The following is a 115,343-nucleotide window of genomic DNA, read 5'->3' on the forward strand; positions in this document are numbered from 1 at the left end:
GATTGAACTAAGGAGGCTTACTGGCGTATGACTGCAATCTCTCAAAGCTTGTCCACTGCTGAGCCGTATGTGAAAGCGCCCCTGCTGTACAAGGGGAAGGTTAGAGAGCTTTACGATCTGGGCGAGCATTTTCTGATCGTTGTAACGGATCGCATTTCGGCATTTGATTATGTGCTTGACCCGGCAGTGCCGGAGAAAGGCAATGTGCTTAACCGCCTGTCGGCTTTCTGGTTTGAGCAGACCGCTTCGATCCAGACGAACCACGTCGTGCATACCGATGTGGACAAGCTGGGCGAGCTTATTACGGAGCCTGAGCTGCTTCGCAACCGGATTATGGTAACTCGCAAAGCGGAGCGCATCGATATTGAATGTGTCGTGCGCGGCTATATCACAGGCGGCGGCTGGAGACAATATCAGCAAACGTCTGCGATTAATGGCATCGAGCTTCCGGCAGGCATGCGCAAAAATGAGCGTTTTCCGCAGCCGATCTTTACGCCAGCGGCGAAAAACGACGTCGGCCACGACGAGGATATCCCGTTTGAGCGGATGCAGGAGCTGGTTGGCGCCGAGCTTTCCGAAGAGCTGCGCGACCGCAGCATCAAGCTTTACGAGTTCGCTCACGCTTATTGCGCCGAGCGCGGCATCATTCTTGCCGATTGCAAATTCGAATTCGGCCTGATTGACGGCAAAGTGATTCTCATTGACGAGATTTTCACGCCAGATTCCTCGCGCTTCTGGGCAGAGGGCAATTACGCCTATGACATCGAGATCGACAGCATGGACAAGGAGCCGGTGCGCACCTATTTGCTGGGCTCGGATTGGGACAAGAACAGCAAGCCGGATCCGCTGCCGGAAGCGGTTGTCGAAGAGACGACGAAGCGGTATCAGGATATTTACCGCCGCTTGACAGGTGCGGAAAGCTACTAGCTTTTCCGCGCAGGCAGCAGCGTTGAAGCCAGCAAGAGCAAGCTAAAGAAATAGATCAACAGCGATACAAGCAAAACGATAAAAGCAAAGCGATTTTGCTGGAGGGAGCCTGTGGGGTGCTCGCCTAAAGCAGAAGAAAAGCGAAGCAGCGTTAGCGCTACATTATTATTTTCATTATCAGGAGGCCAACAATGAAAGCAACCGTCTACGTAACAATCAAGGAAAATGTACTTGATCCGCAAGGAACAGCTGTACAAGGAGCATTGCATTCGATGGGTTTTGCCGAAGTGGAAAAAGTGCGGATCGGCAAATATTTGGAGCTAGAGCTGGGCGCAATCGACCGCAGCGAAGCGGAGAAGCGCATCAAGGAAATGTGCGAGAAGCTGCTTGCGAACACGGTCGTTGAAGATTACCGTTTTGAGCTGGAGGGATAGGCGATGAAGTTTGCGGTTCTGGTTTTTCCAGGTTCCAACTGTGATATCGATTGTTACAAGGCGGTAGAGGAAGCGATTGGCCAAAAGGTAGAGTATGTATGGCATACATCGACGGATCTTTCCGGTTTTGACGCGATTTTGGTGCCAGGAGGCTTCTCCTACGGCGATTACCTGCGCTGCGGCGCGATTTCGCGTTTTGCTCCTGTCATGAATGAAGTGAAGAAAGCAGCGGAGGAAGGCAAATTCATCCTCGGCATTTGCAACGGGTTCCAAATCCTTACGGAAGCAGGCTTGCTGCCAGGCGCTTTGATTCGCAACAGCGGCCTCAAATTCCGCTGCCATCAGACGCCGCTGGAAGTTGTGAACAATGGCAACCCGTTCACGAACCAGTATGCGGAAGGCGATATTATCAACATTCCGATCGCCCACGGCGAAGGCAACTACTATTGCGACGACGCGACGCTGGCACAGCTGGAAGCGAACAAGCAAATTATTTTCCGCTATGCGGGCGACACCAATCCGAACGGATCGGTATCGAACATCGCGGGCGTGAGCAACGAGCGCGGCAACGTAGTCGGCATGATGCCGCATCCAGAGCGTGCAATCAACCAATTGTTCGGCTCTGAGGACGGCAAAAAAATGTTTACATCGATTTTGAATGCATGGAGGGAACAGCATGGCGCAGCAGTTAACAGCTAAGGAACCGACAGCGGAACAAATCGCGGATCAGCGGATTTATACGCAGTTCGGCGTAACGGATTATGAATATGAGCTGATTTGCGGATTTCTTGGCCGCCAGCCAAACTATACGGAGATCGGCGTATTCAGCGTCATGTGGTCGGAGCATTGCTCTTACAAAAACTCCAAGCCGATTTTGAAAAAATTCCCGATTACCGGACCTAAAGTTCTAATGGGACCAGGCGAAGGCGCGGGTATCGTTGATATTGGCGACAATCAAGCGGTCGTATTCAAAATCGAATCGCATAACCACCCATCCGCGGTTGAGCCTTACCAAGGCGCAGCTACAGGTGTAGGCGGCATTATCCGCGACATTTTCTCGATGGGCGCACGTCCTGTTGCTTTGATGAACAGCTTGCGTTTTGGCCGTCTTGAAAATGAGCGCGTTAAATATTTGTTTGAAAATGTCGTTAGCGGCATTGCTGGCTACGGCAACTGTATCGGCATCCCGACTGTCGGCGGCGAAGTGATGTTCGACGAAAGCTACGAGGGCAATCCGCTCGTTAACGCCATGTGCGTAGGTCTTATTGATCATGATAAAATCCAACGCGGCGTCGCTAAAGGTGTAGGCAACCCGGTATTTTATGTCGGTCCGGCAACTGGCCGCGACGGCATCCACGGCGCAACCTTCGCTTCGGTCGAACTGTCCGAGGAATCCGAGGAGAAGCGTACGGCGGTTCAAGTCGGCGATCCATTCATGGAGAAGCTGGTTATGGAAGCGACGCTTGAGCTGATCGATTCCGGCATCGTGCTTGGTATTCAAGATATGGGCGCAGCTGGCCTAACTTGCTCCAGCGCCGAGATGGCTTCGAAAGCCGGCAACGGCCTTGAGCTGTACCTCGATGAAGTGCCGCAGCGCGAAACAGGCATGACGCCTTACGAAATGATGCTGTCCGAATCGCAAGAGCGCATGCTCTTCGTTGTAGAGCCGCAGCATGAAGCGCAGGCGAAAGAGATTTTCGACCGTTGGGGCATCATTTGCGCCAAAGTCGGCAAAGTAACCGATGACGGACGTCTCCGCTTGTTCCACCAAGGCGAGCAAGTGGCAGATATGCCAGTAACAGCGCTCGTTGACGAGTGCCCGGTTTATGACAAGCCTTCGCAGGAGCCTGCTTATTACAGCGCAAATGCGGCAATCGACACAACAGCTTATCCGGAAGTAACGGATTTGACGGCTGCGCTTGAGAAAGTTCTCGCTTCGCCAACGGTGGCAAGCAAAGAGTGGGTTTACAATCAATATGACTATATGGTGCGTACGTCGACCGCGGTTCAACCGGGTTCGGACGCAGCAGTCGTGACAATCAACGGTACACGTAAAGCACTTGCGATGACAACGGATTGCAACAGCCGTTATGTATACCTTGATCCAGAAGTGGGCGGACGCATTGCCGTAGCGGAAGCTGCGCGCAACATCGTATGCTCCGGCGCAGAGCCGCTGGCGATTACGGACAACCTGAACTTCGGCAGCCCAGAGAAGCCGGATGTATTCTGGCAGATCGAGAAATCGGCAGACGGCATGTCCGAAGCTTGCCGCGTATTGGAAACGCCAGTTATCGGCGGCAACGTCAGCTTGTACAATGAAAATGCAAAAGGCGCGATTTACCCAACGCCGGTTATCGGCATGGTAGGTCTCGTTCATGATATCGATCATATTACGACTCAAGGCTTCAAAAACGAAGGCGACGTCATCATTCTCGTCGGCGAAACGAAAGCTGAAATGGGCGGAAGCGAGCTTCAATACGTGCTGCAAGGCGTGAACGAAGGACGTCCTCCGGTGATTGATCTAGCTGTTGAGAAAAAGATGCTCGGCGCTGTGCTGAGCGCGATTCAAAGCGGCTTGGTCGCTTCGGCGCATGACTTGTCTGAAGGCGGTATTGCGGCTGCGCTGGCAGAATCCTGCATAAGCGGCAAGCTCGGTGCAGAAGTTAATGTAAATACAGAGCTGCGCGCTGATCATGTATTGTTCAGCGAATCGCAATCACGTATTTTGCTGTCGGCGAAGCCGGAGCAAGCAGCAGCGCTGCAAGCATTGCTGTCTGAGCAAGGCGTTGCCCATACGGCAATTGGTTCGGTTAAAGGAGCTGCTCTTTCGATCAGCATCAATGGCAAATCCGGCATTCAGGCGCCGGTACAACAACTGGAGAAGGTCTGGAAGGATGCGATTCCATGTCTGATGAAATAAAGCAGCCTAAGCTTTGGTCAGGCGATTATTATAATCAAGGCGGCGGTCGGGAAGATTTCTTCGACAAGCTGCGCGAGGAATGCGGCGTCTTCGGTGTCTTTAACCATGCAGACGCAGCATCGCTTTCTTACTATGGCCTTCATGCTTTGCAGCATCGCGGCGAGGAGTCGGCCGGCATTTGCACCGTCGATACGACGGACCGCAATCGGTTCAGCTATCACCGCGGCATGGGCTTGGTCAAGGAAGTATTCGACAAGGAGCGCCTAGCGGGGCTCCCTGGCGATCGCTCGATCGGCCACGTGCGCTATTCGACGGCGGGAGAGAGCAAGCTGGCGAATGCGCAGCCGCTGATCTTCCGCTATCGCGATGGCGATCTTGCGGTAGCGACGAACGGCAATATCGTAAATGCGCCGGAAATTCGCAAGGAGCTGGAGAACCTTGGTTCTATTTTCCAGACGACGAGCGATACCGAGGTTATTGCGCATTTGATCGCCCGCTCGCCGAAGGATTTTGTGACGGCAGCGAAAGAAGCGCTCCAACGTATTGTTGGAGGCTTCGCTTTCCTGATTATGACGAACGACAAGCTATTGGTCGCTTCTGATCCGAACGGACTTCGTCCGCTCGTGGTAGGCCGCATTGGCGACGGTTATGTGTTTTCCTCCGAGTCGTGCGCGTTTGAATCGATTGGTGCCCAATATTTGCGTGACGTTCAGCCGGGCGAACTGCTTATTTTTGATCAGGATGGCATGAAAGAGGATCGTTATGCGGAAGTGACGCGCCGGGCGACCTGCGCGATGGAATATATTTATTTTGCCCGTCCCGACAGCGACATTCATGAAATCAATATTCATTCCGCGCGCAAGCGGATGGGCAAGCAGCTCGCGATGGAATCGTTCGTCGATGCTGATATCGTAACGGGTGTGCCGGATTCCAGTATTTCCGCAGCAATCGGTTATGCGGAGCAGACGGGCATTCCTTATGAGCTTGGACTTATCAAAAATAAATACACCGGACGTACGTTCATCCAGCCTTCGCAGGAATTGCGCGAGCAGGGCGTGAAGATGAAGCTGTCCGCCGTGCGTAAAGTCGTAGAAGGCAAACGCGTCGTTATGATTGACGACTCGATCGTTCGCGGCACGACGTCGCGCCGGATCGTCAATATGCTGCGTGAAGCAGGAGCGACGGAAGTGCATGTGCGAATTACATCGCCGCCTTTCAAGAACCCTTGCTACTACGGCATTGATACGCCAAGCCGCGATGAGCTTATTGCTTCTTCCCGCACCGTGCAGGAAATTTGCGAGTTGATCAATGCGGATTCGCTGTCCTTCCTTAGCGACAGCGGCTTTATCGATTCGGTTGGCGGCAATGACGGTGCTTATAACCGCGGCATGTGCCTCGGCTGCTTTGATAATGATTACCCGACGCCTGTTGATGAGGAATCGGACAAAAGCTGCAGCTGCTAAACTTAAGGCAGTCTGGCTGCAGCATGAAGCATTGCTTGTGTAATTAGGATTAATAGTGCTGCATGCGTGCACGCCTGGTTCAGGCGTGCCGGCTTGGCGGCTACGATAAAGGGGTTGAACGATGTGGCAGAAGCGTATAAAAAAGCTGGCGTCGATATAGCGGCTGGCAACGAAGCGGTCGAAAGAATGAAGAAGCATGTCAAGAAGACGTTCCGTCCTGAGGTGCTGACGGATCTTGGCGGCTTTGGCGGCCTGTTCGGCCTAAACAAGGATAAATATGAGGAGCCGGTGCTCGTATCGGGAACAGATGGTGTTGGCACAAAGCTGAAGCTGGCTTTTGCAATGGACAAGCATGATACGATCGGTATCGATGCGGTTGCCATGTGCGTCAACGACATCATTGTACAAGGCGCTGAGCCCTTGTTCTTCCTCGATTACCTCGCTTGCGGCAAAGTTGTGCCGGAGAAAATCGAAGCGGTAGTCAAAGGCATTGCAGACGGCTGCGTACAGGCAGGCTGCGCGCTGATTGGCGGCGAGACGGCGGAAATGCCAGGCATGTACCAAGGCGACGAATACGATATCGCGGGCTTTACGGTCGGCGTTGTCGATAAGAAAAAAATCATCGACGGCACGACCATTGCGCCCGGAGACGCAGTCATTGGCCTTGCGTCAAGCGGCATTCACAGCAATGGCTATTCGCTCGTTCGCAGATTGCTGCTGGAAGAAAGCGGTTATGCGCTTGATCAGGAGCTGGCAGAGCTTGATGGCGCGAAGCTTGGCGATGTATTGATCGAGCCAACGCGCATTTATGTGAAATCGGCGCTTAAGCTGATTGAGCAAGTGAAGGTGAAAGGCATGGCGCATATTACAGGCGGCGGCTTCATCGAGAACATTCCGCGTGTATTGCCGGAAGGCGTAAACGTAAATGTGGAATACGGCTCTTGGCCGATCCACAACATTTTTGGCTTAATGCAGGAAAAAGGTTCGATTACGAATCGTGACATGTTCACGACGTTTAATATGGGAATTGGCCTCGTAGTTGTTGTACCGGCTGATGAAGCGGAAGAAGCGCTTCGCGTAGCAAATGAGCTTGGCGAGAAAGCTTACCGCATTGGAACAGTAACGGAAGGCAGCCGCATCGTCACGTTTACAGGAGCGACGGTGTAATGGCAGCAAAGCGTATAGCCGTATTTGCATCTGGTCAAGGCACAAATTTTCAAGCCTTGGCCGATGCGGCATGGCAGGGGGAGCTCGATGCAACTATCGAGCTTCTTGTTTGTGATAAGCCGTCTGCGCCGGTTATCGAGCGGGCGCGCAAGGCTGGCGTAGAAACGTTCGTTTTTAAGCCGAAGGACTATCCGTCCCGCGAAGCGCATGACAGCGTGATTTTGGCGGAGCTTGTGCGCAGTGGCATTGAGCTTATTGTACTGGCAGGCTATATGCGCATCATTACGCCAGTGCTGGTGGAGCCTTTCTATGGGCGGATGATCAATATCCATCCTTCACTGCTGCCAGCGTTTCCCGGCATTAATGCGATTCGCCAGGCGCTTGATTACGGCGTGAAGCTGACGGGCGTCACCGTGCATTATGTGGACGGCGGCCTCGACAGCGGCCCGATTATTGCCCAGCAGGCAGTCGGCATTGCGGACGGCGAGTCGGAGGATGAGCTTGCGGTACGCATTCATGCGGCCGAGCAGCAGCTGCTCCCGCAGGTTGTGCGGCAAATTGCTGGCGGACGGGTTCATTTGGACGGACGTTTGGTGCGGATCGATGTGAACAAGCAAGCTGAGTGATTGGGCATTCATAGTGATAAAAGTGGTTAGAGCGTAACCGGGTTAAGACAAAAAGGAGGGCTTTGTGGAATGGCTATTCGTAGAGCATTAATCAGCGTATCTGATAAGACGGGTATTGTGGAGTTTTCGCGTGAGCTGGCAAGCCAAGGCGTAGAAATTATTTCGACAGGCGGAACGTTCAGCTTGCTGGAAAAAGAGGGCATTCCGGTCATCGGCATTTCCGATGTAACGGGCTTCCCGGAAATTTTGGATGGACGCGTCAAAACGCTGCATCCTGCTGTTCATAGCGGCCTGCTCGCTGTTCGCGACGATGCAGAGCACCAAAAGGTGATGGAGGAGCTAGGTCTCAGCTACATCGACCTCGTTGTCGTGAATCTGTACCCGTTCAAGCAGACGATTGCGAAGCCCGATGTGGAATATGCGGATGCGATTGAAAACATCGATATCGGCGGTCCAACGATGCTGCGTTCTGCTGCGAAAAACCATGCATTCGTTACCGTTGTCGTAGACGCTGCGGATTATGCGGCTGTGCTGGAAGAAGTCAAAGCAGGCGGCGACACGACGCTTGAAACGCGCAAGCGCTTGACGGCGAAAGTATTCCGCCATACGGCTGCTTACGATACGCTGATTGCTGAATATTTGTCCAAGCAGACAGGCGAAGAGCTTCCAGAAAGCTATACCGTTACTTACGAAAAAGTACAGGATCTCCGCTACGGCGAGAACCCGCACCAGAAGGCTGCTTTCTACAGCAAGCCGCTCGCTTCGGCAGGCAACATTACGACAGCTGAGCAATTGCACGGCAAAGAGCTGTCCTACAATAACATTAATGATGCAAACGCTGCGCTTGCGATTGTAAAGGAATTTGATGAGCCGGCTGTAGTTGCCGTTAAGCATATGAATCCTTGCGGCGTAGGTACTGGCGCTGACATTCATGAAGCATATCAAAAAGCGTATGCGGCTGATCCGACTTCCATCTTTGGCGGCATCGTTGCGGCGAACCGCGTGATCGGCGCAGACACAGCTGAGCTGCTGGGCCAAATTTTCCTTGAAATTATTATTGCCCCGGACTTTACGCCGGAAGCGCTTGATATTTTGACAAAAAAGAAAAACATTCGCCTCATGAAGCTCGGCGAGCTTTCCGTTGCTGCAGCTGACCGCAAGCCTGAGCTGCTCGTGACGACGGTTGACGGCGGCATGCTCGTACAGGAAAGCGATGTTCGCAGCCTGACGGAAGCAGACCTGCAATTCGTAACCGACCGCAAGCCGACTGAGGAAGAGCTCAAGCAATTGCTGTTCGGCTGGAAAGTCGTGAAGCATGTGAAATCGAATGCGATTTTGCTGGCGAAAAATAATATGACGATTGGCGTAGGCGCAGGCCAAATGAACCGCGTAGGCGCTGCTCGCATCGCAATCGAGCAGGCTGGTGCGCAGTCCGCTGGCGCTGTACTGGCATCGGATGCCTTTTTCCCAATGGGCGATACGGTTGAGCTCGCAGCTAAAGCTGGCATTACGGCGATTATCCAAACGGGCGGCTCTATTAAAGATGCCGAATCGATTGCCGCAGCAAATGCCAACAACATTGCCATGGTACTGACTGGCGTTCGTCATTTCAAGCATTAAGGGGGAGCTGACAAGATGCGAATTTTAGTAGTAGGCGGCGGCGGCCGCGAGCATGCGATCGTATGGGCGCTGAAAAAAAGCGAGAAGGTCCGGCACATTTATTGTGCGCCGGGCAATGCAGGCATCGCGCAGCTGGCAGAATGCGTGCCGCTGGCTGTCAATCAATTTGACGAGCTGGTGGAGTTTGCGAAAGATGCGGCTATCGATCTCGTATTCATCGGTCCGGATGATCCGCTAGCTGACGGCATCGTCGATGCGTTCGAAGCGCATCAAATTCCGGTATATGGACCGAATAAAGCGGCAGCGGAAATTGAAGGCAGCAAAATTTTCATGAAAAATTTGCTCAAGAAATATAATATTCCGACGGCTAAATATGAGACGTTTACCGAATATGAGGCGGCTTCTGCTTATTTGCAGGCACAGCAGACGCCAATCGTCATTAAGGCGGACGGACTTGCGGCAGGCAAGGGCGTAACGGTGGCCTTTACGATGGAAGAAGCACAGCAGGCGCTGAAAGAAGCGATGCTGGATAAAGTGTTTGGCGATGCGGGCAACCAAATCGTGATCGAGGAGTTTTTGGAAGGACAGGAAATGTCCATCCTTGCTTTCGTAGATGGCGAGACGGTGCGGGCGATGGTGCCGGCACAGGATCACAAGCCGATTTTCGACGGCGATAAAGGCCCGAATACGGGCGGTATGGGCACATATACGCCGCTGCCGCATATTGATCAGGCGATTATCGACGAGTCGATTGCGAACATTATTATTCCAACGGCGAAAGCGATGGTCAGCGAAGGCCGCCCGTTCCGCGGCGTATTGTTCGCCGGTCTGATGATTACGAAGGATGGCCCGAAAACGATCGAGTTTAATGCACGCATGGGCGATCCGGAAACACAGGTTGTGCTTCCGCGTCTGGAAACCGATCTTGTCGACATCGTTTTGGCCTCGCTGAACGGCAGGCTGGAGCAGTTGGATATTACTTGGAGCGATGAGGCAGCGGTCTGCGTCATTATGGCTTCCGAGGGTTATCCGGCTTCGTATCCGAAAGGCCGCGTTATTGAAGGGCTGGCGAAAGCCGAAGCGCAAGGCGCGCTTGTGTTCCATGCTGGAACAGCTGAGAAGGACGGCCAGTTCGTAACGAGTGGCGGACGCGTGCTAGGCGTTGTCGGACGCGGCCGTGACATCGCAGAAGCGCGTGCTCGTGCTTATGATGCGGTGGGCGTTATTCATTTCGAAGGCATGCAGAGCCGTTCGGATATTGCGGCGAAAGCGCTGGTTTAATGTTCATTCTCAAACGTAGTCATTCCTATATGAAATAAATTTATTAAGCTTGAAGCCGCCTATGTGCGGCTTTTTTTATTCAATCATAGTTTTACTAGGATGTGTATGCAAACCGAAGTCGGCTTTCAGCTCTTTGTTTAGCGTTTATTCCAGGGCAATTTTCTCTGCCGAATTAAAGGCTTATAGAACCCCATTATGCGAATGTTGCTGAGTCCGCTGTGGGTAAAAGCACTGTTGCAGAGACTGCTGTGGCTGAGGCCATCAGCTCGGAAGCTCACTGCTTTTTTTGAAGGACTGAGGTTCCACTATTCTGGCTTTCCATCCGATTTGAGGCCACACGCGGACAGGAGCGCCGTTATTCCCCTCATTATCTCGTCAAAAAGGCTTTTGAAAACGCATTAGCGGCTTCTGAGTCCGCAGCCGATGCCATAACCCTTGATTTGGTTGAAATAGCGGCTGCTGTGTCCGCCAAGTCTAACTTTGTTCAAGGGGCCAGCCCCTGAAACCAAGAGTATGACGGTGGCTATAATCAGGAACTGAATCGCTTACTTTTGCATTCACACCCTAGTAACACGAGAGCCGAAGTCGTTTCATTTTTTACTTGTATAGTGCTATTTGCTACGATAGCAACGGGGATATCCAATACTAGCTTATTTGATAATCTTATTTTCACAGCCCTCTCCTATCCATATTCTAGCAGTTCATTATAGCATGCAATGGGGAGGTTTTTTTGCTGTCAAATGCGGGCGAAAGGTGTAACTAATTTGTAACGCACTGCGTCTATGAATGCGATAAGATAAATCTATCAGCAGGGAATAGAAGGGTGAATCGGATGAAGTATAACACACGAACTAGAGTAAGCAGCATGAAGACGCGAAAGAGAACAAAACGAAAACTAGCAATTGCAAGCTTTCTGCTTGTAGCACTAGCCTTATGGCTTGGCGGCTGCGGGACTAAGGCTTCATCGAGCCTGGAGGTTCTTGTGCCTGGCAAAGAGGGCAGCGCCAACATCCAGCAGGGTACTTCATCCGAGGATACCATCCATATTAACCATCCGACGTTGTCGGAAGGGACAAGCAGCGGTACGGACACGGCAAGCCATCCGGCGAGCACCGATGATTCCCATTCCCCTCAGAAAGGAACGGACGGCGCATCCGGTGCTTCGAATGGTTCCGGTACATCGGGTACATCCAGTGGCACTGGCGGAAAAACGCAAGGTGAAGGTTCCAAACCGGGAAAGAGCGTAACGTCCAGTACATATACAACTAAGCCTTCAAGCTCGGCTACACCAACGAGCAAGCCGGCTCCCACGCCAACGCCTTCGGCGTCTCCGCAAGGAGAGAAGGAAACGGGCAAGCCGGATAAGGAGCAGAAGCTTGTCGCCTTAACCTTTGATGATGGGCCAGATAACCGTTATACACCAGCGATTTTGGATATCCTGAAAAAGAAGGGCATTAAAGCAACTTTCTTCGTAGTCGGCGTTCAAGTGAAGAAGGACCCCGAGGTGCTTCAGCGCATAGTGGACGAAGGCCATACGATTGGCAATCATACAACCCATCATAAAGATTTGACGAAGCTGACCAAGAATCAAATATGGGACGAAATCACCACGACGGATAAGCTGATCAAAGATGTAGTCGGCTTTACTCCAAATCTGGTGCGCGCCCCGTATGGAGCTGTGAATAGCACCGTTAAGCAGCTAATGAAGGACAAAGGAAGAGAATTGGTAAGCTGGAATGTAGATACCCGTGACTGGGCGGGAACGTCTGTCGCTGTGATGAAGAAGAACATTAGCGAGCATACGAAACCGGGTGGTATAATACTGATGCATTCTTTTGGAGGCAAAGGGATTAAAAACACGGTAGACATGCTGCCAGACGTCATTGATAGCTTGCAGAAGAAAGGCTATACATTTGTTACGATTGACGATATGCCTTGATTCCGGTCTGCTTTCGGGCCGTAAGTTTAAGGGGGCTTAAGCAATTGTTTATATTCAAAAAAAGCGGGGCGCTGCTTGCAGCCGCCTTGCTTTGTTTATTAACCGGCTGCCGTTATACGGCGGCTCCTGCGGATTTGCTTGAAAAGCCTACTATCGCCTCGGATAAGCAGGCGCTCGTTCAGGCTGTGCAGAAGGCTTTGCCGCCTCATGCCCAGCTTGCGCTTCCGATGCGGGATGACAATCTTGGCGCCGTGCGCCTGCTCGATGTAGATGGCGATGGCATAGACGAGGCGCTCGTTTCTTTTAACAATGAATACAGCTCTCCTGAGCTAATGCTGCTCCGCTATCGGGGCAACACCTGGAAGCCCTATTATACGATTCAGCAGCCTTTATCGATGCGCATGGACTGGATGAAAGTAAGCGATTATGACAAAGATGGCAAGCTCGATTTGGCCGTCGGCTGGATCGGTTCCTATGATGGCTCCAATATGGTCGAGCTGTATTCGCTTAGCCAAACGCCAGTGCGCAATGAGGAAGGCAAGCTTGTGCTTGAGCCGGAGGATTCCTTGCCTTATTTGTACGCGGAAGCAGGCGATCTGAACGGAGATGGAAAGCTGGAGCTGGCGGTCGTCACGGGGGATTGGGCGAATCAGGAAGTGCAGCTGCCGAACTATAAGCTGACGGTATATGAATGGACAAAGGGCAAGCTTCATGCGCTCCAGCAGCTCGATCTTAGCAATGATGTCATTAATTATGACCGGCTGTTGATTGGCAAAATTTCTGAGCGGCATACGGGCATCGTATTGGAAGCTGCGGTAGGCGCCCATTCGATGTATACATTTATGTATGTGTGGGAAAAAGGCAAGCTGCGGCCAGTTGCGTTATCCGGGCAGGGCGAATATGGAAATGCGCTCGTGTCGGGAACGCCGACGCAAAATGAAGATATTAACGGTGATGGCATTATTGAGCTGTCCCGGCCCAAAGAGCCTGCAGGCTATCCGGATCTCCCTTATGCCGGGATGCTGTGGGTGAACGAGTGGCTGCAATGGGATGGAGATAAGGGCTTCAAGTCGATCAAGGAAGAGTTTACGAGTAACAGCTACCAAATCAGCTTTACGATTCCGAATCAGTGGAAGGGCCGCTATACGCTGAGAAGCCCGGAAGTCCACCGGGAATATGGCCTCGTCACCTTTGAATATTGGAATGAAAAAACCGGCTACAAGTCCGAGCTTGGCACATTATATGCGGTTCCATTAACGAAGTGGGGCAGCGTTCAGGAAGAGTGGAAAGAGACAGACCGCTCTTACAATGTCGTGTTCAATTATGCGGGCTTGGTGTACATTTTTGCACAGCAGCTTGCTCCTCCAGGAACGATGGATATCAGTGATCGCCAGCTGTTTTATGCAATGCAGCTGAATAAGGATCAACTGCCTGAATTGCTGGTACCGAGGCCGGACTAATGGAAAAAGTGGGTGGACCTATGCGTATTTTGCTGCTGGAAGATGAAGAAGCGATTCGCGGCTTTGTCCGCATTAATCTAAAACGCAATGAGATGGAAGTGACGGAAGCAGGCGACGGTGAAACGGCGCTCGCTTTGGCTGATTCGGAGGGACCATTTGATATTGCGCTGCTTGATGTGATGCTGCCGACTATTAGCGGCTTCGAAGTATGCGAGCAGCTGCGCAGCAAATTCCCCAGCATGGGCATTATTATGCTGACCGCGAAGTCGCAGGAAGAGGATAAAATTCACGGGCTGGAGCTTGGCGCCGACGATTATGTGCAGAAGCCATTCAGCCCAGGCGAGCTGATTGCCCGCATCAAGTCGCTCTACCGCAGAATGCAGCCGAGTGCTGCACTGCTTCAGGCGGTGGTTAGCCAAGAGCTGGCGGCTGCTGCTCCCGTGCAGGAGGTAATGGATGATGAGCTGACCATTGGGCCATTCCGCCTGTCGGTATCTGCGCGCAAGCTATGGAAAAACGATGAGGAAATTATTTTGACCCCGACCGAATGGACGCTGGTGCGGCTATTAATGGAGCGGGAAGGCAAAAGCGTCAGCCGCGATGATATTTTGAGCGAGGTTTGGGGCCGTTATTATGTGGGCGACCTTAAGGTCGTTGACGTAAACATTAGGCGGGTGCGCCAAAAAATTGAAGACAATTCCTCTGAGCCTGCATTCATCGAAACGGTATGGGGCTTCGGCTACCGCTGGAGAAGGGGCAGCAGCGGATGAACAGTCTCAAGACGAGAATCGTGTGGAGCTATTTGCTGCTGATTGCGCTCGTTGTCGTCGTGCTCGGCGGACTTTTTGCTACACTGATTACCAACTATTATTATGGCAGCGCACAAAGCTCGGTTAAGCAGCGGGCTGTATCCGCCCTTGCCACGCATAACCGGACGATGGCTTCGCTGAAAATGCATGATCAAGCCGATTACATGCTGCAATATATGGTGGAGGGCGATACCCGGCTTCAGCTGCTTGATGTGTATGGCAACGTACGCATGGACTCCGACGGGCTGGTGGAAGATATTCATTACAGCACGCTGGACGTGCAGGCAGCGATGAACGGGAATACGGATATTTGGCAGGGCAATGATCCTTATTACAAGGAACGGGTCACGTCGATTACGATACCGGTCTGGAACGATACGCATGTTGTATCCCTGCTGCGTTATTCGGCCTCCATCAGCGCTGTGGACGATATGGTAAGCCAGCTGCTGCGCATGACGGCATTCGTGGGGCTGGCAGTTATTTTGCTGTTTCTGGGCTTAAGCCTGTGGCTGGCGCAGCGTATTGTACGGCCTATTCGCGAGCTGACACGTGCGGCAAGATATATGGCCGATGGTGACTGGACGAGGCGTGCGACAAAGCGAAGCAATGATGAAATTGGACAGCTGGCGGAAACGTTCAATTCGATGGTCGTGGAGCTGAATCACCGCGAGAAGCTCAAAAATGATTTTATCTCCTCCATTTCCCACGAGCTGCGAACGCCGCTTACGTCGATTAGAGGCTGGAGCGAGACGCTGAAGGAAGGCGATCCGGCCGACAATGAGGAAATGAAGCTGGGGCTGCAAATAATTAGCCATGAAACGCTGCGCTTGTCGGGGCTTGTGGAGGATTTGCTCGATTTCTCCAAGCTGTCGGCAGGAAGCATGGAGCTTCATGCCGAGCTGCTGGATCTCAACAGCCCAGTGAAGGAGACGGCGGCCCAGCTTGGTGTCCGGCAGGATCAGACGAGCGTGAAGCTGCTCGTCACGCTAGGCAAATCGCCAGTGATGGTGTATGCGGATGCGAATCGCTTGAAGCAGGTTATCATTAATTTGATTGACAATGCGTTCAAATTCACGCCAGCAGGAGGCACCATTCGCGTGTCGATCTCCATTACTCCTGACGAGAACTTTGCGCTGCTGACAGTTGCCGATACCGGCTGCGGCATCGAAGCCGAGGACATTCCTCATGTGACGGAGAAGTTTTATAAGGCGAATACGGGGCAGGGCGGAAGCGGGCTTGGGCTCGCGATCTGCAAGGAAATTACCGAGCTGCATGCTGGCGAGATGAAAATAGACAGCGAGCGTGGTGCTGGAACGGTAATCACGATCAAGCTGCCGATCAGCCATCAGGACAAACCAGCAACATAACCAGAATTTATCAGCCGCCCGGAAGGGCGGCTAATTTTTGTTAAACAGCAGATTGCGGTTGAACAATACCCAGACGATAGCAACGACGACACCAAACGTTAGCATAACGGAAAGCCAGTGTTCAGTTAGCCATACGATCCATGCAGGCATATAAGCTCCACTCCTTTTTTTTTGGCGGCCTCGAAAGCTGCCTAATTGAATAATAACTTGCTGCTTTTCATTAATATGTCCGAAGCACAGTTAGACCATCAGAAAAAGCTTTGCCTAATTGTGGTACAATATAGGGGATGGTCATTTCATACTGGGAGGGATTTATATGTCTTTCACTGTTCAGATTGGTCAGCAAGCACCAGATTTTACGCTTCCGGCGACGGATGGCAAAAGCTATTCGCTGCAGAATTTTGCCGATGCGGACACGCTGGTCGTATTTTTCACCTGTAATCATTGTCCTTATGTCGTTGGATCGGACGAGCTCACGCGCAAGACGGCCATCAAGTTCAAGGAGAAGGGCGTTGCTTTCGTCGGCATTAATGCGAACAGCATTGCTACGAAGCCGCATGATTCCTTCGAGCATATGGTGGAGCGAATGAAAGAGCTGGAGTTTCCTTGGACGTATTTGCGCGATGATACGCAAGAGGTAGCCAAAGCTTATGGGGCGCTGCGTACGCCGCATTTTTATGTTTTTGATAAAGAGCGCAAGCTGGTTTATACGGGCCGGGGAGTTGACCAGCCTAAGGATTCGAGCAAAGTGACGGTTTATGATTTGGAGCGTGCGCTTACCGAGCATACGCTGGGCAAGGAGGTGTCGGTGCCGTACACCAATCCGATTGGCTGCAACGTCAAATGGGATGGACAGGATGAGCACTGGATGCCGGTTGAAGCTTGCGATCTAGTATAAAATAACGGATTGACAGCAGCATCTGCGGGTGCTATTATGACTTTAACAAATTCAAAGTATTCGGGTAGGAATTAACATAATTAAGACGCTGTATGGAAACGGCAGGAGGTTTTGGACATGGAGAAGCATCTGGTATTGCGCCATGAAGGATTGGAGCTGGCAGCTACGCTGCATTATCCGACGGATGAGAAGAAGAACGACGACTGCAAACGGCAGGCGATCATTATTTGCCATGGCTTTGTTGGAAGCCGCATCGGTGTGGACCGCTTGTTTGTCAAAGCAGCCCGCGCCCTTGCAGCCCAAGGCTCGTATGTGCTGCGCTTCGATTATGGCGGCTGCGGCGAGAGCAATGGCGATTACGGCTCGCTTGGCTTCGACAGCATGGTCGATCAGACGCGCACAGCGCTTGACTACATCACGAGCATGGAATGCGTCGACCCGCGCCGGATTGTATTGCTTGGACATAGCCTAGGCGGAGCCGTCTCCATTATGACAGCCGTCAAGGATAGACGGGTCAAGCGCCTCCTTCTATGGTCGCCAGTTGCTTATCCCTTCAATGATATTGTCCGAATTGTCGGCAGAAAGGGCTATGATGAAGCGGTTGAATCCGGCTTTGTTGATTATTCCGGCTTTACGCTGAAGCCCGTCTTCTTCGACTCTCTGCTTGAGCATCAGCCGTTCCAGGCAGCAACGCGCTTCTCCGGCGATGTCCTGCTCGTCCATGGCACGAGCGATGAACTCATTCCCGTCGATTACAGCTTCCTCTATCAGAAGGTGTTCTGGACCCGCAGCGAGGGGCTATGCGACAAGGAAATTATTTTTCAGGCGTCGCATACGTACTCCAACCGCCAGCATCAGGAGGAAGCGATTCGCATCAGCTCGGAATGGCTGGAGGGGCTGGATAAGAAGCAGCAGGAATGGCATCACTGGAGCATTTAAATTGGAAAAAAAGGTAGTGCCGCTTACAGCGGCATCCGGCTTTATGGCAGGACCTGTCACGTGGGACTAACGCGTGAGCAGGTCCTGTTTTTGCTTAATTTGTTACTCCTTCTATCATCCTGTGGTATAGTAGAAAGGTAGAAAAGGCAGCTAAGCTGCTTTTGCGAGCTTTTTGCTGCGTAAATTGTCATGTTATCTATCACGCTAGAGGATAGATTTGAAATTATAAAAATATAAGCATTTATAAGTTTCAACTTATAAATGCTTATATTTCTCGGATTGAAACGCGCCGCGCCCCAATTGGCAACAGCCGTTTCACCTTGGATCATTCGGATAAAGGCGGGTATCATTTATGAAATTGGGAAAAAGAATCGGTTTATCGTCCAGCATTCTGCTGCTGCTTGTACTGCTTGCAGCTTGTGCGGGAGGCAGTAAAGGGGAAGCGGTTCCATCCACTTCGCCAGAGCCAAGCGCTTTGCCAAGCCCTAGCGTCTCACCGGGGGCACTGCCGTATCAAGCGCCATTAACGGGAGTTGGTCGGCAGACAGAAGCATTGGAGCGGCCAATTGCTGTCATGATCAACAACTTGAAGCCGGCTCGCCCGCAATCGGGATTGTCGAATGCCGATGTGGTGTGGGAGGTGCTGGCGGAAGGCGGCATTACGAGGCTCGTTGCGCTGTTCCAAAGCACGGATGCGGTAACCGATTCAATAGGTCCGATTCGCAGCATCCGCCCTTATTTGATTAATATTGGCGAAAGCTACGGCGCTGTTCTTGCCCATGCAGGCGGCAGCAATGACGCTTATGCGATTTTGCAGCAGCAGAAGAAGCCGTATTTGGATGAAATTTCGAACGCGGGCGCTTATTTCTGGCGCAGCAAGGAGCGCAAGGCGCCGCATAATCTATATTCGGATTTAGAGAAGCTGCGTTCCGGCGCGGAGAAGAAAAATTACAAGCAGGATACAGCAGTGCCTGCCTACGTGTTTGCAGAGAACGGCGCAGCGGAGGCAACGACTCCTGCGACGGCGGTAACGATCCATTTTACGCTGAAGGATTATAAGGTTTCTTACGCCTACGATGAGGCGAGCAAGCTATATAAACGTTCCATCAACGATGAAGCGCATATTGACCTTAACAATAATGAGCAGCTTGCGGCTTCGAATCTGGTCGTACTGGCAGCAAGCCACAAGACGCTGGATAATGAAGGCAGGCTCGCGGTTGATTTGCAATCGGGCGGCGATGCGATGCTGTTCCAGCAGGGGCGCATGACGGAGGCATCGTGGGTACGGGCGCCGGACAATATGATCCGGATCGTGAAGGATGGCAAGGAGCTTGCTCTTGTGCCGGGCAAAACCTTTTTCCACATTGTCCCAAATACAAAATCGATTGCTGATCATGTGATGTATGGGTAAAAAAAGCACGGTTCGGAAACACTTTTAGCAGGTGAAGAGTGCTTCTGTGCCCGTGGCAATATAAGCTTAGGCGCTGTCTCTTTACGAGGCGGCGCCTTTGTTTTGGAAGCGGAGGAAATGAACGTTATGACTGCATAGAGTGAAAAAAAGAAATTTTTTTTCATGAACGTTAATATTCCGTTAACAATTTTAAAGTAAACTGTGTTAAGATATTCTGGGCTTATCCACCAAAGGTCACCAATGGTCGACAAAATGCTCAAACAAAACATCCAGCCGGTAAAGGGGATTACGATGTTCAAGAAAAAAGATATTTTCTTTAAAACGTTTGAAGAAATGGCCGATGCGCTCGTTGTCGCTGTTGAGTATTTCTCAAACGGATTGTCGGATTTGTCCGATGTCTCTGCTTTCGCCAAGACGATGAAGGAATACGAAAGCCAGTGCGACAAGTATGTGCACACGATTTTGAAGGAATTGAACAAAACGTTCATCACTCCGATTGAACGAGAAGATATTATGGCGCTGACGACCTCGCTTGACGATGTGCTTGATGGAATCGAGGCTTGCGCTTCGCGTTTCGAAATGTACAACATCAAGGAGAAGGATGAGTACATCCAGCTGTTTGGCGACATTTTGCTGCGCTGCGCGCATCAGATCAAGAAAGCTATTTATTTGCTGACGCAGAAGAAGCTGCTGGCTATTCGTGAGCCGAACATTGCGCTGAACGAGCTGGAAAATCAAGCCGATGATCTGCTTCGCGTATGTATTACAAGCTTGTTCGCGAACGTAAGCGATCCGATTGAGCTGATGAAACGCAAGGAAATTTATGAAATGCTGGAGCAAACGACCGACTATTGCGAGGATGTTGCCAATACGCTGGAATCGATTATTATGCGCAATAGCTAACGCGGAAAGTGGGAGTCAACTCTAATGGATTCATATATTTTATGGACGGTTGTCATTCTGGCACTCGGTTTTGATTTTATTAACGGCTTCCATGATACCGCAAATGCGATTGCGACGTCGGTATCGACCCGTGCGCTCAAGCCTCGTGTAGCGATTTTGATGGCTGCGGTGATGAACTTCCTCGGTGCAATTATGTTTACCGGGGTAGCCAAAACGATCGGAAGCGGCGTTGCGAATCCGGCTGATTTGCCGAATGGTGTCGAAGTCGTTATCGCTGCGCTCATATCGGCTATTATCTGGAACCTGGTTACGTGGTGGTTCGGTATTCCGTCCTCCTCATCCCATGCGCTCATCGGCTCGCTGGCTGGTGCGGTTATTGCAGGTTCAGGCATTGGCACGATTAATGCTTCTGGTTTTACAGATATTGTTAAAGCTCTCATTTTATCGCCGCTGATTGCTTTCTCGGCTGGTTTCATCATTATGTGGCTGCTCAAGCGGATTTTCGCCAAATCGAGCCCGCATCAGGTGAACAAGGGGTTCCGTTTCAGCCAAATCGTAACGGCAGCCTTCCAATCGTTCTCGCATGGTACGAATGATGCGCAGAAGGCGATGGGAATTATCACGTTCGCGCTCGTTGCGGCGGGTGTTCAAGATAGTTTGGACGTTCCGCTGTGGGTTAAGCTGTCCGCTGCTCTGGCGATGGCGCTTGGCACGTCCGTCGGCGGCTACAAAATCATTAAAACGATGGGGACGAAGATTTTCAAAATCGAACCTATCAATGGTTTTGCTGCCGATGTAGGCTCGGCTGTCGTTATTTTGACGGCTACGGTGCTGCATTTGCCAGTAAGTACAACACATGTTATTACGTCCTCGATTCTCGGTGTAGGCAGCGCGAAGCGTTTCTCCAGCGTGAAATGGTCGATGGCGGGCCGTATTTTGGTCGCGTGGGTCATTACGATTCCGATCACTGTCCTGATGGCAATGGCCGTTTACTGGGCAATGGATTTGTTGTTCATTTAAGCTTGCATAGCGTTTAGAAGCCCGGTCCGTTAATGGATGCGGGCTTTTTTGTTGGGCGGGGAGGGCTGGACGGTGAAAAATAAAGCTTCTGCCAGCAGCGCTTGCTGCTGGCAGGAGGGGCGCGCCATGCTGGGCTGTTCGCTTCGCATGGCGACAGAGGAGAGACGCCGCCCAACGCTGCTCGCGCTGGCGGCGGGAAGTAACGCTCTCCGGCTTCTGCGCTTTGTTGCGGACTCAGGCTGAGTTCGCTGCGCTACTCTCTGCTGCCGAGGGCTTAGCGCCGGCGTTTTCTTCTGCGTCTACGGGCGGCGGGACTTGAGCCTGAGCCGCTGCCGGACTTGCGGCGCTTGCGCTTAGGGACGAACTCTTCCACATCATCGGTGGCGTCGTCCTCTGCCCCTTTTTTCCCAAAGGAGCCCATAATCACCTTCACGAGCGGAGCCATCTGGGATACGCTGCTCATCACCTTCTGAACCTTCGTCACCGTGGTCAAAATGCCGTCAATGCCGCCTATGCGGTCGACAAAGCCTTTGATCTCTCCCAAATTAGCGAGCGAGAATCCGCCGCCTTTGGCAGGGGCTACGGTTTCAGCAAGCTCGGCTGCTGTAGCTGGAACGACGGTTTGGGACTCTGGCTGTACAGCTTGAACCGATTGAAGCGGAGGCTGAAACTCTGGGATCGCATTTTCATTCAGTAGGCCGGATACGCTGGCGTTATGGTTAACGGCGGGGCTGAGCTGGCTCTGCCCCTGGCGGCTGCTGCGATGCTGGAAATGCTGCGGCTGCTGAGCATGCGGGTAGCGGGGATATTGGGGATAGCCGCCGGGATTATTGCGATAATTCACGCTGATCACCCTTTTAAATTTTATAGTCGAATCGCCGTGCCTCATGGTGGAATGCTCTGCCTGTGGAAGACGAGGCGCGTTGTGCAGAGTGGTCATGTTGAAGCGCGGGCTCCCTCGCCAGAGCGGCGGTGAAGCGGTGTACACTTGGTATTAGTCTATGGCATAGGCAAACGTAAGGATTGGACGAATGTCACGGGTATTGAAGAAAAATAACGGCAGATGCCCCACGTTAGCTCTTCTGTTCTGTAAAGCGTGAATACGGTAATGCTTGAAAAAAACGGGTAAAAAAGCTACAATGTGAGCATTGGAAGTCCGGTTTAAAGACTAGAGGAGTGAAGAATATGCAGCTCAAAAAGCTGAACGATAAAGCGGTAGATCAATTGTTTGAGGCCATCTTAACTTTAAAGTCCGTTGAGGAATGTTATGTGTTTTTTGATGATTTGTGCACGGTCAATGAAATTCAGTCGCTGTCGCAGCGTCTGGAAGTAGCTCGCATGCTCGGCAAGGGCAGCACGTACAATCAGATTGAAGCGGAGACAGGGGCGAGCACGGCTACGATCTCGCGGGTGAAGCGCTGTTTGAATTATGGCAACGACGGGTATAAAATGGCTTTAGAACGTTTAGGACGGTAGGTGCACATAGCCATGCAAAAACCCGGCATTCTCGTTATAAGCCACGGCTCGCGCGATGCGCAGTGGGTGCAGCTTGTAGATGAAGCAGTAGAACGGGCAACAGAGACGATGCAGCGGGCCGAGGTGCCCGTGTATTCGTCTTTTCTTGAAATTATAGAAGGTCGGCTTATTCAGGACGGCATTGATGCGCTGGAGGCACAGGGCGTAACCGAGCTGTATGTGCTGCCGCTGTTCATTTCATCAGGAAGTACGCATATCGATGAGATTGGGCAGGCTTTTGGCTTTGCGCCGATATCGGATTTTGAGGGCGATCTGGGTACTTTTCGGGTGAACGCGCATGTTCATATGGGCATCCCGATTAATGATGATCGAGAAATCGCCGAGCTGCTGCTGCAAAATATGAAGCCGCTCAGCTCAGAGCCGAGCCGTGAAGCGCTGCTATTAATTGGCCACGGCAGCAAGGAGCCGGTGTTTCATGAGCGCTGGCAGCAGGGATTGAATGCGCTAGCTGGCCGTATACGCGAGCTAGGCGGTTTCGCGCGCGCGGAAACGGCTATGCTGCTGCCTGATCAGGCCGCTGAGCGCCTGCAAGGAATGCTTGTGGCGAGACCGGAGGAAGCGGTTATCGTCGTGCCGTTATTTTTGAGCAACGGCTATTTCACGAATGAGGTCATACCGGAGCGGTTGTCGGGACTTGACTATCGCTATAACGGCAGGCCGATGTTGCCTGACCCGGCGATTGAGCGCTGGCTGGTGCGGAATATGGCGGATTGGCTGGCGGGGCTGGAAGCCGTATAATAGGGGAAAGTGGAAGGAACGCACGGGACGATAGGGACGAAGGATGAAAGGCACGAAAGACGAGAGGCACGAAGGGTAAGAAAGGCAAGAATTACGCATGCGCGAAGGCGATAGGTAGGCCTGCCGACACATGGGAAAATGGAAAAGGGCTGGAGGTCACGCTGATGTCAGCATATAAAAGAGCAAGATTGATCTATAATCCTTCTTCCGGCAGGGAAGAAATGAAGCGCAGGCTTCCAGATATTTTGCAGCGGCTGGAGCGCGGCGGCATTGAGACGAGCTGCCACGCCACGATAGGCGAAGGCGATGCGACGCTTGCTGCGGCCGAAGCCGCGGAGCGCGGCTATGATCTAATTATAGCGGCGGGCGGCGACGGTACGCTGTATGAGGTTATTAATGGGCTGGCGGAAAAGCCGAATTTGCCGCCGCTGGGCATTTTGCCGCTGGGGACGACGAATGATTTTGCTCGTGCGCTTGGCATTCCGAAGCATTGGGAATATGCGGTCGATCTAATTATTCAGCAGTATACGCGTCCGATTGATGTCGGCAAGGCGAATGAGCGTTATTTTATTAATATTGCTGGTGGCGGTTCGATGACGGAGCTGACGTATGATGTGCCGAGCAAGCTCAAGACGATGATTGGGCAGCTGGCGTATTATATGAAGGGCATGGAGAAAATGACGCGCCTCAGCCCGACGGAGCTGAAAATCCAGGCCGCAGGCGTTGGCGATTTTCATGAGGAATTTATGCTTTTTCTCATCTGCAACAGCAACTCGGTTGGCGGGTTTGAGAAGCTGGCTCCAGACTCGAAGCTCGACGATGGATTGTTTGACGTTATTTTGCTGCGAAAATGCAATTTGCCGGAGTTTATCCGCCTCGTGTCGCTCGCGCTGCGCGGGGAGCATATGAATGATCCGCATATTATCCATTTCCGCACGAATGAGATGAAGGTCACGACGCCAGACTACGTGCAGATTAATCTCGACGGCGAGTACGGCGGCAAGCTGCCGTTTACGTTCTCGGTGCTGCCCTCGCATTTGCGAATTTTTGCCGATGAGATGGGCGAGTCGACCTATCGGTAGTATAATGGATTTATGTGAGCGGAAGAGTGAAGCAAGTTTAGTGCTGGTTGCGTTGAACTGGATAGGATAGATCAGGGATTCGTGTATGATGGCGAGTTATTTTGTGAAAAAGAATAAGAGCAGAAAGTTGGCCGCTAAGCGGCCTGCTTGCGTTAATGGCGATATAGAGCGGAGCGGGTAGAGCAATGAACAGAAGGAATAAAAGAAGTAGCGGCGGACGTGGGCGCAGCAATTCCCAGTCGAAGCCGCCGGAAAATGTGCCGGTAAGCAAAAATGAAGAGGTCGTCCTCGATATTATCGGACTGACGCATGACGGGGAAGGGGTAGGCCGCGCTGAAGGCTATACCCTTTTTGTGCAGGGCGCACTCCCTGGTGAGCGCGTGCGCGCGAAGGTCATGAAGACGAAGAAGCAGTATGGCTATGCGCGCTTGCAGGAGCTGCTGGTCGCGAGCGACGACCGCGTCGAGCCGCCATGCGATATTTACAAGCAATGCGGCGGCTGCCAGCTTCAGCATATGGAGTATGACGCCCAGCTGAACTGGAAACGCCAGCATGTGGTGGACAATCTGGTGCGGATCGGCAAGCTGAGCGTGGCTGGGGAAGCGGAGAAGGCACAGGCAGGCGGATCAGCGGAAAATAAAGCGGCGGAAGCAGCCGTTATTGTGCATCCGACCATTGGGATGGACGAGCCTTGGCGCTATCGGAATAAGGCGCAGGTACCGATTGGCATGACGACAGGCGGTCATGCTAATGACGGTGATGGTGCGGAGAGTAAGCTGATTGCTGGTTTTTATGCGCGTGGCAGCCATAGGATCATCGATATGGATGATTGCCTGATTCAGCATGACCGCAATGATGAAATCGTGCGGGCAGTGAAGGCGATTGGCCGCGAGCTAGGCGTAACTGGCTATGATGAGGAGAGCGGACGCGGCGTGCTGCGTCATGTGATGGCGCGTACGGGCTTTGTAACGGGCGAAATGATGGTCGTGCTCGTGACGAACGGCCGCAAGCTGCCGCAGGCAGAGCGCTGGGTGGAGCGCATCCGTGAGGAGCTGCCAGGTGTGACGAGCATCGTTCAAAATGTGAATGAGCGGAACACGAATGTAATTTTTGGCGATGAGACGAAGGTGCTGTGGGGCAGCGATGTTATCTATGATGAGCTGGACGGTATTCGCTTCGCGATATCGGCGAGATCGTTTTATCAGGTGAATCCGCTGCAGACGGTGGCCTTGTACCGCAAAGCGGTGGAGTATGCGGCGCTGACCGGGACGGAGTCGGTCATTGACGCTTATTGCGGGATTGGGACGATATCGCTGTTTCTGGCGCGGCAGGCGGGGCGCGTGTACGGCGTAGAGATCGTGCCGGAGGCGATTGAGGATGCGAAGCGTAATGCGGAGCTGAATGGGATCGGGAATGCGACGTTCGAGGCAGGGCCTGCCGAGGTCGTCATTCCGCGCTGGCGCGAGGAGGGCGGAATTGTGCCCGACGTCATCGTTGTCGATCCGCCGCGCAAAGGCTGCGATCCTGAGCTGCTGGAGACGATTCTGGCGATGCAGCCGGAGAGAGTTGTATATGTGAGCTGTAATCCTTCGACTTTGGCGAGGGATTTACGGGTGTTGGAGGATGGCGGGTATCGGACGGTTGAGGTGCAGCCGGTGGATATGTTTCCGTGGACTACGCATGTGGAGTGCTGTGTGTTGTTGGTTAGGAAGTAATGGGAGGAATATTTATAAGCCACATTTACCTGCTTATAGAAGCCCGAATGCCCGAACTTTTCTGAGTTCGGGCTGTTGTTTATGCAGCACACCGTAGCACATCCCGAAATGGCGCAAGGTGTTTAATCAGGATTCAGTCTATCAAAAGAAAAGCTACTGGAGTAAGGAAACTCTATTGGTAAAGCAGTACATGGAAACGACTTGATAGAGTGAGTTTTATAATATCAAAAAGTCTCTTGATAATAAAATTCACCCATCTGTTTGGATGCACGAGAACATTCAATTTTATGAGAGTGTTGTTGAAAAATATATGGGCGATATAGGAAAAACGTTTAGTATGATTTCTGAAGATGATTTATCACTGCTAAATGATGAAGTTGATAGAGAATATAAAAGTGATTTTTGGGAGCTATTTGAAAATTTAAGGTGTATGCCAAAATCTCTGCTCCTCAATTTAAGGAATTTATATACACATCAAAAATTTACATCCGTAAACTATTAATGCATCAGAAACTTGATCGTGGTGGCAGTCAAGCGTGTGGAATCGCTAGACGTGAGGGCGATTCGTTTTCGTCGTTCTCTCCTTTCGATTCAGACGCTCTCGACCGATAAATTCTATTGTGTGACGGACTATATGCAAGCGTTGGACGGGTATGGGGAGGAGAGCCCCCTTGTTCAGCTTGCGTATGCTCCATTCCAGCCACTGGAGACACAGAGGTGGCCATCTACTCTTCTAGAAGACACTTGGTTTTGAGAAATCTTTTTTAAGAGAGGTCCTTAAAAGGGGATATTTGTATGTCGATGCTCGATTTACAGGAGACTTTTAATGAAGTAAAAGTGCTGTTATAAAGCAGTAACAGATAACAATTATTCTTCGGAAAATGATATTATAGAATTAGTGTCTAAAGAGGAGTTCCTACAGTACAGAAATATACGGAGTTAAGGTTTGTTACGTTGGTATAACGAGACCGATAAGACCGCGTAAATTGCTAGTGCTTGCTGTTTCTTATGAAGATGACAGAAAAACCCTGGGAAGGTAAATTTAGTGAGATCAAGAACGGAGTGAATCGCAGCATGAACGAAAGAATAGAAACGACATCATTAGATATTGTATCAGAACGTAAAAACCAATTAAAGCAACTGTTCCCCGAAGTTTTTCGTGAAGGAAGGATTGACTTTGAACATTTCAAGGAAGCTCTTGGCGAACTCGTTGATACTCGCAAAGAACGTTATGGAATAACATGGACTGGTAAAAGTGAGGCTATCCAAAATATGCAGATTCCCAGTGTTGGAACCTTGCTTCCTCTCCCGGAAGAGTCTATTAATTTTGACACTACTGGTAACGCAATTATTGAAGGGGATAACCTAGAAGTTTTGAAATTGCTACAAAAAAGCTACTATGGCAAGATCAAAATGATTTATATTGATCCTCCGTATAATACTGGAAATGAATTTATATATCCCGATAATTTTCGCGAAGGTCTTGAGGAATATTTGCGATTCTCAGGTCAAACCGATGAAAATGGCATAAAATTGGGCACAAACACTGAAACGAATGGGCGATACCATTCGAATTGGTTGAGTATGATGTACCCGCGGCTCTTTTTGGCTCGAAATTTGCTTAACGAAGATGGCGTGATATGTATTTCTATTGACGATCACGAAATTAAAAATTTGAAGGCCTTACTTGATGAAATCTTTGGTGAAGAGAATCATGTAATTACTACCGTATGGCATAGACGACAAAATGCTGATAATAGAAATCTTACAAATGCATCGACTGATCATGAGTACATTGTAGTCTATCAAAAAACTCAAAATGGAATACTAAGAGGGAGAGACATTGATTCTTCGAAATATAAAAATCCTGATAATGATCCAAGAGGGTCTTGGGCTAGTATAGACTTATCAGGATTAGCTACTAAGGAACAACGTCCTAATCTACATTATGACATTGTTGACCCGTCAACGGGTATAACTTATCCTCCTAATCCCACGAGAGGATGGTCTAAATCTAGAGAAACTATAGATAATATGATTAAAAATAATGAAATTTTATTTCCAAAGAATCCTACCGGAAGACCAAGACAAAAAAAGTTTTTAAAAGATCTACAGAGTAATACAACAGGGTTTTCTTCTATATTAAAGAATGTTGGGTTCACAACTGATGGAACAAGAGAAGTGACTGAGTTATTTGATGAAAGAATTTTTGCCTATCCTAAACCTAAAGAATTAATAAAAACGTTCATAGATCAGTGTATGGGTTCAAATGATATAATTCTTGATTTTTTTGCTGGTTCAGGAACAACAGCCCATGCCGTATTTGATGCGAATGCTCAGGATGACGGGAATAGAAAATTTATTCTCGTACAGCTTCCAGAACCTACTGATAGACAGGACTATTCTACAATTGCTGATATCACCAAAGAGCGTGTACGCCGCGTGATTGCTAAACTAAATAAGCAAGAAGAAAACGAATTAGATTTGTCAGAAAACATAGGCAAAGATCGCGGTTTTAAAGCCTTTAAACTGTCCTCAAGCAATTTTAAAATCTGGGAAGGTTCAACTGAAAAGATTACGAACGCTGAAATGTTAGCTGAGCAACTTGCCTGGTTCGCTGAAAACATTCGCTCTGATCGCACCAAGTTAGACATGCTTTATGAAATTATGCTTAAATCGGGTGTTCAGCTTGCAGAAGCTATTCATCCAGTTAATATACAAGATGGAATAATTTATTCTATTTTGACAGGGGAACTTTTCATTTGTCTCGCTGATGTGGTAACAATTGAACTCGTCCGCGGAATTATTGAATTGAAACCGAGATCAGTAATATGTCTCGACTCTGCTTTTCATGGAAATGATCCCCTGAAAACAAATACGGTGCTCGAGATGAAATCTAACGGCATCGAATTTAGGACGATATAGGGGTGAATACATGATTATTAAATTCGACAATCAGCAGCCGCACCAGTTGGAAGCCGTGCAGACGGTGGTTGATTTATTTAAAGGCCAACCATTAAAACGCGGAGAATTTGAGATTAATTTAACTGGAGTATCAGGAGATTTACTTAATGAATTGGGAACAGGAAATTGTTTGCAAGTTAATGAAGAAACGGTTTTGTCCAATGTGCGTCAAATCCAACGTGAGCACCGAATTGATGAGGTTCCAGAATTGAAAGGCCTTCATTTCTCTATTGAAATGGAAACTGGAACGGGAAAAACATATGTTTACTTACGGACGATACATGAATTACATGCAAAATACGGATTCAAAAAATTTATAATTGTTGTCCCCAGTGTAGCAATACGAGAAGGCGTTCTAAAAAACCTTCAAATGACTCATGATCATTTCACTAAGGAATATGGAAACACACCGATGGACTATTGGGTCTACGATTCAAAGCGGATTTCCTCCTTGCGTCAATTTGCTACTGCGAATCAGTTGCAAATCATGGTTATAAACATTGATTCTTTTAACAAAAAGGATAATAACGTTATCCATAAAGAACATGATCGCATGTCAGGTCATTTGCCAATTGAGTTCATTCAGGCAACACATCCGATAGTTATTATGGATGAGCCACAAAATATGGAAAGTGAACAGGCACAAGCTGCTATTCAAAGTATGAATCCATTGTGTACACTTCGTTATTCTGCAACTCATCGTAATGTATATAATCTTTTATATCAACTTAATCCTGTTAAAGCTTATGAAATGAAATTGGTAAAGCGTATTGAAGTAGCTTCTGTCATGGAACAGTCAGATTTTAATCATCCCTATATCTTTGTAGAGTCCATTGAAGCTACTAAGTCCAAGGTAACAGCCAAATTAATTATTGAGAAGCAGCAAGCCCAAGGGCCTATCCGAACGAAAATATCTGTCAGTAAAAACGGAGAAGATTTATTTAAAATATCAGGAAATAGGGAAGCTTATCGGGATTTTATTGTTGATAGCATTGATGCAGGGAGCGGCATCATTAATTTTGCAAACGGTACGACACTAAGAACAGGACAGATATTAGGGGCGCAAACGGATGACTTAATGCGTGTTCAAATTTATGAAACTGTCAAGGCCCATTTTGAAAAAGAACTGCGTATTGCTGGACTCTTTACGGCAGGTAAGCGTCTAAAAGTTTTATCACTTTTTTTTATTGATCGTGTATCTAATTACTCTGAGCCTGATGGGAAAATACGTCTTTGGTTTAGGGAAGCATATAAAGAGTTATCGGCTAAACCATTGTACCGTGTATTAGATTTGCCTGATGTCGACCTTGTTCATAACGGGTACTTTGCCAGTGATGGTAAAGGTAGAGCCAAGGATACATCTGGTAACACAAAAGCAGACAATGATGCTTATGAATTAATTATGAAAGATAAAGAGCGTCTTCTTTCGTTAAATGAACCACTCCGTTTCATATTCAGTCATTCTGCTCTGCGGGAAGGCTGGGACAATCCGAACGTATTTCAGATATGTACGCTAAATGAAACCAAATCTATGGTGAAAAAACGCCAGGAAATTGGCCGCGGGTTACGATTGCCGGTAGACGAAGAAGGGAATAGAGTATTTGATACCAGCATCAATAGATTGACCGTGGTAGCAAATGAAAGTTACGAAGATTTTGCGCGTGGATTACAGACAGAAATAGAGAGTGACTGTGGTATTGAATTTCCGAAGGAATATATTGATCAAGCAAGCAAACGTAAAAAAGTTGAGTTGGTTAGTAAATGGAAAGAAAATCGGGATTTTTTGGAACTTTGGAATCATATAAAGCATAAGACTCGGTACTCTGTACAATATAGCATTGCTAAATTGATAGCAACAGCGACTGAAGCTGTGAGTCAGATGCCTGTCATCTCCCAGTCCAATATTATTACTCAAAAACGTGGAGTTGATATTACCCATCAGGGTGTAACGACTTCCTTGTTCTCAATTCATGAATCACAAATCACCTATAAAATTCAGCAAATACCTGATTTGGTTGGATATATTCAGAAGGAAACTGAATTAACTCGCGGAGCAATTACAGAAATCCTAGTATCATCAGGAAGGCTCTCGGATGTATGGACAAATCCTCAACAGTTTCTTGATTTGGCAGTCAGATCAATAAAAGAAGTCATGGAAAAATTGATGGTAGATGGAATTAAGTATGAACGAGTTGCTGATGCGGAGTATGAAATGCTCATTTGAGCAGAAAGAAATGATTAGTTATACGAACCGCATATTACCAGTAACTAACTCTATTTATGAGGAAATCGAGTTTGATTCCGAGATTGAGCGGAAATTTGCCCAAGAAATGGATACTCGGACAGACGTTAAAGTGTTTTTGAAACTACCCAGGTGGTTTCAAATTGACACGCCTCTGGGAAAGTATAATCCCGATTGGGCAATTGTGCTTCAACCTGAAGGAGAAGAGGCAAGACTGTACTTTGTTGCTGAAACAAAATCCACTCATGATGAGACCAAACGCCGGATTAGTGAGAATGCAAAAATTCGTTGCGGTGAGGCTCATTTTAAAATACTACCAGACATCACCTTTAAAACTGTAACAAGTGCTTTAGAAATATAAACTTGGAATTCAAAAGATTCTTGAATAAATTTTATTGCTGAATGAGCCGCATTTTCTAAGATTTTTAGAATGCGGCTCTTATTGCATATAAAATTTAAGGAGTGGGTTTATAAAGCACTGGGGGAACCTAAATTAGAGCATTCCATTTTTCTTGCGTCCACACATAACAAGGAGGTGTAAGTCCGTATAAATACTGGAAGCAAATTGTGAGCGGTTCCTATCCATGCGGCGGGATAATGATACTTTCGTTCAGCCACAGCTTATCGTAATGGGGGTGGCTTCCAGAGAACAGGGGAGAGGTGAAATATCTATGAAAACGGTTAACCACCATTCGCCGAATAAGTCATAAAGCAGTTAGACCAATAAGGAGGTGAAAAGGGCATTCTGACGCCCATTTCAATTTATAATGCGACAAGTATATTACTGATTGTTAATCATTTATCTTGAATGGATGCTTCCGAGATAAGTCAAAATAGTGCTTTATGTAAATGAAGCTTGTTTATGAAGCAGAGAGTATATGATCGGAGATAGGAGCATGAAGCGAAATCTGGTCCGATATAGTATGCAAGTTGGCATGCTAAAGCACTTATTAGCAATATCCCTCAGTACAGAGAAAGAGTACAGCATACTCAAATCAAAATCATACAAGATTATGGGGGCCTTTCAGACCTGAGATCATGATTCGCACAATTGTTGATCTGCTCCAATCTTATTGTACTGATGCCGAGATTCCGAGGACGGTGCATGTAAAGTGTTGTATGTTGCTGGTGAAGGAATGACTTTAGGGAGTCACATTTACCTAAACTGCTCCTCTTGATTCAAATTTTGCAGTGAGGTTCCATTAAAAAGCAAAAAGAACCGAGACGGTAAACTGTACCCTATAGAGTAGACACTTAAAAAAAGTCTCTCTATGGGGTATTTTTTATGTATACCGCAAAAGAAACAGGGATGGGGATACAGATGAGTAAAAAAATGTTCACAGCAGAAGAAATAAAACAGCTTTCCGAAAACCCATATGTGAAATCCGTATCTACTAAAGGAATTACATATACCGAAGAATTCAAACAGCTTTTTATCGAATCTAATCAACAGGGCAAACTACCGAGAGATATCTTCGAAGCTTGTGGATTTGACGTTCAGATTGTGGGAATGAAGCGAATTAAATCTTCTGGGAATAGGTGGAGGGCTACTTATAGAGAAGAGGGTGCCCTAGGTTTACTAGATGCGAGAGGTAAGCATGCAGGGAGACCGTTGAAGCGGGAGCTCACCCTGGAAGAAAAGAACGCAAGACTTGAAGCACAAATTCATCTACTGAAAGCAGAAAACGAACTGCTAAAAAAGATTCGTCTGGCAGAACGGAGGCTGGGAAACAAGGGGTAAAACAAGCGCCTTGCCACAAATACATCTTGATTCAACAGGTGATTCAAACCTACAAACTGAGGCGGATGGTAAGCCATCTCTGTCGGATCGCAGCCGTCTCCAAGAGTGGCTATTATCGCTATTGGTCCTCTACATCCATCAACCTGCGTCATCAAAGAGAACAACACGATGAAGCGGTTAAACATACGATAGCCAAGGCATTCCACTTCAAAAAACGTAAGCGAGGAGCTCGTTCCATCAAGATGATTTTAGAGGGACAATTTCAGGTGGTTTACAATCTGAAAAGAATACGGAGGATCATGAAACAATATGGCATGGTCTGTCCATTTCGAAGAGCTAACCCCTACAAACGTATGATGAAGGCAACTCAGGAGCATCGGGCCCTGCCTAACTTGTTGAATCGCAACTTCAAACAGGAAGTGCCCGGCAAGGTGCTGCTAACCGATATTACCTACTTAAACTATGGGAAAGGTAAGCGGGCTTATTTATCCACGATTAAAGATAGTTCCACGAACGAAATTCTGGCTTACCATGTGTCTGAGCGGATCACCATGGATCTGGCGACAGAAACGTTACTCCAATTAAAGAAGAATAAAGGTTTTAAGAAGACTCCAGAAACGTTGATTCATTCTGATCAAGGAACCCACTATACGCATCCGGATTTTCAAAAGATGGTGAAAGGTATGGGGTTCAAACAGTCCATGTCCAGACGGGGAAACTGCTGGGATAACGCCCCACAAGAATCATTCTTTGGTCATTTGAAAGACGAGGTATTTCTGAAACCATGTACCACACTGGACCAAGTCAAACGAGAAATCAAATCATATATGACCTACTACAACCATTACAGATATCAATGGAACTTAAAAAGGATGACCCCTGCACAATACAGAGATCATCTCCTTCAAGCAATCTAGTCTTTTTTAGAATGGTCCTTTACATAGGGTACATATTAGTATAGGAGGTTCTTTTTTCTACATTCTTCGACTCACTGATATACTATTTTGGTGGATATTGGTATGATTATTATAAAGCTCGGATTTTATTGATAGCGGAGGATAAAGTGGAGAAAAAATATGAATTTTTATATAAAATTAAAGATGTATTGACAGATAGGGCGTTCCAAGGGGTTCCACTAGGCAGTAAATTTGATGAATCCAGATTTGAAGATATTAGAAAAGTAGACAATACGGGGTATCCTATTTATTCATTTAATAATATAGAACTTGAAATTGTAGATGATTTAATTTATAGAATCGGAATATGTTGTGATGAATCGGTGCTTATTGATGATGTAGTGAAAATATTTGGAGATACTGAGTTTAAAACGTATGAGCAGTTTACATTTGTATCATACATGTATGATTTTTGTGTAATAAATTTTAAATTTGTAGGGTTAGACGCACCTGCCATAGACATATCTATATGTTCAACTATGTTCATGGACTAATTTAGTTTTTAGCTGAAATCCTTAAGAAATACAAGAAAGAAAATCTAAATACTGATGAGTTTCTAAATGACATGACGACATGGCTGAAAGAAATCGGCTGGTTAAAAACAGAAGCATATGCAGATGAATATGAAGCATTTTAAACACACAGAGGTGTTCCATGAAGCAAGGTCTTTATGAACAGATCATCAATAACGGAACGTTGAGGCAGCTGGGAGCATTAGATCCGTCGGCCTACGATATTGGCAAGGAGCCGCTTGATCCGGAGGAAGCTCGGAAGCTGCTTTCCAATTATATCGCGACTGTCATTCGCCGAGCCTTAAAGCTGGTGCGTGAGAGTTCGAGCAGCGACGAGGAAGCGGTACTAGCGCAGGTTCGAGCCTGCAATGAGATGATAGCCTCGCTCAGGAATAGTCTCGATCATCAGGATTATGAGGAGCTGGAGCTGCACGAGCAAGGGGAAATCCTTACCTACGTATATGCCAAGCTAAATTCTCATCGCGCGATCAAAAATGATAAGGTCGTACGTCCAACTACGCCACTATCCCAAAGCTCGCTTTTCACAGGCTCACATGCCGAGCCCAATATGTTAAACGAATTAAAGCAGGAAATTGTAACGGCGGACCGCATTGAATTTCTCGTTTCTTTTATCAAGTGGAGTGGGCTTCGTTGTCTCATGGAGCAGCTTGAGCAATTTACCTCACGAGGCGGACAGCTGCGGGTGATCACGACTACCTATATGGAAGCGACAGATTTCAAAGCGGTTATGGAGCTAAGCAAGCTGCCTAATACGGAAATTAAAATCTCCTATGATAGCAGTCGTACAAGATTGCATGCCAAAGCTTATGTTTTCAAAAGAGATACGGGATTTACGACCGCTTATGTCGGCTCATCCAATCTTTCGAATCCCGCGCTTACAAGTGGGCTAGAGTGGAATTTGAAGGTAACGGAGAAGGATTCCTACGACGTTCTGAAAAAAATCGAAGCGACCTTCGAGAGCTATTGGAATGATCGTGAGTTTACCAGCTATTCAGCTAACGATCCGGAGCATGAAGACCGACTGAAGCAAGCACTTGGAAAACGGGATAAAAATGCTTCGAATCAAGAAACGATGTATTTTGCCTTCAATATTATGCCTTACGATTATCAGAAGGAAATCCTTGAGAAGCTGGAAGCGGAGAGAATGTTATACGGCAGGTCGAAAAATTTACTCGTTGCCGCTACAGGTGTAGGCAAAACGGTCATTTCCGCTTTTGACTACCGACGTTTTACTCAGCGGAACACCCGAGCCAGGCTGTTATTCGTGGCCCATCGGGAAGAGATTTTGAAGCAAAGCCTGGACACGTTTCGCTTTGTTTTGAAGGACTTGAACTTTGGTGAGCTGCATGTCGGGAGTCATCAGGCCCAGTCTATTGATCACCTTTTTATCAGTATTCAAAGCTTTAATACGCTTAAGTTAACGGAGCATACAACAGCGGACTACTACGATTTTATTATTGTGGATGAGTTTCATCACGCTGCGGCGCCAACCTATCAGAAGCTGTTAAACCATTACCGACCGAGTATCTTACTGGGCCTAACGGCAACGCCTGAGCGGATGGATGGCAAGGATGTGCTTCATTATTTTGACGATACGATTGCTGCGGAAATTCGTCTGACGGATGCGATTGATCGAAAGCTGCTTAGTCCCTTTCAATATTTTGGGGTGAGCGATCATGTGGATCTGTCTCAGGTGAAATGGTCAAGACGTGGCTATGATCTGCAGGAGCTTGAGAACCTATATACGAACAACAAAATTCGAGCCACACAAATCATTAACAGCTTGAAAAAATACGTGACCGATGTGGACGATGTGAAGGGACTTGGGTTTTGTGTAGGGGTTAACCATGCGCTTTATATGGCTAAAGTGTTTAATGAAGCCGGTATTCCAGCGCAAGCGTTGCATGGCGGTTCAAGTGAACAGGACCGGAATCAAGTTAAGCATAAGCTTGTTAATGGCGAGCTGAAAATGATTTTTGTCGTAGACCTCTATAATGAGGGTGTCGATATACCGGAAGTGAATACGGTGTTGTTCCTGCGTCCAACGGAAAGTCTGACGGTGTTTTTGCAGCAGTTAGGCCGGGGCCTCCGCTTGGCGGAAGGGAAGGAATGCTTGACGGTCCTCGATTTTATTGGCCAATCGCATAAGGACTACAATTTTCAAGATAAGTTTCGAGCGATTTTGGGCAAAACGAAGCATTCGGTTCAGCATTATGTCGAGCATGGTTTTTCGAGTCTTCCGAAGGGCAGCTTTATTCAGCTAGAGAAGCTCGCCAAAACCTTCATTCTACATAATTTGAAGCAGGCAGCGATAAATAGACGAAGCCTGATTTATAAGCTGAAATATTTTGAAGGGGATACCGGACTTGAGCTGAGCCTTGAGAATTTTGTCCGTTATCATGAAATGACCTTGCAGGAGCTTTATGGCGGGAGAACAGGAAAACGTTCCTTTCGAGGCTTGATGGTGGAAGCTGAGGTTCTAGATGCTTTCGAAATGGAGCAGGAGGATTATTTAGTCAAACGATTGCCTGCCTTGCTAAGCCTAAACTCACGCAGGCTATTAAAATTCCTCATTGCTTACCTATCTGGTGAAAAAATCGCGGCTACAGACGAAGAGCAGCTCATGCTGAATCTGTTCTACTACACGTTCTATTCATCTGATCCGAGTAAGCAAGGCTTTACAAGTATGGAACAGGGCATTCAATTCATTATTTCCTGCCCAGCGTTCCGGGAAGAGATCATTGATATTTTATCCTATAATGAGAAGCATATAAACTTTGTTGACGAGTCCAATGCTTTTCCATACGCGTGTCCATTGGATTTGCATTGCAGGTATTCGACCAATCAAATATTAGCCGCTTTTGGCGTATGGAACGAGCATAAGGCGCCAAGCTTCCGTGAAGGCGTGAAGTATTTGGAGGACAAGGACACGGATATTTTCTTTATTATGCTCAATAAATCAGATAAGGATTTCTCGCCGTCCACCCTGTACGAAGACTATGCGATCAACGAGCGATTGTTCCATTGGCAGACACAGAGCCGCATCTCGGAGGAGACGAAAACCGCTCAAAGATATATTCATCATAAGCAGCTTGGCCATCGCATTGCCTTATTCGTTCGGGAATACAAGGAAGAGCATAACTTTACGTCGCCGTTTATGTTTCTAGGGGAAGTGGAGTATGTTAGACATGAAGGAAATAAGCCGATGAGCTTTGTGTGGCGCTTGAAGAAGGAAATGCCTCCTGCCTTAGTGCCGGCAGCGAATAAAGCCATTGTTTAGGAGGAGGGGATTGGAATGCTCGAGGTGGCAGCGGCAATTATAAGCAATGAAAAGAATCAGCTTTTAATCGCTCGGCGCAAAAAAGGAAAATCACAGGAAGGTCTATGGGAGTTTCCTGGCGGGAAAATCGAGCAGGGAGAATCGGCGCAGTCCTGTCTCCACAGAGAGCTGCTGGAAGAGATGCAGATTGAAATCCTTCCTCAGGAATGGTTTGGTGTGAATGATCATTATTATGGCGCTACTCATATCCGGCTAATCGCGTATAAAGCCAAATACGTGAGCGGTGAAATTATTTTAGTCGATCATGATGACTATCGTTGGGTGATTCGTGAGGAGCTAAAAGAATATAGCTTCGCGCCAGCCGATATTAAGTTTGTTGAGATGCTGGAGCAAGAGATGAATGGAATGGCTTAATGTTGATTCTTGAACAAAAATGTGACCGCTATATAGGTATAGGCGGTCATATTTTTGTTGCTGTATAAGAAGCTACTCCTACAAGCTCGAAGGCAAACCATGTAGATACATAGCCGTACAATCTGAATGTTGAAGTAATGAGTGGATTGTTTTTGTGTTGGGCTTCGTGTAAATTACCGGATAATCGATTTCATCGTATATTTCACGTATTGGAAAAGCCAATTTCTCTTCTTCTAGTGAGAACTGAGCATCTACCCCCGATTTATTTCCACGCGCATCTAAACGAATCCATTTTCCAATTGACCTAAAATAAACAGCGTTTAACGCATGGATAACGTGACCCGTATCAGGTGTATCTCCCAAGGTTAGACGTTGGTAACAGAATCCACCCGGTATTCCTTGGCACCTTAATAATGCACACAAAAGGTTCGATTTTGCATAACAAATTCCTTCTTTGAAGAAAAGGACTTCGGATGCTCTGCATGTAATGCGAGAACTTTGAATATCCACTGAATGAGAGATGTGATCACGAACAAATTCAAAGGCCGTTTTAACATAATCCATTTCATTTAATGATTGACTATATAGTTCCGCCGCTAAATCTTTTATCGAAAAATGACCATAATCAACCTCTGTAGTTTCTTCTAAATAATCATCCAGATTACTGGATTCGCATGTAAATGTCATTCTATTTCCCCTCAAATGTTTATTTGTATTGCAATTTTATAATTATGCATTATATTGAATGTTTATTCAATATAAGTTTTGGTTTGAAGTTAGGTAAATTGAATAAAAGACGACTTCCCAACCCCCGGAAGTCGTCTTTTTCCATGTCACCCCCCGTAAATTCGGGAAATGGTCAATCCGTTTCAAATTGTAAATCGTCCATTTTCCGTAATTGGGCATCCTTTTTGGTTATTGAACATTGATGATCGGGGGCGGTTTCGATAAATTGATGGAGTGACCGAACGGGGAGCACATAAGCTTCGGAGGTTCATAATGTGCAGGTGAAGATAGCGAGCTGCAAGGTACACTCGCCATCCGTTATTGCTCCAATTAGTGAAAGCGGTTACGAAGCTGAAAAGATCATTCGAACGGTTCGCCGAATAACGTTTCGGGGGTTTGCGTTTAGGGAGGGCAGATAGACGATCAGCATCAAGCTGTATAAAGATTCATTTTCATAATATACAAAGTAGAAATTCTCATAAGGAAGGGATGACGCTAGTGGCAGCTCATGCACGAGCCAAGGCTGTAGATCCAACTCCGCTTTGGAAACATGTGAAAAAGGAATGGAAGCTGTATTCGTTCCTTATTATACCGGTAATCTACTTCCTCATTTTCAAGTATGCGCCGATGCTTGGGAACATTATTGCCTTCCGGAAGTATAGGGGCGGGCCGAATATTTTGGGCTCGGAATGGGTGGGGTTCACTTATTTCGAAATGTTTATGAAGGACCCAACGTTCTGGAGAGCCTTCTTCAATGACTTGAATCTCAGCGTGAGCTATCTGCTCGTCAAATTTCCGATTACGTTGATATTCGCGCTGCTGCTGAACGAATTGCGGAGGGTCAAGTGGAAGAAGTTTGTGCAGACGGTATCGTATCTTCCCCATTTTATATCGATGGTCATCGTGGCGGGGATGGTGAAGGAGATCGTTTCCTTAACGGGACCGATCAACAGCGTGTTGAACTCATTTGGCTTTGAGCAAATTTCATTTATCTCCTTGCCCGAATGGTTTCCGGCGATCTACGTCACCTCTGGCGTCTGGCAAAGTCTAGGCTGGGGAACGATCCTGTATTTGGCGGCAATGACGGGCATTAATCCGGCACTTTACGAAGCGGCGAAAATCGATGGCGCGAGCCGATTAAGACTCGCAATGCACGTCACGATTCCCGGCATTTTGCCGACGATCATGGTGCTCTTGATTTTGGATATCGGCAGCATTCTAGGCTCGAATTTCGAGAAAATCTTGCTTTTGTACAATCCGCTAACCTATGAAACAGCTGACGTTATCTCCACCTATGTTTACCGCATGGGTATTACCGGCGGCAACTTTAGTTATGCGACGGCGGTAGGGTTGTTCGAAGGCATTATTGGTTTAATTTTAGTGACGACCGCAAATGCAGTATCGAAGCGGACGACGAAATCCAGCTTGTGGTAGAAAGGAGCCGTTCAAGTGAAACGAACCTCGGGCTTTAGCACCTTTAACATCTTAAACGGACTATTTATGATTCTGGTTGTCATTTTTACCTTATATCCATTCGTCTATCTCGTGGCCCAGTCCTTCAGCTCGGAAGCCGCCATTTATGCGGGTAAGGTGACGATCTTTCCGGTGGAATTTACGACCAAAACCTATGAGGTCATCTTAAGCAAGCCTGACTTCTTCCGTTACTACTGGAATACGATTGTTTATTCGGTCATTGGAACGTTTATCGCGGTGGCTGCGACGGCTGTTATGTCTTATCCGCTTTCCAAAGAAAAGCTGCGCCTCAATAAATTTTTTATACCGTTCGTGCTGTTTACGATGTATTTTGGCGGCGGTCTCATCCCTAACTATATTCTGATTGCAAAAACGTTAGAAATGAGAGATACGATCTGGGCCATCGTCATTCCAGGGGCGATCAGCGCGTTCAATGTGATTTTGATGAAGACATTTTTCGCTGGCTTGCCCAGTGAGTTGGAGGAGGCGGGGCGCGTCGATGGCTTAGGCGTGTTCGGCATTTTCACAAGAATTATTCTTCCATTATCCAAGCCGATTCTCGTTACGATTATGCTGTTCGTTATCGTCGGCATGTGGAACAACTGGTTTGGACCATCGCTCTATTTGCAGTCGAAGGAAAAATGGCCGGTTGCCTTGTATTTGAAGCAAATTATCGACAACGCGGTCAGTCCGACTGAAATCGGGGCTACGTCCGAGCAGACAAGCCAAATCGCGGCAAGCGTCAAATCAACAGCTATGGTTCTGACCTCGCTGCCTATTATTTGCATCTATCCGTTTGTACAGCGGTATTTTGTGCAGGGGATGATGATTGGGGCTGTTAAAGGTTAAGCGATATAATGGGGAGCGCTTCAGGCGTTTCCGTTATATATAAAAAAAAGCTCGAACCAATAAGGGGAGGCAAAACGATGAAATTTGGTAAATCAGTTGTAATGGGATTGCTGGCGCTGCTGCTCGTGTTTATGACGGCATGCACGTCTGGAAGCGAAGGGACTTCGGGCGGCAATAACAAGCCCGCAGCCTCGAACGCGGCAGGCACGACCGAATCAGCAGCAGGCGAAGCTAAGGATTATACCTTTGGGGAAGACCAGACGTTCCACTCCAATGAAGCGGTGTCCTACTCCATGATGTACAGCGACCATGAGAATTACCCTTATAAAAAGGACTGGAGACTGTGGAGCGCGATTCAGGAAAAAACGAATGTGACCTTCGATTTGTCGATTACAGCTAGAACCGAATATGAAAATCAGAAGTCTTTGCTGGTAAATAGTGGCGATGCGCCTTATATTATTCCTAAGACGTATGATGAATCCGCTTTCGTGGCAACAGGCCAAATTGTACCCGTCAGCGATTGGGTGCAATACATGCCGAACTATATGAAAGCCGTGAAAGACTGGGGAATGGAAGAGGATTTGAAAGCCAAGCTGAAGGAAGACGGAAAATATTACGTCCTTCCAGGCATGTGGGAGATCGCTGGCGGCGGTTATTCCTATATTATACGTAAAGACGTGTTCGAAGCGGCGGGAGTTGACGTCGAGGGCCAGCAAGGAAATTGGACGTACGAGGATTTCTACGCAGCAATGAAGAAGGTTAAAGAGCATACGGGTGCAAAATACGTCATCTCCGATCAATTCAAGGGCGAATCGGCTCTGGGCATTACCGGCGTGCAATATGGCGTTACTGGAGGATGGGCATTGTCTAACGGTCTGAGCTATGACCACGACAAGCAGCAGTTCTCATTTGCCGATAGCTCGGATGACTTTAAAGAGTATCTTGGTTATTTTAATAAGCTGGTTACCGAGGGCATTATGGACCCTGAAACCTTTACACAAGAAGACGATGTGGCAAAAGCGAAATTTTTCAAAGGCGACACTTACGTAATAAGCGGGATCTATCAGGTATTGGCTGATTTCAAGAGCAAAATGCAGGATCCGAACAGCGAATTATATATGATTACCCAGCCCGGCGGGCCAAAAGGACAGCTCCAGGTCGAGACCTCCCGTTTGGAAAACGGCATTATGATCAGCCAGAACGCGCTTGATGATTTGGGCGAGGAAGGTTTTATTAAAATGCTTCGTTTCATAGACTGGTTCTGGTACTCCAATGAAGGACAAATGCTCAGCCTATGGGGCGTAGAAGGCGAGACGTATACGCTTGATGCGGAAGGAAATGTCGTGCTGAATCCGGAAATTTATTACAACGGGATGAATGAAGGCGCAGCTAAGCAGCTGAACGTGGATTACGGCTTTGCTGGTGGGATGTTCGCCTATGGCGGCTCTGAGAAGCTGAGAATGTCCAAGATGACCGAAGGTGAGCAGGACTTCGTGAAGCGTGTTCAGGATACACGAGAGCAGCGCAAGCTGGCACCACCGATCATGGCCACTACGGAGGAAAATGAGCAAATGAAATTAATCTCGACGCCGCTTATGGATTACGTCAAGACGATGACATTAAAGTTTATCCTTGGCCAAGAAAGCTTCGACAAGTGGGACAATTATAAGGCTCAGGTTGAAGCGAATGGCAGCACGCGTTATACGGATATGGCAAATGATATTTTCCAGAAGACGAAAAGCGTATTAGGTTATTAATTGCTAAAAATAAAGGGCTCGGTGTGCAGTCTTCCTAAGGAGGCTGCACCTAGCCCTTTTTGAAAATATAGGAAAGGGTATCAATTTCGTTATCCTATCGCTATATTTCTCGGAATGAAACGCGCCGCTCCTCCAAGGACGGCGACAGCCGTTTCGCCTTGAGCTATTAGCATGTTTTTTTCAAAACCTATGAAAGTGAGCTGTTGGACCATGAATACGAAAATACTTTTCAACGATGGATGGGAATTTGCCAAAAGCGCTCTGGACGTTGCCGAGCATGCTGGACTTCGCTTTGAACCGGTGGATCTTCCTCATGATTGGTTGATATATAATACATTGGCGCTTTACGAGAATAGTATGGGCTGGTATCGCAAGACGTTTATAAGGTCGCGGAGTGATCGTGAGCTCTTGCTCTGCTTTGACGGCGTGTACATGGATTCTACCGTATACGTAAACGGCCAGCCTGTAGGCGAATGGAAAAATGGCTATGCTTCCTTCGAACACAATATCACAGCTGCGGTCATCGATGGGGAAAATGAAATTGTTGTGAAAGTGGTGCACCAGAGCCCGAACAGCCGCTGGTATTCGGGAGCGGGCATTTACCGCAACGTCTGGCTCAAGGAGCGGGACAACAATCACATTGTGACGGGCGGTGTTTATGTTGCAACCAAGCTGCAAGATGGCGGCAGCGGTGGCAGCTGGCTGGTGGAAGTGGACACAGACGTACATATTGAAGAAGATGTGCTGCTGTCGCATGATATCCTCTTCCAAGGAAGGACGGTCGCAGCCACTTCGGAGCGGATAGAAGCTGGACGCGGCGTTGTTACGAAAAATAGCCAAACGTTAACCGTAAATGATCCTCTCTTATGGAGCACGGACGAACCGAATTTGTATCAGATCGTCACGCGAATGCAGCGACAATTGCCGGAATTGGGCGGGGAAGAGCGCTGCGAAGACGAAGATGAATATGAAGTATTGGAGACGCTCACGCAGCCTCTGGGCTTCCGGAGCATCGTTCTTGATTCACAGCAGGGGCTTCAGGTCAACGGGAAAAAGCTGAAATTGAATGGGGTTTGCGAGCATCATGACTTTGGTGCTTTAGGAGCAGCGTTCAACATCTATGCGCTGCGAAGAAGATTTGAGCTGCTGAAGGAGATGGGCGTGAACGCCATTCGCACAGCGCATAATATGCCAGCTCCAGAACTGATGGATTTGGCGGATGAGATGGGATTATTCGTCGTAACGGAAGCGTTCGATATGTGGGAGCGATCCAAGACGGCTTACGATAACGCAAGATTTTTCAAGGATTGGGCGTATGCTGATGTGAAAAGCTGGGTGCTCCGGGACCGGAATCATCCAAGCCTTCTCATGTGGAGCATTGGGAACGAGATTTACGATACGCATGCGGACGAGCGAGGGCAGGAAATGACCAGAATGCTCATGGACTATGTATTGGAGTTCGATCCGAAGCAGAATGCCCGGGTTACGATTGGCTCGAATTATATGCCTTGGGAAAATGCGCAGAAATGCGCCGATATCGTAAAGGTTGCTGGCTATAATTATGCGGAAAAATATTATCACAAGCATCATGAGGAGCATCCGGATTGGATCATCTACGGCAGCGAGACCGCATCGGTCGTCCAGAGCAGGGGGATTTATCATTTCCCATTCGAAAAATCAATCCTTGCCGACGATGATGAGCAATGCTCGGCCCTGGGGAACAGCTCGACAAGCTGGGGAGCCAAGTCGGCGGAGGCTTGTATTTTGGCGGAGCGGGATACGCCGTTTTCGCTTGGCCAGTTTTTGTGGACTGGATTCGATTATATCGGGGAGCCAACACCTTATCATACGAAAAACGCTTATTTCGGCCAGATCGATACGGCTACCTTCCCGAAGGATTCCTATTATATCTATCAGGCCGCTTGGACAGATTATAAAACGAAGCCGATGGTGCATCTCTTCCCCTATTGGGATTTTAATGCGGGGCAAATGATTGATGTCAGGGTTTGTTCGAATGCCCCGAAGATTGAATTGCAGTTTAATGGGGATACGATTGGAGCTTACGATATTGATCACGAGCATGGAACGGAGCTTGTTGGCTGGTGGAAGGTGCCTTATGCGGAAGGGGAAATGAAGGCCATCGCTTATGACGAGCAGGGCAACGTGATCGCGACCGATGTTCGGACATCGTTTGGGGATGCGACAAAGCTTCGTCTTGAGGCTGATAAAGCGGTGCTGACGGCGAACGGTACAGATTTGGTTTTTGTGGAAATTGGTATGCTGGATGATCAGGGGCATTCGGTAGACAATGCGAACAATCGTGTTCACGTAGAGGTGACTGGCGCAGGCCGCCTGCTGGGGCTTGATAATGGCGACAGCACGGATTTTGATCCGTATAAGGGAACAAGCAGAAGATTATTCAGCGGCAAGCTGATGGCAATCATCGGGTCGACGCTTGAGCCAGGGAAAATCCGAATCGAGGTGTCCTCCAAGGGGATGCAAGCTCAGGTGGCGGAATTCGAGTCGTACCCTGCAAGCGAGATGAACGATGTGAACGATGTAAGCTTGAAAGGTATTTCAGCAAATACGAGCAATCAAGAGCTAGCATGCGTGACGGGAACGGATGAAGAAACGCCGCTTCGTAAAATCGAAATGATTAGCGACTCTGGTCAAATTATAGATGAATCGACCAAGGAAATTGTTGTTCGAGCTAAGCTATGGCCGGAAAATACGTCGTATCGAGACGTGGAATGGCGTGCCGTAACGGACGAAGGGATTGATTCAAATATTGCCAAGGTCGAAGCGAATGGGCTTGAGGCGAAAATATCCGCTATCGGCGACGGTGCCTTCCGTCTTCGTTGTACGAGTAAGAACGGCACGGACAAGACGAAGCTGATTTCCCAGCTGGAGTTTAAGGCAGCAGGTCTCGGAACTGCTTACAAGGATCCATATGGCTTCATCTCGGCTGGGCTTTACGATTACAGTAAAGGCGAGGTTGGGAACGGCAACGAAAGAGGTGTAGCGACAAGCCGGGATGGCGAGACGCAAGTAGGCTTCCACGATATCGACTTCGGCCCTTATGGCTCCGATACCATTACGATGCCGATCTTCGCCTTGTCCAGCGAGGAGTATGCGCTGCAAATTTGGGAAGGGATGCCCGGTGTGGAGGGAAGCAGCTTAGTTGCCGACGTCATTTATCAGAAGCCGTCCAAGTGGAACGTCTATCAGGAAGAAACCTATCGTCTGACCAAGAGGCTTCGCGGCATTACGTCGATTTGCTTCGTGCTTCGCCAGAAGGTGCATATTAAAGGATTTTCTTTTGAACGCCAGAATAGGGCTTTCGAACAAAATGCGGCAGCCTCCTGCGATCGGATTTATGGCGATACCTTTACCTTCGCAGATGAGTGTGTGGAAGGCATCGGCAATAATGTTTCACTCGAATTTGCACATATGGATTTTGCGGGTGAAGGCGCTTCGAAGCTAGTCATCAATGGGAGCTCGCCAATTGACAAAAATACGATCCATATTCGATTCGCTGGCGAGAACGGCGAAAGCAATCAGCTCGTCGAATTCGAGAAATCGGAGGGATACGAAGAGCGGACATTTGAATTGGAGCAGATAACAGGGCTGCAAAAAGTGACCTTCATCTTCCTGCCGGGCAGCAACTTCGACTTTGGCTGGTTTCGCTTTTTGCATCTATAATAGAGGAAGCACGAATAAAACTTCATTTCAGTCATTGGACTAGCTGCGTTCCATATTAAAACAGGGGTATAGCGGGGATGCTGAATAGGAAGAGACGATAGCGTAGCAAACTTTACTATAGAGCAGAAGGCAGGGATTCGGATGAATGTAGAAGAGGTTATGCAGGAGCTTGAAACTCTCGGCAAGGAGCGCACCAAAAAAATATATGTTTCCAATGGAGCTCATGAGCCGTTGTTTGGCGTGGCGACAGGTGCGATGAAGCCGATTGCCCGGAAAACGAAAAAAAATCAGCCGCTGGCCGAGCAGCTTTATGCGACCGGAAATTACGACGCAATGTATTTTGCCGGCGTTATTGCGGAGCCTAAGGCGATGACGGAGGCTGACTTCGATCGCTGGCTGGACGCTGCCTATTTCTTTATGCTGTCTGATTACGTCGTAGCGGTAACGCTGGCGGAAACGGATATTGCACAAGAGGTGGCCGATAAATGGATTTCAAGCGGCGAGGAGCTACGCATGTCGGCAGGCTGGAGCTGCTATTGCTGGCTGCTTGGCAGCCGCCCGGACAGTGAATTCTCCGAGAACAAGCTGGCTGGGATGCTGGCAACGGTCCGCGATACGATTCACGATGCTCCTGAGCGCACCAAATATGCCATGAATTATTTCGTCTATACGACAGCGGTATCCTATGAGCCGCTGCATGCCAAGGCGGTCGAAACCGCCGCAGCTATCGGGCCTGTGGAGGTGACGGATGCGAAGTCCAAGAGCAAGCAGCTCGACGCAGCTGGCAATATTCAGAAGGCTGTCGATAAAGGGCAGATCGGCTTCAAGCGCAAATACGTAAGGTGCTGATAAAGCACGGCTTGTCTCAGGTCTCAACGGAAAAGCGAGAGTTGAGGCCTTGATGCGAAACGGGAGGAGAGGCAGGAAATCGCGCATCGAATGTCAAATGAAAGGAAGAAGCACATGTAAGGGCGGAGGCATAACAACAGGATTGCCCAATTAAAAATTCGCATCCTCCTATTACGAAAATCCTTGATGTCTCGGCCAAAGCTGATGCGCAAGCTCGATATGGGTTGAAGGGAGAAATGAAGATGACAACGAGTCCAAACAGCCCTGCAAAGGAGCTATCTACGGAGCAGCGTGAGGAATTACTTAAAGCCTTGAAAGCCCGTTTTGATAAAAATAGGGATCGGCATAAAGTTCTTGAATGGGCTAATGTACAAGCAAAGCTTGAAGCTCAAACCGAAAAGCTATGGTCGCTTCATGAAATGGAGAGGACCGGTGGTGAACCGGATGTTGTTGATTATGACAAAGAGACGGGCGAGTTCATTTTTTATGATTGTTCGGCGGAAAGTCCTAAAGGTCGAAGAAGCATTTGCTACGATCGTGAAGCTCTGGAGTCACGCAAAGAGCATAAGCCGCAAAATAGTGCGATGGAAATGGCAGGAGACATGGGTATTGAGCTTCTAACAGAAGAACAGTATCGGCAGCTGCAGGAGCTTGGAAAATTCGATTTAAAAACGTCCAGTTGGGTGAAAACACCCGCTAATATTAGAGAGCTCGGCGGTGCTGTTTTTTGTGATCGTCGCTATAACACGATTTTCTTGTATCACAATGGAGCAGAATCCTATTATGGCGCTAGAGGGTTCCGGGGCTGGTTAAGGGTCTAGCCTTGCAGGTGAAGGGCGATTGTTTTTTACATTAGATAGCAAGGAATAGGTTGACCTCTCCCCACATTTAGCCAGTTGCTTTAAAGGATATCAAGGAAGGGGAAACCCATGGATAAATTTAATGATCTAGAGAAACTTATTAAGCTCACAGGAGATCGCGCTAAGCTGGATGCAAAAGCTAACGACACATATATTGTATATAAAACATCGGAAGGCCAAATTGTTAAGGAATACAACAATGGAGATATTGTCCCGATTGCGAATTTGGATGCCTCTCATGGATGAACAGAAACCGATTAGGTATGTATTTGCCGGTAATAAAAAAAGATACTTAAAGTGAGAAGAACACCTGTACTCTATGGGCTGTTCTTCTTTTAATTTAGTAGGGAAGTGTGAACATTTACTCGCGTATAAATAGATGTCTAAATGATTGCTTGCTATAATGATTAGAGTTGAAAATTAAGTGGCAGGCATCAGGCTTAACTTGCTTTGTAATTTTCTCCTGCCTTGGCAACTTTAAATTCTTCCGTCAACATTAGGATGGTTTGCAAGGCAAACCACGTTGATAGCAAGAATTATGTTAATCTCCTCCCGTAGCAGTGGAGGTTTTTTTATTTGAACATAGAGGATTGAGGATTGCTTATTGTATGATAGATGATAGAAAGACTGCCACTGCCTTAAGAGGCAGTTATTAATAGAGAACATAGGAGGATTACATGTCCTGGAGCAAAATGAAACAAAATCTGGAGAGTTTTCTCTGTCCAGCGTTAAATGGAAGGGTCGAATACCGTTCAACCAGTTATCGATATTTGCCTGATAAAGCAGGTCTTTGCTATATTGCGGTAGATAAAAAGAACGTGCTCAATATGAGTGATACAGCTAACCCAATCAGATGGTATCAGACGGAGCTGGAAATTAAAAATGATTCAGCTATCCAAATTCCGATCAGCCATGAAGAAATGGAAGCAGTCAGAAAAGATACGAAGGGCACCGTCCCGGAGGATCGTATAATCGTAATTGCGAGAAGTAGAAAAATAACAGAATATGCAAAGGAGCTTATGTCGGCACAAGCTTCATTAAGTAAATCCAATTTTATCGTTGCAGCTAATAAGTTTTTATCTACTTCTATAGAGGAAAGCATAGAGAGCCATGATATTTTATTGAATATACTAGCTTTGGTGGACAGACGCGTTGGAAAAAAACGGATGTTAAACATGACCGAGAAAATAAAGCTAAAGCATCCCATTGTGCAGTATTTTTATGAATTAAGGCTTAGTACGTTTTAAAAATATATAACTCATTCAACTCCATCTTTATTGTGCCTATTTGAGTTAGTGTTCTCCGTGCAGAAAAGGATATTTGCAAAAATGTTTAAGGAGACAAGAACCGATGATTCGTGTAATGCTCATTGATGATGAAGAAGATGCGCTGGATTTGTTGGGCATTTTGCTCGGACAAATCGGGAGTGTTCAGGTAGCAGGAAGATATATAAATCCGCTTCAAGCAATTGAGGCTTTAAGTTATACTCCCGTAGATGCCGTCTTCCTAGATAATCAGATGCCTGGAATGAAGGGCACGGAAGCTGCCAGAATAGTCAGGAGCATGTTCCCGCATATGCCGATCGTATTCACAACGGCATATGCAGAATATGCGGTCGAAGCCTTTGAAATTCAATCGACCGACTATCTGCTGAAGCCATTTACAATAGAAAGATTGCAGAACGCGGTTGCGCGCATTAAACAATCTTTATCCGAGTCCGTTTTTCAGGCACGCCAAAGAGCAAGCATGACCCCAACCGTCAAATGTCTAGGAGGCTTCCAGTTAGTATTGCCGGGTGACATGAACAAAGGGCTGACATGGAAAACGAAGAAGGAGCGGGAGCTCTGTGCGTTTTTGATCCATTATGCCGGAAAGACTGTGAATACCGCATCGATCATTGAGGCCATATGGCCGGGCTACGATCTGAATAAGGCGAAAACTTATTTGTATACGTGCCTGTCCTATTTACGGAAAAGCTTGGCGGAACATCATATTCCGATACATATTACGAAAGCGGATCAAGGGTTCGGCGCTGCATTGGACGGGGTAACGGTCGATGTAATCGAATTTGAGCAGTTGCTGAGCAGCACATTGGCTGAAGCGGAAATGGATGAAAGGTCTTACGATAAAATGAACCAGATGTACAAAGGCGAATATATGGAAGCCTGCGATTTCGGTTGGGCCACCGCCAGACAGCTCGAGATCAAGGCCTCGTATGTCCGCGTGCTTCGTAAATGGCATGCGTATTTTCAAAGTCAGGGCAATCGTACGCATGCGGTGGACAGCTTGCAAAACCTATTGTCGCTGGCCCCTGATTCCGAGATTGACGGACGTGAGCTGATCAAGCTGCATCTGAAGATTGGCAATCGGAATGAGGCGTATCGTGTCTGCCTGCAATTGGAACAAGCGGTGCGCCTGCAATTGGGAGCTGAGCTGGAGGAAGAGACATTGCGGTTAATTGAGAAAACGAAAGACAAGACAGAGCGGCAAGCAGAATGAGAAAAAAAGTTTCCGCGGCCCTCATCACCTTATCTCTATTGATTGCAACCTACGTGATGTTGTTGACTTACTCCTCTATGTATCAGAAGCCTATGCCAGCGGCCGTAAATGGGGTCATGGACTTGACCGCATGGAAATTCGAGGAGGATGGGGTCGTTCGGCTGGACGGACAGTGGGGATTTTATCCGAATCAATTGCTCACTCCTCAGCCTGCTCTCCCTTCTGCCGCTACGGGGGATTTGTCACCGGCGCTGATTCAGGTTCCTGGATCATGGTCAAAGCAGATGGACACCCTTGGCATGGCGACCTATCGCTTGCAGCTTCAGATGGATGATGCAGGTGCAGTCTACGGCTTGAAAACAGCGTCGATCCTAATTTCCAGTCGGCTCATTGTTAACGGCGAAATCGTCGGATCAAGCGGGAATCCCGCTGAGCAAGAGCATTACAAAGCACTTAATAAACCATATGTAAGCTATTTCACACTGCAGCCAGGGTGGAATGAAATTCTGGTACAGGTAGCCAACTACGAATTCCGGGTTGGCAGCGGGATCGGTGAATCCCTTCTCTTAGGCAAGGCTGAGCAAATTGCCGAACTTCGCGATCAGGCGACTGCTCATGATTGGGTTTCGTTAACTGCCTTCCTGATTATTGGATTGTATTTTATTGGATTGTTTTCGCAGAGAAGAGGCGATTTGTCACTTGCAGTATTTGGCGCAGTGTGCCTATGTATCGCCATATTTACAAGTATCAGCGGCGAAAGAGTGCTATTCAATGCGGTTGGCCCATTGCCGTTCTGGCTTTATTTCCGTATTCAAATGGTCGCGTCTGTTGGTGGTAGTCTAGGATTTTTCCTTTATATATATATTGCGTTCCGGCCCTACTGCTTTAAATGGCTCAATCAAGGCGGGCTGGTTCTCGGGGTGATCCTTGCCTTGCTTAATATGGGCTTCGCCTCTCAGCTTTCAACAGGACCTTTTCGCCAATTGACGTCGCTTTATGTTACGATTTCGTTGCTGTACGCCACGTATGTATTCGTATATACGGCACTACACAAAGTAGCGGGCAGCGGGTATTTAGCCGTAGCGGCAATGGCATTGAATGCGCTAGTGCTGAACCAGAATATGAATATTTATTTTGGCGTGCCGATCTATTTGCTTCCTCCGATTGAGCCTTTTCTTGTTTTGCTGATGCTCGCCTTGCTGATGTCGCTCCGTTTCTCGAACGCTTTCCAAAAAATTGAGGAGCTGTCCGGGCAATTGCTGCAAGCGGACAAGCAAAAGGATGATTTTCTCGCTCGAACCTCGCATGAATTCAAGACACCGCTTCACGGTGTAATGAATATTTCTCAGTCCATGTTAAGCGATGCCGTGCATCCGCCAAATGCGGAACAACGGGAAAAGCTTCAGTTGATTACCGACATTACAAGGAAGCTTTCGCAGCTCGTTTATGACATCTTGGACTTATCCAAACTGAAGCAGGGTGAAATGAGAGTGGTTCCGGTACCGATCGACGTTCGTTCGGTAGCGGAGGTGCAAGTGCGCTTTTATTCCTATTTGTGCACGGAAAACCAGATTGGGCTTGTGAACCATGTGCCGGCGCAGCTGCCTTCTGCTTTTGCCGATGAAATCCGCTTGAGTCAAATTATCGGAAATTTGCTGGATAATGCGATTAAGCATACAAAAAACGGGGAGATCATCATTACCGGAAGAGAGCGGGGAGGAAGGCTCGAAATTTCGGTGCAGGATACAGGAGAAGGCATTGAGCCGCAAGACCTTCCATTTATTTTTGAACCATTCAAATCACTTGAGGGAGCACAGCATCGCGGCTTTGGATTAGGGCTGCCAATTGCGAAGCAGCTGGTCGAGCTGCAACAAGGAACTATTGCGGTTGTTTCCACGCCGGGAGTCGGTTCGACCTTTACATTCACGCTTCCGATTGCCGAAGAGCGTGGAGAAGCGTCATGGCCCTCATCCGATTCAAATCCCCAGGCTATGCTCAAGGAACCTGATTATTCCTTCGTAACGCCGTACTATTCCAATCTGAGCGGGAAGCATACGGTACTAATCGTCGACGATCAGTATGTGAACTTAAAAGTTTTAATAGACGCACTTCAAGCTCTCGACTATCACGTCGTCGCGGTCAAGAACGGGTATGAGGCGCTGGAACAGCTGGATCAATCGGGCAGAATCGATCTCGTTATTCTTGATTTAATGATGCCAGGCATGTCTGGCTACGAAGTGTGCCAGGAGATTCGCAAACGATATTCGCTGCTGGAGCTGCCCGTTCTAATGGTGACGGCAGCTTATCAGCCTCAAGATAAGGTGGCAGCCTTCCAAGCGGGGGCGAACGATTATTTGCCGAAGCCGTTTGATCTCGAGGAGCTTAAGGCAAGAATCGGCAGCTTGCTCGCCATGAAGGAATCGCTGGGCCGGGCAGTTAACCTGGAAGTGGCGTTTTTACAATCGCAGATCAAACCGCATTTTTTATATAATGTGCTGAATAGTATTGTGGCATCAAGCTATACGGATGTGGAGCGCGCGCGGAAGATGATTGTTGATCTGGCCGATTACTTGCGGGGCAGCTTTCGGTTCAGCAACGCGGAGGAACGCATAGGTTTTTCAGAAGAGTTTAGTCTCATTCGGACGTATGTGGAGATTGAACGAGCTCGCTTCAAAGAGCGTATTCGCTTCGAATATGTAATTGAGGAAGCTGCCTATAGCTTGCAAATGCCGCCGCTTTTGTTGCAGCCGCTTGTAGAAAATGCAATCTGTCATGGCATTGGCGATCGAATTGAAGGCGGCACAGTGACAGTGACGGTGGAAAAGTTGGATGGGAATTGGCACTTTGTTGTAGCCGATGATGGAGCAGGGATCGCGCCTGAACGATTGAAGAGGCTGCTTGAACGAGCCGAGCCGGATGAGCCGCAGGGGGTCGGCTTGCGGAATATTAACAAGCGCTTGAAATATGAATACGGGATTTCGTTAGAACTGGAAAGCGAACTAGGTCGCGGCACGAAAGTCATCATATGCATCCCTGCCTCGCGGGTTTAGCAGGCTGTTCCGCTTAACGCTATAGGATCTCGCAACAGGCTCTCATCGTTTTACGATGAGGCCTGTTTTTTTGAATATAAGCCCAGTATAAATTCTACACTTATACTGGGCTTATTTCATCGCGAAACATCAGCTTTGCCGCCAGAGGACGGCGACAGCCGTTTACGCTTGAAATATAGGAAAGTATATGATTTCCCGATCCTTTCTCTATATTTCTCGGATTGAAACGCGCTGCGCCGCCAGAGGACGGCGACAGCCGTTTCACCTTGATGTAGAAAATTGTCGATTTTTAAGGTTTTTTTAAGGTGATTTCCTATATGCTGAGCTAGATAATGTGGGCTATGTGACAGAATGAAAATGCGGAGAGGAAGATGAAGATTGGTCCCAGTAATGAATAAGCGTAGAAATAACGATAAAATCCGAAAAACGGTACATCTTTTACTTGCCGTTATGCTTTTAATGCCGCTTCTAGCAAGCGGAGGTACGGCTTGGGCAGCAGCCGGCTGGTCGCCGGTGGATGGCGGCGGTACGAATGGCTTGAACGTGAACCCTGTAAGAGATGGCAACTACACGGCATTAGCTGTATTCAATAACGAAGTATATGAAGCATGGCAGGAAACGAATGGAACGGCGAGCCAAATACGTGTTAAGAAATATAACGGCACGAGCTGGACGAGCGTCGACGGTAACGGGGCAAATGGAGTGAATGTAGATCCTTCCAAAGCGGCGATTACCCCTGCTATGGCTGTTTTTGAGGATGAATTATATGTCGCGTGGGTTGAAAGAAACTCAGTCTCCAGCATTAATCAAATAAAGGTGAAGAAATATAATGGCGCGAGCTGGACGAGCGTTGATGATGGCTCAAATGGGATAAACGTCAATGCCTCAAGAGGAGCATCAAACCCTATATTGCTTGTACACGACAATGATTTGTATGCAGCGTGGAGTGAGGTTAACGACAACAACGCAAGTCAAATCCGAATAAAGAAGTATGACGGCACTGCTTGGACAAGCGCTGACGGCGGCGGTATGAACGGTTTGAACGTAAATACTTCAATGAGCGCGGCTGCCCCTAAAATGGCTGAATACAATGGTTCTTTATATTTGGCGTGGTATGAAACCAACGGAAGCGCTGTTCAAGTTCGGGCCAAAAAATATGATGGGGCGAATTGGACGTCCATTGACGGCGGTGGCACGACCGGTTTGAATGTGAATGTGGCAAAAACCGGAGCCAATACTTCATTGGCTGTATTCAACAATGCCTTATATTTGGCGTGGGACGAAATAGCCGAAACGACGGATAATCAAATTCGAGTCAAGAAATACGACGGAAGCACTTGGACGAGTGTGGACGGCAACGGGATGTACGGTATAAACAAGCAGACTGATTACAGAGCAAACTATGTTGTGTTAACGGCACTCGATAACGCTTTATATGCAGTGTGGCAGGAGTACAATGGAACGGCTTTTCAAATCCGGATCAAAAAGTATGACGGTACGAGTTGGACGAGCGCAGATGGAAACGGAGTCAATGGTTTGAACGTAAATGTCTCGAGAGCTGCACAATATCCTGCGGCAGCAGCGTTAAACAATGTTTTATATGTTGGGTGGCAGGAGACGAACGGAACGGCTGTTCAAATTCGGACGTCCAGTTATGTGCCACCTGTGCCTCCGACAATTAATAGCGTAACTGTAAGTCCAAGCACTGCAAGCGTTGTGCAAGGAGGAAGCAGACAGCTCACGGCTACGGTGGATGCAGCAGGTGGAGCAGCGACGACGGTGACTTGGACGAGCAGCGACTCGAGCAAGGTCATGGTGAACAGCACGGGGAATGTAACCGTAGCAGCGGATGCCGCGCCGGGTGATTACACAATCACAGCAACGTCGACGGTGGATAGCAGCAAAAAAGGAACGTCGACGATTACCGTCACAGTGGCGCCGGCTATCAACAACGTAAGCGTGAGTCCAAGCACTGCAAGTGTTGTGCAAGGAGGAAGCAGACAGCTTACGGCTGCGGTGGATGCAGTAGGAGGAGCAGCGACGACGGTGACTTGGACGAGCAGCGATGCGAGCAAGGTGACGGTGAACAGCACGGGGAATGTAACCGTAGCAGCGAATGCAGCGCCCGGTGATTACACAATAACGGCAACGTCGACGGTGAATAGCAGTAAAAAAGGAACGTCGACAATTACCGTAACGGCGGCACCAGCAGTTAACAGCGTAAGCGTGAGTCCAAGCACTGCAAGCGTTGTGCAAGGAGAGAGCAAGCAGCTCACAGCATCAGTAGATGCAGTGGGAGGAGCAGCGATGACGGTCACTTGGACAAGCAATGACTCGAGCAACAAGGTGGAAGTAGACAGTACGGGGAATGTAACCGTAGCAGCGGATGCAACGCCGGGTGATTACACAATCACGGCAACGTCAACGGTAGATAGCAGCAAAACAGGAACGTCGACGATTACGATCACGGCAGCGCCAGCCATCAATAGCGTAAGCGTGAGTCCGAATAGCTCTAGCGTTGAGCGGGGAGGAAGCAAGCAGCTCACAGCATCAGTAGATGCAGTGGGAGGAGCAGCGACGACGGTCACTTGGACAAGCAATGACGCGAGTAACAAGGTGGAAGTAGACAGCACAGGGAATGTAACTGTCGCATTGGATGCCGCGCTAGGCGATTACACGATCACGGCAACGTCAACGATAGATAACAGCAAGACAGGAACATCGACGATTACCGTCACAGTAGCGCAAGCCATCAACAGCGTAACCGTGAGTCCAAGCACCGCAAGCGTCGTACAAGGAGGAAGCGAGCAGCTAACAGCTACGGTAGATGCAGTAGGAGGAGCGGCGACGACGGTCACTTGGATAAGCGATGACGTGAACAACAAGGTGTCGATAGACAGTACGGGGAATGTAACCGTTTCGGCGGATGCCACGCCTGGCGATTACACGATCACGGCAACGTCAACGATAGATAACAGCAAGACAGGAACATCGACGATTACCGTCACAGCAGCAGCTTCCTATTCAATCGCTGCAATCACGGATCAAACGTTAGCTGCACTAGTTCAGGGATACGAATCAGGTACCCAAGAGACTAAAACCATTCCAGTCATGAATACTGGAACTGGAGATTTATTGAACCTGTCGACAGCGCTTAGTGGCGCAAACGCTGATGATTTTGTAGTGACACAGCCAGATTCTACTTTAACAAGCAGCGCATCAACAAGCTTTGACATTCATGCAAAAGATGGCTTACCAGCAGGCACCTACACGGCAACGGTAACCGTAACTGCGGATCATATGACACCTGTAATATTTAACGTCACGCAAGTTGTGAACTTGCCGAATGCTCCCGAAAATCCGCAAAATCTTGTGGCCGTCGGCGGCGACCGTCAAGTTACGTTGAACTGGGGTGCAGTATCGGATGCAGTCCAATACCGTGTTTACATGGCAACGGATCCTAACCCAAATAACCTCGTTGAAGTGGCGATTGTCACATCACCTACTTACAGCGCACAAAATTTGGTCAACGGTACGACCTATTACTTTGTAGTAAAATCAGAAAACGTAGGCGGCTTGAGCGGGGCGTCGAACCAAACAAGCGCGACTTCATCAACCATCCCGGGAGTGCCAGCTAACGTATCCGCAGTGGCGGGCAACGGACAAGCTGTCGTAACCTTTACGGCTCCTACTGATAATGGCGGAAGTGCGATTACAGGATATGAAGTGACCGCTTCACCGGGAAATATCAGCGTGATCGGAGGAGCAAGTCCAATTACGCTCACAGGCTTGACGAATGGAACAAGCTACACCTTTACGGTAAAAGCGATTAATGATGCGGGCAGGAGCGCTGCTTCTGCGGAATCGAATACAGTCATTCCAACAGCATCAAATACGCCATCTCAGCCTTCTGCTCCATCGACATCGGGCAATACGAACACTGCAAACAAAGGTGTGAATATTCTGGTTAACGGGAAAGTTGAGAATGCGGGTACCGCTACGGTTACAAAGCGAAACAATCAAACCGAAATAACGGTGATTGTGGATCAGAAAAAACTGGATGAGAGACTTGCTGCGGAAGGGCAGCATGCCACAGTCACGATTCCGATTGACCAAAAATCCGACATCTTCGTTGGAGAGCTGAATGGCCAAATGGTGAAAAACATGGAGGACAAACAAGCTGTTCTGGTGTTCAAAACCGAAAATGCAACATACACGCTTCCAGCAGGCCAAATCAATATCGATGCTATATCCAAGCAGGTTGGCGAATTAATAGCCTTGCAAGACATTAAAGTGCAGATTGAAATTGCCATCCCTACAACGGATACGTTGAAGCTTGTGGAGAACGCAGCAGCCAAAGGCCAATTCACCCTTGTCGGCCAGCCGCTGAGCTTTACGGTGAGAGCTGCATATGGAGATAAGATCTTCGAAGTAACGAATTTTGACGCTTATGTGGAGAGAACGATTGCGATTCCGGATGGCGTTGATCCGGGCAAGATTACGACAGGAGTTGTCGTTGAGCCGGATGGCTCCGTACGCCATGTGCCGACTAAAATCCGAAATATGAACGGGAAATATGAGGCTCAAATCAATAGCTTGACCAACAGTGAGTATGCGGTCGTATGGCATCCGCTCGAATTTAGCGATATGATAAATCATTGGGCGAAAAATGCCGTTAACGACATGGGGTCCCGGATGGTTGTCGACGGAACGGGCAACGGGATGTTCAGTCCTGATCTGGAAATTACCCGCGCCGAATTTGCAGCGATCATCGTTCGCGGATTAGGACTCAAGCTGGAAAATGGAGCAACACCATTCTCGGATGTGTTGTCGTCCGATTGGTATAGCAGCGCGGTCAATACGGCGTATTCATACCGGCTTATTAGCGGCTTTGAAGACGGCACGTTCCGGCCGAATGGCAAAATTACGAGAGAGCAAGCAATGGTTATTTTATCTAAAGCGATGGCGATAACTGGGCTGAAGGACACGCTGCTTGAGCAATCGGTAGACAATGCCCTTCGTCCGTTTGAAGATGCAGCGAAAGTAGCCGCATGGGCACAAAGCAGCGTTGCGGACAATGTGCAGGCTGGCCTTGTATTTGGAAGAAACGGGGCTTTACTTGCTCCGAAGGGGAACATGACCCGAGCCGAGGTTGCAACTATCATCCAGAGATTATTGCAAAAATCGGATCTGATTTAAGCAGCCATTCCTTAGAATATCCTGCCATCTATCAAGCTTCCTGCTGGATGATGGCAGGATTTCTTATTTTTCTGGAGCAAATACAAGTCATTCTGCCAATAAACTATGTTAGGAATCATGGTATGATTACGGGATGTAGACAAATAAATGGGAGATGTATGAGCGGATGATCCCTCTTTTTTCATGCACTTGATTCCTATACAATAAATATGTTTAGTTCTAAGCACTTTGTTTCAGGGTGTTATGAAGTTCGGTTAAAAAGCGTAAAAGCGAGGAGAATACGATGCAGATCCATGTCTCCTACGAGCATCGAAGTAAGGGAATAGGAAAGAAGCTGTTTGAGCGATGCGCTGACAAGGCTAGAGCAATGGGAGCGCGGAAACTGTATATTTCGGCGCATTCATCAGAGGAGTCCCAATTGTTCTACACGAATGTCGGATGCATCGATGCCGTAGAGATTGATAAGAAGTTAGCCGAATACGAGCCTTATGACCGTCAAATGGAATATGTCCTCTAGCAAACCAGATATCAATCGCGAACTAAGGTACAGTGACTGACACTCAAGTCATGTGGAGTGCTGTGTGTTGTTGGTAAGAATTTAGCAGCTAAGAGCCACATTTTCCTGCAAGTTGAAGCCCGGCAGTATACTGTCTGGGCTACATGTACTGTATAAACTATTATTATGTGGTTTATTGCTTTAATGGTACCTTCTTGAGACAATAACTAGTGTATAAATTTGAATGTTGTCGAAATAGACCGTTATTGAAGGATATAATTATAAATTATTGAATATAGTCTTCAAGTACAAATTTCCAAGAGTTAGAGAGTTGAAATACAGGAGAACGAGATGGTTCAAGTGTCAGAAAGGAAGTGATTCTATGTTTTATATTGTTTTAATCGTCATACTGGCTGCTTTAATCATTCAATCCGTTTACCTTGTGTATTACAAAAACCAAATTAAGGATATCGGCAACCAATTATCTTTTATATCAGACCATCATTCATTCAAAATGATACAAACACAAATTAAGCCAAAAGAAATTCATCGGTTAATCGATTTATGTAATGCAATGCTTCGTGATCAACGAAAGTTGAAGCAAGATTTTATCGAACAAAAGGAAGAAATTCACGCGACCATTATGAGCTTGTCCCACGATATACGAACCCCGCTGACTTCACTTGACGGCTATCTGCAATTGGCGGAACGATCCGAGTATCTTAAAGAAAAAACAGAGTATGTTAGTCTGGCACAGACTAGAATGAAACAGATTATTACACTTGTTGACGAGCTGTTCCTATATACGAAACTGAAAAACCCAGATTACATCTTGGAGCTTGAGCCAGTTGATGTGATAAAAGTGTTAAATAAACGTCTGTTTACCTTTATCGACGATTTTTTGCGATGTGGCTATGAACCAAACATCTGCATGGTGGAAGCACCGCTATTTATAGTGGGAAATGAAAGTGCGTTGGAAAGAGTATTTGAGAATGTGATCAAAAATTACTTTATGCACAGTGAAGGTGCTCTAAGCATTCGTTATGAGGAGAAGCAGGACGAGGTTTTGTTTCATTTTTCCAATGTACTGAAGCGAAATCATCTGCTGAGCCTTGACAACATATTTACTCGCTTTTACAAAGCAGATCCGTCGCGTACGAACCAATCTTCAGGACTGGGACTTTTTATCGTGAAATCACTGATGGAGAAAATGAATGGTTATGTGCAAGCTGACCTGAACGATGAGCAGTTTTGCATCAGCTTAGCTTTTAAGAAAATCGTAAAGGAGAGTTGACGTGTACAATGACACGAACCACCCCAAAATTCTAATTGTCGAGGACGACGTGCATATCAACAATATTATTTATGATGTGCTTCGAAAAGAGAAGTTTCAATGCACGCAAGCGTATTCTGGCAGTGAGGGAATCATGAACGTCACTCATCACGAGTATCAGCTTATTATTTTGGACCTCATGCTTCCTGGCTTCTCGGGGGAAGATTTTATGCATCGGCTAAGAATAGAATTAAGCTCTGACACACCAGTTATAGTTCTATCGGCCAAGGACAAATTGGATAATAAATTAAATCTGTTTAAGTTGGGAGCCGCTGATTATGTCACGAAACCGTTTGAGGTGGAGGAATTGCTTGCCCGAGTCAATGTACATGTCAAACGAACCTCCCGAACGGATTCTGCCACTCGCTATCGACATAAAAATCTACTTTTAGATAGCGGAACGATGAACGCTAGCGTCAATCAAGCTGATTTGAAACTTACAAGACAGGAATACAAGATCCTTGAGCTGCTGCTTAAGAATCCTACCCGAGTGTTTACAAAGCAGGATCTGTATGAGCTTGCATGGGAAGATATATACATAGGTGAGGACAAAACCATTACCGTTCACATTAGCAATATTCGCAATAAAATCAAAAGGGTTGACGAGGAGGCTTATATTGACACCATTTGGGGCATTGGTTTCAGGCTGGCACCATAGGGAGTGCCTTAAACCGGCCCTAATCTTCTTTGAACTTTCTTAATCTTTTATTGACGATATGTTAGCTTCTTTTTGTTATTTTATTGACAAGGAGGTGCGAATATGGCTGAAGCAATTATTGAAGTAAGTCAATTAACCAAACAATTTAAAGGGAAAACAGCAGTGCGTAAGGTAGAGTTTAAAATAGGCAAAGGTGAAATCTTCGGTTTGATAGGCCAAAATGGAGCAGGAAAATCCACCTTGCTAAAGATGATTGCTGGATTGATATCCCCGACTTCAGGAGAAATTAAATTATTTGATCGTCCAGTGAAGGATAATCACCCTTATTTTGAACGAATAGGCGTACTCATTGAAAATCCAGGGTTATATCCCCATCATACTGCCTATGAAAATTTGGAATTAATCGCGATCTCTTATGGATTGACTAATCGGAAAGAGCATATTAACAAGCTGCTGAAGCTTGTCGGATTGGAAGGTTCGAACAAGACCAAGGTGAAAAATTATTCAATGGGCATGAAGCAAAGGCTTGGAATTGCAGCTGCATTAATTGGAAGCCCAGATGTCTTGATTTTGGATGAACCGATCAACGGTTTGGACCCGCAAGGAATTTCTGAGATTAGAAACATGATTTTGGAATTGAATAAAACGGGAATGACCATCATTATTTCAAGTCACATTTTGGAAGAGTTGTCGAAAGTAGCGACGCAATATGCAATCGTACATCAAGGAGAAATCATCGAACACCATTCAAGGGAGCAACTGCTGCTTCAATGCGAAGATCGTATTGAAATAGAAGTGGATAAAGCAAGCTCGGCTGTTCCCATCTTAGAACAAAAATTGCATATTAATCATTACAAAGTCATTAGTGAGCGTGTGGTGTATGTATATGATGCTCATCTTGAGAACCAACATATCATCAAGACCTTAGTTGAAAGCGGCATAACTGTTCATTCGATTATCAAGCATAAACAAAGCCTAGAACAATATTTTTTGGCGCGGATAGAAAGTGAGGGTGGGAGCCGTGATTAATATTCTCAAAATGGACTTTCACCGTTTTAAATCAAATAAAATGATTTATATATTACTGTTAATTTTTTTTGCTTTTCAAATATTCGGTATATTTATGTTGGGAAAATACGAGCAGCCCGGAGAAAGTGGGGTTATGCTGATCAGCTCGATGAACGAAAGTCAGTTCATCCAAGTCATGATGTCTCAAATCCCATTGTGGCCGCTGATTTATATTGCTGTATTCGTTGTTTACTTCTATATGAGTGAACATAACTCTGGGTTTTATAAAAATTACATTTCGATGAAGCGTGCGCGGATGTACACTGTTATTTCAAAAATATTAATTGCAGGCCTATTCACTTTGCTTACATTTATTGTCATGATCGCTGCGGATATGATCGGAAGATCAATTTTCTTTAACCATGCAATGATTGGAGATGGGGGTTATTTTGCGAAATTGTTGATCGGCCAATTTTTACTTCATTGGGCATTTTCAATTGTAATCTTATGCATCTCCATTATTAGTAAAAGCTTGATTGCTAGTATTGTAGTTGGATTTGTTCTATCGTTGAATGTTTTTGGAATGATTGTAACTGTCTTGGAATCCATCATTGATGACGTTCATTTGTCCTCTTTCTTAATAGTTAATACGATCTTAAGCGCAAGAGATTTTGATAATATAAATGATCTTGTTCATGTAGCTAGCGTGTCGATTGTTTTTATAGTTATATTTTCATTTATAGCCATCAGATATAAGATCAAAGAGGATCTGAAATAGTATTTAGGGCTGTGCAACTAACAATGATGGGAGGACGAACTGGTTGGTTGCACTCCCCAAGAAAAAAATGAATACTTGAAGTTAGAATAAGCACGGGGGCTTAGATTAGTTGGCGCTTCGATTCCGCCTAGCTCCACCATACTTTTAATTAAGAAACGGACAGAGGTGCAGTTTTTTGATTGGGTTGTGGTACTCCGCACATGTGGGGTGCATGGTAAGACTATTTTGAGATTTATATAGAAACTGAGGGTTCCTGTTATGCCAAAAAACGATAATATGCTGGCCATTCTCTGGATGCTGAATTCGGGCGTGAAAATGACTGCAAAACAAATATCCGAGAAGCTGGAAATAAATATAAGGACCGTTTATCGGTATATAGATGCATTATGTGCTAGTGGAGTGCCGATCATATCCGACACAGGTCATAATGGCGGGTATCGCTTGCTCAATCAATTTATCAGATCCCCTCTGCTATTTGATATGGAAGAGAAAAAGGCGCTCCTTCATGCGGCTGCTTTTGCCAAAGAAGCCGGATACCCTTTAAGCGAGGCATTAGGCAATGCGACCTCCAAATTGAGAATGTATTCAAATGAGGAGCAGGAAAGTATGCTTAGCCGCCAGTTAGCCGGTTTTGAAGTGATAAACCGCAGCGGATACCCTTCGGTTCAGCCGATATTGGCGGAATTGGAGCAGGCTGTAGCAAATGAATACGCTGTAGAAATCGATTATCGCACAGGCCGTGAAGATCAACCTAAGAACAGGGTGATAGACCCCTATGGAATGGTTAACTGGAACAATAAATGGTATACGGTTGGATTTTGCCATCTAAGGAAGGAGATTCGCAGCTTCCGGGCAGATCGGATTGTGCAAATCAAGCGGACTCCCCTTCTTTTTAAGCGTCCCGAAGCTTTTTCGGCCCGTGAATTTTTTATGCAAAATCTATTGCCGGATTTAGTGGGTAAGGCTGGGTTGATTTCTTTAATGATTGAAGGCAGATCAGAGGCATTGGATGACTTATGCTTGCATTGGTTTTTGGGGCATCATCTGCAAGAGCGGACAGCCAATCAAGCCATCTTCTTACTTGAGGAAACATCCATTCAGACACATGTCCCTTATTTTCTGCTATCCTATGCGAAATCCATTAAAGTCATCGAACCACAGAGTTTGAAGGACAGGCTTGTTGCTGTTGCGTCGGAGTTAATGGAATATTATCGGCTTTAATAGCTTCACTGACAGCAGCTGTCAGTGAAGCTATTTTATAATGAGGATAATCATGGATTGCCGATGCATGGATGGGTGGTATTCCTTGATGACTTGTAAAATAAGGGGAACTTGCAAATGACGAATACGGTCTATCTTTATGTGTTTGACACGATGTCAGACTGGGAAATCGGTTATTTAACTGCCGAACTGAACTCGGGAAGATATTATAAAAAAGGGCTGGCTCCGTCCAAAATCATTACTGTGGGAATGGACAAGACGCCTGTAACGACAATGGGCGGATTGAAAATACGGCCAGACATCAGACTGGATGAGTGCAGCATCGAAAGCACGGATACATTGATTTTGCCCGGTGGAGATACTTGGACAGAAACCTTTCACCAACCCATTTTAGAAACGGCGGAAAGGTGTTTAAAGGCAGGGACATTAGTGGCAGCGATTTGTGGGGCTACAATCGGGCTTGCCCAGACGGGGCTGTTGGATTCACGCTGGCATACAAGCAATGATTTGGAGTATCTTAAAATGATCTGTCCCAATTATACGGGCGAAAAATATTACAATATGGAGCCAGCTGTAACGGATGGAAAACTGATCACAGCATCTGGTATAGCACCATTGGAGTTTTCTGTACATGTCTTGAGAGCGCTCGATGTGTTTTCATCAGAAACATTAGATGCCTGGTATAGTCTAAATAAGACGCAGGAATCCAAGTATTTCTATGAGTTGATGAATGCCATTCTGTGAAGATATAAGAATTGTCTTGTCTCAATTTCAAACTAATTTTAATGATACTATTTTGAGGAAAGAGTGATGATATGAAAACAGCCATTTTTACTGTAACAAAGTGGGAGGAACAACCCATTGAAAATAATCTTAGCAACTTCCCCGTTAATACTGCAAAAGTTGAATACGAAATTAAAGGTATTTTGGAAGGGAAAGCAACTTTAGAATATTTGCTGTATTACTTAGATAGTCATATGGAGGATGCTGAAAAGGCCAAATCCAAAATTGCGGGGTTCCTGCACTTTGAAGGTCATTACGATGGACATTATGGAACGTTTACAGCTTGTGAAAACGGTATGTTTGATAACGGTACTCTTGATAGCCCCGCTCAAATCATTAACGGCACAGGAGAGCTGGAAAAATTAATCGGAAGCTATAACTATCATTTTCTCGGTCACACGAGTGAATTGGTATTAGATTTCGAATTAACAAAATAGTAATCGGGGAACTTCCTGGACAGGAGGTTCTTTTTTTCATTTTCCGACTTATTTATATATTAATTTGGTGGGAATTGGTATGCTTATTTTACAACATGGATTCATAAATAAAACTAATTACGTCATCACCATATTTTAAAAAATAGGAGAGATAGGAAATCGGCATATATTGGACGCTTCAAAGAGAAGAAATTTGGAACATTTTTGAGAATCAAGGGTATTTAGAAGGCTCTGAAAAACATGCCATGTTTCCACAGGAATATCAGTGGATGATGACTAAAATGAAAGAAAGGCTTCCTAATTATGCTGGAGAAAGTCCTATTTGGCTATGGGTAGAAAAGCCGGATATGCGTTCGTCAGGTCATTTTGGAAGCTACACCTCTTGTGTAAGAATTCGTTTAGAGCTCTATGATAAAGAGGTATTAATTTCTGATTTTGATGATTGGCATTTAGTTCTAAATGATAGTTTCTATGCTGATAACGAAAAAGAGTGGGATGACTATTATTTAGGAAAGCTGTCTATGAGCAAGGAAGAAAGCTGGAATCGAATATTCGATTTCAATAGACCGCGTGATCCTGAGTGGCATGGAACGGATAGCAGATGTTTTCAGGGGGTTGTAGGTAGGATTGATATAGGAAGAGTCAATAAGGTTGAGCATTTTGTGACAAGGAAGCAACCTGAAATATGATGAGGTGATCGATAAGGTGAGCAAGATCGAGCTGGTTTTAACCAAACAGGGAAAGACGTTTAAAGACTATCGGCATTTAACGATTACGGAAGGAATAGAAGTTTATATTCTTAATATCATTAAAGGCCGGCTGTATCCCGACAAGAAGACGATGAACCCGACATACGAGCCGTATCCCGTCAAACAGGAAGCGATCGATCGACTGAACGAATTGGCTGATGAACTGAGGGATAAAGGTTTTGTGGAAGAACCGCGAGATATTTTATTTCAGATCGCAGAAAAAGAAAAATACGTCTACGACAAAGCGAAATGGCATTACGATGGCGATTTTCCGCAAGAGTTGGAGCACCACCAAGCATACGTACCGTCGGGCATGTTCATAGCTTGGATAATCAAAAATGATCTGCTCAGCAAACGAAGCCGCAAAGAAGATGCAGCGGAAATTGAGCTTGTCAAAAGGGATGAGATGACCGGAGCTCAATTTTATCGTAAAAACTGGGATGGCGTGCTTAGCTCGAACGAATTGTCGGATGAGGCAGATGCGTTTGCCCGCGAATATCTTAATATCCAAAACGACATCTATACGGCCGTTGATTTCACAAATGGATTGGCGGCCGGCTTGCCGACAATCTACCATGTAGAAGATTCGATTGAAAACTATCACATCATCGAGCCGATCATTACGGAGCGTTATCAGGACTGGAAACGTCGCAAAAAATCGGGAGGCTAGTAATGTAGTTTTACGGTGCAAAAGGAGGGCATAAAAGTGCCGACTCCTTTTTTTTGATACAAAACGCATATAGCCATGGCGACCGAGAAAAGCAAGGCAACGGGCATGGAGGTCAGATCTGTAATCGGCGACACGGCCTGCTCAGTTAATAATAAGCTTAGAAAATGAAGGAAAAACCTATAATTTACAATGTATTAATGTATGCGCTTACTTGCTATAATTTACCTGAAGAAGGAGGTGATAGTAAGATGATGGCGAGACATGACACAGGATAAGTGTTGTGCTGCATAGAGAAGAAACCATAACACATAGGCAAATAACGATAAAAAATGAGGAGGTATCTTATGTTCAAATTAAAGCTGAATAAGAAAATTTTGACGGTATGCCTTGCAGCTTCTATGAGCTTGGGCTTGTTTTCGGCAACCTCAAGTGCAGCGACAGACTATTGGCAAAATTGGACTGATGGCGGCGGAACAGTAAATGCTGTCAATGGATCCGGCGGCAATTATAGTGTTACATGGTCCAATGTCGGGAATTTCGTTGTTGGAAAAGGCTGGATTAACGGATCGCCAAACCGGACAGTTAACTATAATGCCGGCGTCTGGGCGCCGTCTGGCAATGGATATTTGACTCTCTACGGGTGGACAAGAAACTCGCTAATTGAATATTACGTCGTTGACAGTTGGGGCACGTATCGTCCTACCGGAACGTATAAAGGAACCGTGTCCAGCGACGGAGGCACATATGACATTTATACGACTATGCGATACAACGCGCCATCCATCGACGGGACACAAACCTTCCCTCAGTATTGGAGTGTCCGCCAGTCGAAGAGAGCAACTGGGGTCAACTCCGCGATCACGTTCAGCAACCACGTTAATGCATGGCAAAGTAAAGGAATGTATCTGGGGAGCAGCTGGACTTACCAGGTATTTGCGACAGAGGGGTATCAAAGCAGCGGCAGCTCTAATGTAACGGTGTGGTAACAGGCATCATTTCATTATAAATATTGCTTGCTAAGGCCTGCCGGTCTCACAGCTGGCGGCCTTATCTATTTCAACAATAGATATTTGCCTGCATCCTTTTCCTATTCGTTTAAAGGAGAAATAGTAATGAGAAAACGATTTATTTTCCTTTTGCCAGCAATATTATTGGTAGTCATTGCTTGCTCGCAAGAAATGCCTGAAAAGACCGAGAAGGCTGAGAAGACCGAAAACAATGAAAATAATGAAAACAATAAAAACAATGATAATCTTGTCTTTGTAGAAGGTGGGATTTTTGTGAATACGAAGTCCAACTTTTATGGAAAAAGTGTAACTATATCGAGCTTTTATATCGACAAATATGAGGTAACTCAAAAAGAGTGGGTTGAGGTTATGGGAAGCAACCCCTCGGGCTTCAAGGGCGACAATTTACCGGTAGAAATGGTAAGTTGGTATGATGTTGTTGAATACTGTAATAAACGAAGTATAAAAGAGGGCCTGAAACCGTATTACGAGATAGACAAAAATAAAAAAGATCCGAATAATAAGAGTGATCACGATAATCTAAAATGGACAGTAACGATCAATGAGGGAGCGAGTGGTTACCGATTGCCGACGGAAGCGGAGTGGGAATACGCCGCAGGTGGAGGCCAGGTGAGCAACAGTTACACCTACAGCGGGAGCAATAATGTAGATGAAGTAGCTTGGTATTGGAAAAACGCAGGAGACAAATACTTATCAGGAGAATGGAACTGGACTATTATAGAAAGCAACAAAAATAAAACAAAATCTGTCGGTGCCCATAAACCCAATGAGCTAGGCCTTTACGATATGTCAGGTAATGTAAGGGAATGGTGCTGGAACTGGTACGGAGATGGGGACTTGGATAGCGAGAGTGGTTCTTTCCGGGTTGTAAAGGGCGGCGGTTGGATCGGCGACGTCAGAAACAACGAGTTATCTTATCGGGGAAAGTTTGAGGCAAATGGGATTGGCCCGGATCAGGGTTTTCGTGTGAGCCGGGCCCAATAAAATCGGAAAGTGGATACCATATATTAGGCAGAATCAGGCCGAAGTTCGCAAGTGTATAGAGCCTGGCAAGCCACGATTTTTGAAGCAAAGGAAAGCAAAGGAAAGATGACCCTTTGCTTTCCTTTGCTTCTCTTATGTAAAGACTATGTGCTCCTAGTACGCTCTGATATAATAACCCCAGTCTTGCTTTATGTTCTGCTCATTCTGTACATATATGAAAATGTTCCGACCTATAGAGGAAGATTTTGAGCAAGTAGTCGATGGAAAACTCACGATATTCTTTTTGAAAATTATATTCTATAGTTAGTATCTAATTGGAATGAGCTTCAGTAAGGGAGTGAGATTACGATGTACGGAATCATTATTGTCGACGATGAATTATTTGTCCGCAAGGGCTTGATTGAAATGGTGGATTGGGCAAGCAGTGGTTTTGAGGTGATAGGTGAGGCAGACAACGGAGAAGACGCTCTGGATCTTATCTGCAAGAAGCAGCCGCATCTTGTCATTACGGATATCCGTATGCCAATTTTAGACGGAATCGGGCTAATTCAAGCCGTAACGGAGGCGAAGCTTGAAACCGAATTTATTATTATCAGCGGTTATAATGACTTCCGTTACGCCCAGCAGGCGGTTCGGTACGATGTACTGGATTATGTGCTTAAGCCTATTAATGAGAACGAAATCGTGAAAGCGCTTCATAAATATCGCGACAAGTTTTCTGCACAGAAACAGCTAAAAGAGAGGCTTATTATTCACGAGGAAGAGAAACTGATTGAGACGCTCATTCGTGGTGAAGCCAAGGACGATGCTCTTGAGGTCTGGGAAAAGCATTGGACTGGAATGGGAGCGAAGGAGTTTATGTACGTATTGCTGGAAATTAATAATGTGTTTCCGTGGGGAGACAGGCTTATGCCTCCTAAGGCAGAATTCAAAAATGCAATCCAGCAATCGGTTCAGCAGCTTTGTTCGGAAACCCCGATTGTGCACGAGCATCGGCGCGCATTCGGATTTATTATACCTGATCTCTACTTAAGAGGACATAATGGTGATGCCCGGAGCTTCATGGCAGATTGTCTGCTTCAGCTCAGTAATCTGTTCTCCTTAGATATTCAAGCCTATGTGGGCAGAACGGTAAGCTCCTTCATGCTATTGAAGCATTCTTACGTCAGCGCTAAGGAGACCGTGCAATATAAATACTTCAGGCACACCCAGCGAATCCTCCTGCATTCCGATATTGCCGATAAGGATCTCCGTTATGTCCATATCAAGGACGAGGTGTACCGTACAATCATTGAAGCCATTGAAGAGAACAACGAGCAAAAGCTTGTTTTGGTTATCGACCGGATGTTTGCGGAGTTTGCAGAAAAGGCTGTATCGCAGGAAGCTATAAAAGCGGCCACGATTCAATGTGTCCACAGTGTGCTGAATACGGTTAGAAGTATGGAAGGCGATGAAAAGCGGCTGGCAAGTCTTATGCCTATCATGAACTGGCAGGATCATAATATCACATTTAGCGAGCTCCGGGCCTTATTTGAAGCCTTTGCGCTGGAGGCTGCCAGGTTGATTCAGAGTCTCTATCAAAGCTATGGAAGTGGCGGGCTTTATAAGATTAAGTGTTATGTAGATAAAAATTTTCATGAAAATCTCAATCTGAAAAGTATGGCTAATCAGTTTTACATGAGTTCTGCCTATCTCGGACAAATATTCAAAAAAAACTATGGGATTTATTTCAATGACTACTTGCTCCAGCTGCGTATTACGGAAGCCAAGAAGCTTCTAAGACAGACCGACATGCGGATCTATGAAATTGCCGAGCAGGTGGGCTTCAAAAATGCGGATTATTTCGTGACCCAATTTGAAAAGCTGGGACAGATGACCCCTACGGAATATAGAAGCCGAATCGGCAAGCGCTAAAGCGAGGAGGGGGAAGGGGAAGCTATGCATTTTCTGAATAATATCCGGTTGAGGAACAAAATGTTTTTGGTATATTTCCTTGGTGTCATTGCTCCAATCATTCTGACGAATGCGATTTTTTATAATATTATTACCGAGAATGTAAAAGAACAAAGAATCAATGATATTGACCGTGCCGTGGAGCAAATTAAAAATGAGTTCCAGTTAATGGTTGATCAAGGTGTAGGGTTATCCTCTTTTTTTTATGCGGATTACAAAACCAATGAAGTGTTAAATATGAATTTCACGCATACGGAAGACTATGTAGAGGCCTATGATCTCTATTTAAGATCGATTCTGAACAATTACTCTCCGTTCTCTTCTTCTCTTCAGAACAAAACGATATATGTAGACAATCCCACGCTTTTGAATTCAGGAAATATCGGCATATTATCCGATGAGGTTCGTGAAGAAGCATGGTATAAGCTTTGGCTGAAGGATGCGTCATCCCAGCCTGTATTCGTTCGCATCGAAGACCCGGAGGGCCAATTTCAATCTTTTTCGCTGCTCCGGCGAATGGATTATTTTGCGGATCGGATGGCCAAGGAGAAGCTCATTAAACTTGATTTCAAGACGATTGATATCATGGAGATTTTTTCTAATTTGAATGTAAAGGGAGATATGTACCTGCTGAGTCCAGGAGACCGAATAGAATACACAACCAACCGGGCAATCGACTGGCAGGCGAATACCAAGCATCTGTACAGCTCCCTGAAATCGGATAATCTCATTCAATTTGAGAAGGGATATGGCAGCATCAGTTATCTGCGCGGCTGGAAGGTCGTGGGTACCATTAATGAGCATGAGATTATTAAGGAGGAGTTGAAGTCACGCTATTTCATTGTTTGGTCCGGATGCGTGATGATGATTTTTCCTACTATAATCATCTTAATTATTACAAGGTCTATTAACGTACGGATTATTGAAATCCTAAAGCATATGAAGAAAGTAAAAACACAGAATTTTCAGATGATCAATTATGGGGAAGCCCGTGATGAAATCGGTCAGCTGACACTCGAATTCAACAATATGATTATGCAGATTAAGACATTAATTAACGATGTGTATATGACGGCTATCCAGAAAAAATCACTTGAGCTGGAACGGCGGAAGGCGCAGCTGAATGCTCTTCAAAGTCAGATTAATCCCCATTTCCTGTTCAATGCGCTTGAGACGATACGGATGCGAAGTCTGCTTAAGCATGAGAAGGAGACAGCCAAAATGATTCAAAGTATGGCGATGATTTTACGCAGCTCTTTAACCTGGAATAAGGAATGGGTAACGGTGGAGGAGGAACTGGGTTTTATCATGTGTTTTTTAGAAATACAGAAATATCGTTTCGAAGACAAATTGAAATACCATGTCGAGGTGGAGCCTGAAGCCCGTGCCTGTGTAATCCCGAAGATGGTGTTTCTTCCCTTTGTGGAGAACGCTAGCATTCATGGGATTGAACCGCTGAAAAAAGGCGGGGGAATTGATATCCGGATTGGAATTGAGGAGGATTTTGTCGCTTTCTCAGTCAAAGACAACGGAATCGGCATGAACGGGGAGCTGGTCAGCAGGCTGTATGACTACCTTAAGGCGGAAGAACTTATTGGCGACCGGATTGGGATACAGAATGTAATTTACAGGGGCAAAATGCTTTATGGCGACCGAATTGTATTTGAAGTACACAGCCGCCCTGGTGAAGGAACAAGAATCGTGCTGAAAATTCCATCGAATCCATAGTTTTCAAAGAATAAACCATAATTTAAAGGGTAACGATGAAATGAAAACGCTTTTATACTAAGGGAGTAACACACCATTCATATAAAAGGGGGAGTAAAAGCAATGAACAAAATCAATAGAATTTGGCTTCTCTGTTTAACAGCAGTATTATCATTATCTGTGATTACAGCTTGCTCTGGCAACAATAATACGAAGGAGAATACAGGAACGGCGGAGCAGAGTGGCAATGCAACTACAGGAGCCAAGCAGGATAAAGTAACATTTAAAATTTTCAACGGGGTAGCCGGTTCGAAGGATGGCAATACCAATCAAACTACAATCGGCAAGCTCCTTGAGGATCAAACCGGCGTGAATTTCAAGCTGGAGTTTGTAGTCGGCGACTTAAATACAAAGATTGGAACGATGATTGCCGCTAACGATTACCCTGATGTGCTAATCCCGGATGCAGCAATAGAAGAAGTGCTGAATGCAGGCGCTTTTATACCGCTCGATGATCTCATTGAGCAATACGGTCCGAATATCAAGCGGGTTTATGGAAAATCGCTGAATCAAATGAAAGCTAAAGATGGAAAAATCTATTTCCTCCCTATTGCTGCGCAAGTGAACGATTTTATTCCTGAGCCGGAAGCCGGAGCAGCTTTCTGGGTGCAGCGTCGTGTGCTGGAGGAAGCCGGATATCCCAAGATCAAAACTTTGGATCAGTACGTCGAGCTAATCACGAATTACCGAGATAAGCATAAGGACGAAAATTTGACTGGATTAGTATCACTTACACATGACTGGCGTTTTTTTGCCACCTCCAATCCGCCTATGCACCTTATGGGTTACCCGAATGACGGCAACGTTACTGTAGATACCAGCACTTGGGAAGCAAAAACGTATGCTGGTTCTGACGCTACTAAGAGGTGGTTGAAAGAATTAAATAAACTGAATGCAAATGGACTTTTTGACAAAGCGTCCTTTGTGGACAACTACGACCAGTATATCGCCAAATTAACTTCCCATAAGGTACTCGGCTTTTTCGATTACCGCTGGCAGGTAGATAATGCGCTTAATGTCCTGAAGGATGCGGCAAGAAAGGATCCTTCCCTGGACGGATATAATTACTTCCCGCTGCCCATTACCTTTGATGAAAATACCCCGGATGCTTATCTGGACCCTCCGGGCGGACTAGTAACCAACCGCGGAATCGGGATTACGGTCAGCGCCAAGGACCCGGTCCGAATCATCCAGTACTTTGACAATATGCTGACAGAAGAGAATCAGACGCTGTTGTCATGGGGAATCAAGGGCGAAACCTATGAAGTAAATGAAGAAGGCCGCTACTATCGAACTCAAGAGCAAATTGACAAAATTGATGAGACGTTCAGAGAGAGCTTTGGCTTCAAATATTACAGCTGGAACTGGCCAATGTATAATGCTACCTCTACACTGGCTAACGGAAATGCGCGAAATGTTGCCAGCCAGCCAGAGGTTTTCCAAATGACACTGACGGAGAAGGATAAATTCATTCTGGAGAAGTATGGGGTGCAAACCTATAGCCAGTTGTACGCTGAGCCGATCAGCCGTCCTTACTTTCCTGCCTGGGGATTTGCGAAGGAGCAAAACTCACCGGAACAGCTATGGGAAGCAAGCAAGGATGAAATGACGAAGAAATACTTCCCGAAAATGGTAATGGCAACTCCGGATAAATTTGATGCTGTATGGGAGGAGTATATGAAGGAATTCGGCAAGCTGGACACTGCGGGCTATGAGAAATGGACAACGGAGCAAGTGAAGCAGAAGGTTGCGATGGCGAACCAGTAATCCCTTTTATGAGAAAGGCCAGACTGCATCGGTTGAGGCTGGCCTTTCTGAATGTTTGCTTTACCCGTGTGGTTTTGGAAGGAGAGAATACAGGTGGACAAAAATACGGTATTGGCCATTTCCCAATCCAAGGGAAATAAATACGAGAACCGAATCAGGCATTTCTTTAAAAAGCTGTTTCAACAGCGTGCCCTCGCCATCATGTCTGTTCCCTTTTTAATATGGCTGATTATATTTAAATATTTACCGCTATGGGGCTGGACCATCGCTTTCCAGGATTATAAGCCGGCTAAAAAATTTATGGATCAAGCGTGGATTGGGTTTGAGCATTTTAAATTTTTGTTTGGGGATGACCGATTTCTCAGAGTTCTCCGCAATACGCTGGCTATGAGCTCGATTAATTTGATTTTTGGCTTCATCACAGCGATTACACTTGCTTTGCTGCTAAATGAAATACGCAATATCGCCTTTAAACGCGTCGTTCAGACCGTGAGTTATTTGCCACACTTTATATCCTGGGTGGTAGCAGCGAGCATTATCCAAACGACCTTGTCGCCGGACGGAACAATCAACCAATTGTTAGTCGGGTTGGGATTTATTGATCGCGGCAATGAAATTTTGTTCTTAGGCATTCCAGAGTATTTCTGGACCATCTTCGGAGCAAGCTCTATCTGGAAAGACATAGGATGGAATACAATTGTGTATCTGGCGGCAATGACGACGATTGATCCTACGCAATATGAAGCTGCAGAGATTGACGGTGCGAATCGATTCAAGAAAATGATCTATATTACATTGCCTGGTATTAAATCTGTTGTAATCATACTGCTAATTATGAATATCGGTTATTTGCTGGAGTCGGGATTCGAACCACAGTATTTGCTGGGCAACGGCATGAATGTTGACTATTCCGAGAACATAGATATATTCGTGCTGAAATACGGGATTGCGCAGAGCAATTTCTCTCTTTCTATTGCAGCAGGCATGTTCAAAACCGTGGTCAGCTTCATCCTATTGTTTATAGCGAATAACGCCGCGAAACGCATGGGAGAAGCCAGGCTGTATTAGAAAAGGAGGAGCACGAATGGAAATCGTAGCTGTCAAAAAGAATAAACGGATTAAGCATCGAATGAGCTCTTCCACCGGTGACCGCTTGTTTGTCATTTGCAACTACAGCTTCATGATTTTTTTGATGATTATTACTCTCTATCCATTTTTGAACGTACTTGCGGTTTCTCTCAACAGTGCACAGGATTCAATAAAAGGCGGAATATACCTGCTGCCACGAGAGTGGACAATCGCTAACTATAGCTACATTTTTAGAGAGGCGACTATTTTTCATGCGACTCTCATATCAGTCCTGCGAACGGTCATAGGAACTGTCGTAACCGTCTTCTGCTCGGCCATGCTGGCTTTTACGCTCAGCAGACAGGAATATGTGCTCCGCAAATTCATCACGGTGGCCTTTATTATGACTATGTATTTTAACGGCGGCCTAATTCCAAATTATCTCCTAATGAGAGATATGGGGATGATTGGAAGCTTCTGGGTATACATTCTTCCGGGAATCATTGGCGTGTTCAACCTGATCATCATTCGTTCCTTTATTGAGAATCTTCCGGAAAGCATCCTTGAATCGGGAAAAATTGACGGTGCAGGAGATTACAGAACCTTTTTCAGTATTATTTTACCGTTAACGGTACCCGTGCTTGCAACGGTAGCTTTATTTTCCGGGGTATACCAATGGAATTCGTGGTTCGACGTATTTCTATATAATTCATCAGACAGCAATTTAAGCACCTTGCAATATGAACTGCAGAAAATTCTGCAAAACTCCAATACGACCACCGGAACATCGAGCATGGATGGGATGATTCAAGGAGCCAGCGGAGCACAGCAAAATATGGTTACGCCTATGGCCGTTCGTGCTACGATGACGATTGTTGCCTCGGTGCCGATTATTATGGTGTATCCTTTCCTGCAGAAATATTTTGTCAAAGGCATGATGGTAGGCGGGGTAAAAGGGTAAGCTCCCAATTGGAGTCTAAGTGCTTCCGTGCGCCTCAATGCCGGGAGCAACTACTTGAACAAAAAAACACGCCATTTATGGGCGTGTTTTTTTTGTGCTTAGCAGCTTGGACAAGTCTAGGCCATAACCAACGCTTTGGCATACTGTTTGCCTGCCGAGAGAAGGCTGTCGCTCATTTCAGGATTGTGAACAGAACGTGCAAGAGCAAGGGAGCCGACCATAGTGCTCAGCAGGGCGCTGCCTTTGGTTAGGTCGATTTCCGCCAGATTGGAGATAAAAGCAATCATCCGCTCCAATTCAATGGTGAATACTTGCCGAACCTCTTCGGAGGAACGGGATATTTCGCTGGAAAGGGCAGGAAGAATGCAGCCCATCTCCGTTTTGTCGCGATGGTACGGACTTAAATAATAATCAATGACCGTATTGATTTTGGGATTTTGAAGCTCCTGATCAGCGATGTTCTGCAGCAGTGCGATCGTATCGCTAATGGCATACTGGCACGCTTCGGCGACCAGCTGCTCTTTATTGTCAAAATGCGAATAAAACCCTCCATGGGTCAATCCGGCCCCCTTCATAATGAACGGAACACTTACATCGTGGATACCATTGGTGCGAAAAGCCTGGGCAGCACTTTCAACGATCTTATTCCTTACTTTAAGCTTATGGCCTTTGGGATACGGCATTGTAATCACCCCATAACATCATCATTAACTTCATCATGCCATCCTTTAAAATATTATAATCGTCATAATTAAGCCTGTCAATTTAGCGATAAGCTAGCGGTTAGCTCCAAAAAGGCTAAACGCGGCTGTTGACGTTTTTAAAATATGATGATTATAATATATTACGATCATCATATTTAGAGAGGCAACTTCAATAGGAGGTATCACGATATGAGTAAGCTTGAATCGGTAGAAACGTTAGTCATTGGATCAGGTCCGGGAGGTTATGTGGCGGCGCTGCGCTGTTCACAGCTTGGAATGAAGACGGCAATTGTTGAACGCAGTCAGCTTGGGGGAGTATGCACGCATGTTGGCTGCATTCCATCCAAAGCGTTGATCGCAGAATCACATCGCCATGATTTGCTCCAAGAGTTCTATCATGCAGATGCGGCAGCGTCATTTAAGAATGCTCAGCTTTTCAAGCAGGGAATTGTGAACAAGCAGGCAGGCGGAGTTAGTTATCTATTAAAGACTGCCGATGTGAGCATTTTGGAGGGGGAAGCTCGTTTCGTTGATGAACATACAGCACTTATCAAACAAGCTGGACAGGAGCAGCTCATCTCTTTCAAGTACGCCATACTGGCAACGGGGTCTCGTCCGATTGAGCTGCAAGCCTTTCCGTTCGGCGGGCGTATGCTGTCTTCCACAGAGGCTCTTTCACTCCCAGAGGTTCCTGCTAGCTTAGTGGTCATCGGCGGTGGATATATCGGGATTGAGCTTGGGCAGATGTATGCCAAATTTGGCACAAAGGTGACGATTTTGGAGGGAGGAGAACAAGTGCTGCCGGGATTCGAGGCGGAGCTTGCTGCCCCTGTTGTCAAGCAGTTGAAGGCTGATGGGATAAATATCGTAACGGGTGCGACGGCGGGGAAAATGGTACAGAATTCCGCGAGCATTACGCTTCATTATTCTAAAAATCAAGAGCAGCATCAGGTTACAGCGGAATATGCATTAGTCACTGTCGGCAGAAAACCAAATACAGACGGCGAGTTAGGGCTGGATCGCATCGGCCTGCCAGTGACAAGCAGAGGACTGATCAGTACGGATAAACAGTGCAGAACGGCTATCCCGCATATTTTTGCAATTGGAGATATTACGGCTGGTCCGGCGCTCGCACACAAGGCTTCCTATGAAGCGAAAGTTGCGGCCGAAGCGATTGCAGGCTATGCCTCCGAGGTCGATTATAAAGCGATTCCGCTCGTCGTCTTTTCCAATCCAGAGCTGGCTAGTGTGGGCTTAAGTGAAACGGAGGCAAAGGCAAAAGCCATCCCGATTGTTGTCGGTAAAGCCCCTTTCGTAATCAACGGAAGAGCATTGGCATTGAAGGAAACGGAAGGTTTCGTCAAAGTGGTGGCGGACCCGATTTCAGGAATCGTCATTGGTGCGCAAATCGTTGGAGTGGAGGCATCCACCCTTATATCGGAGCTTGCCCTTGCGATCGAGATGGGGGCAGCCGTGGAAGACTTGGCTATGACGATTCACCCCCATCCTACATTGGGAGAAGTGATTATGGAGGCTGCCGAAAACGCGGTCACAAAAATGAGGATGAGGAAAAAAGAGCAGCAGATTTAACCGCATATCGACAATTGGAATGGGAGAGATACAACAATGAAAATAAAAGCAGGTTTTTATATCGGGATTGCGATGGTGCTTATCGTGGGAGGTTCGCTTCTTGCGATGAAAGGAAAGGATGCTGTCAGTCAGGCTGAGAGCAGGAAGCAAGGTGTGCTTGAGGCGGAGCAAACGACCCTATTTTATGACAAGAGTCCAGGGATGATTGTAAAGGTTAATGCAGCTGCAGGCGATTCCGTAAAACAGGGAGATGTGCTCTTTAAGGTTAAATCAGCTGGCGAAGGGGAAATCGATGTGCTTGCGCCGGATGACGGATTGATCAGCAGAGTCGCTGTAAAGCCGGGGGAACAGCTGGCACAAGGCATGCCAGTTGCGATTTTGCAAAAGAATACCTTCTATACAGATCTATACATTCAGGAAAGTGAAATGGATAAGCTTGAGGTCAATAAAAGGGTAGAGGTTCATTTTCCATATGTGGAGCGTCAAGTTCAGATCGATGGTGTTGTAGCTTCCATTGCAGCTGCGCCTCAATTTGCCAACCTGCGTATGAGTCGTGAGAAAGGGCAAGCTGATTTAAGCATGTTCCTTGTTCGAATAGCTATGGAATCAAATGCTGATTTGCTTCCGGGCATGACCGCGGAGGTGAGACTTGATGAATTCGCTGATTGACGAGTGGAAGCACGTAGCGGGCAGCAAGTATGCTCGCATGATCTTTATCGGTCCGATAATTGCGGCCATCTTTTTTGGATTAATGTTTTCGCAGAACCAGATCAGTGAATCGCCTATTGTCGTCATTGATGAGGATCACAGTGCATATTCCCGGCAGATCATTTCCAAAATAAATGCTTCCCCATACATGAAAGTCACTAACGTGTACGCCAGCCGTATGGCCCCAGAAGCATTGCTGGCTAATGAGCAGGCTGTAGCGGTCATCATGCTTCCCAAACAGTTGGAGCAGCGTCAGCTGCAGGGAATATCAACGAATATCGGCATTTTAATGGATAATACGATGCCCTCAGGGCTGACTGGCATCCGAACCGCGATTCAGGAAGTCATCGTAACGGAAAATACGACCGTTTCCATGACCCGTCTGCTGCAAAAAGGGATGGATGCCGAAACGTCCAAAGGGCTCGTCTCACCGTTGTCCCTTCAGCAGCGTATGCTGTTTAATCCGACCACAAGCTATGTCGGCTTTATGGTGCTTGGCTTTGTAAATATAGTCGTTTTAATGATTACAACAAGTGCTGCTGGCTCGATTGTACCTCGCCTGCGTCAGGAGGGAAAGCTCTTCGCCAACGGAAAGTCGCCTTTGCAGCTGTGGATGCGCAGTGTACCTTACGCTGTTCTGAGCTCCCTATCCCTGCTCCTGTGCTATGGATTATTAAAACAGGTGGGGGCCATGCGGTTTGAAGCGGAGCCCTATGTTTTTATCATCCCCTTGCTTGTTTATGCCTTTGCTTTGTCACTCGTGGGAATGTTGATTGGCTATTCTGCCAAAGACCAGTCCAAAATCAGTTTACGAACCAGCTTGGTGCTGTATCCATCGTTTCTTGCTACGGGAATTCAGCTGACTCCGCTTGCGTTTCCAGAGCCTTTTCAAATTTTCGCATGGGCATTGCCTTTGAACTGGCTTAACCGCCTCATCCGCGGGATGGCTTTTCGCGAGGGGGAGCTAGCAGCCTACGGTCAGGAATTGGGGGCGCTGCTGATCATTATCGGCGTTGTGTCCTTGTTAATTGGATTACTTGTAATGCAGGAAGCTGGGAAAACAGATTCCAGCCGGGAATCGAGGATGACTTCAGATGTTGTGCCGAGCAGAGGTTAATCAATTAGGGCGCAGCTAGTGGAGCAGGACAATAAAATAGGGATGTATTGAAGTAAATCGTAAAGAGGGGTATCGAGCCTCTCTTTTTTTGCTCCTAATACAAGCTTGCATCTGAACTCGCTAAAAAGCTTAGACCGCTTCCATGGACATTACGAGTCACTCTAGGCGTTCTCCAGTTTTCTTATTGAGAATCTCTCACAGTATAAGGAGGCAAACAAAACTTTGTATAGGCAAGATGATATAATACATATAAATGGAATTTTAAAAATGGGATTAGCGCTTCGAAATAAAGTGATGTACATATCTTGGATATCGATGATTTAAAGCCTAAAGTCAATTTCCGAGAGTCATATATAAGAGGAGCTGTACAATGTTAAATAAGTTTTTGGCTTTTTTTAAAAAGAAGTCGTCTGAAAAGCCCGTTGTACCTAGAAAATCGTCTAAACCACCGCAGCGAAAAAAGATAGAAGCGACTCGTATTGGCGAATTAGGCGAGCATAAAATAAATATTCAATTGGATCAGTTGCCAAAAGACTGCAAGTATTTAAGTGATTTGCTAATCTCTAATCCTAAGTCACGCTCAGGTTATTCCCAGGTGGATCATCTCGTTATTTCTCCCTATGGACTATTCGTCATTGAAACGAAAAACTATAACGGGGAGATTAAGGGCGGGCGGAATGATACGCACTGGAGCGTGAGCAATCGTTTCAAAATGTATAATCCTCTTAGACAAAACTACGGGCATATGAAAGCATTGGAATCGCATTTAGAGGAATATGGAACATTGAGATATATTTCAGTGATTTCTTTTACCATGAGATGTCGATTCAGCATTGATCCCGAGCTGCGCAAAATTCATTCTGACGAGCTGATTGTATATGATGTGGAATTATCTGAGTTTATTAACCGGAAATTAAATCGACTAAAAGCCGAGAATCCGACAGCGAATGTGACGAAGGAAAGCGTACAAACTATCTACGAGAAAGTAAGAAGGTTAAACATTACCGATTTAAATAGTAGGGCAGAGCATATTGAAAAGGTGAAGAAAAGTACTTAAGAGATTCATTATAAATAATCAGAGGTATTCTATAAAGCAAGGTCTTTATGAGCAAATCATGAATAACAGGAGCGTGATTAATGGGCATTAATAAAAAAGGTAGAAGAAAGATTGTATGTAACGCCAGATTATTTTATTGGTATGTCCAGCCGGACTATGACGATTGTGGGCAAATAAAGCTAAATATCGTTTCAGATGATAAAAAGTGGATCGTTTCATATGAAGTCGGTCAGTCCAAGAATCCCAAAACACCCCACATCGTTATTAAGGGACGGGAATTTGAAGGATTAGATAGATCCGGTTGGCAAGGCTGGATGAGGGTACAGACTCCAATCTGGGAGGATACGATTATCACACCAGAATTAGTAAAGACAATTATTGAATGGTGTTTTCACAAGAAGGAGCGATTAATCGTTGTTGATTGGAAGGGGGAAATCATTTAGAGCCTAAATGATAGACTTGAGTCCAGAGGATACGAGCAACACCTTAAAAAAGGAGAGGTTTGATATAGCTCTATTTACAATGGTATTTAGAGAACATGGAGTGGGAAACAAGAACACGCAGGTACCCAATGGTATCCGCGTGTTCTTGTTCATTTGTATGACTCCATATTTTACAATGACAAAGTCAAGCATAATTAGAAATGATGACGATGTCCAATCCTATTATTTGAAGGTAATGCTATAGGATACGGACGGATAGGCTATTGTCGATCCTGGAACGCGCTCTACTACTGTGATTAGAGTGCCAGGGTTATAGTAGGCCGAACCGCTGTTGTAATAGGTGCTGTTAACGATGGTCGTTCCTAGATCGAGCGTCGTATTATTGTAGCTCCAGTAGTAATGCAGTTGAAGTGCATTAGGAACGGCTGTAGTGACGGTAACACTTGTACCTGTAGTTTTAGCATTAGGGAGGATGTAGGCATAGGATTGAGTAGCAGCAAGTGTATTATAATAGAGACCGCCGTAGCCGACGATAGCAGGATTAGCCGAAGCCGTCATGCTGAACATAAGAGACATTGCCATAACGAGAACAAATAGTTTTGTGCTCCGTTTTTTCATAAATAGTCCGTCCTCTCCCAAAATGGATGGCTAACTTGTGCGATTAGTTGAAAGTAATAGAGTAATATACGGAAGGAATAGCAGTCGTCGATCCTGGAACGCGCTCTACTACTGTTATCAGAGTGCCAGGGCTGTAGTAGCCCGAGCCGCCATTGTAATTTGTGCTGTTTACGATGGATGTGCCAAGGTCCTGTGTTGTATTGTTGTAGCTCCAGTAGTAATGCAATTGAATGGCATTTGCTGCCGTTGCCGTAACCTTAACGCTTGAACCAGATGTTTTAGCATTAGGGAGAATGTAGGTATAGCTTTGACCAGCTGTGAGCGTATAGGAATTGGTAATTCCATAGGCGATGATAGTAGGGTTGGCCGATGCCGTCATGCTGAACATAAGAGACATTGCCAAAACAAGTACGAATAATTTTGCGCTTCGTTTTTTCATAAATGGTCCGTCCTCTCAAAAAATGGATGGTTAACTTATGCGATTAATTGAAAGTAATGGAGTAAGATACGGAAGGTAAAGGAGTCGTTGATCCTGGAACGCGCTCTACTACTGTAGTCAAAGTGCCAGGGCTGTAGTAGGCCGCACCGCCATTGTAATTTGTGCTGTTTACGACGTATGTGCCAAGGTCCAATGTTGTATTGTTGTAGGTCCAGTAGTAATGCAGTTGAATGGCATTTGCTGCCGATGCTGTTACCTTAACGCTTGTACCAGACGTTTTAGCATTAGAAAGAAAATAGGCAGAGGTTTGCCCAGCTGTGAGCGTATCGGAATAGGTCATTCCATAGGCTACGGCATTAGCACTGGCCGATGCCGTCATGCTGAACATAAGAGACATTGCCAAAACAAGTACGAATAATTTTGCGCTTCGTTTTTTCATAAATGGTCCACCCTCTCAAAATGGATTATTTTAAAGCTTAAGTTAGATACAAACTAAACCTTTCGAAGCGGTCCGCATCATTCCCTTCTCACTAAATGTTAGCGCTAACATTTCTAGCCATTCCAATATATCTCATTAAAATACCGTTGTAAATGGTAGAGAAGAAGGAGCAAATGACGGGTTTTGTCGAGTTTTGGGAATGGAAATATCCAAATTTATGCTATGATAGATTTAGTCTGTCTATTGGAGTTTTGGCAGCCACTAATCGACTACATTCATTAGGATTTTGCCTCAAGGAGGAGCGCTATGAATATTACAGAAGATTTTATAGATGAACGATTCAAAACATATATTTTAGAAAATTATTGTGAAAATCGCGAATGGATTCAGACGAGCGATGTGGAGCAAATCGTATCGCTGCAGCTCGCAAGCCAAACATATTCAAGTCTGAAGGGCATTGAACATTTTACGTCTCTTGAAGAGCTGGATTGCTCATACAATAACCTGATGGAGCTAGATATCAGCAGCAATCTAAATCTGAGAAAGCTTAACTGCAACAAAAATGAGATTCATGCCTTGAATTTGACGAGCAATAGGAAGCTGGAAGTTCTGGATTGCGGGTTCAACCGAATTCGGGAGCTGGATATTAGCCGCAACGCCATGCTCGTCAAGCTGGACTGTTATTGGAATATCCTCTCGGAATTGCAAATCAATCAGAACACGAAGCTAGAGGAGCTAAACTGCGGCTACAATGCCCTTTTTAATATAAATTTGGATCAAAATATACAGCTTTCACGCCTTGATTGCGGAAACAATTATTTAATAAGCTTGAACGTAAAGGACTGTCCGAGCCTGCTTGAAATTCGCTGCAACAACAATCATCTTACGGAATTGGATGTAACCCACAATCCAGCGCTGCAAAGCTTAAGATGCTTTAATAATCATATTAAAGACTTGGATATTAGCCATAATGCGCTTTTAGCCGAGCTTTATTGCTCGGAAAATAAAATCTCGAAGCTGGATACGAGCCATAATCCAAAGCTTGCGCGGCTGGATTATTCGAGCAATCTCATTGTCGAGCCCGATCACACGATCAAAGGAGTTGGAACCTTCGTATACGACGTCTCACTTACATCCTATTCCTCCACGCTTCTATATAAGGAGAAAGAGCTTGCCATAAGTGTGGCTGTCGCCACCAAAGCGGACATGAAACGGCTGTCGCCCATTATAAAAAAAGCGTGGGAGCATTTAGAGGAGCTATGTGATAGCACGCTGGGTTTGATTGCCGGCATGCATCCTGATGAGGATGTGAATGAGCTCGTTTTGTCCGGGCTGGAGTTTGCCGGAGACCGCACTTTTCGTTTAGGCTACGATGCTGGCGACAGTCCAGCGGGGCAGCTATACATTTACGCGGCTTTTAATCATAAGCTTGAAATGGAAAGCGAGCTCATCTATGAAGTTTATTAATAACGATTATTCGAATTCGAAACACAAATCAAATTCCATACACCTGCCAAACAAGACGCCCCGGGAGCTTGCCCCTGGAGCGTCTTTATTTTGTCTATTCATGAGATTTTCAGATTAGGGACTTATAATGCTTCTATATTCATGCTGTAAAGGAGGTTGTCCATGGTTAAGGGCATTCAAAAAATATTGTATGTGATGCTTGCTTGTTTTATCGGACTTTTTATCGCGTCGTCGTTTTTTGTGAGGGCGGAATATCATTTTTACGAATACGGCGATACGCCACACTTGGGAAAGCAGCAGCTGGTTTTATTTATTTTGATCATCGGGACAGTCCTCGCCTTAAGCATCTTTCTATACAAGCTTTGCTTGAAGCTGAACAATTACAGCTGGAAAATCGTTATTCCTGCCACGCTGCTGCTTTCGTGTGCGCTCCAAATCGCGATCATTTTCCTGTTTCCCCGCCTGCCTACGGATGATTCCGAGACGGTGCTTTCTCTGGCGATGAATATGCTGTATCAAAAGGATTATTCCACCTTTCAGACCGGCGGATATCTGTATATGTTTCCGTTTAACTTTTCCATCGTCCTATACTTAAAAACACTGCTGCAGCTATTTCCAGATAATTATTTGGTCATCAAAATCTTTAACATTATGTTTACGCTCGTTACTACACTAATGATTTACTTGCTCTATAGAGAGCTGAATAGCAAGTCCAAGGAAAATGACTACGGCGTTCTAGTGTTTGGCGCGACCTATATTCCGGCACTGTTTATGAGCAATTTTATTTATAACGATGTAATCGCTACCGCTTTTCTGACCAGCGCCTTATATTTCTCGGTGAGGTTTATCCGAACAAAATCGCTTAAGACGATCATCCTCGCGGCCATTTTGCTGGCCATTGGCAACTATTTCAGAAGCATCGGCGTCATTTTTCTGATCGCTGTGCTGCTGAGCCTTATTTTCAACATAAGGAAAATCGGAGTGAAGAAGGCTATCGCCTCGCTGATCCTAATGGCGGCGCTGTTTAATGTTCCGGCCTGGACGCAAAATGCGGTATTGCAAGGGGCGAATGTCGTAGATGAATCGGTCAACGAAAATTCTGCGCCAATCTACATGTGGCTGAATATGGGCATTAACAAAAACACATTTGGGTTTTGGGATAGCCGGCAAAGCTACAATATTTATCAAAGAGACGCGGGCTATAATAAGGCGGACAGTGTAGAGCTGTTTAAGGAGTCGATTAGCAATAAGCTCTCCGAGGCGAGTATAGGCGATTTAACAGAAATGTATTTTAAAAAGATCGTTTGGACGTGGACGGAAGGAACGTACCAGATGGAGCGGTACGGCATGGGCAACGATGGCTCGTCCGATACAGGAGGGAGAAGGAGCTTTAATCTGGAGCGCTACAGCTATACGACATGGGCGACGGACTTGTTTAAAGCTGATTCAAATTATAGAACGGTGCTGCTTTGGATGCTGTATGTGATGAGCTTTCTAATGTATGTCGGGATTTTCATCCGATTGCTTGGTGGAATTAAAAGCAAGCGATTCGAAGAAACCTCTTTAATTCTCGTCATTTTAGGATTCATCGGGTTTTATTTGTTATGGGAAATCAAGTCCCGATATATCTACCCCGTGTATCCATTGCTGATTGTGTTATCCTACATGGGTTTTAAAGATTTTTATGAGTATGGGTGGAAAAAATATTTCCTCCGATAACGATTATACGCTGGAAGAGGTGAGCTAAAGATGCGCAGTACAAGATATGGCTTTGCTTTAATTATCGTTATGCTCAGCTGCTCCTTGGTGCTTGCCTCATGCGAGGCCATTACCGCTCAAGCGATAACCCAATCGGACGCAGGCTCAAGGGGAAATGGCGGGCTGGATATGAACAGAGGGCCGGGCAGTAGACGATGAGTAGATTGAAGTTAGAGTAGAGACAAAATTTGAGATAACGTATGATAAAGAAAGAGAGAAGGGGTGAATACGATGAAAACGTTGGACGGTCTCTAGCTTCCCAGAAGGAGGTTAGAGCGTTTGAGCAGAAGTTATAAAAAATCACCCGTCAATAGCGATCATACGACTCCAGAAACGCGTTGGGCAAAACGCCAAGCTGCTAAAGCTGTACGTCGTTATGCAGGTTGTATGAGTAATGGTAAATGGTACAGAAAAGTTTATTGTTCTTGGAACATAAGCGATTACAAATTTTATCAAACAAGAAAACAAGCAATTAGGGAATGGGAAAAAAATGAACGATACCAGTCGAAATTTTCACTCGTAGAAATTATTTACGATTGGGAAAAGTTCTATAGAAGAAAATAATGGGGGAGATTTGGCCTGGGAAGCGCCAATAATAAAATATCCCCCATTAAACAAAAACCGCGAAAGCCTAGTGCTCCGCGGTTTTTCGCATTTTATCCCTAAATTCTTTTATTATTCTTTTATTGGATCTTAGTATAATTATATGGATACGCTAAGGCGTCGCTATTAAGATGCTGATTTCTTGGCGCGTTCATTAACAAACAGAAAAAAGCAATCGGGAGGCCATAAAATGGATAAAAGAGTATGGAACAGAGCGGCGGTTATGCTTATCGTCATCAGTATGCTCTCAGGCATGCTGCTGACGACGGGGATGCCCCAAGTCGTGTATGCGGCCGAAGATACGGTGAATTTCTCAGGGGGAGACGGCACGCTTGCGAATCCCTATAAAGTGTCAAGCGCGGCGGAATTAAGCAACGTCAATATTCCGGGAGCAGGAGCTTATTTTCAGCAGACAGGGGATATTCACTTGACTGGAAATTGGACGCCGCTCGGGGCCTTTCGCGGTATTTATGACGGCAATGGTTTTGGCATTTATAATCTGAATATGAATTCAGCAGATATCTTTGTGGGCTTGTTTTCAGAATTAAGTAGCGGGGCTTTACTGAAAAATATGACGCTGGCCGATTTCAATATTACGGCTACAGGAAATAATGCGCATGTCGGAGGTTTGGTCGGCTACACCGCATCGAGTGCAACCGTTACTGATAGCAAGGCAAGCGGTCTCCTTTCTTTCACCGATCCTACCTCGGTAGGGGGTCTGGTTGGTAATAACGCAGGGACGATCATCAATAGCTCAAGCAACAGCGTCATTACTAGTGGCGCTGATATCTTTAGTGCGGGCGGCCTGGTCGGTGTGAATGCTGGATCAATCATGGGCAGCAGCGCCAGCGGCTCTGTAAATGCAAATCATCTTCAGGCTTATGCTGGCGGTCTCGTTGGCATGAACGCGGGAACCGTTAGCGATAGCGAAAGCAGCAGTACGGTAACGACGGGAGATGCATCTTCAGCAGGCGGTCTGATTGGCTCCAATACATCAAGCGGAACCATTAATAACAGCTTCGGTTCCGGTAATGCCAGCGGCAAAAATAGCTCGGTTGCCGGGGGGTTAGTCGGCAGAAATGCAGGCAATATCAACGGCAGCTACAGTACAGGCAATACAGACACCGATACAGATGGAATGGCTGGAGGTTTGGTTGGCTATAAGTCAGGTGGATCGATTAACAATAGCTACAGCACAGGAAGTGCCAGCGGCGATAACTCGGTCTTTGTAGGCGGACTCGTTGGGATGAATATGGGAGATGTCAGCAACAGCTATAGCGCGGGTATTGCAAGTGGCGGGAGGGATGCCACTGGCGGTCTGATTGGCTACAATCCTAGCGGCAATGTTACAAACAGTTATTACTATAATTTAAGTGCTGCTACATCGGCCGGAGGCTCAGCTAAAAATGACGGAGAGCTTATGCAGCAGGCGACCTACTCCGCTTGGGACTTCAACAATATATGGAGAGTAGTGGAAGGGTACACTTATCCTTCTCTCCAGTGGCAGTCTTATACGCCGAAAGAATCCACAGCTTTGGATTATGTGAATTTAACCTGGGATTTGATTAAGGGAACCAATAGCTCGGAAAATAATGTGACAGCGGATCTAAATCTTCCGACAAATGGCGCCGCGGGTTCAACTATTCTATGGAGCGCATCGGCGAGCGGACTCATTAATCCGGGCACAGGCCAAGTGACAAGGGCAACCGATGATGATCATGCCGTTACTTTGACAGCTACAATCAGCAAATCGGGAGGGCAAACCCGGATAAAGTCCTTCAACTTGACCGTTATAGAGGCGCCTAACAATAAGCCTAATCGCAAGGCGGATGTAAATGCGGCGGACACTGCCAAAGTAGCGCTAAACACGCCTTATACGCTTGATCTCTCGACGATCTTTGAAGATGTGGACAGCGACCCGCTAAGCTATAACGTAGCGGTGAACGGCGCAGCAGCGGTAGCAGCAAGCGCAGCCTACTCCTACACGCCAAATACGGCAGGTCCAGTAACGCTTGTTTTCACGGCAAGTGATGGCGAAGATATTTCGGACGATACGTATACGATGGAGTTGGCGGTGAATCAAGCGCCTGTTCGACAGGCGGCTGTAGCTGCAGCGACAACTGCGACTGTATCATTAAATGCAGCGTATACGCTTGATCTAGCCGCTATTTTTGAAGATGCAGACGCGGATACATTAACCTACGACGTATCCATAGATGGCGCTGCGGCAGTAACAGCAGCAGAGAATTATACGTATACGCCGGCAGCGGCAGGTCAAATTACGCTCGTTTTTACCGCTAATGATGGCATGAGCGATTCATCGGACACGTATACGGTAGAGCTGACGGTGAACACGCTGCCTGTCCGCCAGCCGGATAAGGATGCGACAGTCGAAGCGACGGTGACAGTAAATGCGCCGTTTACGCTCGATCTTGCCACTATTTTTGCAGATGCCGACGGAAATGGATTGACGTACAAGGTATCGGTGGATGGTTCGGCGGCGGTAGCAGCGGCTGAAAATTACACGTACACGCCGACAACAGCAGGCCAAGTAACGCTTCTTTTTACAGCGAACGATGGAACGAACGATTCGGTGGACACCTACACGGTGAAGCTCACGGCTAATACGGTGCCTGTCCGCCAAGCAGATGTAGCTGCAACGACAGCAGCCATTGTGACGGTGAATACGCCGTATACACTTAATCTTGCCAGCATTTTTGAGGATGCGGATGGTGATGGCTTGACGTACAAGGTGTCGGTGGATGGTGCGGCGGCAGTAGCTGCGTCAGAGAATTACATGTATACGCCGACAGCGGGAGGCGAATACACGCTTGTTTTTACGGCGAACGACGGAGTGATAGATTCTGTAGATACCTATACGGTGGAGCTTACAGCTAATACGATGCCAGTACGTCAGTCGAGCGTTGGAGCGACGTCTAATGCCGTTATAACGCTGAACGAGTCCTATACGCTCGATCTAGCTGCTATTTTTGAAGATGCAGACGGCGATGGAATAACGTACAAGGTATCCATAGATGGAGCAGCCGCTGTTGCTGCAACGGAAAATTATATGTACACGCCGACAAAAGCAGGCCAAGTAACGCTTCTCTTTACAGCGAACGATGGAACAATCGATTCGGTGGACACCTATACGGTAGAGCTGACGGTCAACACGGTGCCTGTCCGCCAAGCAGATGTGGATGCGACAGCAACCGCAATTGTGACAGTGAATACGCCATATACACTTGATCTTGCTAACATTTTTGAAGATGCAGATGGCGATGGCTTGACGTACAAGGTGTCGGTGGATGGTACGGCGGCAGTAGCGGCAACCGAGAATTACACGTACACGCCAACATTGGCAGGGACTGTGACGCTGGTCTTCACAGCCAACGATGGATTTACAGATTCAGCGGACACTTATACCGTGACACTGACGGTAAACCAACCAAGCAATGGTAGTGGCGGTAATAGTGGCAATGGTAACGGTGGAGGAAGCGGGAACGGTGGAGGCAGTACGGTGCCACCGGCATACTCTGTAACCGTTACAGGAAGCGGGGGAACGACGCTTCCAACACTGCCGGTCAAGGTTGATACAGCAGCAGGGCGCGCAGTCATTTCCATTGGCGAGCTGGCGAAACAGATATTCACCGGCAGCGAGACGACGGTTATGACTGTGCCCAATATCCCTGCTATACAATCTTACACGCTCGAAGTGCCAGCAGATTCACTGTCCATGGCGCAAGCCGCTGGTGAACTCATTTTCATAACTCGTGTAGGCAGTATAGCCATTCCAGCTAACATGCTGCATGGCATGGCAGAAACGAATGGGAAAATCGCAAGCCTTACGATCGGCGTTGGCGATAAGAAAGGATTGTCCGCTAAAGGGGCTGAAGCGATTGGCGACCGCCCGCTAATTGAGCTTACATTGGCGCTGAATGGCGTAACGACGCCGTGGAACAATCCAGCTGCGCCAGTTAAAATCACGATCCCTTACGCACCAACGGCTGAAGAATTGAAAAATCCAGAGCATATCGTCATTTGGTATATGGATGGCAGTGGCGACGCCATCGCTGTTCCAAGCGGACGCTATGATGCGGTGAGCGGAACGGTAACCTTTGAAACGTCGCATTTTAGCTCCTACGCAGTGGCCTATGTTCACAAAACCTTTGCAGACTTAGGCAAAGTGGAATGGGCTAGGCACTCAATTGAGGTGATGGCCTCCAAGGGGATCATTGGCGGCACATCGGCTGAGACCTATATGCCGGCCGCCAACATCACTCGGGCCGATTACCTAGTTCTGCTGGTGAAGACGTTAGGGCTGACAACCGAGTTTAAAGAAAACTTCGCTGATGCAGATTCGGACGCCTACTATTATGAAGCGCTGGGCATTGCCAAGCAGCTAGGCTTAGCAACAGGATCAGGCAGCAATGAATTCCATCCACAGGATAGCATCTCGCGGCAGGATATGATCGTACTGACGGCCCGGGCGTTGGAGAAGTTCAGAGGGCTGGAAGCTGAAGCAGATGTCTCCGTGCTGGAGCCTTATAGCGACAGAGAGGATATAGCTGCCTATGCGGAATCAAGCCTCACGCTTCTTGTGGAAGAAGGTTTAATCTCCGGTTCTGGACGTAAGCTTAATCCCGGGGCGCTAACAACCCGCGCGGAAGCAGCGGTATTCCTTTACCGGATTTATAACCAATACTAATCGGCTTTGAACTCCATATAAGTGCTTTATCTCCATCCAAACAGTCCGATCACAAGTGACGGGCAGTCCGTTTGTATTGACCTTTGCGAAGGTAGGGATTGTCGCCGCTGCGGGTATTATCAACTTTGTCGTTCTTACAGCGGCTATGTCGGGATGCAACAGCGGGATTTATAGTGCGGGACGAATGCTATATACGTTGTCTCAAAACGGTCAGGCGCCTAAATTTCTCGGCAAAGTGTCCAAGGGCGGAACTCCTCGAAACAGCATTGTTATGACCATCTGCTTGCTGTTGATCGGTGTATTGTTGAACTATTTAATGCCAGATTCCAAAATGTTTTTGTATATTTACAGTGCAAGTGTTCTTCCGGGAATGGTACCGTGGTTTGCGCTGGCATTCAGCCAGTTTAAATTCAGAAAGCGCTGGAAAAATGACATGCATGACCATACGTTCAAATCGAAGTGGTTTCCGGTTATCGTCATTGTGGGCTATTATGTGTTTGGGATAGGAAAGCGGAAAAGCATGGAGGAAATAGAAAGAAGCGACAATCGTAAATAGAATACGCTGTTTAATGGATGAAAATCCCCTCTTAGAGCATGCGAAATGCCATTCTAAGAGGGGATTTATTTTTTTATTGCTTCTTCAAATCAATTTTAAAGGAATCCCCGGCTTTACCACCGAAAACGATGAGTCCGTCTTTTGGCAGCGTCACCGATTTTTCAAGACTGGCGATCGAGAAGTTGACGATCATTCCTGCTGCATCATACACGGCAAAGCCGCTGCCTGCTGGCACATCCACAGTCATCTTTTTATTCGCTGACTTCTTGTCAATTTTATACCATACGGCATGACCGCTGGGTGGGATCGTGCTAACCGACAATTTTCCACTGAAAAGAGGCGCGATCGCATCTTCACGGATAAAGGAGGAGCCGTCGATCATCAAATATTCTTTATTTTTCACCGAATAGAAATTCAGGTCAAAGGCATCTCTTCCGTCCGTAACCGGAATTTCAACAGCATTGACTGCTGTATTTTCATCTACAATTTTAGTGCCTGATGCGTATCCATACTCGGTATTCACAGCTATCTTCTTCACGAAATAGGGCTGCAACAAATAAAAAATAGAAGTGATTTTTTCATTCAAAGGGTAGTAGCTTTTGCCGTTTCTAGTTTCCCAAGCCTGTTTCGTTGCTGGTGTTAAAGGATTAGGGTCCAGCTTCTGATAGCTGTAAACGACCATGAGCGTTTGGCCGATTCCCGGGAAATCCAAATAGGAGCTAAGCTTTAAATACGTTTTGCCATTGCTTTGCTCATCAAAGCTTAGCGTTATGCTGCCCTCTTTGTTTTTGAATTGTCCATTGCCTGTGTATACGTATTTTTGTTCAGGTATAATTCCTCCCATTAAAGCGGGTAAAGCAAGCTCTCCGTCCTCAATCGCAATATCCAACGTTGATCCCACTGTACCGTAAAATCCGGAATACGCAAGTAGATCTGCCGGCATGTCGACTTTCACGGAAGGCTCGAACGTTTTACCCTGCTGAATGTCTGGAATAATGTCCTCTGCCTTTAAATATTCTAGCAAAACATTGGTTGCAAAAACGCTGTTGTAAAGGGAGCTTCCTCCCGAGGAAAGCACGGCGATGGAAATGTTGTGCTCAGGCAGCGCAATCAGGGCAGCGTGATACATCATCGTATCTCCGCCTTTAGAGAGGGCTGTTATTCCATAATCATCAAACGGTGCCAAGCTGACGGCATCCCAGCCAAGACCATAGTTAAAGGTATTGGACTCATCCGAAACCCAGATGCCTTTTTTATACTCATGGCTTTGCATCGCTTCAGCAGATTGTGCGGATAAAATATCAGGATAATTGCCGATTAATACGTCAGCGAATTTACTTAATTCCTCTGCCGTTGAGTAAATGCCTCCTGTCCCAATGACATTGGCGTTTTCGACGGGCATAGCCTGATTCATCGTCGGAAAATACGTTTTAGCCAGTCGAGTCCGATCAAAGGAGTCGAGTGGTGTTTTCGTAGCGCTTAAATTCAGAGGCTTGGCTATACGCTGCGCAATGAATTCGGTATAGCTTAAACCGCTCACTCGTTCAACCAACTGCTCAAGCAGCTGGAAACCGTCATTGCTATATACCGAATATTCGCCGGGAGCTGATTTTAACCGTTCGGATTGCAAGCGGAGCAATAATTTATCATGATTGCTTGTATCATTGTCACCAAACAGCATGCTGCTTTCATAGTGGGAGCCGTAAAGTCCTGCTGAATGATTCATGAGCATGCGCGGCGTTATTTGCTTATAGCGCTCATCGGCCATTTTAAAATCCTTGATATACGTCGTCAGCGGCTTATCGATATCGATTTGCTTAGCATCAGCGAGCATCATCGCTGCCGCTGTAACGTACATTTTGCTTACCGAGCCTATTCCGAGCATCGTGTCCTTCGTAATGGGCGCCTTGGTCGCTTTATCATCTACCCCCGCGCTATCCGATAGGGCAACGGCCCCCTCATCCATAATCGCATATTGCAGCCCGCTGACACCGTAATTGGACACAATCTCCGAGGCGAGCAGCTCTGCCTTTTCCTTAACCGTATCCAGAGCCGCTCCCTTATTCGCCTGAGCAAACGTCTGGGTTACGGGGATAATGAACAGCGCAGCAGCCATTAATCCAGCAATCATTTTTTTCATTTTTAAAATCCTCCTCTTAAGTCCATTGCCAAATTTTACTTCCTGCATGTATCTTACTAGGAGGGAGAGGCATATGGAGCAAATGACCCTGAAACGAAAAAAACAATCCCTAAACAACAAGATTGTTTAAGGATTGTTCGTTCAAAAGGGCAGCATGACCATATTTTGAAAACGTTTCGGCTTCGTCTCGATCGTCATATGACCACCATATTTGTCGCATATTCTAGCAATGTTGGTTAAGCCAATGCCATGGTACTCTGGGTTCGGCTTCTGGCTGTTCAACGAGGCGGCCTCTGTTTCCATATGATTAAGGATATGGATGAACAGTGCCGATTCATTGGCATGGATGTGAATGAGAATGGAGCGATCCTCAGCGATTCGCACCTGTTTAGAAGCTTCGATGGCATTATCCAGCATATTTCCTAGGACGACACATAGGTCATACCGGTCAATGGCAACTTCCTGGGCGTTCAGGTTAAGCTTCGTATCGATTCGTATGCCATTCGCCTGGCCAATCGTAAGCGTATTCGTAACAAGCGCATCAATAACGAGATTCCCCGTATTCACCCTCTGATAGGCGCCTTCGACTTTGTTTAACGTTGTCTTAATATGCTCCATCGCTGCCGCCAGCTCATTTCGTTTAATACATTCCTCGATGTACAAAAACTGCTGGTTCGTATCATGAATGATCCTCTTAATCGATTTGAAGCTATGAACGGTTTTCTCGTAATTGGCATCCTGATAGTCCATCTGCTGCTGCAATTGGGCATTCTCATGCATAAATTGAAATTTTTCAATAATCATATCAAAAATATAAATGATCATCACATTGATGAAAAGAAATCCGATGACCGATATGAAATAGTGAATGTTCTTTTCGCTATAGCTTGTCAGCACATTAAGCTGGTACAGGCTGATTGCAGGGATAATCATGATGAGCAAATAGTAACGGTAATGCAAAGAGAAGCTTCGGTGTTTGGCAATTAGCCGGATCATTTGAATGACTGCAAACATGATGACGCAGGTGAGCAAAGTAGCCTTCGTATAAGCGAGCTGATCCTGAGCATTAATCGAATTAAAGTTGCTGAAGTCAACGGAATCCAGTTTATAAAAAATATAAAGCGAGATGAGATTAACGATGGACATTAGCACGCCATAAAGGATCGTGAAAATGATTTTGGCTTTTAACTCGACCTTATAAGACTGAGCCAAACTAAATATGACAAGCAGCGCAAAAATCGAGGATACAACAGGAGAGATATAAAAAAGTAAATACAGACAATTGAGCACGATAAAAACAATAAAATAAAGGAATCGATAAGGCTTTCTAGTTGGCTTGCCAAAAACCGAATTGAAGAAAAAAGAAATCTGGACGCCCATCACAAGAGCAATGCTAAATACAATAAACAGGTTGTCATGACTCATTTTCATTGACCCTCATGATCATAAATTTGGTATAAAAATCCTTCACTTCTTTAATTTTTGAACGGCCGATCGGCAGCTCCAGGCCACTAGACATGAGAACGACCCCGCTCGCAAACTTCTTCACATGGAGCAGATTAATAATAATGGATCGATGAATTTGCAAGAAGTTGCTGTCCTTCAAGGCTGAAGCATAATCGGCAAGAATGCCTTTGCTTTCATAGGTTCCATGTGAGGTTATAAAATTCAGCTTGCTCTTTACGCTTAAGCTTTTGGCTGCCTCGATGCCAATGATGTCATCATATTTTAAAACAACCTCTTCATAAGCCGACTTGATGACCAGAAACTTTTTGTGAAGCGCTTGAAAGTATTGGCATAGCTTCATTATTTTTTCCTCAAGGATCGCAGGGGCTACCGGCTTTAATAAATATTGAAAGGTCATGACGTCAAAGCTTTCGACCATATATTCCGGGTAGCTTGTCAGGAAGACAATTTGCTCATCGAGGCGATGGAGCCCTCTAATTTTTCGAGCGGTTTGAATCCCGTTTAGCCCGCCCATTTCAACATCCAATATTAAAATGTGGAAAGGCGCTTCTTCCCGCTCGTAATGAGAGAGAAGCTGTTCTCCCGAGCTGAATAATTCGATTTCAAAATCGATATTGGACTTGATCGACAAAGCAATCAGCATGCTTCTAACGAGCTCTCTTTGCTTTTCCTCATCCTCACAAATTGCTACTCGATACATAAAAGGATACCTCCCTCAGTTCCACTTGCGTCATTGTACGACGGTATCTAAATATCATACAATTATTTGGCGATGAAAAAACAGCTTTTGGGTAAAATGCATATTTGAATCCCTCAAATGACGTAAATAGGTAATAGTCGTAAAAATGGGACAGCATATAAGAGCGGTATCCGCTCATCGTTAAGAAAATGTTAAACCATTCATAAGTATTGAGGCCCTTGTTGTTAAACTGTTTCCTTCATAATGCAGGGAGGGTAAACTGTAGGGGACGAGGCAAGGGGCTTGGGAGGAAAGGGGTCACACAATGGCTGCTGCAACAATATTAATGGTCGATGATGAGAAGGAAATATTGAAACTGATTGAGATTTATTTGCTGAATGAAGGCTATCAGCTGCTGCAGGCGTCGAACGGATTAGAGGCGCTTGAGCTGCTGAGTAAACATAGCGTTGATCTGATCATACTTGATGTGATGATGCCGAAGATGGACGGACTGGAAGCCTGCATGAAAATTCGCGAGGATCACAATATCCCGATTATTATGCTGTCAGCGAAGACGCAGGATATCGATAAAATTACGGGTCTTAGCATCGGTGCTGACGAATATGTGTCCAAGCCGTTCAGTCCGCTTGTGCTCGTTGCGCGTATTAAGTCGCATTTGCGCCGTTATAATCGGATGAGTATTCAGAAGTCGGAGCCGAGCAGCGACCAGCAAATTGTAATTGATGATCTTGTCATTAATATTGATGCCCATACCGTTACCGCCGACGGGCAAGAGGTAAAGCTGACGCCGCGTGAATTCGCCGTACTGGAGCTGCTTGCTATTAATCGGGGCATTGTTTTGAGTACGGAGCGAATTTACGAGGTAGCCTGGAATGAGCCTTTCATGGAATCGAAAAATACGGTCATGGTGCATATTCGTAAAATTCGCGAGAAAATCGAAAAGGACCCGCAGCATCCGAAGTTTATTAAAACGGTATGGGGCATCGGCTACAAAATGGAGGCGCTATGAACAGTGAGCAAATGAGACGCCTTATATTTGCTACGCTGGGAAGCTTCGCGATTACGATAATTGGCTTGTTTGTCGCCTATGGGCTGTCAGCCAATGTGCTCATGAATTTTCGGCCATTCCGGGAAACCGTAAGAGGGCTGCAAAATATTGTAGGGACCTTACCGCTTGTCATATTTGCGGCTTTGCTTTTGTTTAGCCTCTGTTTAATCTTCTTCTACAGTCGGGAGACGAATGCGGCAAAGGCTGGTTATCGCGGAAGCCTTGCAGCATTTGGAACGGGAAGCTGGCTGTTTCGAACGATTCGCTGGAAGCTCGTATTCGGGTTTTTAATAAGCCTAGTCATCAGCTTTATTTTATTTATGCTGCTTTATTTTGCAGTCGTATTGCTTGTAGAAATAGCGCCGCTAGGCGAGCTCATACGCGGCATTATTGAAACGATAGGGCGTTTGCCGCTTATTATCGCCACCTGCTTTTTTCTCTTCCTGGTCGTATTTTTCCTAATCAGCAATCAAACGATTCATTATTTAAGGGAAATTACCTTCGGCCTCCAGCAAATTGCTAATGGCAATCTGAACTACGAGATCGCGGTAAAATCCTCGGATGAATTGGGCGAGGTCGCATATAACATCAATCAAATGGGCCACAAGCTGAACATGTTGATTGAGGAGGAGCGTAAGGCGGAGAAGACGAAAAATGATTTGATCACTGGTGTTTCTCATGATTTGCGCACACCTTTGACTTCGGTTCTCGGCTTTCTGGAGCTGATCGAACAGGATCGCTATAAAGATGAGGTCGAGCTTCGGTATTACATTGGCATTGCCTATGAAAAGTCATTAAGCTTGAAAAAATTAATTGATGATTTATTCGAATTTACGCGGGTCAATAACGGCATGCCTTTGGAAAAGCTCGAATTGGATTTGAACGGTTTTATCCAGCAGCTGTTAGAGGAGTTCGTGCCGAATTTGGAAGCGGCAGGAATGAAGGGGCGTGTCTTTCCAGACGCTGCTCCGCTCAAAATTAAGGCCGATGGCGACCGGCTGGTCAGAGCCTTTGAAAATTTGGTCATGAATGCAATTCAATACGGGCAGGAAGGCGGCTATGTCGATGTCCGTTTGCGGCGGGAGCAGGGCTATGCTGTAGTGGAGGTCGTCAATTATGGCGAGTCGATTCCCGAAAAATATTTGCCTTATTTATTTGAACGCTTCTATCGCGGAGACCAATCCCGGTCACAGCAGACGGGCGGGACGGGACTTGGGCTCTCGATTGCGAAGAGCATTGTGGAGCTGCATGATGGAACGATTGCGGTAAAAAGCAGGCGGGGCGAGACGATATTTGAAACGCGCTTTCCTTTATATTAATAACGAAAACACAATGACCTTGTATACGAGGAATTGTGTTTTTTGTTTTTGCTAAACAAATGTTAAGAAGTGTTAAGAAATGTTAAGAAATGATAAGCAAATGTTTCGATTCTACTAAGCTTACGGTTATAGGCTCATAAGAGAAGCCCGCTATGCTAGATTCATACATCTGATAGGGGGATGAAGGAGAACATGAATAAAATACGAGTGGGCGTATTGTTCGGCGGTTGTTCTACGGAATATAAAGTGTCGTTATCCTCAGCAGCCGCTGTTCTGGAGCATTTAAATCGAGATAAATATGATGTCGTCATGATCGGTATTACGAGAGACGGACGCTGGTATAGATATAACGGGGACCTAACAGACATTCGGGAGGATCGCTGGAGCAGCCAGTCTGCCCAGTGCGTCCCGGCTGTTCTATCTCCGAGCAAAGAAACGAGAGGACTCATTGAGCTTGTGCATACGGAATTTCACATCACAACGTTAGATGTCGTATTCCCGGTTTTGCATGGTAAAAATGGCGAGGATGGCACCGTGCAGGGGCTGCTTGAGCTGTCGGGCCTGCCATTCGTAGGCTGCGGCACATTATCCTCTGCCATTTGCATGGATAAAGCGGTGGCCAAAAATGTAGTCCAAGCTGCCGGACTGGAGGTACCGCCATCGATTACCGTCCTGGCTGGCGATTCCATTGCCAAAGCAGTGGGGGCAGCGGCGAAGCTGGGCTTCCCGCTTTATGTGAAGCCTTCCAGATCCGGTTCCTCCATCGGGATAACGAAAGCTTACACAGAGCAAGAGCTGATAAGCGGCATTGAGGAAGCTTTTGCCCATGACGGAAAAGTTGTAATCGAGCAGCATGTGAATGGCTTTGAAGTGGGCTGCGCTATACTTGGCGATGCCTCGCAGCCCATAATCGGTGAAATCGATGAAATTGCGCTGACGGGCGAGTTTTTTGACCATGTAGAAAAATATTCGCTAGGCACAGCAGCCATTCATCTGCCTGCCCACATCGATAAGGATACGGCGGATAAAGTGAAAGCTATGGCACTGCGGATTTATAGCGTGCTGGGGTGCAGCGGTCTAGCAAGGGTTGATTTATTTTATGCGAGCGATGGGCGGCTCTTATTTAATGAAGTCAACACGCTTCCCGGATTCACGGCGCACAGCAGGTATCCGAATATGATGAAGCATGCAGGCATTGACTTTCCTGAGCTGCTGGACCGTCTCATCGAGCTGGAGACAGCAAAGGCGGCATTATGATGGAAGCTATAAGCATAAGCCGCAAGCCCAGCGGGAGGAAGCATGAAAGGCAGCATGAAAGGCAGAGAGAAAGTCAGCTTGATAGGCAGCAAGAAAGCCGTATACAGGTGAACCGAGAAGACGTGCATAAAGGCTGCTTAATTCTAGTGAATCAGGAAAATCCGGTCAAACAAATTGTGCCCAGCCTCCGGTCATTGCCGGCAAGTATACTTAAGGCCAGCCATGTGCAGGAGCAGCGGATTATGCTTGATAAAATGTGCATCCAGCCATTGTCCGCGCTCTTGGAGGCGTGCCAGGCGGCGGACGATATTGCCGCAGTAAGCGGCTATCGTTCCAGAGAAGCGCAAGCCAAAATATATGCGGCTTCGCTAGAGGAAAATGGAGCGGCTTTCACATCGAGATATGTGGCCATTCCGGGGGCAAGCGAGCACCAGACGGGGCTTGCTGTAGATGTGGGGCTGTGCATGGGCGATATCGATTATATTTGTCCGACGTTTCCCGATGATGGCGCGAGCGGCAGGTTCAAAGCGCTTGCGGCAGAGTACGGTTTTATCCAAAGATATGAGGAAAGCAAGGAAGCCATTACGGGCATCGCTTGCGAGCCGTGGCATTACCGTTACGTGGGTTATCCGCATTCTATGCTTATGAAGCAGCTGGATTTGTGCTTGGAGGAGTACACGGCCTATATGAAGAGCTTCTCTTACCACAAGGAGCATCTTTATGTGGAGGGGCGTTCTGCCTTCGCCGAAATTTATTATGTGGAAGCAGAGGAGCAGGTAACAACGGTACCTATTATTAGAGGAGATAGCTATCAACTATCCGGCAATAATCAGGACGGCTTTGTTGTGACAGTATTTCATCAGAAGGGCGATGGGAGCTGTGAGTAAATTTGGCTATGGTGGTATGGACTATTTCAAGCTGGCTGCTGCGACTCGAAAGCCAGCTCTGCATCGAGCATGGACAGAAATCAATCTCGATCATTTAGTGCATAATCTCAGGCAGTTTAAAAAGGTTGCCCAAGCAGGCACTCAAATCATGGCGGTGGTCAAAGCGGACGCATACGGTCATGGCAGCATCCCGATTTCAAGGAAGCTTAATGAAGCGGGCGTTCGCTCCTTCGCTGTTGCAGCAATTGATGAAGGCATAGCCTTGCGCAAAAAAGGGATCAAAGGCGATATCCTCATTTTAGGCTATACGCCGTTGCATCGTCTTCAGGAGCTGCGCCGCTACAAGCTGGTACAGACCGTTATTAATGCGGATGATGCAGAGAGGCTGCAAGCTTTTGGCAAAAAAATAAAGGTGCATATTAAAATCAATACGGGCATGAATCGGCTGGGTGAACATTACAACGACATGGAGCGTATACGGTCGATGTATCAGCATAAAAATTTGCAAGTTATGGGCACATTCAGCCACCTCACGTCTGCGGAAAGCCACCGCAAGGAGGATGTGGATTTTACGAGGCTTCAGTTAGAGCGATTCGACAGCGTGGTCAATCAGCTCCTAGCAGATGGCGTAAATCCGGGCATCACCCATATCCAGAGCAGCTACGGCATTTTAAATTATCCGAATCGAGGTTATGGAATGGTTAGGCCAGGCATCGCCCTGTATGGCATCCTGAGCCAGGATAACGACCGCGTGCATGCTAACGTCGAGCTGCGTCCGGTTTTGTCACTGAAAGCGACCGTTACGTTGGTCAAGAGCATTCATGCAGGCGAGCCCGTCGGATACAATGGCTGCTACACGCCTTCACGAGACAGCAAAATCGCAACGGTATCGATTGGCTATGCCGACGGCATTCCGCGCGAGCTGTCCCAAAAAGGAGGCTGTGTACTCATACATGGCCAGCGGGCTTTAATAGTAGGGAAAATCTGCATGGATCAGTTGATGGTCGATGTGACTTCGATAGCCGGGGTTCAGCAAGGGGATACGGCAACGCTGATCGGACAAGATGGCAAGGAGAGCATAACAGCCGGAGAAATCGCCAAGCGAGTTGGAACGATAACGAATGAAGTGGTTAGCGTACTCAGCAGCAGAGTGGAAAATGTGTATATCTCTAACGCTTTAGGCGTGGAGAGGGCTAAATCATATGCGCAAATAAAGAGAAAGACGAAGCTGCTTTATTAATAATTAATGGACTGTTCACAAGGAGCAGTCTATTTTTTTGTTTTTTCCAAAAAAGGGAATGATATAATCATGATATAGATTTAGTATTCGAGTAGTGCAAGATAGAAAGGTGAATAAGATGAGGGCGTATATTCGGAAAAATAGCGATAATGAAATTGCGAGCCATAATTTTTATGCCGCTTTTGACGGATTCAAGCAAATGGGTTTTGAAATCCATTATTTTGAAACGGTCAGCGAGCTGTCAGGAAATCAAAAAGAAGACATCGTCGTTGGTTATGTGAATGAAGTAAGAAAAGCTCTTTTTAAACATAACATCATAACGCCTGAAATGGATTATCCTGAGGAGCTTGAAGGCTACTTGGGCAGAAAAATATGGACATCTAAATTAAGCGCGATAGCAAACAATCCAGACAGCTGGAACATATTTATAAAGCCAATAGAGGACAAAAAGTTCACTGGCGTCGTTGTTCGCGGGACAAAGGACTTAGTAGGCTGCGGCACATACGGTGAAGATCCTGATATATTATGCTCGGAGGTCGTCCATTTTGTAACGGAATGGAGATGCTTCGTCAGATACGGGGAAATATTAGATATACGCAGGTATAAAGGCGACTGGAGAATGCATTTTGACTATAAAGTCGTTGAAAAGGCGGTTGCACAGTTCACCTCCGCGCCTAAAGGATATGCGATAGATTTTGGCTTAACGGATAAGGGGGAAACCTTGTTAATAGAAGTGAATGATGGATATGCATTAGGGCATTATGGACTATTTTCCGTCGATTATGCGAAGCTTTTGATGGCGAGATGGGCAGAGCTGACCGATACTAGAGATGAATGTGATTTTTAATCCAATAAAGTGCAGGCAACTGAAAAGGAGTGTGCCGAAAATCAGCATCATCTGCTACGTTTCAGGGGGCTCCTTGCACAAAGCTAGAGTTGGCGGACACAGCAGCCGCTATATCAACAGAATCCGGGTTAAGGCACAACTGGCGGACTCAGGAGCCGTTAATGCGTTGCAAAAAGCCATTTTGACGGGAGTATTGGGGCAATAGCGGATTTCCTGTCCCCTTACAGCCTAAAATCGGAGAAAAAGCCAAAATAGCGGATCCTCAGTCCTTGAAAAAATGAGGAAGGTTCCCGAGCGTCCCCAACGGTGCGGTTTCAGCGACGAACGACTGAATATTGCCTGAATCAATAATAAAATTCGTCATCTTTACCAGCGAATCGGCGTTGTTGAAGATGCTTTTTTTGTCCGACATTGGCCCCTGTTACCCTGCTTTCGCCATGAAGAGCTATCATTTATAATCGCTACCTCTGGCAAATCAAGCGTTTCATTGTTATACTGAGTCTGCATCTGTCTATTCCATTGGTTGCACAGCAGGTCTGTCAATTAATGCAGGCGTAGGAGATGCTTTTTCATTTTTTAAAATATAGGAAAGCATATGATTTCGCCATACTTTCTCTATATTTCTCGGAATGAAACGCGCCGCGCCGCCAGAGGACGGCGAGAGCCGTTTCACCTTGGCTGGATTTATGCAGCAAGCAACGGTCTCGATTTTGAGCCAACCATAAAGGAGTGATTTTTTGAGCAAGGCGAAGGGCAAGGGTGGAACAGGCAGAGGAACGGACAAGAAGGGCTGGAATCGGTGGCAGGCTAGTGCCAATAAAGCCAAAAACGCGCCTAAGCCTTATAAAAGCAAAGGGACTAAAAACCAGGATGGAGCCGCTGCTTCAAGTACTCAAAAAGGCGAGAAACCCAGCGTTTAGCCCAAAAATAAAAAACATAAACGTTCTATATATTAACGCATAGCATGAATGATGATATTATAGAAGTAACTGAAATCTTGGTCAGCAAGAAGCAGCGCTTTCCAGAAGGCTTTTTTTGAAAATATAAGACTTTATAAGTTTCACGCTTATAAATGAACTTATATTCCACCTGCGAAACGGAAGCCTTGCCGCCAAAGGATGGCTTCAGCTGTTTACGCTGAGTGTTTAAAAGGTTTTTAAAAAGATCAGACTCCATGTATAGGGATTTTGCATGGGCCTGGAGTCGATCGCACAAATTGAAGGAGTGGTAATCTGAGAAAGCAAAAACCAATGTCATTTGACGACCTGTTGAAGGAACTGCAGGGACAGAAAACAAACCAGGAAGATCCGAACGAGGTATCCTTAAACGAGCTGTTTAACGATGCATTTATGAGCAAGCATTCCAGCAGCAGCAGCTTTGGGCAGTTTTTGGAGAAAGGCAATTTTCAAGCAGAGACGCATGAGGAGATCGACAACATTCCTGATGAGCTGTTTGATCGCCATGTTGCGCGCGAGACCGAGTTTGCAGATTGGAAATCCATGCTCGATACAGCCACGAAGACATATAAAGGCAAAGCTTAGCTTAAGCGGCAACATGAAATAGGCTGTTAATGGATAGATGAGATGAACCCACACGCCATGCTTGGTGAGTTCGTCTCATTAATTTGGCCTATGCTATGGTGCAACAGAGCGGGCAAGGCGAAAGCCAAGGTCGTCTATGCAAAAGGATGGATGACTGCGACGCCTGCACGTAGCCCCACAGCCCCGGGCCTCTTCAGCCCAGCTGCCACCACGGAAAATACGGTACGGACCATATACTTCCGCATCATATAAATCCTCTTCCCTCTATAGATTAATATTTTCAATCCCTCATAAAATTTTGCCCTTCCTATAGGTGCGAGGCGTACAGCCAATTTCCCGTTTAAACATGCTGCAAAATTGCGCATCATTGGCAAAGCCGGCATCGGCGGCAATTTCAGAAATATGCATCTGGGTACCTGTTAGCAGCGATTTTGCATATTCCAGACGTTTTAGCAAAATATACTGGAGAGGCGCGATGTTGTAGCGTTCCTTAAAAAGGTGGCGGAACCGGTCATAGCTGTAACCGGACATGTCCGCAAGCAGCTCAACGGTGAGCTTCTGCTTATAATGGTCATCCATATATTGCAGCACGTATTTGACCCGATCTTCTGATGGATGGGGTGTTTTTCGGTTTCCAAAAATTTGCTGAAGCGGCGGAAGCAGCTCATTGAGGAGAGCATTCAGCGATTCGCTGTCGGTTCTCGGACGGATGAAAAACTCCTCTTTTATGCGCCATAAATGCTTTAAAATCGTATGGCTCGCATCGTCGTCATAAACCCCGCTTAATCCTTTTAATTCCACATCAGGAGCGTTAAAACCAATGAACAGCACCTCGCCCTCCAATTCATGAATCTCGCTATGAATATGCCGAGGAGCGATGAGGGCAATCGTATGCTCTTTAAAGCGATATTTACGGCCTGCAATGACGGTTGGACCCATACCGCGAATGTAATAAACAAGCTCGTAGCACTCATGCTGATGAGGAGGGATGTTAGTATTTCTCTCATGTATGTCATTTGCTAAATACAATAATCGATTCATAACAGCCCTCCTTCGCGTGTATATAGCCGAATCGTATAAAAAGTTGACCGAATCGAGATAATTATTTGATTTCGAATTTGATATGATCGTATCATCCCGAACAAGCTATTCAGAAAGCGTACCTTTATTATAACCTATTTATTTTCTACATTACACTTGGGGTAAGCATTCTTTTCAGGAGAGCAGGCGCGGGCGGCTAGTTTCAAAGGGAACACGTCTTTTAATCGACAGAGAGTGGGGGAACAGAGAATGAAGAAAAATGTGATGGCATTACTCATGGTTTCGGTTCTATTGGTGCTGGCAGCTTGTGGTGGAGGAAATACGGGGACAAGCAGCGGCAATTCAGCTGGCTCAGGCAGTACAGGCGGGGATAAGAAGCTGAAGGTTGTTCTGCTCGTACCGGGTACACTTGGCGATAAATCTTTCTTTGATGCAGCGAACAAGGGATTGACGCTTGTTAAATCCGAATTGGGCGCAGATACGAAAGTGATTGAAATGGGAACAGACAAAACGAAGTGGGAACCTACTTATCAAGATATAGCAGCGCAGGACTGGGATATTATCATCTCCGGCGGCTCTGAAATTACCGAGATGTTTAATGCGACAGCAGAAACGTATCCTGACAAAAAATTCATCAACTACGATACGGATATTGAAGAAACACCGGCTAACGTATATGCGATGTCTTACGCAACGAATGAGGTTTCCTTCCTTGCAGGCGCAGTAGCCGCGATTGCGACGAAATCCGATATTCCAAATGCGAACAAAGATAATGTGATTGGCTTTGTCGGCGGCATGGACATTCCCGGCATTAATGCATTCCTGGTTGGTTATATCCAAGGGGCACAATACGTCGATCCTGCCATTAAGGTAGCCGTGTCCTATGCGGGCGATTTCGTTAACCCGGCGAAAGGCAAGGAGCTGTCGCTCATTCAGTACAATTCCGGTGTCGACGTGATTTTCAACGTGGCTGGCGCGACGGGCCTGGGCATCTTCGATGCAGCGAAAGACAAGAAGCGTTACGCGATTGGCGTTGACTCCGACCAAGGGTCCCTGCTTCAGGAAACGGATAAAGAAAAAGCGAATCTGATCATGACGTCTGCTATTAAAAAAATCGATACCTCTATTCTTGGCGCAGTGAAGAAAACGCAAGAGGGCACGCTCGAATATGGACAACGCCAAGTGCTCAGCTTTGATCAAGATGGCGTAGGCATTGCTGAAAATGACATTTACAAATCGATCTTCACGGCTGATATGCAGAAGCAAGTAGAAGATATCAAGCAAAAGCTGGCTAAACAAGAAATTAAAGTAGACAACGCGATGGGTATGGAAACTTCGCAAATCGAAGCCATCCGCAACGCGGTTAAACCATAATAACGATCCTCAAAGCTTAGTGCAGTTGGTCATTCTTCTCTTTCCATCAGGAAGAAGGCCAACTGCCTCTTTATAATGACCTCCGAAAGGTAAAGGGGTTTTACGATGATGCCGAATCAGCTGCTTGAAATGAAAAATATTACGAAGGTTTACCCGAACGGGGTTGTCGCCAACCAGAAGGTGCAGTTTACGCTGGCCGAGGGCGAGATTCACGCAATCGTCGGTGAAAATGGCGCCGGCAAATCCACGCTGATGAAAATGATGTTCGGCATGGAAGAGCCGAGCGAAGGCGAAATCATTCTTCGGGGCAAGCCGGTAAGGCTGGCTTCGCCGCAGGATGCGATAGATCATGGCATCGGCATGGTCCATCAGCATTTTATGCTGGTGCCGTCGTTCACCGTTGCGGAAAATATGGTGCTGGGCATGGAGCCAAAGAAGGGCGTCAGCATTAATTACAACGAAGCGGTGCGAATGACAGAGGAGATGAGCAAAAAGTACAATCTGCTCGTTAATCCGAAGGCGAAGGTTGAGGACCTTAGTGTCGGCATGAAGCAGAAGGTCGAAATTTTGAAAGCTCTGCTGCGTGGCGCCGAGATTCTGATACTTGATGAGCCGACTGCCGTACTGACCCCGCAGGAAACCGAGGAGCTGTTCCGCGAGCTGACGCAGCTTAAGCAGCAGGGGCATACGATCGTGTTTATTTCCCACAAGCTGAAGGAAGTTAAAGCGATTTGCGACCGAATCACGATTATGCGCGCAGGCAAAAGCGAAGGCGTTTTTTGGACCAAGGACGTTACCGAGCAGGAAATTTCCAAGCTGATGGTCGGCCGCGACGTTGTGCTGAGGTATGACAAGGAGCAGAAGCCTTACGGCGCGCCAATCCTTTCCGTTACTGATTTTTCATTGGCGGATGAAACGGGCAAGGCGCTGCTGGACAAGGTAGCGTTCAAGGTGCGTGGCGGCGAAATCGTCGGTATTGCTGGAGTCGAGGGCAATGGGCAAACTCAGCTTGTTGAAGCTTTAACGGGCAGTTTGGCTGTGCGCAGCGGAAATGTGGCCGTTAAAGGCACGGACATTCAAGGCTATGATATCCGCAAAATTCGCTCGCTCGGCGTTTCCTATATTCCGGAGGATCGCATGCGCCAAGGAGCAGCCAAAGACGCAAGCATTTCCGATAATTTGATTTCTACGCAATACAATACGAAAGCGATGAACAAGGGCCTCTTTTTGAGGAGTAAAAAAATAGCGAAGCTTGCGGCCACTCTCATTCAGGAGTTCCGCGTGCGCTGCTCGGGCCCGAATCAGCCGATAGGCATGCTTTCGGGCGGCAATATGCAGAAGGTCGTCGTCGCTCGTGAATGCTCGACAGCGCCGGATTTGCTCATTGCCGAGCAGCCGACACGCGGCGTCGATATTGGGGCAGCCCAATTTATTCACCAGAAGCTGATTGAGCTTCGGGATGGAGGCAGCGGCGTGCTGCTCATTTCCGCAGATTTGAATGAAATATTGGAGCTGAGCGACAGCCTGCTCGTCATGTATGAAGGACAAATCGTCGCTTATTTGGAAGAGCCGTCAATGGTAAGCGAGGAAGAGCTCGGACTGTACATGCTGGGCCTTAACCGCCAGGACGAGCAGCAAATCAGGAGGGCCGTGGAAGCATGAAGGTAAAATATTTTGAAGTCATCCGAACGACAGCGGTCATTCTGATTGCGCTTGTTCTCGCTTTTATTATTATTTCCATTGTCAGCGAGCAGCCGCTGGAGAGCATTCGCATCTTCCTGTGGGAGCCGCTGAATACGAAGGGGCATATCGGCAACGTCATTGAAATGGCGATTCCGCTCATGTTCACAGGACTTGCGGTATCGCTGCTGTTTAAAGCGAATTTGTTCAATCTCGGAGCGGAAGGGCTGTTTTATTTTTCCGGGGTAGTTGCAGCGTCGCTTGCGATTCATCTTAGTCTGAACAGCTTTGTGCATCCGATTGTGGCCATCCTTGCTGGGGCGCTCGTCGGTGCGGTGTTATCGGCTATTCCGGGTATTCTCAAGGCTAAATGGAATGTAAATGAGCTCGTCAGCTCGCTGATGTTCAACAATATTTTGTTTGGCATCGGGCTTTATATTTTGAACTATAAGCTGCGCGATGCTCAGGCCTTTGCAGCCGTATCCTTCAAGTTCGAGAAAACAGCGATGCTCACCAAGCTGATACCGGGCACGCGTATTCATACGGGACTGATTATCGTGCTGGTGCTGATCGTAGCCGCGCATTATTTTCTATACAAAACCAAATGGGGCTATGAGCTGAGAATGACGGGGGCCAATCGCGAATTTGCGGGTTATTCCGGCATGAAGACGGCCAAGGTCATCATTATCGTACATTTAATTGCTGGCTTTATTGCGGGCATGGGGGGCTCGGTCGAGGTACTCGGCATGTACAATCGCTTCCAGTGGTCGTCGCTGCCAGGCTACGGCCTGGATGGTGCGCTAGTAGCGATGCTGGCGAAAAATAACCCGTTTTCGGTCATTGGCGCAGCGCTCTTCCTGGCCTATATCCGAATCGGAGCCGACCAGATGGCGCGTTTCTCCGATGTGCCTGCCGAAATGATTTCGATTGTGCAGGCGATTATTATTTTGCTGATTTCGGCAGAGCAGTTTTTGAAGTTCTGGAAAAATCGGATGCTGCTCAAGGAGGCACAGCGTAATGTCTAGTTTGTTTGATGTCATTTTCACGACTGAATTTGCGTTTTCTGTCCTCCGGGTAACGACTCCGATTTTGTTCGCGGCACTAGGAGCACTCATTTCCAACCGTGCGGGCATTATCAATATTGGACTTGAGGGCATTATGCTGGTGGCGGCCCTTTCAGGCGTTGTAGTCAGCGCTTATACGGGCAGCTCATGGGTTGGGCTGCTGGGCGCGGTAATGGCGGGCACGCTTATTTCCGGCATACTGGCTTTTTTCACCCTGCATTTCAAGACGCATATTATTCTCGGCGGGGTCGCGATCAATATGTTTGCCTCCGGGGGAACTGTATTTATTTTGTATTTGCTAAGCGGAGACAAAGGCTCCTCGACCTCGCTTCCGAGCAAGGTGCTGCCTAGCGTGGACATTCCGCTGCTTAAGGATATTCCGGTGCTGGGACCGATTTTCTCCGGCCATAATGTATTGACCTATATGTCGATACTGGCGGTTTTTGTTGTGTATTATATGCTGAAAAGAACGCCGCTCGGCCTGCGCATTCGCTCAGTCGGCGAAAATCCGCAGGCTGCCCAGTCCGTAGGGGTCAGCGTAGTGAAGGTGCAGTATACGGCGCTGCTGCTGAGCGGCTTTTTCGCAGGACTTGGCGGCGCATATATGTCGATGGGCTACCTGTCGCTGTTCACGCGGGATATGACCGCCGGACGGGGCTGGATTGCGATTGCCGCGGAATCGATGGGACGGAGTACGACGGTCGGCACAACGCTGACATCGCTATTGTTCGGCGCGGCGGATGCGCTGGCCAATGCGCTTCAGGTGCTTAAAATTCCGGCAGAGCTAATCGGCACACTCCCATACGTCACGACCGTTATCGGTCTCATCGTATACGCCGTCAGCGAATCCCGTAAGAAGAATAGGAAGCTTAAAGCGAAAGTGAAAGGATGATTAACATGATGGCTAGACCGATTATTATCGATTGTGATCCCGGGCATGATGACGCGATCGCTATTTTGCTCGCACTTGCCAATCCACAGCAGTTGGAGGTAAAAGCGATTACGACGGTTGGCGGCAATCAGGTGCTGGAGAAAATTACGAACAACGCACTGAAGCTGCTCAGCTTTATAGATAAAGATATTTCGGTGGCGAAAGGCGCGCCCGGACCACTGCTAGGCAAGCTCGTAACCGGAGAAGAGGCGCATGGCGATTCGGGCATGGACGGCCCAGAATTGCCGCCTTCCCGCTTCAAGCCGGTCAATAAACATGCGATTGAGCTGATGGTCGAAATTATCCGCTCATCGGAGCAGAAGGTAACGCTTGTGCCGATCGGCCCGCTGACGAATATTGCGCTGCTGCTCAAAGGCTTCCCTGATGTAAAAGAGAACATCGAGCAGATTTCCCTAATGGGCGGAGGCATCAGCTACGGCAATGTAACGTCAACGGCAGAGTTCAACATTTACGTGGACCCGGAGGCTGCACGAATTGTGTTCGAATCGGGCGTGCCGATTACGATGAGCGGTCTGGATGTGACCGATAAGGCGGCTATTTATCAAGAGGATATTGATGCGCTGAAGCAGCGCGGCGAGGTTTCGCATATGGTGGGCGAGCTGCTCGACTTTTATTCCATCTACAGCCGCAAGCTGGGCTTTGAAGGCAGCTCGCTGCATGATCCGTGCGCAATCGCTTGGCTGCTTCGACCAGAGCTGTTCCAAAGTGAAAGCTATTACGTCTCGATTGAGACGGACGGCAGGGTGACGAGAGGCATGACCGTAGCAGACCGCCGCAAAAAAACCGATGAAACGGCGAATGTGCAGGTGCTGATGGATGTGGATCGTGAAGCCTTTATTAAGCTGATTTTTGACGCTCTGGCTGTACATGATGAGAACGCCAAAGCTCGGAAAGGGCAGGCTTAATTATGGCAGGCTGGGATAAGCTTCAGGAAATTGTCCGTTTTGAAATCATTCAGCGCGGAGAAGAAGGCTGCAATGTAGACGGCTTTGCGGAAAAGCTGGCTGCGGCGGGTGAAAGCCATGACGCGCTTATGGAGATTTATAATGAGCTGTCGGCACTAGACGTGAGTGCGGATTTTCCTTATGAGGAGCCTTCCGATTTGGAGGCAATCCGCAGGCTGCGCCCCGAAGGCCCGAGAGCGCTGGCAGCGGATTTAACCGATGAGCAGTGGCTGGACAAGTTTTACGGTGCTTGGCTCGGACGCAGTGTTGGCTGTGCGCTTGGCAAGCCATTAGAGTTTTGGGATTATTTGTATGGCAAAGACGGCCGACCTGGCTGGGAAAATATTGAGCTGTGGTTCCGCGGCGCTGACGCTTGGCCGATTAAAGGATATACACCGGGTGAATCGACGGCAAAAGAGCAGTATGGACTGGGGCTGAATGATTGGTCGCCCATGAGCGCACGCGAGACGATTCAGTATATGGAAAGCGATGATGATATCCGCTATACGGTGCTGGGACTTTTACTGCTTGAGCAAAAAGGGCTCGCTTTCGACTCTTGGGACATCGGCAAGCTATGGCACAAAAACCTGACCTACAGCCAGGTTTGTACAGCGGAGACGCAGTCTTATTTGAATTTTGCTCATGAGACCTCTCATCTGAATGGGGACAAGCCTGCCGATTGGGCTGAACGCCTGGAGCGGGTGCGGATGCATATGAACCCTTACAGAGAGTGGATTGGCGCGCAAATCCGTGCGGACGGGCTCGCTTACGGCGCAGCCGGAAAGCCGGAGCTGGCTGCGGAGCTTGGCTGGCGCGATGCGTCGTTCTCGCATGTGAAGAACGGCATCTATGGCGAAATGTTCGTTGCGGCGATGATTGCGGCTGCTTTCGTTGAGAAGGACAGCAAGCGAATTGTCGAGATTGGCCTCAGCGAAATCCCGGCAACGAGCAGACTGGCTTATGATGTGCGCAAAGCGGTTTCCATTGCGGAGAAAGCAAGCAGCGACCGCGAGCTGGTGAGCCAAATTTGGGAAGCCTTCAGCCATTACGATGCAGTGCACACGAACAATAATGCAGCACTTGTTGCGGCGGCGCTCGTGTATGCAGGCGATGATTTCGAGAAGGCTGTGACGACGGCCGTCTATGGCGGCATGGATACGGATTGCAATGGCGCGACGGTTGGCTCGATTATGGGTGCGAAGCTTGGCGCGAAAGCGCTGCCGAAGTCATGGATTGATCCGCTGAATGACACGCTGTATGCGGAGCTGAGCGGCTTTCATCCGATTGCGATCTCTGAGGTTGCACGGCGGAGCTATAACGTTTTTCGGAAAATGGAGGCGGAATTGAATCATTCCTAATATAGCGAAAAAGGCATTGGAGGACGTTGTCCCTCCGGTGTCTTTTTTTTATGGAAAGGGCCGCCTAATAGAAATCATATTGACAGTGAAATCTTGGAAATGATAGAATTCATATTAATCCCGGTTGTTAACTTTGTTTTTGAAAGTTCAAACCATACCGTTGTATGAATCTTGCCAATTGACAGCGCTAAATAGGAGTGGGATAATAGCTTCGACTCTACCAATATTGGGTGATTTATACAATGTGAATAAGGGAGATATGTTTCAATGAAAATTCATCTGCCGCTAGCTGATTCACCTATTTATGGCTATTTGCACCACGCGTATTTGTTCGGTATTATTGGACATTCCGAGAGCTTCCAACCGTGGATGCACAGCTATTACACCCAATTGTTTTGCGCGAAGGATTTCGTAGAGCTAGCTTGTCCAGTGAATTTTTACCAGTTGGATAATTGCCCGCTGCGTGATACCCAGGCGATATCCCGTTCACTCGTCATTTCCTTAACGGATATCCACCGCTTCATTCAAACGAGTCTTGAACAAGGCTATCATGTTCTCTCTTTCATCAACGAGTATTACATGCCCTACAGCGACTTTTTTGGGGTGAGAAATTTCACGCATGATTTGTTAATCAGCGGGTACGATAGCGAGCAGCAGAGCTATCTGGTGACCAATTTCGTGGACGGCAAATATCAGACCTTCTCCGTTTCCTATGACGATTATGAAAACGCATTCAATAATGCAGCCTTTTTTGACGAATACGGCAATTACGAAGAATATAAGACACGAATTTGCTTATACCGCGCTACCGACCACAAGTATGTGTTCACGGCGGATTCCGTTCTCTATTTTCTGGAGGACTACCTCAGCGCCACGAATCGTCTGAAAACCATATTTGCCAATGAGAGCAATCTGGCCTTCGGCATGGACGTGTATCGGTACATAGCGGAGGAGCTAGTGAAAGTAACCGATGGAACCCGAGAGCCTGACGGGCGGCCGCTGCATATTTTATGGGAGCACAAGAAGTGTATGCGGGCGAAAATCGAATTTATGCTGGCCCAAGGCTACATCAAGGACGAAACGCTGTTATCTGGTTATGAACCAATCGAGCGGGACGTCAACCTGCAACGGGTGACTCTCATGAAATATAGACAGACCCATAACAATGACATCCTTCATACGATTAACAGTAATCTGAACCGGATTAAAGACCGGGAACGAGAAGTTCTTAACCGTCTGCATGACGAAATGCTAGCTTGCAAGAGCT

96 protein-coding genes and 1 pseudogene (2 of these 97 cut by a window edge) are annotated in these 115,343 nt (G+C 46.8%); 85 read left to right on the forward strand and 12 right to left on the reverse strand.

Annotation, left to right across the window (positions count from 1 at the left end):
• The 20 genes from purB to AC6B99_RS01755 form a co-directional block, all read left to right on the forward strand.
• Positions 1-11, forward strand: the 3' portion of a protein-coding gene (gene purB / locus AC6B99_RS01660) for an adenylosuccinate lyase (RefSeq protein WP_056030629.1). 1,285 nt of this gene lie to the left of the window's left edge; the window shows 11 of its 1,296 coding nt (coding positions 1,286-1,296); its start codon lies beyond the left edge, outside the window; the stop codon is at positions 9-11.
• Positions 12-27: 16 nt separating this feature from the next.
• Positions 28-927: a phosphoribosylaminoimidazolesuccinocarboxamide synthase gene (locus AC6B99_RS01665; protein ID WP_056030626.1), complete on the forward strand. Its 900-nt coding sequence runs from the start codon at positions 28-30 to the stop codon at positions 925-927.
• Between the two features lie 191 nt (positions 928-1,118).
• Positions 1,119-1,361, forward strand: a complete 243-nt coding sequence (purS, locus tag AC6B99_RS01670) for a phosphoribosylformylglycinamidine synthase subunit PurS (protein WP_056030616.1) — start codon at positions 1,119-1,121, stop codon at positions 1,359-1,361.
• Between the two features lie 3 nt (positions 1,362-1,364).
• Positions 1,365-2,060 carry a phosphoribosylformylglycinamidine synthase subunit PurQ gene (gene purQ, locus AC6B99_RS01675; protein ID WP_056030613.1) on the forward strand — a complete coding sequence of 232 codons (696 nt, stop codon included), beginning with the start codon at positions 1,365-1,367 and terminating at the stop codon, positions 2,058-2,060.
• Entirely contained in the window at positions 2,038-4,281 is a 2,244-nt protein-coding gene (gene purL / locus AC6B99_RS01680) for a phosphoribosylformylglycinamidine synthase subunit PurL (protein WP_496662590.1), read from the forward strand. The genes purQ and purL overlap by 23 nt, the downstream gene beginning before the upstream one ends.
• On the forward strand, positions 4,266-5,744 hold the full coding sequence (purF, locus tag AC6B99_RS01685) for an amidophosphoribosyltransferase (protein WP_056030607.1): 1,479 nt from the start codon (positions 4,266-4,268) through the stop codon (positions 5,742-5,744). Before purL ends, purF begins: the two co-directional genes overlap by 16 nt.
• A gap of 123 nt (positions 5,745-5,867) precedes the next feature.
• Entirely contained in the window at positions 5,868-6,911 is a 1,044-nt protein-coding gene (gene purM / locus AC6B99_RS01690; protein WP_056030604.1) for a phosphoribosylformylglycinamidine cyclo-ligase, read from the forward strand.
• Positions 6,911-7,537, forward strand: coding sequence for a phosphoribosylglycinamide formyltransferase (gene purN / locus AC6B99_RS01695; RefSeq protein ID WP_496662591.1), 627 nt, complete (start codon positions 6,911-6,913; stop codon positions 7,535-7,537). The genes purM and purN overlap by 1 nt, the downstream gene beginning before the upstream one ends.
• A 69-nt stretch (positions 7,538-7,606) precedes the next feature.
• Positions 7,607-9,157, forward strand: a complete 1,551-nt coding sequence (gene purH, locus AC6B99_RS01700) for a bifunctional phosphoribosylaminoimidazolecarboxamide formyltransferase/IMP cyclohydrolase (protein ID WP_056030598.1) — start codon at positions 7,607-7,609, stop codon at positions 9,155-9,157.
• A 15-nt stretch (positions 9,158-9,172) separates the two neighbouring features.
• Positions 9,173-10,438 (forward strand): phosphoribosylamine--glycine ligase, encoded by a 1,266-nt coding sequence (gene purD, locus AC6B99_RS01705; protein ID WP_494880028.1) that lies wholly within the window; start codon positions 9,173-9,175, stop codon positions 10,436-10,438.
• A gap of 832 nt (positions 10,439-11,270) precedes the next feature.
• Entirely contained in the window at positions 11,271-12,377 is a 1,107-nt protein-coding gene (locus AC6B99_RS01710; protein WP_496662592.1) for a polysaccharide deacetylase family protein, read from the forward strand.
• A 44-nt stretch (positions 12,378-12,421) separates the two neighbouring features.
• A complete protein-coding gene (locus tag AC6B99_RS01715) occupies positions 12,422-13,837 on the forward strand; it encodes an FG-GAP repeat domain-containing protein (RefSeq protein ID WP_496662593.1) in 1,416 nt (471 codons plus the stop codon).
• 20 nt (positions 13,838-13,857) lie between these two features.
• Positions 13,858-14,607 carry a response regulator gene (locus AC6B99_RS01720; protein WP_494859701.1) on the forward strand — a complete coding sequence of 250 codons (750 nt, stop codon included), beginning with the start codon at positions 13,858-13,860 and terminating at the stop codon, positions 14,605-14,607.
• Positions 14,604-16,013: a sensor histidine kinase gene (locus AC6B99_RS01725; RefSeq protein ID WP_496662594.1), complete on the forward strand. Its 1,410-nt coding sequence runs from the start codon at positions 14,604-14,606 to the stop codon at positions 16,011-16,013. Before AC6B99_RS01720 ends, AC6B99_RS01725 begins: the two co-directional genes overlap by 4 nt.
• Before the next feature lie 316 nt (positions 16,014-16,329).
• Complete coding sequence (locus tag AC6B99_RS01730; protein WP_056030576.1) at positions 16,330-16,911, forward strand: thioredoxin family protein; 582 nt, start codon at positions 16,330-16,332, stop codon at positions 16,909-16,911.
• Positions 16,912-17,028: 117 nt separating this feature from the next.
• Positions 17,029-17,850, forward strand: coding sequence for an alpha/beta hydrolase (locus AC6B99_RS01735; protein ID WP_056030572.1), 822 nt, complete (start codon positions 17,029-17,031; stop codon positions 17,848-17,850).
• 352 nt (positions 17,851-18,202) lie between these two features.
• Positions 18,203-19,261 (forward strand): DUF3048 domain-containing protein, encoded by a 1,059-nt coding sequence (locus tag AC6B99_RS01740; RefSeq protein WP_496662595.1) that lies wholly within the window; start codon positions 18,203-18,205, stop codon positions 19,259-19,261.
• A 291-nt stretch (positions 19,262-19,552) separates the two neighbouring features.
• Positions 19,553-20,164, forward strand: a complete 612-nt coding sequence (locus tag AC6B99_RS01745) for a DUF47 domain-containing protein (protein WP_056032854.1) — start codon at positions 19,553-19,555, stop codon at positions 20,162-20,164.
• A gap of 24 nt (positions 20,165-20,188) precedes the next feature.
• Positions 20,189-21,184, forward strand: coding sequence for an inorganic phosphate transporter (locus tag AC6B99_RS01750; protein ID WP_056030567.1), 996 nt, complete (start codon positions 20,189-20,191; stop codon positions 21,182-21,184).
• Positions 21,185-21,256: 72 nt separating this feature from the next.
• Entirely contained in the window at positions 21,257-21,427 is a 171-nt protein-coding gene (locus AC6B99_RS01755; RefSeq protein WP_496662596.1) for a hypothetical protein, read from the forward strand.
• A 31-nt stretch (positions 21,428-21,458) separates the two neighbouring features.
• On the opposite strand, the gene AC6B99_RS01760 is transcribed toward AC6B99_RS01755, so the two are convergent.
• The gene (locus AC6B99_RS01760; RefSeq protein ID WP_496662597.1) at positions 21,459-22,028 is read right to left on the reverse strand and encodes a tyrosine protein kinase; all 570 of its coding nucleotides are present in this window, start codon (positions 22,026-22,028) and stop codon (positions 21,459-21,461) included.
• A gap of 341 nt (positions 22,029-22,369) precedes the next feature.
• On the opposite strand from AC6B99_RS01760, the gene AC6B99_RS01765 reads away from it, so the two are divergent.
• From AC6B99_RS01765 to mutT, 11 genes are all read left to right on the forward strand, one after another.
• Positions 22,370-22,660, forward strand: coding sequence for a YerC/YecD family TrpR-related protein (locus tag AC6B99_RS01765; RefSeq protein WP_046231556.1), 291 nt, complete (start codon positions 22,370-22,372; stop codon positions 22,658-22,660).
• Positions 22,661-22,672: 12 nt separating this feature from the next.
• Positions 22,673-23,458, forward strand: a complete 786-nt coding sequence (locus tag AC6B99_RS01770; RefSeq protein WP_496662598.1) for a sirohydrochlorin chelatase — start codon at positions 22,673-22,675, stop codon at positions 23,456-23,458.
• A gap of 164 nt (positions 23,459-23,622) precedes the next feature.
• Positions 23,623-24,540 carry a diacylglycerol kinase gene (locus AC6B99_RS01775; protein ID WP_099517062.1) on the forward strand — a complete coding sequence of 306 codons (918 nt, stop codon included), beginning with the start codon at positions 23,623-23,625 and terminating at the stop codon, positions 24,538-24,540.
• A gap of 185 nt (positions 24,541-24,725) precedes the next feature.
• A complete protein-coding gene (gene rlmD / locus AC6B99_RS01780) occupies positions 24,726-26,255 on the forward strand; it encodes a 23S rRNA (uracil(1939)-C(5))-methyltransferase RlmD (RefSeq protein WP_496662599.1) in 1,530 nt (509 codons plus the stop codon).
• A gap of 1,074 nt (positions 26,256-27,329) precedes the next feature.
• Complete coding sequence (locus AC6B99_RS01785) at positions 27,330-29,180, forward strand: site-specific DNA-methyltransferase (RefSeq protein WP_496662600.1); 1,851 nt, start codon at positions 27,330-27,332, stop codon at positions 29,178-29,180.
• A gap of 10 nt (positions 29,181-29,190) precedes the next feature.
• Complete coding sequence (locus AC6B99_RS01790; protein WP_496662601.1) at positions 29,191-31,443, forward strand: DEAD/DEAH box helicase family protein; 2,253 nt, start codon at positions 29,191-29,193, stop codon at positions 31,441-31,443.
• Positions 31,403-31,822 (forward strand): restriction endonuclease, encoded by a 420-nt coding sequence (locus AC6B99_RS01795; RefSeq protein WP_496662602.1) that lies wholly within the window; start codon positions 31,403-31,405, stop codon positions 31,820-31,822. Before AC6B99_RS01790 ends, AC6B99_RS01795 begins: the two co-directional genes overlap by 41 nt.
• Before the next feature lie 960 nt (positions 31,823-32,782).
• Positions 32,783-34,119 (forward strand): IS3 family transposase gene (locus tag AC6B99_RS01800; protein WP_496662691.1). Its coding sequence is split into 2 segments (ribosomal slippage): positions 32,783-33,163 and positions 33,166-34,119, totalling 1,335 coding nucleotides; the frame shifts between segments, so codons are not numbered across the junction.
• 146 nt (positions 34,120-34,265) lie between these two features.
• On the forward strand, positions 34,266-34,652 hold the full coding sequence (locus AC6B99_RS01805; RefSeq protein WP_496662603.1) for a hypothetical protein: 387 nt from the start codon (positions 34,266-34,268) through the stop codon (positions 34,650-34,652).
• A 160-nt stretch (positions 34,653-34,812) separates the two neighbouring features.
• The gene (locus AC6B99_RS01810) at positions 34,813-37,971 is read left to right on the forward strand and encodes a DEAD/DEAH box helicase (RefSeq protein ID WP_496662604.1); all 3,159 of its coding nucleotides are present in this window, start codon (positions 34,813-34,815) and stop codon (positions 37,969-37,971) included.
• Between the two features lie 15 nt (positions 37,972-37,986).
• Positions 37,987-38,385 (forward strand): 8-oxo-dGTP diphosphatase MutT, encoded by a 399-nt coding sequence (gene mutT / locus AC6B99_RS01815; RefSeq protein WP_496662605.1) that lies wholly within the window; start codon positions 37,987-37,989, stop codon positions 38,383-38,385.
• A 78-nt stretch (positions 38,386-38,463) separates the two neighbouring features.
• On the opposite strand, the gene AC6B99_RS01820 is transcribed toward mutT, so the two are convergent.
• The gene (locus tag AC6B99_RS01820) at positions 38,464-39,072 is read right to left on the reverse strand and encodes a transglutaminase-like domain-containing protein (RefSeq protein ID WP_496662606.1); all 609 of its coding nucleotides are present in this window, start codon (positions 39,070-39,072) and stop codon (positions 38,464-38,466) included.
• 528 nt (positions 39,073-39,600) lie between these two features.
• Here AC6B99_RS01820 and AC6B99_RS01825 point away from each other — a divergent pair.
• The 28 genes from AC6B99_RS01825 to AC6B99_RS01960 all read left to right on the forward strand — a co-directional run bounded on the left by AC6B99_RS01825 (position 39,601) and on the right by AC6B99_RS01960 (position 77,010).
• Positions 39,601-40,545 (forward strand): ABC transporter permease, encoded by a 945-nt coding sequence (locus AC6B99_RS01825; RefSeq protein WP_056034473.1) that lies wholly within the window; start codon positions 39,601-39,603, stop codon positions 40,543-40,545.
• Between the two features lie 15 nt (positions 40,546-40,560).
• Positions 40,561-41,433, forward strand: a complete 873-nt coding sequence (locus AC6B99_RS01830) for a carbohydrate ABC transporter permease (protein ID WP_496662607.1) — start codon at positions 40,561-40,563, stop codon at positions 41,431-41,433.
• 77 nt (positions 41,434-41,510) lie between these two features.
• Positions 41,511-43,190, forward strand: a complete 1,680-nt coding sequence (locus AC6B99_RS01835) for an ABC transporter substrate-binding protein (protein WP_496662608.1) — start codon at positions 41,511-41,513, stop codon at positions 43,188-43,190.
• Positions 43,191-43,400: 210 nt separating this feature from the next.
• Positions 43,401-46,892 carry a glycoside hydrolase family 2 TIM barrel-domain containing protein gene (locus tag AC6B99_RS01840; protein ID WP_496662609.1) on the forward strand — a complete coding sequence of 1,164 codons (3,492 nt, stop codon included), beginning with the start codon at positions 43,401-43,403 and terminating at the stop codon, positions 46,890-46,892.
• Between the two features lie 141 nt (positions 46,893-47,033).
• Positions 47,034-47,741: a DNA alkylation repair protein gene (locus AC6B99_RS01845; protein ID WP_056034490.1), complete on the forward strand. Its 708-nt coding sequence runs from the start codon at positions 47,034-47,036 to the stop codon at positions 47,739-47,741.
• Between the two features lie 242 nt (positions 47,742-47,983).
• A complete protein-coding gene (locus AC6B99_RS01850; protein WP_056034493.1) occupies positions 47,984-48,562 on the forward strand; it encodes a DUF4256 domain-containing protein in 579 nt (192 codons plus the stop codon).
• Positions 48,563-48,670: 108 nt separating this feature from the next.
• Positions 48,671-48,847, forward strand: coding sequence for a hypothetical protein (locus AC6B99_RS01855; RefSeq protein ID WP_200931613.1), 177 nt, complete (start codon positions 48,671-48,673; stop codon positions 48,845-48,847).
• 431 nt (positions 48,848-49,278) lie between these two features.
• Positions 49,279-49,848: an SF0329 family protein gene (locus AC6B99_RS01860; RefSeq protein ID WP_496662610.1), complete on the forward strand. Its 570-nt coding sequence runs from the start codon at positions 49,279-49,281 to the stop codon at positions 49,846-49,848.
• Positions 49,849-49,951: 103 nt separating this feature from the next.
• Positions 49,952-51,100: a response regulator gene (locus AC6B99_RS01865; RefSeq protein ID WP_496662611.1), complete on the forward strand. Its 1,149-nt coding sequence runs from the start codon at positions 49,952-49,954 to the stop codon at positions 51,098-51,100.
• Positions 51,097-54,150, forward strand: a complete 3,054-nt coding sequence (locus AC6B99_RS01870; protein WP_496662612.1) for an ATP-binding protein — start codon at positions 51,097-51,099, stop codon at positions 54,148-54,150. Before AC6B99_RS01865 ends, AC6B99_RS01870 begins: the two co-directional genes overlap by 4 nt.
• Positions 54,151-54,540: 390 nt before the next feature.
• Entirely contained in the window at positions 54,541-59,349 is a 4,809-nt protein-coding gene (locus AC6B99_RS01875; RefSeq protein WP_496662613.1) for an Ig-like domain-containing protein, read from the forward strand.
• A gap of 283 nt (positions 59,350-59,632) precedes the next feature.
• Complete coding sequence (locus tag AC6B99_RS01880; protein ID WP_056034505.1) at positions 59,633-59,866, forward strand: GNAT family N-acetyltransferase; 234 nt, start codon at positions 59,633-59,635, stop codon at positions 59,864-59,866.
• Positions 59,867-60,227: 361 nt separating this feature from the next.
• Entirely contained in the window at positions 60,228-61,139 is a 912-nt protein-coding gene (locus AC6B99_RS01885; protein ID WP_056034507.1) for a sensor histidine kinase, read from the forward strand.
• Position 61,140: 1 nt separating this feature from the next.
• Entirely contained in the window at positions 61,141-61,836 is a 696-nt protein-coding gene (locus tag AC6B99_RS01890) for a response regulator transcription factor (protein ID WP_056034511.1), read from the forward strand.
• 102 nt (positions 61,837-61,938) lie between these two features.
• Positions 61,939-62,865 (forward strand): ABC transporter ATP-binding protein, encoded by a 927-nt coding sequence (locus AC6B99_RS01895; protein ID WP_056034513.1) that lies wholly within the window; start codon positions 61,939-61,941, stop codon positions 62,863-62,865.
• Positions 62,858-63,622, forward strand: a complete 765-nt coding sequence (locus AC6B99_RS01900; protein WP_494859050.1) for an ABC transporter permease — start codon at positions 62,858-62,860, stop codon at positions 63,620-63,622. The genes AC6B99_RS01895 and AC6B99_RS01900 overlap by 8 nt, the downstream gene beginning before the upstream one ends.
• A gap of 258 nt (positions 63,623-63,880) precedes the next feature.
• The gene (locus AC6B99_RS01905; protein WP_496662614.1) at positions 63,881-64,843 is read left to right on the forward strand and encodes a helix-turn-helix transcriptional regulator; all 963 of its coding nucleotides are present in this window, start codon (positions 63,881-63,883) and stop codon (positions 64,841-64,843) included.
• Between the two features lie 117 nt (positions 64,844-64,960).
• Positions 64,961-65,587 (forward strand): type 1 glutamine amidotransferase family protein, encoded by a 627-nt coding sequence (locus tag AC6B99_RS01910; RefSeq protein ID WP_056034523.1) that lies wholly within the window; start codon positions 64,961-64,963, stop codon positions 65,585-65,587.
• Positions 65,588-65,658: 71 nt separating this feature from the next.
• Positions 65,659-66,063 carry a DUF3224 domain-containing protein gene (locus tag AC6B99_RS01915; protein WP_056034526.1) on the forward strand — a complete coding sequence of 135 codons (405 nt, stop codon included), beginning with the start codon at positions 65,659-65,661 and terminating at the stop codon, positions 66,061-66,063.
• Between the two features lie 164 nt (positions 66,064-66,227).
• Complete coding sequence (locus AC6B99_RS01920; RefSeq protein WP_496662692.1) at positions 66,228-66,752, forward strand: DUF3841 domain-containing protein; 525 nt, start codon at positions 66,228-66,230, stop codon at positions 66,750-66,752.
• Between the two features lie 16 nt (positions 66,753-66,768).
• The gene (locus AC6B99_RS01925) at positions 66,769-67,482 is read left to right on the forward strand and encodes a DUF7832 domain-containing protein (protein WP_056034532.1); all 714 of its coding nucleotides are present in this window, start codon (positions 66,769-66,771) and stop codon (positions 67,480-67,482) included.
• 344 nt (positions 67,483-67,826) lie between these two features.
• Positions 67,827-68,468 (forward strand): endo-1,4-beta-xylanase XynA, encoded by a 642-nt coding sequence (gene xynA / locus AC6B99_RS01930; protein WP_056034536.1) that lies wholly within the window; start codon positions 67,827-67,829, stop codon positions 68,466-68,468.
• A 126-nt stretch (positions 68,469-68,594) separates the two neighbouring features.
• Positions 68,595-69,494, forward strand: a complete 900-nt coding sequence (locus AC6B99_RS01935; protein ID WP_056034540.1) for a formylglycine-generating enzyme family protein — start codon at positions 68,595-68,597, stop codon at positions 69,492-69,494.
• 348 nt (positions 69,495-69,842) lie between these two features.
• The gene (locus AC6B99_RS01940; protein WP_496662615.1) at positions 69,843-71,408 is read left to right on the forward strand and encodes a response regulator transcription factor; all 1,566 of its coding nucleotides are present in this window, start codon (positions 69,843-69,845) and stop codon (positions 71,406-71,408) included.
• A 60-nt stretch (positions 71,409-71,468) separates the two neighbouring features.
• The gene (locus AC6B99_RS01945; protein ID WP_496662616.1) at positions 71,469-73,175 is read left to right on the forward strand and encodes a sensor histidine kinase; all 1,707 of its coding nucleotides are present in this window, start codon (positions 71,469-71,471) and stop codon (positions 73,173-73,175) included.
• Positions 73,176-73,277: 102 nt separating this feature from the next.
• A complete protein-coding gene (locus tag AC6B99_RS01950; RefSeq protein WP_056034550.1) occupies positions 73,278-74,981 on the forward strand; it encodes a type 2 periplasmic-binding domain-containing protein in 1,704 nt (567 codons plus the stop codon).
• Positions 74,982-75,074: 93 nt separating this feature from the next.
• A complete protein-coding gene (locus AC6B99_RS01955; protein WP_235533132.1) occupies positions 75,075-76,049 on the forward strand; it encodes an ABC transporter permease in 975 nt (324 codons plus the stop codon).
• Between the two features lie 16 nt (positions 76,050-76,065).
• Complete coding sequence (locus AC6B99_RS01960) at positions 76,066-77,010, forward strand: carbohydrate ABC transporter permease (protein WP_442952529.1); 945 nt, start codon at positions 76,066-76,068, stop codon at positions 77,008-77,010.
• A 116-nt stretch (positions 77,011-77,126) separates the two neighbouring features.
• On the opposite strand, the gene AC6B99_RS01965 is transcribed toward AC6B99_RS01960, so the two are convergent.
• Positions 77,127-77,693, reverse strand: a complete 567-nt coding sequence (locus AC6B99_RS01965; RefSeq protein ID WP_056034553.1) for a TetR/AcrR family transcriptional regulator — start codon at positions 77,691-77,693, stop codon at positions 77,127-77,129.
• A 210-nt stretch (positions 77,694-77,903) separates the two neighbouring features.
• Here AC6B99_RS01965 and lpdA point away from each other — a divergent pair, with 210 nt between their 5' ends.
• From lpdA to AC6B99_RS01990, 5 genes are all read left to right on the forward strand, one after another.
• Positions 77,904-79,304 (forward strand): dihydrolipoyl dehydrogenase, encoded by a 1,401-nt coding sequence (lpdA, locus tag AC6B99_RS01970; RefSeq protein WP_496662617.1) that lies wholly within the window; start codon positions 77,904-77,906, stop codon positions 79,302-79,304.
• A 36-nt stretch (positions 79,305-79,340) separates the two neighbouring features.
• A complete protein-coding gene (locus tag AC6B99_RS01975) occupies positions 79,341-79,973 on the forward strand; it encodes a biotin/lipoyl-containing protein (RefSeq protein WP_494859068.1) in 633 nt (210 codons plus the stop codon).
• Complete coding sequence (locus AC6B99_RS01980; protein WP_496662618.1) at positions 79,957-81,129, forward strand: ABC transporter permease; 1,173 nt, start codon at positions 79,957-79,959, stop codon at positions 81,127-81,129. Before AC6B99_RS01975 ends, AC6B99_RS01980 begins: the two co-directional genes overlap by 17 nt.
• Positions 81,130-81,499: 370 nt before the next feature.
• Positions 81,500-82,186 (forward strand): nuclease-related domain-containing protein, encoded by a 687-nt coding sequence (locus AC6B99_RS01985; protein ID WP_056034565.1) that lies wholly within the window; start codon positions 81,500-81,502, stop codon positions 82,184-82,186.
• Positions 82,187-82,266: 80 nt separating this feature from the next.
• The gene (locus AC6B99_RS01990) at positions 82,267-82,629 is read left to right on the forward strand and encodes a hypothetical protein (RefSeq protein WP_056034568.1); all 363 of its coding nucleotides are present in this window, start codon (positions 82,267-82,269) and stop codon (positions 82,627-82,629) included.
• A 222-nt stretch (positions 82,630-82,851) separates the two neighbouring features.
• Here AC6B99_RS01990 and AC6B99_RS01995 read toward each other — a convergent pair whose 3' ends face one another.
• From AC6B99_RS01995 to AC6B99_RS02005, 3 genes are read right to left on the reverse strand one after another with little or no spacing between them, the layout of a single operon-like run.
• On the reverse strand, positions 82,852-83,247 hold the full coding sequence (locus AC6B99_RS01995) for a hypothetical protein (RefSeq protein WP_496662619.1): 396 nt from the start codon (positions 83,245-83,247) through the stop codon (positions 82,852-82,854).
• A gap of 43 nt (positions 83,248-83,290) precedes the next feature.
• Complete coding sequence (locus tag AC6B99_RS02000; protein WP_494880068.1) at positions 83,291-83,686, reverse strand: hypothetical protein; 396 nt, start codon at positions 83,684-83,686, stop codon at positions 83,291-83,293.
• A 43-nt stretch (positions 83,687-83,729) separates the two neighbouring features.
• Positions 83,730-84,125: a hypothetical protein gene (locus AC6B99_RS02005; protein WP_496662620.1), complete on the reverse strand. Its 396-nt coding sequence runs from the start codon at positions 84,123-84,125 to the stop codon at positions 83,730-83,732.
• Positions 84,126-84,431: 306 nt separating this feature from the next.
• Between AC6B99_RS02005 and AC6B99_RS02010 the strand changes: the two genes are divergently transcribed.
• From AC6B99_RS02010 to AC6B99_RS02035, 6 genes are all read left to right on the forward strand, one after another.
• Positions 84,432-85,592, forward strand: a complete 1,161-nt coding sequence (locus AC6B99_RS02010) for a leucine-rich repeat domain-containing protein (protein WP_496662621.1) — start codon at positions 84,432-84,434, stop codon at positions 85,590-85,592.
• A gap of 162 nt (positions 85,593-85,754) precedes the next feature.
• On the forward strand, positions 85,755-87,311 hold the full coding sequence (locus tag AC6B99_RS02015) for a glycosyltransferase family 39 protein (protein ID WP_496662622.1): 1,557 nt from the start codon (positions 85,755-85,757) through the stop codon (positions 87,309-87,311).
• A 30-nt stretch (positions 87,312-87,341) separates the two neighbouring features.
• On the forward strand, positions 87,342-87,509 hold the full coding sequence (locus AC6B99_RS02020; RefSeq protein WP_496662623.1) for a hypothetical protein: 168 nt from the start codon (positions 87,342-87,344) through the stop codon (positions 87,507-87,509).
• A gap of 120 nt (positions 87,510-87,629) precedes the next feature.
• Positions 87,630-87,914, forward strand: coding sequence for a hypothetical protein (locus tag AC6B99_RS02025; protein ID WP_496662624.1), 285 nt, complete (start codon positions 87,630-87,632; stop codon positions 87,912-87,914).
• A 229-nt stretch (positions 87,915-88,143) separates the two neighbouring features.
• On the forward strand, positions 88,144-92,661 hold the full coding sequence (locus AC6B99_RS02030) for an Ig-like domain-containing protein (RefSeq protein WP_496662625.1): 4,518 nt from the start codon (positions 88,144-88,146) through the stop codon (positions 92,659-92,661).
• Between the two features lie 28 nt (positions 92,662-92,689).
• On the forward strand, positions 92,690-93,217 hold the full coding sequence (locus tag AC6B99_RS02035; RefSeq protein ID WP_496662693.1) for an amino acid permease: 528 nt from the start codon (positions 92,690-92,692) through the stop codon (positions 93,215-93,217).
• 73 nt (positions 93,218-93,290) lie between these two features.
• Here AC6B99_RS02035 and AC6B99_RS02040 read toward each other — a convergent pair whose 3' ends face one another.
• From AC6B99_RS02040 to AC6B99_RS02050, 3 genes are all read right to left on the reverse strand, one after another.
• Positions 93,291-95,357, reverse strand: coding sequence for a serine hydrolase domain-containing protein (locus AC6B99_RS02040; protein WP_496662626.1), 2,067 nt, complete (start codon positions 95,355-95,357; stop codon positions 93,291-93,293).
• Between the two features lie 141 nt (positions 95,358-95,498).
• The gene (locus tag AC6B99_RS02045; protein WP_056034601.1) at positions 95,499-96,782 is read right to left on the reverse strand and encodes an ATP-binding protein; all 1,284 of its coding nucleotides are present in this window, start codon (positions 96,780-96,782) and stop codon (positions 95,499-95,501) included.
• Entirely contained in the window at positions 96,772-97,524 is a 753-nt protein-coding gene (locus AC6B99_RS02050) for a LytR/AlgR family response regulator transcription factor (protein ID WP_056034603.1), read from the reverse strand. Before AC6B99_RS02050 ends, AC6B99_RS02045 begins: the two co-directional genes overlap by 11 nt.
• Positions 97,525-97,828: 304 nt before the next feature.
• Between AC6B99_RS02050 and AC6B99_RS02055 the strand changes: the two genes are divergently transcribed.
• The 6 genes from AC6B99_RS02055 (at position 97,829) to AC6B99_RS02080 (ending at position 104,122) form a co-directional block, all read left to right on the forward strand.
• Positions 97,829-98,533 (forward strand): response regulator transcription factor, encoded by a 705-nt coding sequence (locus AC6B99_RS02055; RefSeq protein WP_099516986.1) that lies wholly within the window; start codon positions 97,829-97,831, stop codon positions 98,531-98,533.
• Positions 98,530-99,891 (forward strand): sensor histidine kinase, encoded by a 1,362-nt coding sequence (locus AC6B99_RS02060; protein ID WP_235533133.1) that lies wholly within the window; start codon positions 98,530-98,532, stop codon positions 99,889-99,891. The genes AC6B99_RS02055 and AC6B99_RS02060 overlap by 4 nt, the downstream gene beginning before the upstream one ends.
• A gap of 192 nt (positions 99,892-100,083) precedes the next feature.
• Positions 100,084-101,148 (forward strand): D-alanine--D-serine ligase VanG, encoded by a 1,065-nt coding sequence (gene vanG, locus AC6B99_RS02065; RefSeq protein ID WP_056034608.1) that lies wholly within the window; start codon positions 100,084-100,086, stop codon positions 101,146-101,148.
• A gap of 146 nt (positions 101,149-101,294) precedes the next feature.
• Positions 101,295-102,035, forward strand: coding sequence for a D-alanyl-D-alanine carboxypeptidase family protein (locus AC6B99_RS02070; protein WP_496662627.1), 741 nt, complete (start codon positions 101,295-101,297; stop codon positions 102,033-102,035).
• Positions 102,028-103,275 carry a serine racemase VanT catalytic subunit gene (gene vanT, locus AC6B99_RS02075; protein WP_496662628.1) on the forward strand — a complete coding sequence of 416 codons (1,248 nt, stop codon included), beginning with the start codon at positions 102,028-102,030 and terminating at the stop codon, positions 103,273-103,275. The genes AC6B99_RS02070 and vanT overlap by 8 nt, the downstream gene beginning before the upstream one ends.
• A gap of 118 nt (positions 103,276-103,393) precedes the next feature.
• A complete protein-coding gene (locus AC6B99_RS02080; protein WP_494880081.1) occupies positions 103,394-104,122 on the forward strand; it encodes an ATP-grasp domain-containing protein in 729 nt (242 codons plus the stop codon).
• 262 nt (positions 104,123-104,384) lie between these two features.
• On the opposite strand, the gene AC6B99_RS02085 is transcribed toward AC6B99_RS02080, so the two are convergent.
• Complete coding sequence (locus AC6B99_RS02085) at positions 104,385-104,534, reverse strand: hypothetical protein (protein WP_155973115.1); 150 nt, start codon at positions 104,532-104,534, stop codon at positions 104,385-104,387.
• Positions 104,535-104,859: 325 nt separating this feature from the next.
• Here AC6B99_RS02085 and AC6B99_RS02090 point away from each other — a divergent pair, with 325 nt between their 5' ends.
• Together AC6B99_RS02090 and AC6B99_RS02095 are read left to right on the forward strand one after the other, a co-directional pair.
• Positions 104,860-105,042 (forward strand): DUF3934 family protein, encoded by a 183-nt coding sequence (locus AC6B99_RS02090; RefSeq protein WP_046231511.1) that lies wholly within the window; start codon positions 104,860-104,862, stop codon positions 105,040-105,042.
• 330 nt (positions 105,043-105,372) lie between these two features.
• The gene (locus tag AC6B99_RS02095) at positions 105,373-105,663 is read left to right on the forward strand and encodes a hypothetical protein (protein ID WP_046231510.1); all 291 of its coding nucleotides are present in this window, start codon (positions 105,373-105,375) and stop codon (positions 105,661-105,663) included.
• Positions 105,664-105,756: 93 nt separating this feature from the next.
• Here AC6B99_RS02095 and AC6B99_RS02100 read toward each other — a convergent pair.
• Both AC6B99_RS02100 and AC6B99_RS02105 read right to left on the reverse strand, forming a co-directional pair.
• Positions 105,757-105,918, reverse strand: a pseudogene (locus AC6B99_RS02100) (SUMF1/EgtB/PvdO family nonheme iron enzyme); the annotation flags it as partial.
• A 33-nt stretch (positions 105,919-105,951) separates the two neighbouring features.
• Positions 105,952-106,704, reverse strand: a complete 753-nt coding sequence (locus tag AC6B99_RS02105) for a helix-turn-helix domain-containing protein (protein ID WP_056034612.1) — start codon at positions 106,702-106,704, stop codon at positions 105,952-105,954.
• A gap of 249 nt (positions 106,705-106,953) precedes the next feature.
• On the opposite strand from AC6B99_RS02105, the gene AC6B99_RS02110 reads away from it, so the two are divergent.
• The 7 genes from AC6B99_RS02110 to AC6B99_RS02140 all read left to right on the forward strand — a co-directional run.
• A complete protein-coding gene (locus AC6B99_RS02110; RefSeq protein WP_056034615.1) occupies positions 106,954-108,078 on the forward strand; it encodes a BMP family ABC transporter substrate-binding protein in 1,125 nt (374 codons plus the stop codon).
• A 105-nt stretch (positions 108,079-108,183) separates the two neighbouring features.
• Complete coding sequence (locus AC6B99_RS02115) at positions 108,184-109,740, forward strand: ABC transporter ATP-binding protein (RefSeq protein ID WP_496662629.1); 1,557 nt, start codon at positions 108,184-108,186, stop codon at positions 109,738-109,740.
• Positions 109,737-110,783 (forward strand): ABC transporter permease, encoded by a 1,047-nt coding sequence (locus tag AC6B99_RS02120; RefSeq protein WP_496662630.1) that lies wholly within the window; start codon positions 109,737-109,739, stop codon positions 110,781-110,783. Before AC6B99_RS02115 ends, AC6B99_RS02120 begins: the two co-directional genes overlap by 4 nt.
• The gene (locus AC6B99_RS02125; protein ID WP_496662631.1) at positions 110,776-111,714 is read left to right on the forward strand and encodes an ABC transporter permease; all 939 of its coding nucleotides are present in this window, start codon (positions 110,776-110,778) and stop codon (positions 111,712-111,714) included. Before AC6B99_RS02120 ends, AC6B99_RS02125 begins: the two co-directional genes overlap by 8 nt.
• Before the next feature lie 5 nt (positions 111,715-111,719).
• Positions 111,720-112,679, forward strand: a complete 960-nt coding sequence (locus AC6B99_RS02130) for a nucleoside hydrolase (RefSeq protein WP_496662632.1) — start codon at positions 111,720-111,722, stop codon at positions 112,677-112,679.
• Between the two features lie 2 nt (positions 112,680-112,681).
• Positions 112,682-114,076 (forward strand): ADP-ribosylglycohydrolase family protein, encoded by a 1,395-nt coding sequence (locus AC6B99_RS02135; RefSeq protein WP_496662633.1) that lies wholly within the window; start codon positions 112,682-112,684, stop codon positions 114,074-114,076.
• 267 nt (positions 114,077-114,343) lie between these two features.
• Positions 114,344-115,343, forward strand: the 5' portion of a protein-coding gene (locus AC6B99_RS02140; protein WP_494880085.1) for a cysteine peptidase family C39 domain-containing protein. Its footprint extends 32 nt past the window's final position; 1,000 of the gene's 1,032 nt are visible here — the first part of the coding sequence; the start codon lies at positions 114,344-114,346; the stop codon falls past the right edge of the window.

The organism is Paenibacillus liaoningensis (assembly GCF_059609455.1).

Bases quoted from the DNA above. Each gene is read 5' to 3' on its own strand.
- AC6B99_RS01665 (WP_056030626.1), top strand. From the start codon at position 28: ATGACTGCAATCTCTCAAAGCTTGTCCACTGCTGAGCCGTATGTGAAA.
- purS (WP_056030616.1), top strand. From the start codon at position 1,119: ATGAAAGCAACCGTCTACGTAACAATCAAGGAAAATGTACTTGATCCG.
- purQ (WP_056030613.1), top strand. From the start codon at position 1,365: ATGAAGTTTGCGGTTCTGGTTTTTCCAGGTTCCAACTGTGATATCGAT.
- purL (WP_496662590.1), top strand. From the start codon at position 2,038: ATGGCGCAGCAGTTAACAGCTAAGGAACCGACAGCGGAACAAATCGCG.
- purF (WP_056030607.1), top strand. From the start codon at position 4,266: ATGTCTGATGAAATAAAGCAGCCTAAGCTTTGGTCAGGCGATTATTAT.
- purN (WP_496662591.1), top strand. From the start codon at position 6,911: ATGGCAGCAAAGCGTATAGCCGTATTTGCATCTGGTCAAGGCACAAAT.
- purH (WP_056030598.1), top strand. From the start codon at position 7,607: ATGGCTATTCGTAGAGCATTAATCAGCGTATCTGATAAGACGGGTATT.
- purD (WP_494880028.1), top strand. From the start codon at position 9,173: ATGCGAATTTTAGTAGTAGGCGGCGGCGGCCGCGAGCATGCGATCGTA.
- AC6B99_RS01710 (WP_496662592.1), top strand. From the start codon at position 11,271: ATGAAGTATAACACACGAACTAGAGTAAGCAGCATGAAGACGCGAAAG.
- AC6B99_RS01720 (WP_494859701.1), top strand. From the start codon at position 13,858: ATGCGTATTTTGCTGCTGGAAGATGAAGAAGCGATTCGCGGCTTTGTC.
- AC6B99_RS01725 (WP_496662594.1), top strand. From the start codon at position 14,604: ATGAACAGTCTCAAGACGAGAATCGTGTGGAGCTATTTGCTGCTGATT.
- AC6B99_RS01730 (WP_056030576.1), top strand. From the start codon at position 16,330: ATGTCTTTCACTGTTCAGATTGGTCAGCAAGCACCAGATTTTACGCTT.
- AC6B99_RS01735 (WP_056030572.1), top strand. From the start codon at position 17,029: ATGGAGAAGCATCTGGTATTGCGCCATGAAGGATTGGAGCTGGCAGCT.
- AC6B99_RS01740 (WP_496662595.1), top strand. From the start codon at position 18,203: ATGAAATTGGGAAAAAGAATCGGTTTATCGTCCAGCATTCTGCTGCTG.
- AC6B99_RS01745 (WP_056032854.1), top strand. From the start codon at position 19,553: ATGTTCAAGAAAAAAGATATTTTCTTTAAAACGTTTGAAGAAATGGCC.
- AC6B99_RS01750 (WP_056030567.1), top strand. From the start codon at position 20,189: ATGGATTCATATATTTTATGGACGGTTGTCATTCTGGCACTCGGTTTT.
- AC6B99_RS01765 (WP_046231556.1), top strand. From the start codon at position 22,370: ATGCAGCTCAAAAAGCTGAACGATAAAGCGGTAGATCAATTGTTTGAG.
- AC6B99_RS01770 (WP_496662598.1), top strand. From the start codon at position 22,673: ATGCAAAAACCCGGCATTCTCGTTATAAGCCACGGCTCGCGCGATGCG.
- AC6B99_RS01775 (WP_099517062.1), top strand. From the start codon at position 23,623: ATGTCAGCATATAAAAGAGCAAGATTGATCTATAATCCTTCTTCCGGC.
- rlmD (WP_496662599.1), top strand. From the start codon at position 24,726: ATGAACAGAAGGAATAAAAGAAGTAGCGGCGGACGTGGGCGCAGCAAT.
- AC6B99_RS01785 (WP_496662600.1), top strand. From the start codon at position 27,330: ATGAACGAAAGAATAGAAACGACATCATTAGATATTGTATCAGAACGT.
- AC6B99_RS01790 (WP_496662601.1), top strand. From the start codon at position 29,191: ATGATTATTAAATTCGACAATCAGCAGCCGCACCAGTTGGAAGCCGTG.
- AC6B99_RS01795 (WP_496662602.1), top strand. From the start codon at position 31,403: ATGAACGAGTTGCTGATGCGGAGTATGAAATGCTCATTTGAGCAGAAA.
- AC6B99_RS01810 (WP_496662604.1), top strand. From the start codon at position 34,813: ATGAAGCAAGGTCTTTATGAACAGATCATCAATAACGGAACGTTGAGG.
- mutT (WP_496662605.1), top strand. From the start codon at position 37,987: ATGCTCGAGGTGGCAGCGGCAATTATAAGCAATGAAAAGAATCAGCTT.
- AC6B99_RS01820 (WP_496662606.1), bottom strand. From the start codon at position 39,072: ATGACATTTACATGCGAATCCAGTAATCTGGATGATTATTTAGAAGAA.
- AC6B99_RS01825 (WP_056034473.1), top strand. From the start codon at position 39,601: ATGACGCTAGTGGCAGCTCATGCACGAGCCAAGGCTGTAGATCCAACT.
- AC6B99_RS01835 (WP_496662608.1), top strand. From the start codon at position 41,511: ATGAAATTTGGTAAATCAGTTGTAATGGGATTGCTGGCGCTGCTGCTC.
- AC6B99_RS01840 (WP_496662609.1), top strand. From the start codon at position 43,401: ATGAATACGAAAATACTTTTCAACGATGGATGGGAATTTGCCAAAAGC.
- AC6B99_RS01845 (WP_056034490.1), top strand. From the start codon at position 47,034: ATGAATGTAGAAGAGGTTATGCAGGAGCTTGAAACTCTCGGCAAGGAG.
- AC6B99_RS01850 (WP_056034493.1), top strand. From the start codon at position 47,984: ATGACAACGAGTCCAAACAGCCCTGCAAAGGAGCTATCTACGGAGCAG.
- AC6B99_RS01855 (WP_200931613.1), top strand. From the start codon at position 48,671: ATGGATAAATTTAATGATCTAGAGAAACTTATTAAGCTCACAGGAGAT.
- AC6B99_RS01860 (WP_496662610.1), top strand. From the start codon at position 49,279: ATGTCCTGGAGCAAAATGAAACAAAATCTGGAGAGTTTTCTCTGTCCA.
- AC6B99_RS01865 (WP_496662611.1), top strand. From the start codon at position 49,952: ATGATTCGTGTAATGCTCATTGATGATGAAGAAGATGCGCTGGATTTG.
- AC6B99_RS01870 (WP_496662612.1), top strand. From the start codon at position 51,097: ATGAGAAAAAAAGTTTCCGCGGCCCTCATCACCTTATCTCTATTGATT.
- AC6B99_RS01875 (WP_496662613.1), top strand. From the start codon at position 54,541: ATGAATAAGCGTAGAAATAACGATAAAATCCGAAAAACGGTACATCTT.
- AC6B99_RS01880 (WP_056034505.1), top strand. From the start codon at position 59,633: ATGCAGATCCATGTCTCCTACGAGCATCGAAGTAAGGGAATAGGAAAG.
- AC6B99_RS01885 (WP_056034507.1), top strand. From the start codon at position 60,228: ATGTTTTATATTGTTTTAATCGTCATACTGGCTGCTTTAATCATTCAA.
- AC6B99_RS01895 (WP_056034513.1), top strand. From the start codon at position 61,939: ATGGCTGAAGCAATTATTGAAGTAAGTCAATTAACCAAACAATTTAAA.
- AC6B99_RS01905 (WP_496662614.1), top strand. From the start codon at position 63,881: ATGCCAAAAAACGATAATATGCTGGCCATTCTCTGGATGCTGAATTCG.
- AC6B99_RS01910 (WP_056034523.1), top strand. From the start codon at position 64,961: ATGACGAATACGGTCTATCTTTATGTGTTTGACACGATGTCAGACTGG.
- AC6B99_RS01915 (WP_056034526.1), top strand. From the start codon at position 65,659: ATGAAAACAGCCATTTTTACTGTAACAAAGTGGGAGGAACAACCCATT.
- xynA (WP_056034536.1), top strand. From the start codon at position 67,827: ATGTTCAAATTAAAGCTGAATAAGAAAATTTTGACGGTATGCCTTGCA.
- AC6B99_RS01935 (WP_056034540.1), top strand. From the start codon at position 68,595: ATGAGAAAACGATTTATTTTCCTTTTGCCAGCAATATTATTGGTAGTC.
- AC6B99_RS01940 (WP_496662615.1), top strand. From the start codon at position 69,843: ATGTACGGAATCATTATTGTCGACGATGAATTATTTGTCCGCAAGGGC.
- AC6B99_RS01945 (WP_496662616.1), top strand. From the start codon at position 71,469: ATGTTTTTGGTATATTTCCTTGGTGTCATTGCTCCAATCATTCTGACG.
- AC6B99_RS01950 (WP_056034550.1), top strand. From the start codon at position 73,278: ATGAACAAAATCAATAGAATTTGGCTTCTCTGTTTAACAGCAGTATTA.
- AC6B99_RS01960 (WP_442952529.1), top strand. From the start codon at position 76,066: ATGGAAATCGTAGCTGTCAAAAAGAATAAACGGATTAAGCATCGAATG.
- AC6B99_RS01965 (WP_056034553.1), bottom strand. From the start codon at position 77,693: ATGCCGTATCCCAAAGGCCATAAGCTTAAAGTAAGGAATAAGATCGTT.
- lpdA (WP_496662617.1), top strand. From the start codon at position 77,904: ATGAGTAAGCTTGAATCGGTAGAAACGTTAGTCATTGGATCAGGTCCG.
- AC6B99_RS01975 (WP_494859068.1), top strand. From the start codon at position 79,341: ATGAAAATAAAAGCAGGTTTTTATATCGGGATTGCGATGGTGCTTATC.
- AC6B99_RS01980 (WP_496662618.1), top strand. From the start codon at position 79,957: ATGAATTCGCTGATTGACGAGTGGAAGCACGTAGCGGGCAGCAAGTAT.
- AC6B99_RS01985 (WP_056034565.1), top strand. From the start codon at position 81,500: ATGTTAAATAAGTTTTTGGCTTTTTTTAAAAAGAAGTCGTCTGAAAAG.
- AC6B99_RS01990 (WP_056034568.1), top strand. From the start codon at position 82,267: ATGGGCATTAATAAAAAAGGTAGAAGAAAGATTGTATGTAACGCCAGA.
- AC6B99_RS01995 (WP_496662619.1), bottom strand. From the start codon at position 83,247: ATGAAAAAACGGAGCACAAAACTATTTGTTCTCGTTATGGCAATGTCT.
- AC6B99_RS02000 (WP_494880068.1), bottom strand. From the start codon at position 83,686: ATGAAAAAACGAAGCGCAAAATTATTCGTACTTGTTTTGGCAATGTCT.
- AC6B99_RS02005 (WP_496662620.1), bottom strand. From the start codon at position 84,125: ATGAAAAAACGAAGCGCAAAATTATTCGTACTTGTTTTGGCAATGTCT.
- AC6B99_RS02010 (WP_496662621.1), top strand. From the start codon at position 84,432: ATGAATATTACAGAAGATTTTATAGATGAACGATTCAAAACATATATT.
- AC6B99_RS02015 (WP_496662622.1), top strand. From the start codon at position 85,755: ATGGTTAAGGGCATTCAAAAAATATTGTATGTGATGCTTGCTTGTTTT.
- AC6B99_RS02020 (WP_496662623.1), top strand. From the start codon at position 87,342: ATGCGCAGTACAAGATATGGCTTTGCTTTAATTATCGTTATGCTCAGC.
- AC6B99_RS02030 (WP_496662625.1), top strand. From the start codon at position 88,144: ATGGATAAAAGAGTATGGAACAGAGCGGCGGTTATGCTTATCGTCATC.
- AC6B99_RS02040 (WP_496662626.1), bottom strand. From the start codon at position 95,357: ATGAAAAAAATGATTGCTGGATTAATGGCTGCTGCGCTGTTCATTATC.
- AC6B99_RS02045 (WP_056034601.1), bottom strand. From the start codon at position 96,782: ATGAGTCATGACAACCTGTTTATTGTATTTAGCATTGCTCTTGTGATG.
- AC6B99_RS02050 (WP_056034603.1), bottom strand. From the start codon at position 97,524: ATGTATCGAGTAGCAATTTGTGAGGATGAGGAAAAGCAAAGAGAGCTC.
- AC6B99_RS02055 (WP_099516986.1), top strand. From the start codon at position 97,829: ATGGCTGCTGCAACAATATTAATGGTCGATGATGAGAAGGAAATATTG.
- AC6B99_RS02060 (WP_235533133.1), top strand. From the start codon at position 98,530: ATGAACAGTGAGCAAATGAGACGCCTTATATTTGCTACGCTGGGAAGC.
- vanG (WP_056034608.1), top strand. From the start codon at position 100,084: ATGAATAAAATACGAGTGGGCGTATTGTTCGGCGGTTGTTCTACGGAA.
- AC6B99_RS02080 (WP_494880081.1), top strand. From the start codon at position 103,394: ATGAGGGCGTATATTCGGAAAAATAGCGATAATGAAATTGCGAGCCAT.
- AC6B99_RS02085 (WP_155973115.1), bottom strand. From the start codon at position 104,534: ATGTCGGACAAAAAAAGCATCTTCAACAACGCCGATTCGCTGGTAAAG.
- AC6B99_RS02095 (WP_046231510.1), top strand. From the start codon at position 105,373: ATGTCATTTGACGACCTGTTGAAGGAACTGCAGGGACAGAAAACAAAC.
- AC6B99_RS02105 (WP_056034612.1), bottom strand. From the start codon at position 106,704: ATGAATCGATTATTGTATTTAGCAAATGACATACATGAGAGAAATACT.
- AC6B99_RS02110 (WP_056034615.1), top strand. From the start codon at position 106,954: ATGAAGAAAAATGTGATGGCATTACTCATGGTTTCGGTTCTATTGGTG.
- AC6B99_RS02115 (WP_496662629.1), top strand. From the start codon at position 108,184: ATGATGCCGAATCAGCTGCTTGAAATGAAAAATATTACGAAGGTTTAC.
- AC6B99_RS02120 (WP_496662630.1), top strand. From the start codon at position 109,737: ATGAAGGTAAAATATTTTGAAGTCATCCGAACGACAGCGGTCATTCTG.
- AC6B99_RS02125 (WP_496662631.1), top strand. From the start codon at position 110,776: ATGTCTAGTTTGTTTGATGTCATTTTCACGACTGAATTTGCGTTTTCT.
- AC6B99_RS02130 (WP_496662632.1), top strand. From the start codon at position 111,720: ATGATGGCTAGACCGATTATTATCGATTGTGATCCCGGGCATGATGAC.
- AC6B99_RS02135 (WP_496662633.1), top strand. From the start codon at position 112,682: ATGGCAGGCTGGGATAAGCTTCAGGAAATTGTCCGTTTTGAAATCATT.